At 56.3% G+C, this 113,221-nt stretch carries 108 protein-coding genes and 1 other annotated feature (2 of these 109 running past the window's edge); of the genes, 47 read left to right on the top strand and 61 right to left on the bottom strand.

The window, feature by feature from the left end; translation table 11 throughout:
* Nucleotides 1-820: the 3' portion of an NAD(P)-dependent alcohol dehydrogenase gene (locus ACSIPU_RS15050; RefSeq protein WP_004107002.1), read on the top strand. It extends 230 nt beyond the left edge of the window; 820 of the gene's 1,050 nt are visible here — the last part of the coding sequence; the start codon falls outside the window, past its left edge; it ends in the stop codon at nt 818-820.
* Here ACSIPU_RS15050 and ACSIPU_RS15055 read toward each other — a convergent pair.
* A complete protein-coding gene (locus ACSIPU_RS15055; RefSeq protein WP_032729147.1) occupies nt 817-1,770 on the bottom strand; it encodes a GlxA family transcriptional regulator in 954 nt (317 codons plus the stop codon). The genes ACSIPU_RS15050 and ACSIPU_RS15055 overlap by 4 nt on opposite strands.
* 14 nt (nt 1,771-1,784) lie before the next feature.
* Nucleotides 1,785-2,564: an MBL fold metallo-hydrolase gene (locus tag ACSIPU_RS15060; protein WP_032729148.1), complete on the bottom strand. Its 780-nt coding sequence runs from the start codon at nt 2,562-2,564 to the stop codon at nt 1,785-1,787.
* Between the two features lie 169 nt (nt 2,565-2,733).
* Between ACSIPU_RS15060 and ACSIPU_RS15065 the strand changes: the two genes are divergently transcribed.
* Nucleotides 2,734-3,288 (top strand): NUDIX hydrolase, encoded by a 555-nt coding sequence (locus tag ACSIPU_RS15065; protein ID WP_004116525.1) that lies wholly within the window; start codon nt 2,734-2,736, stop codon nt 3,286-3,288.
* On the opposite strand, the gene ACSIPU_RS15070 is transcribed toward ACSIPU_RS15065, so the two are convergent.
* From ACSIPU_RS15070 to ACSIPU_RS15085, 4 genes are all read right to left on the bottom strand, one after another.
* The gene (locus tag ACSIPU_RS15070) at nt 3,280-4,140 is read right to left on the bottom strand and encodes a DMT family transporter (protein WP_032729149.1); all 861 of its coding nucleotides are present in this window, start codon (nt 4,138-4,140) and stop codon (nt 3,280-3,282) included. The two genes, ACSIPU_RS15065 and ACSIPU_RS15070, sit on opposite strands and share 9 nt — an antisense overlap.
* A 24-nt stretch (nt 4,141-4,164) precedes the next feature.
* The gene (nlpA, locus tag ACSIPU_RS15075; protein WP_017145214.1) at nt 4,165-4,974 is read right to left on the bottom strand and encodes a lipoprotein NlpA; all 810 of its coding nucleotides are present in this window, start codon (nt 4,972-4,974) and stop codon (nt 4,165-4,167) included.
* Nucleotides 4,975-5,230: 256 nt separating this feature from the next.
* Nucleotides 5,231-5,701, bottom strand: coding sequence for a nuclear transport factor 2 family protein (locus ACSIPU_RS15080; RefSeq protein WP_004116531.1), 471 nt, complete (start codon nt 5,699-5,701; stop codon nt 5,231-5,233).
* Nucleotides 5,701-6,327 carry a pyridoxamine 5'-phosphate oxidase family protein gene (locus tag ACSIPU_RS15085; RefSeq protein ID WP_004107016.1) on the bottom strand — a complete coding sequence of 209 codons (627 nt, stop codon included), beginning with the start codon at nt 6,325-6,327 and terminating at the stop codon, nt 5,701-5,703. Before ACSIPU_RS15085 ends, ACSIPU_RS15080 begins: the two co-directional genes overlap by 1 nt.
* Before the next feature lie 102 nt (nt 6,328-6,429).
* Here ACSIPU_RS15085 and ACSIPU_RS15090 point away from each other — a divergent pair, with 102 nt between their 5' ends.
* Nucleotides 6,430-7,344, top strand: coding sequence for a LysR family transcriptional regulator (locus ACSIPU_RS15090; RefSeq protein ID WP_016809974.1), 915 nt, complete (start codon nt 6,430-6,432; stop codon nt 7,342-7,344).
* On the opposite strand, the gene ACSIPU_RS15095 is transcribed toward ACSIPU_RS15090, so the two are convergent.
* Entirely contained in the window at nt 7,341-8,837 is a 1,497-nt protein-coding gene (locus tag ACSIPU_RS15095; protein WP_032729150.1) for an MDR family MFS transporter, read from the bottom strand. The genes ACSIPU_RS15090 and ACSIPU_RS15095 overlap by 4 nt on opposite strands.
* Nucleotides 8,838-8,917: 80 nt before the next feature.
* Between ACSIPU_RS15095 and ACSIPU_RS15100 the strand changes: the two genes are divergently transcribed.
* Nucleotides 8,918-9,565 carry a TetR/AcrR family transcriptional regulator gene (locus tag ACSIPU_RS15100; protein WP_004107023.1) on the top strand — a complete coding sequence of 216 codons (648 nt, stop codon included), beginning with the start codon at nt 8,918-8,920 and terminating at the stop codon, nt 9,563-9,565.
* A gap of 178 nt (nt 9,566-9,743) precedes the next feature.
* Here ACSIPU_RS15100 and ACSIPU_RS15105 read toward each other — a convergent pair whose 3' ends face one another.
* On the bottom strand, nt 9,744-10,160 hold the full coding sequence (locus ACSIPU_RS15105) for a GNAT family N-acetyltransferase (RefSeq protein ID WP_032729153.1): 417 nt from the start codon (nt 10,158-10,160) through the stop codon (nt 9,744-9,746).
* A gap of 452 nt (nt 10,161-10,612) precedes the next feature.
* On the opposite strand from ACSIPU_RS15105, the gene ACSIPU_RS15110 reads away from it, so the two are divergent.
* The 7 genes from ACSIPU_RS15110 to ACSIPU_RS15140 all read left to right on the top strand — a co-directional run bounded on the left by ACSIPU_RS15110 (nt 10,613) and on the right by ACSIPU_RS15140 (nt 21,112).
* Nucleotides 10,613-11,737, top strand: a complete 1,125-nt coding sequence (locus ACSIPU_RS15110; RefSeq protein ID WP_004107028.1) for an efflux RND transporter periplasmic adaptor subunit — start codon at nt 10,613-10,615, stop codon at nt 11,735-11,737.
* Nucleotides 11,737-14,844: a multidrug efflux RND transporter permease subunit EefB gene (gene eefB / locus ACSIPU_RS15115; RefSeq protein WP_004107030.1), complete on the top strand. Its 3,108-nt coding sequence runs from the start codon at nt 11,737-11,739 to the stop codon at nt 14,842-14,844. Before ACSIPU_RS15110 ends, eefB begins: the two co-directional genes overlap by 1 nt.
* A 3-nt stretch (nt 14,845-14,847) precedes the next feature.
* Nucleotides 14,848-16,212, top strand: coding sequence for an efflux transporter outer membrane subunit (locus ACSIPU_RS15120; RefSeq protein WP_004107033.1), 1,365 nt, complete (start codon nt 14,848-14,850; stop codon nt 16,210-16,212).
* 50 nt (nt 16,213-16,262) lie between these two features.
* Nucleotides 16,263-17,429, top strand: a complete 1,167-nt coding sequence (locus tag ACSIPU_RS15125; RefSeq protein ID WP_032729154.1) for a multidrug effflux MFS transporter — start codon at nt 16,263-16,265, stop codon at nt 17,427-17,429.
* 161 nt (nt 17,430-17,590) lie between these two features.
* A complete protein-coding gene (gene murQ, locus ACSIPU_RS15130; RefSeq protein ID WP_004107035.1) occupies nt 17,591-18,493 on the top strand; it encodes an N-acetylmuramic acid 6-phosphate etherase in 903 nt (300 codons plus the stop codon).
* Between the two features lie 24 nt (nt 18,494-18,517).
* Complete coding sequence (murP, locus tag ACSIPU_RS15135) at nt 18,518-19,951, top strand: PTS N-acetylmuramic acid transporter subunit IIBC (RefSeq protein ID WP_004107037.1); 1,434 nt, start codon at nt 18,518-18,520, stop codon at nt 19,949-19,951.
* Nucleotides 19,952-20,209: 258 nt separating this feature from the next.
* Nucleotides 20,210-21,112, top strand: coding sequence for a DMT family transporter (locus ACSIPU_RS15140; RefSeq protein WP_004107039.1), 903 nt, complete (start codon nt 20,210-20,212; stop codon nt 21,110-21,112).
* Nucleotides 21,113-21,115: 3 nt separating this feature from the next.
* Here the strand turns inward: ACSIPU_RS15140 and ACSIPU_RS15145 are convergent, their stop codons facing one another.
* Complete coding sequence (locus ACSIPU_RS15145) at nt 21,116-22,078, bottom strand: Rpn family recombination-promoting nuclease/putative transposase (RefSeq protein ID WP_196557656.1); 963 nt, start codon at nt 22,076-22,078, stop codon at nt 21,116-21,118.
* A 210-nt stretch (nt 22,079-22,288) separates the two neighbouring features.
* On the opposite strand from ACSIPU_RS15145, the gene ACSIPU_RS15150 reads away from it, so the two are divergent.
* Nucleotides 22,289-22,585 carry a YicS family protein gene (locus ACSIPU_RS15150; protein WP_004116571.1) on the top strand — a complete coding sequence of 99 codons (297 nt, stop codon included), beginning with the start codon at nt 22,289-22,291 and terminating at the stop codon, nt 22,583-22,585.
* A gap of 23 nt (nt 22,586-22,608) precedes the next feature.
* Here ACSIPU_RS15150 and ACSIPU_RS15155 read toward each other — a convergent pair whose 3' ends face one another.
* Nucleotides 22,609-23,550, bottom strand: coding sequence for a LacI family DNA-binding transcriptional regulator (locus tag ACSIPU_RS15155; RefSeq protein ID WP_004107045.1), 942 nt, complete (start codon nt 23,548-23,550; stop codon nt 22,609-22,611).
* A gap of 294 nt (nt 23,551-23,844) precedes the next feature.
* Between ACSIPU_RS15155 and ACSIPU_RS15160 the strand changes: the two genes are divergently transcribed.
* The 4 genes from ACSIPU_RS15160 (at nt 23,845) to ACSIPU_RS15175 (ending at nt 27,386) form a co-directional block, all read left to right on the top strand.
* A complete protein-coding gene (locus ACSIPU_RS15160; protein WP_004107048.1) occupies nt 23,845-24,156 on the top strand; it encodes a PTS sugar transporter subunit IIB in 312 nt (103 codons plus the stop codon).
* A gap of 11 nt (nt 24,157-24,167) precedes the next feature.
* Nucleotides 24,168-25,493: a PTS cellobiose transporter subunit IIC gene (locus ACSIPU_RS15165; protein ID WP_004107062.1), complete on the top strand. Its 1,326-nt coding sequence runs from the start codon at nt 24,168-24,170 to the stop codon at nt 25,491-25,493.
* A gap of 108 nt (nt 25,494-25,601) precedes the next feature.
* On the top strand, nt 25,602-25,904 hold the full coding sequence (locus ACSIPU_RS15170) for a PTS lactose/cellobiose transporter subunit IIA (RefSeq protein ID WP_004107064.1): 303 nt from the start codon (nt 25,602-25,604) through the stop codon (nt 25,902-25,904).
* Nucleotides 25,905-26,006: 102 nt separating this feature from the next.
* Nucleotides 26,007-27,386, top strand: coding sequence for a carbohydrate porin (locus ACSIPU_RS15175; RefSeq protein ID WP_004107068.1), 1,380 nt, complete (start codon nt 26,007-26,009; stop codon nt 27,384-27,386).
* Between the two features lie 209 nt (nt 27,387-27,595).
* Here ACSIPU_RS15175 and phnV read toward each other — a convergent pair whose 3' ends face one another.
* From phnV to phnR, 5 genes are all read right to left on the bottom strand, one after another.
* Entirely contained in the window at nt 27,596-28,393 is a 798-nt protein-coding gene (phnV, locus tag ACSIPU_RS15180) for a 2-aminoethylphosphonate ABC transport system, membrane component PhnV (RefSeq protein ID WP_004107071.1), read from the bottom strand.
* Nucleotides 28,394-28,395: 2 nt separating this feature from the next.
* Entirely contained in the window at nt 28,396-29,256 is an 861-nt protein-coding gene (gene phnU, locus ACSIPU_RS15185) for a 2-aminoethylphosphonate ABC transporter permease subunit (RefSeq protein ID WP_004107074.1), read from the bottom strand.
* On the bottom strand, nt 29,256-30,368 hold the full coding sequence (gene phnT, locus ACSIPU_RS15190; protein ID WP_004107077.1) for a 2-aminoethylphosphonate ABC transport system ATP-binding subunit PhnT: 1,113 nt from the start codon (nt 30,366-30,368) through the stop codon (nt 29,256-29,258). Before phnT ends, phnU begins: the two co-directional genes overlap by 1 nt.
* A gap of 5 nt (nt 30,369-30,373) precedes the next feature.
* The gene (gene phnS / locus ACSIPU_RS15195; protein ID WP_004107080.1) at nt 30,374-31,387 is read right to left on the bottom strand and encodes a 2-aminoethylphosphonate ABC transporter substrate-binding protein; all 1,014 of its coding nucleotides are present in this window, start codon (nt 31,385-31,387) and stop codon (nt 30,374-30,376) included.
* Between the two features lie 247 nt (nt 31,388-31,634).
* On the bottom strand, nt 31,635-32,354 hold the full coding sequence (gene phnR, locus ACSIPU_RS15200; protein ID WP_070556485.1) for a phosphonate utilization transcriptional regulator PhnR: 720 nt from the start codon (nt 32,352-32,354) through the stop codon (nt 31,635-31,637).
* Between the two features lie 140 nt (nt 32,355-32,494).
* Between phnR and phnW the strand changes: the two genes are divergently transcribed.
* Together phnW and phnX are read left to right on the top strand one after the other, a co-directional pair.
* Entirely contained in the window at nt 32,495-33,598 is a 1,104-nt protein-coding gene (phnW, locus tag ACSIPU_RS15205) for a 2-aminoethylphosphonate--pyruvate transaminase (RefSeq protein ID WP_142472405.1), read from the top strand.
* Between the two features lie 9 nt (nt 33,599-33,607).
* Nucleotides 33,608-34,417: a phosphonoacetaldehyde hydrolase gene (gene phnX, locus ACSIPU_RS15210; protein WP_070556489.1), complete on the top strand. Its 810-nt coding sequence runs from the start codon at nt 33,608-33,610 to the stop codon at nt 34,415-34,417.
* A 31-nt stretch (nt 34,418-34,448) separates the two neighbouring features.
* On the opposite strand, the gene nepI is transcribed toward phnX, so the two are convergent.
* Complete coding sequence (nepI, locus tag ACSIPU_RS15215; RefSeq protein WP_004107090.1) at nt 34,449-35,630, bottom strand: purine ribonucleoside efflux pump NepI; 1,182 nt, start codon at nt 35,628-35,630, stop codon at nt 34,449-34,451.
* A 212-nt stretch (nt 35,631-35,842) separates the two neighbouring features.
* Between nepI and ACSIPU_RS15220 the strand changes: the two genes are divergently transcribed.
* On the top strand, nt 35,843-36,202 hold the full coding sequence (locus tag ACSIPU_RS15220; protein WP_004107091.1) for a type II toxin-antitoxin system RelE/ParE family toxin: 360 nt from the start codon (nt 35,843-35,845) through the stop codon (nt 36,200-36,202).
* Nucleotides 36,186-36,509, top strand: coding sequence for a helix-turn-helix domain-containing protein (locus ACSIPU_RS15225; RefSeq protein WP_004107092.1), 324 nt, complete (start codon nt 36,186-36,188; stop codon nt 36,507-36,509). The genes ACSIPU_RS15220 and ACSIPU_RS15225 overlap by 17 nt, the downstream gene beginning before the upstream one ends.
* A gap of 84 nt (nt 36,510-36,593) precedes the next feature.
* On the opposite strand, the gene ACSIPU_RS15230 is transcribed toward ACSIPU_RS15225, so the two are convergent.
* The 8 genes from ACSIPU_RS15230 to ivbL form a co-directional block, all read right to left on the bottom strand.
* A complete protein-coding gene (locus tag ACSIPU_RS15230) occupies nt 36,594-37,046 on the bottom strand; it encodes a DUF1198 domain-containing protein (protein ID WP_004116616.1) in 453 nt (150 codons plus the stop codon).
* Nucleotides 37,047-37,223: 177 nt separating this feature from the next.
* Complete coding sequence (uhpT, locus tag ACSIPU_RS15235; protein ID WP_004107098.1) at nt 37,224-38,615, bottom strand: hexose-6-phosphate:phosphate antiporter; 1,392 nt, start codon at nt 38,613-38,615, stop codon at nt 37,224-37,226.
* 145 nt (nt 38,616-38,760) lie between these two features.
* Nucleotides 38,761-40,080 carry an MFS transporter gene (locus tag ACSIPU_RS15240; RefSeq protein WP_004107101.1) on the bottom strand — a complete coding sequence of 440 codons (1,320 nt, stop codon included), beginning with the start codon at nt 40,078-40,080 and terminating at the stop codon, nt 38,761-38,763.
* Between the two features lie 9 nt (nt 40,081-40,089).
* On the bottom strand, nt 40,090-41,571 hold the full coding sequence (uhpB, locus tag ACSIPU_RS15245; protein WP_160887321.1) for a signal transduction histidine-protein kinase/phosphatase UhpB: 1,482 nt from the start codon (nt 41,569-41,571) through the stop codon (nt 40,090-40,092).
* Between the two features lie 17 nt (nt 41,572-41,588).
* Entirely contained in the window at nt 41,589-42,182 is a 594-nt protein-coding gene (gene uhpA, locus ACSIPU_RS15250) for a transcriptional regulator UhpA (protein WP_004107112.1), read from the bottom strand.
* A gap of 178 nt (nt 42,183-42,360) precedes the next feature.
* A complete protein-coding gene (gene ilvN / locus ACSIPU_RS15255; protein ID WP_196557632.1) occupies nt 42,361-42,651 on the bottom strand; it encodes an acetolactate synthase small subunit in 291 nt (96 codons plus the stop codon).
* A gap of 3 nt (nt 42,652-42,654) precedes the next feature.
* A complete protein-coding gene (ilvB, locus tag ACSIPU_RS15260; protein WP_142472402.1) occupies nt 42,655-44,343 on the bottom strand; it encodes an acetolactate synthase large subunit in 1,689 nt (562 codons plus the stop codon).
* A gap of 102 nt (nt 44,344-44,445) precedes the next feature.
* The gene (gene ivbL / locus ACSIPU_RS15265) at nt 44,446-44,541 is read right to left on the bottom strand and encodes an ilvB operon leader peptide IvbL (RefSeq protein WP_004107123.1); all 96 of its coding nucleotides are present in this window, start codon (nt 44,539-44,541) and stop codon (nt 44,446-44,448) included.
* Nucleotides 44,542-45,124: 583 nt separating this feature from the next.
* Between ivbL and tisB the strand changes: the two genes are divergently transcribed.
* From tisB to emrD, 4 genes are all read left to right on the top strand, one after another.
* Complete coding sequence (gene tisB / locus ACSIPU_RS15270) at nt 45,125-45,214, top strand: type I toxin-antitoxin system toxin TisB (RefSeq protein WP_004107126.1); 90 nt, start codon at nt 45,125-45,127, stop codon at nt 45,212-45,214.
* A 70-nt stretch (nt 45,215-45,284) separates the two neighbouring features.
* Nucleotides 45,285-45,731 carry a GNAT family N-acetyltransferase gene (locus ACSIPU_RS15275; protein ID WP_142472401.1) on the top strand — a complete coding sequence of 149 codons (447 nt, stop codon included), beginning with the start codon at nt 45,285-45,287 and terminating at the stop codon, nt 45,729-45,731.
* A 70-nt stretch (nt 45,732-45,801) separates the two neighbouring features.
* Complete coding sequence (locus tag ACSIPU_RS15280; protein WP_004107130.1) at nt 45,802-46,635, top strand: DMT family transporter; 834 nt, start codon at nt 45,802-45,804, stop codon at nt 46,633-46,635.
* A 177-nt stretch (nt 46,636-46,812) separates the two neighbouring features.
* Nucleotides 46,813-47,997 carry a multidrug efflux MFS transporter EmrD gene (gene emrD, locus ACSIPU_RS15285; RefSeq protein WP_004107131.1) on the top strand — a complete coding sequence of 395 codons (1,185 nt, stop codon included), beginning with the start codon at nt 46,813-46,815 and terminating at the stop codon, nt 47,995-47,997.
* A gap of 124 nt (nt 47,998-48,121) precedes the next feature.
* On the opposite strand, the gene dsdC is transcribed toward emrD, so the two are convergent.
* Entirely contained in the window at nt 48,122-49,051 is a 930-nt protein-coding gene (gene dsdC, locus ACSIPU_RS15290; protein ID WP_004107132.1) for a DNA-binding transcriptional regulator DsdC, read from the bottom strand.
* Between the two features lie 223 nt (nt 49,052-49,274).
* On the opposite strand from dsdC, the gene dsdX reads away from it, so the two are divergent.
* Nucleotides 49,275-50,612, top strand: coding sequence for a D-serine transporter DsdX (dsdX, locus tag ACSIPU_RS15295; RefSeq protein WP_004116631.1), 1,338 nt, complete (start codon nt 49,275-49,277; stop codon nt 50,610-50,612).
* 17 nt (nt 50,613-50,629) lie between these two features.
* Nucleotides 50,630-51,958 (top strand): D-serine ammonia-lyase, encoded by a 1,329-nt coding sequence (dsdA, locus tag ACSIPU_RS15300; RefSeq protein WP_004107134.1) that lies wholly within the window; start codon nt 50,630-50,632, stop codon nt 51,956-51,958.
* A gap of 53 nt (nt 51,959-52,011) precedes the next feature.
* Here dsdA and ACSIPU_RS15305 read toward each other — a convergent pair whose 3' ends face one another.
* From ACSIPU_RS15305 to ACSIPU_RS15325, 5 genes are all read right to left on the bottom strand, one after another.
* Nucleotides 52,012-52,542 (bottom strand): hypothetical protein, encoded by a 531-nt coding sequence (locus tag ACSIPU_RS15305; RefSeq protein ID WP_023321807.1) that lies wholly within the window; start codon nt 52,540-52,542, stop codon nt 52,012-52,014.
* A complete protein-coding gene (locus ACSIPU_RS15310) occupies nt 52,539-52,901 on the bottom strand; it encodes a DUF202 domain-containing protein (RefSeq protein ID WP_004107142.1) in 363 nt (120 codons plus the stop codon). Before ACSIPU_RS15310 ends, ACSIPU_RS15305 begins: the two co-directional genes overlap by 4 nt.
* Nucleotides 52,891-53,238 (bottom strand): YidH family protein, encoded by a 348-nt coding sequence (locus tag ACSIPU_RS15315; RefSeq protein ID WP_004107145.1) that lies wholly within the window; start codon nt 53,236-53,238, stop codon nt 52,891-52,893. Before ACSIPU_RS15315 ends, ACSIPU_RS15310 begins: the two co-directional genes overlap by 11 nt.
* Nucleotides 53,239-53,473: 235 nt before the next feature.
* Nucleotides 53,474-54,967 carry a sulfatase-like hydrolase/transferase gene (locus ACSIPU_RS15320; RefSeq protein WP_004107147.1) on the bottom strand — a complete coding sequence of 498 codons (1,494 nt, stop codon included), beginning with the start codon at nt 54,965-54,967 and terminating at the stop codon, nt 53,474-53,476.
* Nucleotides 54,964-56,679, bottom strand: coding sequence for a solute:sodium symporter family transporter (locus ACSIPU_RS15325; protein WP_004107149.1), 1,716 nt, complete (start codon nt 56,677-56,679; stop codon nt 54,964-54,966). The genes ACSIPU_RS15320 and ACSIPU_RS15325 overlap by 4 nt, the downstream gene beginning before the upstream one ends.
* Before the next feature lie 175 nt (nt 56,680-56,854).
* On the opposite strand from ACSIPU_RS15325, the gene ACSIPU_RS15330 reads away from it, so the two are divergent.
* Nucleotides 56,855-57,748 (top strand): helix-turn-helix transcriptional regulator, encoded by an 894-nt coding sequence (locus ACSIPU_RS15330; protein ID WP_016807678.1) that lies wholly within the window; start codon nt 56,855-56,857, stop codon nt 57,746-57,748.
* Here ACSIPU_RS15330 and ACSIPU_RS15335 read toward each other — a convergent pair.
* Together ACSIPU_RS15335 and ACSIPU_RS15340 are read right to left on the bottom strand one after the other, a co-directional pair.
* Entirely contained in the window at nt 57,745-59,067 is a 1,323-nt protein-coding gene (locus ACSIPU_RS15335) for a 6-phospho-alpha-glucosidase (protein WP_004107159.1), read from the bottom strand. The genes ACSIPU_RS15330 and ACSIPU_RS15335 overlap by 4 nt on opposite strands.
* Entirely contained in the window at nt 59,064-60,686 is a 1,623-nt protein-coding gene (locus tag ACSIPU_RS15340; protein WP_004107161.1) for an alpha-glucoside-specific PTS transporter subunit IIBC, read from the bottom strand. Before ACSIPU_RS15340 ends, ACSIPU_RS15335 begins: the two co-directional genes overlap by 4 nt.
* Nucleotides 60,687-61,027: 341 nt before the next feature.
* Between ACSIPU_RS15340 and ACSIPU_RS15345 the strand changes: the two genes are divergently transcribed.
* Nucleotides 61,028-61,774, top strand: coding sequence for a GntR family transcriptional regulator (locus tag ACSIPU_RS15345; RefSeq protein ID WP_196557628.1), 747 nt, complete (start codon nt 61,028-61,030; stop codon nt 61,772-61,774).
* Here the strand turns inward: ACSIPU_RS15345 and ACSIPU_RS15350 are convergent.
* The 3 genes from ACSIPU_RS15350 to ibpA all read right to left on the bottom strand — a co-directional run bounded on the left by ACSIPU_RS15350 (nt 61,742) and on the right by ibpA (nt 64,558).
* Nucleotides 61,742-63,403 carry a putative transporter gene (locus ACSIPU_RS15350; RefSeq protein WP_004107165.1) on the bottom strand — a complete coding sequence of 554 codons (1,662 nt, stop codon included), beginning with the start codon at nt 63,401-63,403 and terminating at the stop codon, nt 61,742-61,744. The genes ACSIPU_RS15345 and ACSIPU_RS15350 overlap by 33 nt on opposite strands.
* 196 nt (nt 63,404-63,599) lie before the next feature.
* On the bottom strand, nt 63,600-64,028 hold the full coding sequence (gene ibpB / locus ACSIPU_RS15355) for a small heat shock chaperone IbpB (protein ID WP_004107167.1): 429 nt from the start codon (nt 64,026-64,028) through the stop codon (nt 63,600-63,602).
* 116 nt (nt 64,029-64,144) lie between these two features.
* Nucleotides 64,145-64,558 (bottom strand): small heat shock chaperone IbpA, encoded by a 414-nt coding sequence (gene ibpA / locus ACSIPU_RS15360; RefSeq protein ID WP_004107169.1) that lies wholly within the window; start codon nt 64,556-64,558, stop codon nt 64,145-64,147.
* Nucleotides 64,552-64,626, bottom strand: a sequence feature (ROSE (Repression Of Heat Shock gene Expression) occurs in the 5'-region of heat shock genes and acts as an RNA thermometer to modulate expression.). Its footprint overlaps the gene before it by 7 nt.
* Nucleotides 64,627-64,929: 303 nt before the next feature.
* Between ibpA and ACSIPU_RS15365 the strand changes: the two genes are divergently transcribed.
* Nucleotides 64,930-65,259, top strand: coding sequence for a YceK/YidQ family lipoprotein (locus ACSIPU_RS15365; protein WP_004116656.1), 330 nt, complete (start codon nt 64,930-64,932; stop codon nt 65,257-65,259).
* 1 nt (nt 65,260) lies between these two features.
* On the opposite strand, the gene ACSIPU_RS15370 is transcribed toward ACSIPU_RS15365, so the two are convergent.
* The 8 genes from ACSIPU_RS15370 to ACSIPU_RS15405 all read right to left on the bottom strand — a co-directional run bounded on the left by ACSIPU_RS15370 (nt 65,261) and on the right by ACSIPU_RS15405 (nt 73,560).
* A complete protein-coding gene (locus ACSIPU_RS15370) occupies nt 65,261-66,487 on the bottom strand; it encodes a DUF3748 domain-containing protein (protein ID WP_049593724.1) in 1,227 nt (408 codons plus the stop codon).
* Between the two features lie 51 nt (nt 66,488-66,538).
* The gene (locus ACSIPU_RS15375; RefSeq protein ID WP_071845034.1) at nt 66,539-67,876 is read right to left on the bottom strand and encodes an MFS transporter; all 1,338 of its coding nucleotides are present in this window, start codon (nt 67,874-67,876) and stop codon (nt 66,539-66,541) included.
* Nucleotides 67,877-68,055: 179 nt separating this feature from the next.
* Nucleotides 68,056-69,204 (bottom strand): galactonate dehydratase, encoded by a 1,149-nt coding sequence (gene dgoD / locus ACSIPU_RS15380; RefSeq protein ID WP_004107175.1) that lies wholly within the window; start codon nt 69,202-69,204, stop codon nt 68,056-68,058.
* Nucleotides 69,201-69,818 carry a 2-dehydro-3-deoxy-6-phosphogalactonate aldolase gene (locus tag ACSIPU_RS15385; RefSeq protein WP_004107180.1) on the bottom strand — a complete coding sequence of 206 codons (618 nt, stop codon included), beginning with the start codon at nt 69,816-69,818 and terminating at the stop codon, nt 69,201-69,203. The genes dgoD and ACSIPU_RS15385 overlap by 4 nt, the downstream gene beginning before the upstream one ends.
* A complete protein-coding gene (locus ACSIPU_RS15390) occupies nt 69,802-70,677 on the bottom strand; it encodes a 2-dehydro-3-deoxygalactonokinase (RefSeq protein WP_004107182.1) in 876 nt (291 codons plus the stop codon). The genes ACSIPU_RS15385 and ACSIPU_RS15390 overlap by 17 nt, the downstream gene beginning before the upstream one ends.
* The gene (gene dgoR, locus ACSIPU_RS15395) at nt 70,674-71,363 is read right to left on the bottom strand and encodes a D-galactonate utilization transcriptional regulator DgoR (RefSeq protein ID WP_004107184.1); all 690 of its coding nucleotides are present in this window, start codon (nt 71,361-71,363) and stop codon (nt 70,674-70,676) included. The genes ACSIPU_RS15390 and dgoR overlap by 4 nt, the downstream gene beginning before the upstream one ends.
* A 243-nt stretch (nt 71,364-71,606) precedes the next feature.
* Entirely contained in the window at nt 71,607-72,419 is an 813-nt protein-coding gene (yidA, locus tag ACSIPU_RS15400) for a sugar-phosphatase (protein ID WP_004107186.1), read from the bottom strand.
* Between the two features lie 115 nt (nt 72,420-72,534).
* Nucleotides 72,535-73,560 (bottom strand): zinc-dependent alcohol dehydrogenase family protein, encoded by a 1,026-nt coding sequence (locus ACSIPU_RS15405; protein ID WP_004107189.1) that lies wholly within the window; start codon nt 73,558-73,560, stop codon nt 72,535-72,537.
* A gap of 107 nt (nt 73,561-73,667) precedes the next feature.
* Here ACSIPU_RS15405 and ACSIPU_RS15410 point away from each other — a divergent pair, with 107 nt between their 5' ends.
* Complete coding sequence (locus tag ACSIPU_RS15410) at nt 73,668-74,603, top strand: LysR family transcriptional regulator (protein WP_017145196.1); 936 nt, start codon at nt 73,668-73,670, stop codon at nt 74,601-74,603.
* A 32-nt stretch (nt 74,604-74,635) separates the two neighbouring features.
* Here the strand turns inward: ACSIPU_RS15410 and gyrB are convergent, their stop codons facing one another.
* From gyrB to dnaA, 4 genes are all read right to left on the bottom strand, one after another.
* A complete protein-coding gene (gyrB, locus tag ACSIPU_RS15415) occupies nt 74,636-77,050 on the bottom strand; it encodes a DNA topoisomerase (ATP-hydrolyzing) subunit B (RefSeq protein ID WP_004107195.1) in 2,415 nt (804 codons plus the stop codon).
* A gap of 28 nt (nt 77,051-77,078) precedes the next feature.
* On the bottom strand, nt 77,079-78,152 hold the full coding sequence (gene recF, locus ACSIPU_RS15420; RefSeq protein ID WP_004107198.1) for a DNA replication/repair protein RecF: 1,074 nt from the start codon (nt 78,150-78,152) through the stop codon (nt 77,079-77,081).
* A 148-nt stretch (nt 78,153-78,300) separates the two neighbouring features.
* Complete coding sequence (gene dnaN / locus ACSIPU_RS15425) at nt 78,301-79,401, bottom strand: DNA polymerase III subunit beta (protein ID WP_004107206.1); 1,101 nt, start codon at nt 79,399-79,401, stop codon at nt 78,301-78,303.
* Nucleotides 79,402-79,405: 4 nt separating this feature from the next.
* On the bottom strand, nt 79,406-80,806 hold the full coding sequence (gene dnaA, locus ACSIPU_RS15430) for a chromosomal replication initiator protein DnaA (protein WP_004107208.1): 1,401 nt from the start codon (nt 80,804-80,806) through the stop codon (nt 79,406-79,408).
* A 322-nt stretch (nt 80,807-81,128) separates the two neighbouring features.
* Here dnaA and ACSIPU_RS15435 point away from each other — a divergent pair, with 322 nt between their 5' ends.
* The 7 genes from ACSIPU_RS15435 to ACSIPU_RS15465 all read left to right on the top strand — a co-directional run bounded on the left by ACSIPU_RS15435 (nt 81,129) and on the right by ACSIPU_RS15465 (nt 85,819).
* Nucleotides 81,129-81,209: a hypothetical protein gene (locus tag ACSIPU_RS15435; RefSeq protein ID WP_418268749.1), complete on the top strand. Its 81-nt coding sequence runs from the start codon at nt 81,129-81,131 to the stop codon at nt 81,207-81,209.
* 218 nt (nt 81,210-81,427) lie between these two features.
* On the top strand, nt 81,428-81,568 hold the full coding sequence (rpmH, locus tag ACSIPU_RS15440; protein WP_004871828.1) for a 50S ribosomal protein L34: 141 nt from the start codon (nt 81,428-81,430) through the stop codon (nt 81,566-81,568).
* 15 nt (nt 81,569-81,583) lie between these two features.
* Nucleotides 81,584-81,943, top strand: coding sequence for a ribonuclease P protein component (gene rnpA, locus ACSIPU_RS15445; RefSeq protein ID WP_004871829.1), 360 nt, complete (start codon nt 81,584-81,586; stop codon nt 81,941-81,943).
* Nucleotides 81,907-82,164 carry a membrane protein insertion efficiency factor YidD gene (yidD, locus tag ACSIPU_RS15450; RefSeq protein ID WP_004871831.1) on the top strand — a complete coding sequence of 86 codons (258 nt, stop codon included), beginning with the start codon at nt 81,907-81,909 and terminating at the stop codon, nt 82,162-82,164. Before rnpA ends, yidD begins: the two co-directional genes overlap by 37 nt.
* Nucleotides 82,165-82,166: 2 nt before the next feature.
* Complete coding sequence (gene yidC, locus ACSIPU_RS15455) at nt 82,167-83,813, top strand: membrane protein insertase YidC (RefSeq protein WP_196557626.1); 1,647 nt, start codon at nt 82,167-82,169, stop codon at nt 83,811-83,813.
* 93 nt (nt 83,814-83,906) lie between these two features.
* Nucleotides 83,907-85,271: a tRNA uridine-5-carboxymethylaminomethyl(34) synthesis GTPase MnmE gene (gene mnmE / locus ACSIPU_RS15460; protein ID WP_004107214.1), complete on the top strand. Its 1,365-nt coding sequence runs from the start codon at nt 83,907-83,909 to the stop codon at nt 85,269-85,271.
* Nucleotides 85,272-85,411: 140 nt separating this feature from the next.
* Nucleotides 85,412-85,819, top strand: coding sequence for a GNAT family N-acetyltransferase (locus ACSIPU_RS15465; RefSeq protein ID WP_004107215.1), 408 nt, complete (start codon nt 85,412-85,414; stop codon nt 85,817-85,819).
* Nucleotides 85,820-85,884: 65 nt separating this feature from the next.
* Here the strand turns inward: ACSIPU_RS15465 and ACSIPU_RS15470 are convergent, their stop codons facing one another.
* Nucleotides 85,885-86,775 (bottom strand): dihydrodipicolinate synthase family protein, encoded by an 891-nt coding sequence (locus ACSIPU_RS15470; RefSeq protein ID WP_134883403.1) that lies wholly within the window; start codon nt 86,773-86,775, stop codon nt 85,885-85,887.
* A 148-nt stretch (nt 86,776-86,923) separates the two neighbouring features.
* The gene (locus tag ACSIPU_RS15475; protein ID WP_004107217.1) at nt 86,924-87,805 is read right to left on the bottom strand and encodes a MurR/RpiR family transcriptional regulator; all 882 of its coding nucleotides are present in this window, start codon (nt 87,803-87,805) and stop codon (nt 86,924-86,926) included.
* A gap of 328 nt (nt 87,806-88,133) precedes the next feature.
* On the opposite strand from ACSIPU_RS15475, the gene ACSIPU_RS15480 reads away from it, so the two are divergent.
* The 8 genes from ACSIPU_RS15480 to ACSIPU_RS15515 all read left to right on the top strand — a co-directional run bounded on the left by ACSIPU_RS15480 (nt 88,134) and on the right by ACSIPU_RS15515 (nt 95,497).
* Complete coding sequence (locus tag ACSIPU_RS15480) at nt 88,134-89,624, top strand: MFS transporter (protein ID WP_004107218.1); 1,491 nt, start codon at nt 88,134-88,136, stop codon at nt 89,622-89,624.
* 50 nt (nt 89,625-89,674) lie between these two features.
* Complete coding sequence (locus tag ACSIPU_RS15485) at nt 89,675-90,364, top strand: N-acetylmannosamine-6-phosphate 2-epimerase (protein ID WP_004107219.1); 690 nt, start codon at nt 89,675-89,677, stop codon at nt 90,362-90,364.
* On the top strand, nt 90,361-91,236 hold the full coding sequence (gene nanK / locus ACSIPU_RS15490) for an N-acetylmannosamine kinase (protein WP_024274849.1): 876 nt from the start codon (nt 90,361-90,363) through the stop codon (nt 91,234-91,236). The genes ACSIPU_RS15485 and nanK overlap by 4 nt, the downstream gene beginning before the upstream one ends.
* Nucleotides 91,233-91,697 (top strand): N-acetylneuraminate anomerase, encoded by a 465-nt coding sequence (gene nanQ / locus ACSIPU_RS15495; protein ID WP_024274850.1) that lies wholly within the window; start codon nt 91,233-91,235, stop codon nt 91,695-91,697. The genes nanK and nanQ overlap by 4 nt, the downstream gene beginning before the upstream one ends.
* A gap of 197 nt (nt 91,698-91,894) precedes the next feature.
* Complete coding sequence (locus ACSIPU_RS15500) at nt 91,895-93,079, top strand: MFS transporter (protein WP_004107222.1); 1,185 nt, start codon at nt 91,895-91,897, stop codon at nt 93,077-93,079.
* A complete protein-coding gene (gene yidZ, locus ACSIPU_RS15505; RefSeq protein ID WP_004107223.1) occupies nt 93,048-94,007 on the top strand; it encodes an HTH-type transcriptional regulator YidZ in 960 nt (319 codons plus the stop codon). Before ACSIPU_RS15500 ends, yidZ begins: the two co-directional genes overlap by 32 nt.
* 301 nt (nt 94,008-94,308) lie before the next feature.
* Nucleotides 94,309-94,893, top strand: coding sequence for a 4'-phosphopantetheinyl transferase family protein (locus ACSIPU_RS15510; RefSeq protein WP_371297970.1), 585 nt, complete (start codon nt 94,309-94,311; stop codon nt 94,891-94,893).
* A gap of 37 nt (nt 94,894-94,930) precedes the next feature.
* Nucleotides 94,931-95,497, top strand: coding sequence for an NADPH-dependent FMN reductase (locus ACSIPU_RS15515; RefSeq protein WP_004116720.1), 567 nt, complete (start codon nt 94,931-94,933; stop codon nt 95,495-95,497).
* A gap of 84 nt (nt 95,498-95,581) precedes the next feature.
* On the opposite strand, the gene adeP is transcribed toward ACSIPU_RS15515, so the two are convergent.
* Complete coding sequence (gene adeP / locus ACSIPU_RS15520) at nt 95,582-96,919, bottom strand: adenine permease AdeP (RefSeq protein WP_004116723.1); 1,338 nt, start codon at nt 96,917-96,919, stop codon at nt 95,582-95,584.
* A gap of 167 nt (nt 96,920-97,086) precedes the next feature.
* Between adeP and yieH the strand changes: the two genes are divergently transcribed.
* Nucleotides 97,087-97,752: a 6-phosphogluconate phosphatase gene (gene yieH, locus ACSIPU_RS15525; RefSeq protein ID WP_004107237.1), complete on the top strand. Its 666-nt coding sequence runs from the start codon at nt 97,087-97,089 to the stop codon at nt 97,750-97,752.
* Nucleotides 97,753-97,807: 55 nt separating this feature from the next.
* Here the strand turns inward: yieH and ACSIPU_RS15530 are convergent, their stop codons facing one another.
* From ACSIPU_RS15530 to glmU, 10 genes are all read right to left on the bottom strand, one after another.
* On the bottom strand, nt 97,808-98,530 hold the full coding sequence (locus ACSIPU_RS15530; protein WP_004107241.1) for a glucosamine-6-phosphate deaminase: 723 nt from the start codon (nt 98,528-98,530) through the stop codon (nt 97,808-97,810).
* Nucleotides 98,531-98,584: 54 nt separating this feature from the next.
* Complete coding sequence (locus ACSIPU_RS15535; protein ID WP_004107245.1) at nt 98,585-99,751, bottom strand: esterase; 1,167 nt, start codon at nt 99,749-99,751, stop codon at nt 98,585-98,587.
* 40 nt (nt 99,752-99,791) lie between these two features.
* Nucleotides 99,792-101,438 carry a carbohydrate porin gene (locus ACSIPU_RS15540; RefSeq protein WP_196557624.1) on the bottom strand — a complete coding sequence of 549 codons (1,647 nt, stop codon included), beginning with the start codon at nt 101,436-101,438 and terminating at the stop codon, nt 99,792-99,794.
* Between the two features lie 475 nt (nt 101,439-101,913).
* A complete protein-coding gene (gene phoU / locus ACSIPU_RS15545) occupies nt 101,914-102,639 on the bottom strand; it encodes a phosphate signaling complex protein PhoU (RefSeq protein ID WP_004107251.1) in 726 nt (241 codons plus the stop codon).
* A 49-nt stretch (nt 102,640-102,688) separates the two neighbouring features.
* A complete protein-coding gene (gene pstB / locus ACSIPU_RS15550) occupies nt 102,689-103,462 on the bottom strand; it encodes a phosphate ABC transporter ATP-binding protein PstB (protein WP_004107254.1) in 774 nt (257 codons plus the stop codon).
* A gap of 47 nt (nt 103,463-103,509) precedes the next feature.
* Nucleotides 103,510-104,400 (bottom strand): phosphate ABC transporter permease PstA, encoded by an 891-nt coding sequence (pstA, locus tag ACSIPU_RS15555; protein WP_004107257.1) that lies wholly within the window; start codon nt 104,398-104,400, stop codon nt 103,510-103,512.
* Complete coding sequence (pstC, locus tag ACSIPU_RS15560; protein WP_004107261.1) at nt 104,400-105,359, bottom strand: phosphate ABC transporter permease PstC; 960 nt, start codon at nt 105,357-105,359, stop codon at nt 104,400-104,402. Before pstC ends, pstA begins: the two co-directional genes overlap by 1 nt.
* Nucleotides 105,360-105,550: 191 nt before the next feature.
* Entirely contained in the window at nt 105,551-106,591 is a 1,041-nt protein-coding gene (gene pstS, locus ACSIPU_RS15565) for a phosphate ABC transporter substrate-binding protein PstS (protein ID WP_004107263.1), read from the bottom strand.
* A 316-nt stretch (nt 106,592-106,907) separates the two neighbouring features.
* Nucleotides 106,908-108,737: a glutamine--fructose-6-phosphate transaminase (isomerizing) gene (gene glmS, locus ACSIPU_RS15570; RefSeq protein WP_004107265.1), complete on the bottom strand. Its 1,830-nt coding sequence runs from the start codon at nt 108,735-108,737 to the stop codon at nt 106,908-106,910.
* 180 nt (nt 108,738-108,917) lie between these two features.
* Complete coding sequence (glmU, locus tag ACSIPU_RS15575) at nt 108,918-110,288, bottom strand: bifunctional UDP-N-acetylglucosamine diphosphorylase/glucosamine-1-phosphate N-acetyltransferase GlmU (RefSeq protein ID WP_032729177.1); 1,371 nt, start codon at nt 110,286-110,288, stop codon at nt 108,918-108,920.
* A 345-nt stretch (nt 110,289-110,633) separates the two neighbouring features.
* Between glmU and ACSIPU_RS15580 the strand changes: the two genes are divergently transcribed.
* Nucleotides 110,634-112,805, top strand: a complete 2,172-nt coding sequence (locus tag ACSIPU_RS15580; protein ID WP_196557622.1) for a right-handed parallel beta-helix repeat-containing protein — start codon at nt 110,634-110,636, stop codon at nt 112,803-112,805.
* Nucleotides 112,806-113,220: 415 nt separating this feature from the next.
* Here the strand turns inward: ACSIPU_RS15580 and ACSIPU_RS15585 are convergent, their stop codons facing one another.
* A protein-coding gene (locus tag ACSIPU_RS15585) for a F0F1 ATP synthase subunit epsilon (protein ID WP_004107274.1) crosses the window boundary here: on the bottom strand, nt 113,221 shows a 1-nt sliver of it. Its footprint extends 419 nt past the window's final position; a 1-nt sliver of its 420-nt coding sequence is all that appears in the window; its start codon lies beyond the right edge, outside the window — the gene reads right to left on this strand; the stop codon is cut by the window's right edge — 1 of its three bases falls inside, at nt 113,221.

Below are 113,221 nucleotides of genomic sequence, written 5' to 3' on the forward strand. Positions count from 1 at the left end.
TCACGCCGTTGGCGATCTGGTGGGCGTCGGCTGTATGGTCGATAGCTGTAAAGAGTGCGAGGAGTGCCGGGACGGGCTGGAAAACTACTGTGATCATATGGTGCTCACCTATAACGGCCCGACGCAGGATGCGCCCGGCCACACGCTCGGCGGTTACTCCCAGCAGATCGTTGTTCATCAGCGCTACGTGCTGCGCATATCCCATCCCAAAGAGCAGCTGGCCGCCGTCGCGCCGCTGCTGTGCGCGGGTATCACGACCTACTCGCCGCTTCGCCACTGGAACGTTGGGCCGGGCAAAAAAGTCGGCATCGTGGGCATCGGCGGGCTGGGGCATATGGGCATCAAGCTGGCCCACGCCATGGGGGCCCACGTGGTGGCCTTTACTACCTCGGAATCCAAGCGTGACGCGGCGCGAGAGCTGGGCGCGGACGAAGTGGTGGTCTCGCGCAACGAAAACGAAATGGCCGCCCATCTGAAAAGCTTCGACTTTATACTTAACACCGTGGCGGCGCCGCATAACCTCGATGCCTTCACCACGCTGCTCAAACGCGACGGCACCATGACGCTGGTGGGCGCGCCCGCCACGCCGCATCCCTCGCCGGAAGTGTTTAATCTGATCTTCCGCCGCCGGTCAATTGCCGGATCGATGATCGGCGGCATCCCGGAAACTCAGGAGATGCTCGATTTCTGCGCCGAGCACGGCATCGTCGCCGATATTGAGCTGATTCGCGGCGACCAGATTAACGAGGCCTGGGAGCGGATGATTAAAGGCGACGTGAAATACCGTTTCGTCATCGACAGCGCCACGCTCGGCGGCTAAGCCCGGCGACGAAAGGTGCGCCGCCACTCCACCGGGCTGACGCCAAAGCGCGCTTTAAACTGCTGACGCCAGGTTACGGCGGAGCGATAGCCCACTTCCTCCGCCACCTGCCCGACGGGTAAATCCCCGGCCTCCAGCAGGATCTGGCTGCGCCGCAGGCGCTCGGCGGCCAGCCAGTCGGCAATGCCCATACCGGTCGCTTTGGCGAAATGGCGGGTCAGGGTACGGCGGCTCATCGCCGCCACCTGCGCCAGCGAATCGAGATTATGCGATTCGCGGATATGCTGCTGAAGATACTCAAGCAGGCCGTTTATCCGCGCGTCGCGGGTGTTTTTCGGTACCGGCTGAGCGATAAACTGCGCCTGTCCTCCCTCCCGGTGCGGCGGGACGATCATCCGCCGGGCGATCTGATTGGCGGCAAGGCTGCCGAAGCGCTGGCGAATAAGATACAGGCAGCAGTCGAGCGCCGCCGCGGTGCCCGCCGAGGTGATGATCCCCTCATCGTCAACGTACAGCGCGTTGATATCCAGCCGCACCTGCGGAAACAGGTGCTGAAAATCCTGCTCGAACTCCCAGTGGGTCGCCGCACGCCTGCCATCCAGCAGCCCGGCGTAGCCGAGCACAAACGCCCCGAGACACAGGCCGACGATCTGCGCACCGTTGTTACGCGCGCGAACCAGGCCGTCAAGCAGCGGCTGCGGTGGACGCTGATTCACCGCCCCCCAGTAAGGCACCACCACAATATCCGCCTGCTCCAGAGTGGAAAAATCGCCGCTGGCGTTCAGCGCAAAGCCGTCGCGAGCGTTCAGCAGCCCGGGGTGTTCGGCGCAAATATGCAGGTTAAAGCGTTTGGTTTCCGAGACCGTATCGCCAAACAGCATACAGGGCACCGAGTAGTGAAACGGACTAAACCCGTCCACCGCCACAATCGCCACTTCCGTCAGTTTCATCGCCCGCTCCGCTTCTAAAAGACCATACTTTCCCCATCCTGCGGGATGCTGACCGCCCCGGCAATCTGATTGTCAGCCACGTACTGGCGCAGCTCATCGCGGCTCAGCAGACAGTGGTTCACCGCATCCATATGGCTGGCGACGATTTTGGCATCCGGTAGGGTGAAGTGCGCCTTCAGCACATCCTCTTTGCCCATGATGATCGGCCCAAAACCGATGACGTGCGCATACCCGGCATTCAGCACCACCACCTCAGGGCGCAGCCTGAGCATGTCGGCTTCCACTGCATCGCGCCAGATAGAGTCCCCCACCAGCCACAGGGTTTTCTCCTGCGGATGGCGCAGCACCACGCCGCAGGCCTCGCCCAGGCGCTCGGCCATTGCCGGCACCGCATAAGTGCGGTCGCTGCCGTGTTGGCCCGAGTTGGTTTTTACCAGCGCAACGTCAGCAAACGCGCTGTCCTCAGAGAGCAGACGAATATCGCGAAAGCCCTGCCCGCGCAGTAGCTGTCCGTCGGCCTCATGCTGGACGTAAACCGGCAGGGTTTTGGGGATCGCGGCGATCGCCGCTTCGTCCCAGTGATCCTGATGGGTGTGGGTAACAATCACGGCATCCACGTCAACGATCGCTTCGATGGAAAAAGGCAGATCCACCAGCGGGTTACGCAATTCGCTGCGCGCGGTACCGGCAAAGCCCGCCCAGGCGCCTTTGGCAGAAAGCATCGGGTCAATGAGAAACTTTTTACCCGCATAATCAATAAGCTGGGTGGCATTACGCACATGGGTGATTTTCATGATGTTCATTCCTCTTCGCGGTCATCTGCTGAACATCGTACGTCCCACAAGCCTGGCGCAATATGGGCGTTTGGGCAATGAACGATGAAATCGGGCCAATCTGCGACGGTTGCCATCGCCGCCCGGCTATGGTGTGCTGAAGGCTTATTTTTCAGAAACAGTGGCGACGATGAAGAAGAAACTCACCTCAGACGACCTGCATGATGCCGAAGTTCTGGCGCATTGTCCGTGGTTCAGTATGCGCAAGGTTGGGATTGATATGGCGCCCGGCGATCGGCGGGATTTTTACTCTATTCACTACCCGCACCCGGCGGTAGGGATTGTGGCGATGCAGGATGACAAAGTGCTGCTGATTCGCCACTACCGTTACCTGATCGATCGGGTGGTATGGGCAATTCCTTCCGGCGGCGTCGATGAAGGCGAAGACCCGCGCGAGGCGGCCCTGCGGGAGCTGCGAGAAGAGACCGGCTGGCAGGCGCAGCACGCTGAAGAAATTATCCGCTATAACCCCTCCTACGGCAGCAGCGATCAGCTGTTTATTACCTGGCTGGCCCGCGATTTGGCCTGGGTGGGAATGGATGAAGATCAGGACGAAGTGATGGAAACGGGCTGGTTTACCCTCGAAGAGATAGGCCAGATGATCGCCCGCGGCGATATGCCGGACGGGCTATCGCTGGTGCCGCTGCTGCATCTGATGGCGCAGCGGCGTACCGGTTTAGCGTAGCGGCTTCAGCATTCGCCAGCGGAACCATAGCTGAGCGACGAGGATCAGCAGGCCGCCGATAATTTTCTGCAGCGGTAGCTGTTCGCCGTACCACAGCGCCGCGGCAATCACCGTCAGCAGCGGCTCCAGCACCATAATAATCGCCGCGCTGGCGACCGCCGCGTACTTCTGCCCCTTCATTTGCAGGCCGAAGCGCAGGCTGGTGGCGATAACGATACTGGCGAGCAGCCAGCCGAAGGTCGGCAGCGTAAACGGCTGATCCCAGCTTTCGACGGCGGCGGAGACCCCCAGTCCAACAATCCCGGTAATGCCGAGCTGCACGGTGGTCAGCGGGATTAGCGGCACCTCGCGGGCGCTTTTGCTGGTGTAGCAAAACCAGATCGACTGCACCAGCGCGGTCAGCAGAAACCAACCCTGGCTGGGGTGAAACGCAATCGGCATATGCAGGCTGAGCAAGCCGAGACCGACAACCGCTATCGGCAGGCACTCCCAGTAGGCCCGCGCCGGCCTCGCCTTCATCATCACCCAGGCGATAAGCGGCACGAACAGCATCGACAGGCTCATGATAAACGCCCCTTCGCCCAGCGACGGGGTCGTCGATACCGAGTAGATCCACAGGCACAGGTTTAAGGCAAACCACAGACCGCTGATTATGATGCGCGGCCAGTGCTCCCTGCCGACGCGAAAGCCGCGGCAGAAAGGCAGCAGCAGCAGCGCGGCGAAGAAAAAGCGCAGACCGAGGAAAGCGAAAACCGGCATACCGGCAATCGCTTCCCGGGAAAAAATCCATCCGCAGGCGGCGATAACCGTCGCGGCTATGAGCAGCAAATCAGCCTGGCGTTGCCGGGTCATCGCCACGTCTCCTTGTGTGAGTGATTACCAGCCGGGCACCGCGCCGCCGTTAAAGATTGTCTCTGCCGCTTTCGCCACTTCCGGCGACTGGTAGGAGTGGATAAACGCTTTGACGTTTTCCGCGTCTTTGTTGTCTTCGCGGGTCACGATGATGTTCACATAGGGCGAGTTTTTATCTTCAATAAAGATACCGTCGCGCACCGGGGAAAGGCCCGTTTGCTGCAGGTAGGTGGTGCTGATGATCGCTACGTCGACCTTCGGGTCGTCGATAACGCGCGGCAGTTGCGCCCCTTCCAGCTCCATTATTTTCAGGTTATGCGGGTTGTCGGTGATATCGACCGCCGTCGGCAGCAGGCCGGTGCCCGCTTTGAGGGTAATCAGCTTTTCCTGCTGGAGCAGAAGCAGCGCGCGCCCCAGGTTGGTCGGGTCGTTCGGTATGGCAATCGTCGCGCCGTCTTTCAACTCGGTGACGGATTTAATTTTGCGCGAGTAGCCCGCCATCGGGAAGACGAAGGTGTTGCCTACCGCTACCAGGTGATAGTTGTGGGCTTTATTATCCTGTTCGAGGAACGGGCGATGCTGGAAGACGTTGGCGTCCAGATCGCCGGCGTTGGTGGACTCATTGGGCAGCAGCGAGCCGCTAAAACCCACCAGCTCAACGTCGAGGCCATATTTCTCTTTGGCCACTTTCTTCGCCACTTCCGCCACATCCTGTTCCGCGCCGTTAATCACGCCGACTTTAATGTGTTTCGCATCGCTGCCCTTCTGGTCGCAGCCCGCCAGCAGCAGGCCCGCCAGCACCACGGCGGCGGCTGTCCGTAAACGCAATTTCATTGTTATCACCCCATCAGTCCATAGAAGATCGTTATTATTTTTTCGTCTGAAACTATAACGACTTTGTGGGGAGGTTTTAAACGCAAAAACCGCAACCGGAAATAAAATCATCTTCCCCCTTTCTCCCGGGGGCGGCGCGATGCGCCTGCCCGGGCTACGGATTCACCGCCGGCTGCGATCGAGTAGCCCGGACAGGTGCGCAGCGCCGCCTCCGGGGATCTCTTCAACGGTGAGGCTCGTTCCGCAGAACAGCGCCTTACAGCCCCAGCTCACTCAGCCCCGGGTGATCGTCCGGACGACGGCCCTGGGGCCAGTGAAACAGACGCTCGCTTTCGGTTATCGGCAGATCGTTGATGCAGGCGTAGCGCGTCTGCATCAGGCCGTGCCGATCAAACTCCCAGTTTTCGTTGCCGTATGAACGAAACCAGTTGCCGCTGTCGTCGTGCCACTCATAGGCAAAGCGTACCGCAATACGATTATCGCTCCACGCCCACAACTCCTTAATCAGCCGGTACTCCTGCTCTTTACGCCATTTGCGCTGCAGGAAGTCGATAATCTGCGTTCTGCCGTGAACAAATTCGCTGCGATTACGCCATTCGCTATCGACGGTATAGGCCAGCGCGACCTTAGCGGCATCGCGGCTGTTCCAGCCATCTTCAGCGGCACGGACTTTTTGTGCGGCGCTCTCGCGGGTGAACGGCGGCAGAGGCGGACGTTGTTCGGTCATCATGAATCTCCTGTATGAATACGCTGCTGCAGGCGCTGATTTTCCCGCTCCAGCTCGTCAATACGCTGTTGCAGCGTCTGGCTATACTCCGCCACCTGTCGGGCGGTGTAGCGCGGGGTAATATGCTGCGGGCAGTTCCAGTCAAAAGCCTGTAAGCGGAAACGATAAATGCGCTCAATCCGGGCCCGATAGTTCTCCGGGGCCACCCGCGCCAGCAGCTGCGGGTCGGCATCCACCGCCACAACCTCTACGGTGGCGTAGATTTTCAGCCTGGCACGCCGCGGGTAATCCATCAAAAACAGACAGGCTCGATCGCTGCCGCGCAGGTTGCCGGTGGTGATGTACTGGCGATTACCGGAAAAATCCGCCATCGCCAGGGTGGTTTCATCCAGCAGATGCACAAAGCCCACCGGACCGCCGCGATGTTGAACATAGGGCCAGCCGGTTTGCGAAAGGGTGGCCAGATAGAAGCTGTCGCGGGTGACAATCATCGCCTCCTCGCTGGCGCCGAAGCGCTCACCCCGGCGCTGGCGATGCGGCGCCTGCCACAGCTCATCGCTGCCCATTTCATGCTGGACATCCATCACGTCCGGCGTCATGGCGATATCAAGAAATTCTGCTGGCATAGATCCTCCCGATGCGTTGCGGCGTAACTCATCATGGACTGTGCTGGCAGAAAAGATAATAGTGGGAATATGACAATCATCTTTCCGTAAAACGGGATAATTATGGACCGACTTAGCGCGATGGCGCTGCTGGTAAAAGTGACCGAACTCGGCAGTATGTCGGCGGCTGCGCGGGCGCTGAATATGCCCCTGACTACCGTCAGTCGCCAGATTGGCGAACTGGAAAATACCCTCGGCGTACGCCTGATGATCCGCACTACGCGCAAGCAGACGCTGACCGATGCCGGCGTCGATTATGTCGCCGCCGCGCGGCGCATTCTGGAAGAGGTAGAGCGCGCCGAGCGCCAGGCGGCGGGTGAATATCAGGAGCCAAAAGGCGAACTGGTTCTCTCAGCCCCAACCATGTTTGGGCGCCTGCATGTTTTACCGATAGTCGCCCGTTTTCTCGCTCGTTACCCGCAGATTCGCGTCCGTTTGCTGCTCAGCGACCGCAATGCCGACCTGGTGGGCGACCATATTGACTTAGCGGTACGTATCGGCCCGCTACCGGACAGCGGGATGGTGGCCACCCGGCTGGGCGAGATGCGCATCGTGACCTGCGCCCACCCGGCTTTGTTGGAAAAACACGGCATACCACAACGCCCGCGCGAGCTGGCCGCGCTACCGATCATTGGTATTGAATCACCGATGCCTTACCGCGGCTGGCGCTTTCACGCCGAAGAGGCGGAGGACCGGCTGGTGCTGGTGCAGCCGGTGCTGTCACTGACCACGCCGGAGAGCGCCGCCGAGGCTGCCCGCCAGGGAGTCGGCGTGGCCCGACTGCTGCATTACCAGGCGATCGATGGCCTGGCCCGCGGCGAATTACGGATGATCCTGCAAGCGACGGAGCCGGAACCTGTGCCGGTGCACCTGCTGTACACCTCCCGGGATCTGGCTCCGCTCAAGCTGCGTAAATTTATCGATTTTGCCACACCGGCACTGCGCCAGGCGCTGTTACGTATTGCCGCCGCCGTCTAGCCTGCGGTGGTTTTTAACGGCGCTTCTTTCAGGAACCAGGAGAGCGCGAACGCTACCGCTATAATGCAGGCGGCCATCAGAAACGCCGCATGAATAGCGGACCCAAAGGCATCCAGGTAATCGAGGCGAATCTCCGCCGGAAGATTCTGCACCGCCGCCGGGTTCAGCGCCCTCGGCAGCTGCGCGCCTTCCGGCAGCAGGCGCTGGAGATTGCTTTGCAGCACATGCGTAAACACCGCTCCAAATAGCGCCACGCCGATGGAACCGCCAATCGATCGAAACAGCGTGACCCCGGAGGTCGCCACGCCGTACATCTGCGCGGGCATCGCGTTCTGCACCGCCAGCACCAGCACCTGCATCACCAGCCCCAGGCCCGCCCCCAGCACCCCGGTAAACAGGTACAACTGCCACATCGCGGAGTGAATAGTGATGCGCGTCAGCAGCACCATGCCGATGACCCCCAGCAGAGTGCCGATAATCGGAAAAAGGCGATACTTGCCGGTGCGGCTGATAATGCGCCCGCTGATGATTGACGTCAGCAGCAGGCCACCCATCAGCGGAATTAACTGCAGGCCCGCCTCGGTCGGCGTCGCCTCTTTGACCACCTGTAAATAGAGCGGCAGAAAGGTCACCGAGCCAAACAGCGCCATGCCGATAACAAAGCCAATCAGGCTGCACAGCAAAAAGCTGCGGTTGCGGAACAAGGAGAGCGGAATAATCGGCTCGCTGGCCAGCCGCTCTTCATGAATAAAGCCAACGATCCCGACCAGACCAAACGCCAGGATGCACCACAGCTGCGGGTCGCTCCACGCGCGGACGCTGCCGCCCTCGGAGGTAAACAGGATGATGCACAGCAGCGCCATGCTGAGATAGATCGCTCCCAGCCAGTCGATCTGATGCTGGCTGCGTTTGTTGCTGCTGTGAAAAACCGCACCGATCACCAGCAGCGCAAACAGCCCCAGCGGCAGGTTGATATAAAAAATCCACCGCCAGGAGGCGTGCTGCACCAGGAAGCCGCCAATTAACGGCCCGATGACCGTCGCCAGGCCAAAGACGCCGCCAAACAGTCCCTGATAGCGGCCGCGTCTGGCGGGAGGGATAACGTCAGCCACCGCCGCCATACTGATCACCATCAGGCCGCCGCCGCCCAGCCCCTGCAGGCCGCGCATCAGCACCAGTTGGGTCATATTTTGCGCCAGCCCGCAAAGAACGGAACCGGCAAGAAACAGTACAATCGCCACCTGCAGGACAATTTTGCGCCCGAACAGATCGCCAAATTTGCCATACAGCGGCACCGCGATGGTCGAACTCAGGATATAGGCGGTGACCACCCAGGAAAGCTTATCCAGCCCGCCAAGTTCACCGACGATGGTCGGCAGCGCGGTGGAGACGATGGTCTGATCCAGCGCCGAGAGCAGCATCACCAGCAGCAGGGCGCTGAAGAGCAGGCGGATCGAGGGTACCGCCGGTTGGGTGGCGACTTCAGATGTCATAGCATCACTCGCTTGAAATTAATTAAATGCATAATTAATATTTAGGGAAATGATGAATCTGGTCAAGGGATCGCCACAAGATGTCAGCACAAAAAGACAACGAAGCGCCGCGTCGTCCCGGTCGTCCGCGCGGGCAAAAATCCGGCTCCGCCAACCGCGAACAGCTGATGGATATTGCCCTGGCGCTGTTTGCGCGCCACGGGATCGCCCGCATTTCGCTGAACGCCATTGCTAAAGAGGCGGGGGTGACGCCCGCGATGCTGCACTACTACTTCAGCTCGCGTGAAGCGCTGGTGGAAAAGCTGGTTGAAGAGCGCTTTATGCCGCTACGCAGCGAGATCGGACAGATTTTTGTCGCGCACGGCGACGATCCGGTCACCGCCTTTACGTTGCTCATTAAAACCCTGGCGACCATGGCGGAGAAAAACGCGTGGTTCGCGCCGCTGTGGATGCAGGAGATCATCGGCGAGATGCCGGTGCTGCGCCAGCATATGCACGCGCGTTTTGGCGATGAGAAGTATCATAAGATGCTGGAGACGGTGCGCCGCTGGCAGCGGGAGGGCAAGCTTAATCCGGCGCTCTCCCCGGAGCTGCTGTTTACCACTCTGATAAGCCTGGTGCTGGTGCCGTTCTCCCGCACCCACACCGATCCGCGGTTAAAATCGGTAGACCGGGAGATGATTGTCAGCCATGCCCTGGCGTTGACAGACAATGGCATCGGCGGCTAATTCCCCCCGGCTCGCGCTGCGCTTAGCCGGGCTACAGGTTTATAACCGTCTGCGGTTGAGTAGCGCGGATAAGCGCAGCCGCCATCCGGGGGATTTAACCCGGTTCACAGCCGCCTGCAATTGGGTAGCCCGGACAGGCGCACAGCGCCGCCTCCGGGATGGTCTCCTGAAGCCAGATTTACAAGACTTTCGATAAATAATGGCGTTGCATACCCGCGTGCGGAAAATCCGGCAGCGACATCTGCAGCTGATAGCCCAGCTTCTGATAAAACGGCAGCGCCTGAAAGCTGAACGTATCCACCAGCATATGGCTACAGCCGCGCGCCCGCGCCTGGGATTCCGCTTCATACATCAGCTTGCTGCCCAGGCCGCTGCCGCGCGAAGCTTCGCTGACCCACAAATACTCAATGCACAGCCAGCTGCCTTTGCGTTTGGCAATCAACCCGCCGCGCATCGCGCCAGCTTCATCGCGTGAATAAATGCCCAGCTCGCCGAACTGAGCCGGGTCGAGAAAGCGCAAATTGTATTCCCGCAGGCCCGCCAGCAGCTCTTCTTGATCGGTAGGATTAATGTTCTCTGTTATTATTAATGCCATTGATTATCTCCATTTTTTATTTTTCACAGACCATTCACCACCCTACTTTCACAAAATATCCTTTTTTTCTCCATTATTTCCTGACTAAATTCCCTGCACTAAATTTTGTGTAAAAAATCTTCCCATCATTCGGTTCAGACGTATAATGGAAAAAATGAGAACGATCATTCTCATCATCTTAAACCATGGAGAAACCCGTGATAAATAGCCTGTAGCAGGCATGACTACTCGGTTCAGAGCCTGTAACCGCCGTCTGATGCCGTATTCGCCGCACAGGAAAATCTCGGAAAAACCGCGCAATCAATAGCGGTATTCACCGAGTTATTTACTGCAAACAGGAATATTTATTTCCCACTTTGTTATTTGTGCTTGCCCGGAGATGCATCATCGCCCGGCCCATCACCCCGCCAGTGAATTTGCGGGGCGGACGTCGTTCATCCTGAGAAAATATAATGAAATACACTATAGCCCCCATCGCAGCAGCATTATTTCTCCTTAGCGGGTGCGATAATGCGCAAACCTCCTCCCCGCAGCAGATGACGCCGGAAGTCGGCGTCGTCACTCTGCAGGGGCAACCTGTCCCGGTGGTAAGCAGCCTGACCGGACGCACCACCGCCTCGCTTAGCGCTGAAGTTCGCCCGCAGGTGGGCGGGATCGTGCAAAAACGCCTGTTTACCGAAGGCGATATGGTCAAAGCCGGACAGGCGCTGTACCAAATCGACCCGTCAAGCTATCGAGCGACGTTTAACGAAGCCGCCGCATCGCTGAAACAGGCCCAGGCGCTGGTGACCGCCGACTGTCAAAAAGCCCAGCGCTACGCGGTGCTGGTCAAAGATAACGGCGTCTCCCGTCAGGACGCCGATGACGCAATAGCGACCTGTAATCAGGATAAAGCCAGCGTCGAGTCGAAAAAAGCGGCGCTGGAAAGCGCGCGTATCAACCTGAACTGGACCACCGTGACCGCGCCGATTGCCGGGCGCATCGGGATCTCATCCGTCACGCCGGGGGCGCTGGTATCCGCCGATCAGGACACCGCGCTGGCGACGATCCGCGGCCTGGATACGATGTACGTCGATCTCACCCGATCCAGCGTCGATCTGCTGCGCCTGCGTAAGCAAAGCCTGGCGAGCAACAGCGATACGCTCAACGTGACCCTGACCCTTGAAGATGGCAGCACCTACAGCGAAAAAGGTCGCCTGGCGCTGACCGAAGTGGCGGTAGATGAATCGACCGGTTCGGTCACGCTGCGCGCGGTCTTCCCCAATCCGCAGCATGTGCTACTGCCCGGTATGTTCGTTCGCGCCCGCATAGACGAAGGTATTATGAACGATGCGATCCTCGCCCCGCAGCAGGGCATTACCCGCGATGCCAAAGGCGATGCCACCGCGCTGGTGGTTGATGCTAATAACAAGGTTGAACAGCGCAGCGTGGAAACCGGCGAAACCTACGGCGACAAATGGCTGATCGTCAACGGCCTGAAAAGCGGCGACCGGCTGATTGTCGAAGGGACCGGCAAAGTGGCGCCGGGCCAGCAGGTCAAAGCCGCCGAAGTCAAAAATGACGGAGGCAACGCCTGATGTTCTCCCGTTTCTTCGTGCGACGCCCGGTCTTCGCCTGGGTTATCGCCATTCTGATTATGCTCGCCGGGATTCTGGCTATCCGCACCCTGCCGGTCGCCCAGTATCCTGACGTCGCCCCGCCGGCGATAAAAATCTCCGCCACCTACACCGGCGCCTCTGCGGAAACCCTGGAAAACAGCGTCACCCAGGTTATTGAGCAGCAGCTCACCGGACTGGACAACCTGCTCTACTTTACATCCACCAGCAGCTCCGACGGCTCGGTCAGCATTACCGTCACCTTTGAGCAGGGTACCGATCCGGATACCGCCCAGGTTCAGGTGCAGAACAAAGTGCAGCAGGCGGAATCCCGTCTGCCGAGCGAAGTTCAGCAGTCTGGCGTAACGGTGGAGAAATCGCAGAGCAGCTTCCTGCTGATCCTCGCGGTGTATGACAAAAACAATAAAGCCACCAGCTCCGATATCTCCGACTGGCTGGTCAGCAACATGCAGGATCCGATGGCGCGTATAGAAGGCGTCGGCAGTCTGCAGGTGTTCGGCGCCGAATACGCCATGCGCATCTGGATGGACCCGACCAAACTGGCCTCCTATTCGCTGATGCCATCCGATGTGCAATCGGCTATAGAGGCGCAGAACGTACAGGTGTCCGCCGGTAAAATCGGCGCGCTACCCGCCTCCAACGCGCAGCAGCTGACCGCCACGGTACGCGCTCAGTCGCGGCTGCAAACCGTCGCCCAGTTCAAAGAGATTATCGTCAAGAGCAAGAGCGACGGTTCGGTGGTGCGCCTGAGCGACGTCGCCCGCGTTGAAATGGGCAGCGAAGATTACACCGCTTCCGCCAATCTTAACGGCCATCCGGCTGCGGGGATCGCGGTAATGATGGCGCCGGGCGCTAACGCCCTGAATACCGCGACGCTGGTAAAAAACAAGATTGCCGAGTTCCAGCGCCAGATGCCGCAGGGCTACGATATCGCTTACCCGAAAGACAGCACCGAGTTCATCAAAATCTCGGTGGAGGATGTGATTCAGACGCTATTCGAGGCGATAATCCTCGTGGTCTGCGTGATGTATCTGTTCCTGCAAAACTTCCGCGCCACGCTGATCCCAGCGGTGGCGGTCCCGGTCGTACTGCTGGGCACCTTTGGCGTGCTGGCGCTGTTCGGCTACTCGATCAACACCCTGACGCTATTTGCGATGGTACTGGCGATAGGCCTGCTGGTGGATGACGCCATCGTGGTGGTGGAAAACGTCGAGCGTATCATGCGCGACGAGGGGCTGCCCGCCCGCGAAGCCACCGAAAAATCGATGGGTGAAATCTCCGGCGCGCTGATCGCCATTGCCCTGGTGCTCTCGGCGGTATTTCTGCCGATGGCCTTCTTCGGCGGCTCAACCGGGGTGATTTATCGCCAGTTTTCAGTGACCATTATCTCGGCGATGATGCTCTCGGTAGTGGTCGCCTTAACCTTAACCCCGGCGCTGTGCGGCGCGCTGCTGAGCCATTCGAAACCGCATACCAAAGGCTTCTTCGGCGCCTTTAACCGCCTGTGGGGACGCACCGAGCAGGGCTATCAGCATCGTGTTGTCGGCGGCCTGCGTCGCTCGGCGATGATGATGGGCGCTTTTGTCCTGATTTGCGGCGGCATGGCGCTGGCGATGTGGAAATTGCCGGGCAGCTTCCTGCCGACGGAGGATCAGGGCGAAATCATGGTCCAGTACACGCTGCCTGCCGGAGCAACGGCGGTACGCACCGCCGAGGTTCGCCGCCAGGTCACCGACTGGTTCCTGACGAAAGAGAAAGCCAATACCGACGTGATCTTTACCGTTGACGGTTTTAGCTTTAGCGGCAGCGGACAAAACGCCGGGATGGCCTTCGTGTCGCTGAAAAACTGGTCCGAACGTAAAGGCGAAGAAAATACCGCTCAGGCCATCGCCCTGCGCGCCACCAAAGAGCTCGGCAGCATTCGCGACGCCACCCTGTTCGCCATGACCCCGCCGTCGGTAGATGGCCTGGGGCAGAGTAACGGTTTCACCTTCGAACTGATGGCCAGCGGCGGCACCGATCGCGACAGTCTGATGAAAATGCGCAGCCAGCTGCTGGCCGCGGCGAATCAAAGTTCCGAGCTGCAGTCGGTACGCGCCAACGATTTGCCGCAAATGCCGCAGCTGCAGGTCGATATCGATAACAATAAAGCCGTCTCGCTCGGGCTGTCATTAAGCGATGTTACCGATACCCTCTCCAGCGCCTGGGGGGGAACCTACGTTAACGACTTTATCGATCGCGGTCGCGTGAAGAAGGTCTATATCCAGGGCGAAAGCGACGCCCGCGCCGTGCCGTCCGACCTCGGTAAATGGTTCGTACGCGGCAGCGATGACAGCATGACGCCGTTCTCCGCCTTCGCCACCACCCGCTGGCAATACGGCCCGGAGAGCCTGGTGCGCTACAACGGCTCCGCCGCCTTTGAAATCCAGGGCGAAAACGCCAGCGGCTTCAGCTCCGGCGCGGCAATGGACAAGATGGAAGCCCTGGCCAATGACCTGCCGGCCGGTACCACCTGGGCATGGAGCGGCATGTCGCTGCAGGAAAAACTCGCCAGCGGCCAGGCGATGAGCCTCTACGCCATCTCGATTCTGGTGGTCTTCCTGTGCCTCGCGGCGCTGTATGAGAGCTGGTCGGTACCGTTCTCGGTGATCATGGTGATCCCGCTTGGGCTGCTCGGCGCGGCGCTGGCGGCATGGATGCGCGGTCTGAACAATGACGTTTACTTCCAGGTGGCGCTGTTAACCACTATCGGCCTGTCGTCGAAGAACGCCATCCTGATCGTCGAATTCGCCGAATCGGCGGTGGAAGAGGGCTATTCCCTGTCGCGTGCCGCCATGCGCGCCGCGCAGACCCGCCTACGACCTATTGTGATGACCTCGCTGGCGTTTATTGCCGGGGTGCTGCCGCTGGCGATCGCCACCGGAGCCGGGGCCAACAGCCGCGTGGCGATCGGTACCGGGATTATCGGCGGAACCCTGACCGCGACGCTGCTGGCGGTGTTCTTCGTGCCGCTGTTCTTTGTGCTGGTGAAACGCTTCTTCACCCGCCATCGTTCTTCTCAGGAGTAAGTTATGTTTCGTTTTACCTTAGTCTTTGTTGCGCTCCTGACGGCGGGCTGCGTCTCTCTCGATCCGAACTATGAGCGCCCGGCCGCGCCTGTGCCAGCGACCCTGCCGGGCAGCCACGGCGAGGCAACCGCGGTGGTCAGCGACTGGCAGCAGGTAGTGAATGACGCCCGCCTCAAAAAAGTGGTGAACATCGCGTTAACCAGCAACCGCGACGTGCAGAAAGCGCTGGCCGACATCGAAGCCGCGCGCGCCCAGTTTGGTGAAACCCGCGCCTCGCTGTTTCCGACCCTCGACGCCGAGCTGAGCCATACCCGCAGTAAAACGGTGGCCAGCGGTCTCACCTCGTCAGCGGAAGCCGACGGCGCGGTTTCCAGCTTCGAGCTGGATCTGTTTGGTAAGAACCAAAGCCTGACGCGCGCGGCGCGGGAAACCTGGCTTGCCAGCGAATTCACCGCTCAGAATACGCGTCTGACGATGATTGCCGATCTGACCACCGCGTGGATAACCCTCGCCGCGGACAACAGCAATCTGGCGCTGGCGCAGGAAACCATGGCCAGCGCGGAGAACTCGCGCAACATCGTCACCCGCCAGATGGAAGTCGGCACCGCCTCAGCTGGCGACCTGAGCGATGCGGAAAGCGTTTATCAGCAGGCGCGCGCCAGCGTCGCCAGCTACCGCACGCTGGTGGCGCAGGATAAAAACGCGCTCAACCTGCTGGCCGGAGAAACCGTGCCGGATAGCCTGCTGCCCGGCACCCTTGAAAGCCTTGGCGATCGTAGTATCACCCTGGTGCCGGCGGGCGTCTCTTCATCGGTACTGCTGCGCCGCCCGGATATCCAGGAAGCGGAGCATAATCTGAAGAGCGCTAACGCCGATATCGGCGCGGCGCGGGCCAACTTCTTCCCGTCCATCTCGTTGACCGCCAGCGCCGGGGTCGGCAGCGACTCGCTCTCGTCGCTGTTCAGCCACGGCATGCAGGTGTGGTCATTCGCGCCGTCCATCAGCCTGCCGCTGTTTACCGGCGGCAGCAACCTGGCGCAGCTGCGCTACGCTGAAGCGGAGAAAAAGGGTCTGATCGCCACCTATGAGAAGACCATTCAGAGCGCCTTTAAGGATGTCGCCGACGCGCTGGCGCGCCGGGAAACGCTCAGCGAACAGCTGGACGCGCAGAATAAATACGTCGCGGCGGAGCAGAAATCGCTGAATATTGCGATGAAGAGCTATCAGGCCGGGGTCGGAGATTATCTGTCGGTGCTGACCGCCCAGCGAACGCTGTGGTCGGCGCAGGCCACGCTGATCTCCCTCCAGCAGACCGACCTGGAAAACCGCATCACCCTCTGGCAGTCGCTGGGAGGCGGCGCCAGCTAACACTTTTGCCGGGCGGCAACGCCCGGTTTGATGACAAGGAGCCCGTTGATATGTCCCGAATTTCTCTCTCCTGGGTCGTGGTTCTCGGTTTGCTTAGCGCCATTGGGCCGCTGTGTACCGACTTCTATCTGCCCGCGCTGCCGGAAATCACCCAGCAGCTCAGCGCCACCGGCACGCAGACCCAGCTGTCGCTCACAGCGGCGCTGATTGGTCTCGGCCTTGGGCAGCTGTTTTTCGGCCCGCTGAGCGATCGCATTGGCCGTAAAAAGCCGCTGGCGCTCTCCCTGCTGCTGTTTATCTTCTCCTCAGCGATGTGCGCGATAACCTACGATATCCATATGCTGATCGCCTGGCGCTTTCTGCAGGGCTTCGCCGGCGCGGGCGGCTCGGTGCTGTCGCGCTCCATCGCCCGCGACAAGTATCAGGGCACTCTGCTGACCCAGTTTTTCGCCCTGCTGATGTCCGTTAACGGCATTGCGCCGGTGCTTTCACCGGTACTCGGCGGCTGGATCATCACCGCCTTCGACTGGCGTATTCTGTTCTGGGCGATGGCGGCGATCGGCATTATTTTGCTGCTGCTCAGCCTGACGGTGCTGCACGAAACGCTGCCGGTTAAAAGCGCCGCCTCGGTTACGCAGCAGCAGGATGAGGCGCCGGTACTGAAAAACCGCCGCTTTATGCGCTACTGCCTGATTCAGGCCTTTATGATGGCCGGGCTATTTTCGTATATCGGCTCATCTTCGTTCGTTATCCAGAGCGAATATGCCATGAGCGCGATGCAGTTCAGCCTGCTGTTCGGCCTAAACGGCATCGGGCTGATTATCGCGGCGCTGATCTTTTCCCGCCTGGCACGCCGCTTCAGCGCCGAAGCCCTGCTGCGCGGCGGCCAGCTGCTGGCAGTAACGTTTGCCGCCATCACCCTGCTCTTCGCCTGGCTACCGCTGCCGACGCTGGCGCTGGTCGGCCTGTTTTTTACCGTTTCTATGATGAGCGGTATCAGCACCGTCGCCGGTGCGGAAGCGATGAATGCCATTAATGCCCGTCAATCCGGCACCGCGTCAGCCCTGATGGGCACGCTGATGTTTGTGTTCGGCGGTATTGCCGCGCCGCTGGCCGGGCTCGGCGGCGAAACGATGCTCAAAATGAGTTTCGCGATGAGCCTTTGCTATCTGGCCGCGCTGCTGATTGGCCTGAAAAAGCCGCGGCCCACGGTATAATCTTCTCCGGCGGTAATAAAAAATTCCAGTTTTATTACCGCCATCTTTCCCGCCAGTGCTGAAATCACCTATTATTCCTTCAACACCAATCGTGATAACCTTCACAGGAAAGGAATAATTAATTCCTTATACTGCCCGCCACTGTGAATAAAGAGGTTCCTATGAGTATCGACCTGAGCAAACTGCTGACCGAGCGCCGCAACGCCAATAGCGTCAACATTGATACCCTTTCCACTGAAGAGATGCTGACGGTGATTAACCAGGAAGATCGGAAGGTGGCCCACGCCATTACCCCCTATCTGCCGCAAATTGCCCAGGTCGTGGATAACGTCGCGGCGGCGCTGCAGGCGGGAGGGCGCCTGATTTACATTGGCGCGGGTACTTCCGGTCGCCTGGGGATCCTTGATGCCAGCGAGTGCCCGCCGACCTTCGGTACCCGCCCGGAGCAGGTGGTGGGCATTATCGCGGGGGGTCATAAAGCGATCCTGAGCGCCGTGGAAAACGTCGAAGACAACAAAGCCCAAGGGGCGATGGATTTGCAGAACCTGAACTTTAGCAGCCGCGATGTACTGGTCGGCCTGGCCGCCAGCGGACGCACGCCGTACGTCATCGGCGCGATGGAGTATGCCCATAGCCAGAGCGCTTTTGTCGCCATCGTCAGCTGTAACCCGCACGGCGAAATGGCCCGGCTGGCGGACGTCGCCATTACGCCGGTCGTGGGTCCGGAAGTGGTGACCGGCTCAACGCGCCTGAAGGCGGGTACCGCGCAGAAGCTGGTGCTGAATATGATTTCAACCGGGGCGATGATTCGCATCGGCAAGGTTTACAGCAATCTGATGGTGGACGTTGAAGCGACCAACGCCAAGCTTATCGAGCGCCAGGTGTCCATCGTCATGGAAGCGACCGAATGCGATCGCGCAACCGCCCAGAGCGCGCTGGAAGCCTGCGATCGCCACTGCAAAACGGCGATTGTGATGGTGCTGGCTGATTTAAGCGCCGCGGAGGCTCAGGCGCTGCTGGCAAAAAATAACGGCTATATCCGCAAGGCGCTGAGCCACTCCTGACCGCTGACTCACGGGGAATCTGCAATGGCGAAAATAAATAAAGAGATGATAGCGCGGATCCTGCAGCACGTGGGCGGAGCCGGGAACGTCGCGCAGGCGGGCAACTGTATGACCCGGCTGCGCCTGACCCTACGCGATGAATCACGGGCCGACAGCGCCGCCATCCGTCAGATTGACGGCGTGATGGGAGTGATCGTTAGCGATGAACAGTTCCAGGTTGTCCTTGGGCCCGGCAAGGCGCAAAGCGCGGCGGAAATGATGAACGCGTTACTGGAAGACGCGCCGGCGGAGGCGCCATCGCTGGCCGATGTCGCCGCCGAAAAGAAACAGGCGCTGAAGAGCAAGCAAACCAGCGGCATTCAAAAATTCCTCGCGAAATTCGCTACTATTTTCACCCCGCTCATTCCCGGTTTTATCGCCGTCGGCCTGCTGCTGGGGTTCGCCACTTTGGCGGAGCAGATATTCGTCCTTGAAAACGCGCATCCGAATGCGACGCTGCTGGCGCTGATCGGCTACATGAAGGTATTCAGCAAGGGGATGTTTACCTTCCTGAGCATCCTGATCGGCTATAACGCCCAGAAAGCTTTCGGCGGCTCCGGAGTCAACGGAGCGATCATCGCTGCGCTGTTTGTCCTCGGCTATAACCCGGAAGCCACCAGCGGCTTCTATTCCGGAATTTCGACCTTCTTCGGCCACGGTATTGACCCGCGCGGCAATATTATCGGCGTACTGATCGCCTCGATTATCGGCGCGTGGGTGGAGAAGCAGGTGCGACGCATCATGCCTGCCAACCTCGATATGATCCTCACCTCGGCGGTGACGCTGCTGATCATGGGCGCGATAACGTTTACCGTTATTATGCCGATCGGCGGCTGGCTGTTTACCGGGATGTCATGGCTGTTTTTGCACCTTAACGGTAACCCGTTCGGCTCTGCGGTGTTGGCCGGCCTGTTCCTGCTGGCGGTGATGTTCGGCGTCCATCAGGGCTTCGTGCCGGTCTATTTCGCGCTGGTGGATGCGCAGGGGTTTAACTCGCTGTTTCCGATACTGGCCATGGCCGGAGCCGGACAAGTTGGCGCGGCGCTGGCGCTTTTCTGGCGGGCGAAGCACGGTTCTCTGCTGCGCACGCAGATTAAAGGGGCAATTATCCCCGGCTTCCTGGGCATCGGTGAACCGCTGATTTACGGCGTCACGCTGCCGCGTATGAAGCCGTTTATCACCGCCTGTCTCGGCGGCGCCTGCGGCGGTTTCTTTCTCGGGCTCATCGCCTGGATGGGGCTGCCGGTTGGCCTGAATACGGTGTTTGGCCCGTCGGGGCTGGTGGCGCTGCCGCTGATGACCTCCGGCAGCGGGATCTACGCCGGAATGGCGGTGTATGCCGCCGGGCTGGCGGTCTCTTACCTATGCGGATTTGCCCTCACCTGGCTGTTCGGCAGTAAAAACGTCGATTTAAGCTAAGAGGCGCGTCTGGCGCACGGCGGTGAACGTGAGTTTATCCGCCGCGTGGCGGGAGGCACTGACGCCCCATGTTGAATATTTTTTGCACGTGGCGTCGCGTTTCTGTCGGCCCGGTCAGGCGCCAGCCGCCGGGCGACGTCGGCCGGGGTACGCTTTGCTGGCCATCTGATAAAGGATCCGGCTACCATTTCCTGCCCCGCTTCCCGCGCGTGCTCATGCTATGATACTGCTTTCGCACTATTTTCACCTGAGGGAAAGATGGGCTCCAGCAAAAAAGGGATGCTGAACGTACTGATCGCCGCCGTGCTGTGGGGCAGTTCCGGCGTCTGCGCGCAATATATTATGCAGCAAAGTCAGATGTCATCGCCGTTTCTGACCATGACGCGCCTGCTGTTCGCCGGTCTGATTCTTCTGATGCTCTCGTTCGTTCACGGCGATAAAATTTTCCGCGTCCTGCAAAATCGCCAGGACGCTATCAGTTTGCTGATTTTTTCGCTGTTCGGGGCGCTCACCGTGCAGTACACCTTTCTGATGACCATCGAGAAATCAAACGCCGCCACCGCGACGGTGCTGCAGTTCCTGTCACCGACGATTATCGTTGCGTGGTTTGCCATCGCCCGCAAAACGCGCCCCAGTCCGCTGGTGCTGGCGGCCATCGGTACCTCGCTGGCGGGCACATTTCTGCTGGTGACCCACGGCAATCCGACAACGCTGTCGATTTCTCCCGCAGCGCTGTTCTGGGGGATTGCCTCGGCGTTTGCCGCCGCTTTCTATACTACTTATCCATCGACGCTGATTGCCCGCTACGGCACCCTGCCGATCGTCGGCTGGAGCATGCTGCTCGGCGGCGCGATGCTGCTGCCGTTCTACGCCGGACAGGGCAACCATTTTGTGGTGACCGGCGGCCTGCTGCTGGCCTTTTTCTACCTGGTGGTTATCGGCACCTCGCTGACGTTCAGCCTCTACCTGAACGGCGCGCAGAAGATTGGCGGCGCGAAGGCGGGGATCCTCAGCTGCGCGGAGCCGCTGAGTAGCGCCCTGCTCTCGCTGCTGCTGCTCGGCATTACCTTTAGCCTGCCGGACTGGCTGGGCACGCTGCTGATTCTCTCGTCGGTGGTGCTGATCGCCATGGATTCGCGGCGGCGGGTGAAAACAGGCTGACAATTATCTGGCCGGAGATGCTGCGACCTGAGTTTGCAGCATCTTCAGATCGTCATCCGACAGCTCACAAACCACCTGCACCAGCTCGCGCTCAAACCCCTGTTCCAGACATGAACGAGCAATACGCAACGCTTCTTCTTGTCTACCCTCTTGTTTACCTTCTAACTTGCCCTCCAACTTGCCCTCCAACTTGCCTTCTTGTCTCCCTTCCTGCCGTAGCCTTTCCGCAATCGTCATGAGTACCTCCTTATGTTGAGGAACGCGCCGCTCGACCTCGTGAAGAAATTCACCAAAATGAGGCGCATCACCATACTGCAGCATGTAATTAAACAGCGCTTTCAACTGGCTGTCATTAGCGCAACCTTTAACCAACAGCTCTGCTAATCGCTCCACCAGGCCAAGTAAATCGCGCTGGCGAATATGCTTTTGAATCAGCTCCAGCAGCGCCACACGCCGGTGCTGCATAATGTCGTCATCCGGCACCACCGTAATATCCACCAGTGGGAAAGCGGCGGCATAAAGTCGTCGCGCTGTCTGCGTATCGGTAAACTCATCCAGCCAGCAAAGCGAGAAGGGATAAGGGCTTTTCGCGCCGTGATAAAACAGCATCGGCACCACCAGCGGCAGCGTTTTATGCCCGGCATCCAGATGACGCTGCATCGCCGCCAGCGCGTAGCGCATCAGCCTGAATGCCATATGCGCATCCGGCGTGCTCTGGTGTTCAATCACCACGTAGATATAGCCATCACCGTCGCTGGTTTTTAGCGACCACAGCACGTCGGAGTAGCTGGCGCGTAAATTCGCTTCAATAAAGCTGCCTGACTCCAGCCTGAGCGTTTGCAGATCGCATAGCTGGCGCAGCGACGCGGGAAGATGAATGTCGATAAAATCCCTGGCGCACTCGGGATGCGATAAAAACTGCTTAAAAACCGCGTCGTGCGGCGTCGAGGAGGTTCCTTTTTTCATCATGCTCCGCCATCCCTGAAACGCAATGGCAGAAATATATCCATCAAAAGAAAGGGGGGCATCTGCGCATCAACGGCTTTGCTTGCCGGTACGGAAGATAAATTTCAGCGGCTGAAACGGATGCATTTTTGCGGAAACCGGCACGCAAAATGGTTATTTCGGGAATATGTCTATAGTTAGAAAAACCCTTTAATAAAAATAAGGATATCCATGATGAAGAGAATGAGTATTGCGCTTTCGCTGGCAGCCAGCCTGATGCTACCCCATCTGGCCGCAGCCGCGCCGCTCTCCGGCCTGAAGTTTGAACAGCAGAAGCAGCAGATCGTGAAGGATGTGAGGAAAAACTGCCCTGCCAGCAGCGCGCTGGATGATACGCAGTTTGCTAACCGCGTGCTGGAATCAGCGGAAAATAAGACCGCCGTACAAAGCGCGACGCGGGCGCTGGATAAAAACAACAGCGCCGCTTATCAGAAGGCCATTAGCGGCATTCAGTGCCCAACGCCCTGATTCCGGCGGCGGGTTGGACGCCATCAGCGGTTCGGGATGATCAAATCCCCGCGCAGCGGGCTACTGCCGAGCATTTGCGTCTTCTCGGTCAGCCAGTTGACTATCCGGCTGGCCATCGCGTCCATGGAATATTCAATCGCCGGGATGGTCGGAATACCGGGCAGTTGTAACGAGCCCGCCAGGCTGAATACCATGACTTTTTCCGGCACCGCGCGGTTAAATGCCTGGAGCTGCGGCACCACCAGCTGCGCCTGCTGCTCGTTGGCAACCAATAACGCATTGAAGTTCAAGGTTGTTGCGTTATTCACCAGCTCCTGCACCGCTACGGATGGCGAAGGACTGTCGAGAAAAACCAGGTTGCGATTAAACGGCAGAAAATTCTTTTCCAGCGCGTGCTTATAGCCCAGCAGGACCTGGTCTGCAAAGCCGCTGCCCTGCGGGTGGATAAGCGCAATCTGCCTGCGCCCCTGGCTTATCAGATAGTTACAGGCCGTTTCCGCCGCGAATGCGTGGTCAAAATGAATACTGTTCGCCCCTTCGCTTTCCAGACAGTCGATCAGCACCACGTCAGGACGGTCGATATTGAGCGGAAACCGGGCGCCGATAATCAGCACGTTGTCGCATAAACCGCAGGTTAACTCTTCCAGAGAGTGCAGCACCCTACCGCGGCTGTTGGCAAAACGCAGCAGCAGATGCTTCTGGTGCTGGCTGAGCTGCTTTTCCAGCGCATAGAGATAGCTGGTGGTTTGATTGATGTTGTCCTGGGCGCAGATCACGCCGATGCAGCCGGTGGTCTGACTCAGCAAAGATTGCGCTATCATGTTCGGCCGGTAGTTGAGTTCTTCCGCCGCCTGTAATACCGCCTGCCGGCTGGCTTCCTTTACGCCGCGCGAACCGCTCAACACCCGAGAGACTGTGGCTTTAGATACCCCAGCTAATCGTGATACATCGTTGATAGTAGACATTATTTTCCCCTGACAGGGCTAATCCGATCCCTGTAAATCCATAAACCTGAATCGCTTCAATAATAACCAGCGGCAGTATATCCGTTTCCTTTTTTATTTGGAAACCGATTTTCCGTTTCGCGGAAAAACGTAGCAAAAATCACGAAAATCTGTGAACCAAATCTAATTAACACACCCTTTGACTGATGGATCTTGACGGTTATCACAGTTCTGTTTTTTATAAATGGAAACCGGTTTCCGTCTGATATCAAATCATCCACGCAATAACTTTTTACATTTTGAGGATGATCGTCGATGTACAAGATTATGCTGTGCTGCTCTGCCGGGATGTCCACCAGTCTGTTGGTCAGAAAGATGGTCGATGCCGCGAAGGAACGCGCCCTGCCGGTGCAGATTGATGCCTATGGAGTTTCCGAATTTGATATGCAGTTTCCGCAGTACCAGGTGGTGCTTCTTGGGCCCCAGGTGAAGTACATGCTGAAAACCTTATCTGAGAAAGCCGCGCCCCTGAATATTCCGGTCCAGCCAATTAACACCATGGATTACGGGATGCAGCGGGGAGACAACGTTCTGGATTATGCCCTGTCGCTGATCGAAGCGCATTAAGAGGTGTACAAATGAGTTCTCTGTATCAGTCCATGATTGCCGTGATCGAGCAATCAATTACCCCGCTGGCAGGACGCCTTGGGCAGCAGAAATACGTTATCGCGATTCGCGATGGTTTCACTGCCGCATTGCCGTTTATGATCATCGGCTCATTCATGCTGGTATTTATCTTTCCGCCTTTTTCGCCGGATACCACTAACGGTTTCGCCCGCGGCTGGCTGGACTTCTCCCAGCAGTATCGCGAACAGCTGATGCTGCCGTTTAACCTCAGCATGGGCGTGATGACGTTCTTTATTTCGGTGGGAATCGGCGCCAGCCTGGGACGCCAGTTCCAGCTCGATCCGGTGATGTCCGGTCTGCTGGCGTTTATGGCTTTCTTACTGGTTGCCGCGCCGTATGCCGACGGCAAAATCTCCACCCAGTATCTCTCTGGTCAGGGTATTTTCACCGCTTTGATCACCGCTATCTACTCTACCCGCGTTTACGCCTGGCTGAAGCAGAACAACATTACGATTCGTCTGCCGAAAGAGGTGCCGACCGGCGTCGCGCGCTCGTTCGAAATCCTTATCCCGGTGCTGGTGGTGATCGCGACACTACATCCGCTGAATCTGTTTATCGAAGCGCAGACCGGTATGATTCTGCCGCAGGCGATTATGCACCTGCTGGAGCCGCTGGTTTCCGCCTCTGACTCTCTGCCGGCGATACTGCTGTCGGTGCTGATGTGTCAGATTTTCTGGTTCGCCGGGATCCACGGCTCGCTGATCGTGACCGGCATTATGAACCCCTTCTGGATGGCCAACCTGTCGGCAAATCAGGCTGCGCTGGCGGCCGGCGCGGCTCTGCCCCATGTCTATCTGCAGGGTTTCTGGGACCACTATCTGCTGATTGGCGGCGTCGGCTCCACGCTTCCGCTGGCCTTCCTGCTGCTGCGTAGCCGCGTAGCTCACCTGCGCACCATTGGCAAAATGGGTATCGTTCCGAGCTTCTTTAATATCAATGAACCTATTCTGTTCGGCGCGCCGATTATCATGAACCCGATGATGTTTATCCCGTTCGTCTTTGTCCCGATGATTAACGCCGTTCTGGCTTACGGTGCGACGCGCCTCGGCTGGCTCAGCCAGGTCGTTTCGCTGACGCCGTGGACGACCCCGGCCCCTATCGGTGCATCCTGGGCTGCAAACTGGACGCTAAGCCCGGTGGTGATGTGCTTAATTTGCATGGTGATGTCAGCGGTAATTTATCTGCCATTCCTCCGCGCCTATGAACGCTCATTAATGAAAACTGAAGTCGAAAAAGCCAAAGCTGCGGTGCCGGTTGCCGAAACGGTCAGCCAATAATTAACTCATATATTTAATAGCATATTTATCATGACGGCATAAATAATGCGGAAAAGGGACTTTCACTGCATTATTTAAATAATAAGGTTAATGACCTCAGGAACTATTATGATTGAACTAGAAGATGCGGTAATGGAAATTATCGTTAATGCGGGACAGTCACGCTCATTATGTTTTGAAGCGCTGCATTGTGCCCGTAGCGGTAATATAGATGAAGCGCGCTTGCTGCTGAATGAAGCCGATGGCTACGCCCGCCGGGCGCACCAGATGCAAACCCAGCTTATCGCGCAGGATGCGGGCCAAGCGCGCCAGCCGATGACCCTCATTATGGTGCATGCTCAGGACCATCTGATGAATTCGCTGCTCGCGCGTGAATTTTCAGAAGAGCTTATTCATTTATACCAGCGTTAATTTATATCAATATTTAGCAACTGTACCCGGAATAAATAAACCAGCTTATCCTGGCGGGATAGCTATTATCTAAATATATAAATTACTAAAAGCGAGATAATGATGAAAACTGTAAAAATACTGCCATTAACCATGGCGGTCGTCGCCGCGTTGTGCCCAGTTTCCGTATTTGCACAAGAGTTTACTCAGGAACAGATCGACGCCATTGTCGCCAAAGCCGTCGATAAAGCCCTGGCCGAACGCCAGGCGAAAATCGATGCCGCCGCCGATAAAAAAGTGGATGTCATTACCAACCCGCAGACCACCGCAGCCACGCCGGATATGGCGATCCCCTTCGGCCTGAAGTTCAGCGGCTACGCACGCTACGGCGCGCAGTTCCAGACCGGCGATCAGAAGTTTGTCGGCGTGGATGGTTCCTATAACGGCGCCTCCGCGATCGGTCGTTTAGGCAACGAAGGCAACGGCGGCGAATTTCAGATAACCAAAGCCTTTAAGAGCAGTAAAGGCGCGATCTGGGATATCAACGTCATGTTTGACCACTGGAGCGACGAAGTTAACCTGAAAAAAGCCTACGTCGGCGTTACCAACGTGCTGGAGTCTAACCCCAACGCCTATATCTGGGCCGGCCGCGACTTCCATCAGCGCCCGCAACAGGGGATTAACGACTACTTCTGGATGAACCACGACGGCCAGGGCGCCGGGGTGAAAAACTTTGACATCGGCGGCGTACAGTTTGACGTGGCGGCGGTGTCGCAGGTGGAATCCTGTAGCCCGGAAGTGATGGCCGACGAAGCGAACCCGTCGCGCATCACCTGTACCGGCGGCTCCGGAACCGGCGATGATGGCCACTATGCGCTGACCACTAAAACCCATAATCTTAAAGCCGGACCGATCGACGTTGAGGTTTACGCCAACTACGGTTTCGATTCGAAAGCGGTAGACAGCGACGAGCGTCTCGAAGCCTGGCAGGGCGGGCTGGTGCTGAGCCACACCAACGACAGCGGCGTCAATAAAGTGATTCTGCGCTACTCCGACAACTCGGATAACAGCGTCTATAACAAGACCGACGATCTCACCGCTATCTATGCCAGCTTTGAAGGGCTGCATAAATTCACCCAGCAGGCGCAGATCGAATATCTGCTGGCCTTCCACGACTATGACAACGGTACAGACAATACCGACAATCGTAAAAACTACGGCGCCATTGTCCGTCCGATGTACTTCTGGAACGATGTCCACTCCACCTGGCTGGAAGCGGGCTATCAGCGCGTCGATTACGACCAGGGCGGCGATAACCACGGCTGGAAGCTGACGCTGTCGCAGAATATCGCCATCGGTATGGGGCCGGAGTTCCGCCCGATGCTGCGCTTCTACGTGACCGGCGGTCAGGTAGATAACAAGCGCACCGCAAAGGTCAACGGCACCAAAGACGAACAGCTGGATTCGCTGAACGTTGGCGGCATGTTTGAAGCGTGGTTCTAAGCTTGTGAAGCCGTCCGGATGGCGGCTGTCGCCTTAGCCGGGCTACCGTACCGCAGACAACGGTGAACCTGTAGCCCGGCTAAGCGCAGCGCGAGCCGGGAAGAAGCCGCATCGATATATTTATCCCGGCGTATTCCCCGGGTGGCGGCGTAACGCCTTACCCGGGCTTCCCTACCGAGCAACGGTGAATCCGTCGCCCGATGTGATGATTACCTCTGGCTCATCCGGCGGGCAATGCGCTCAAGCTTAATCATCAGCAGCAGCGTGATGCCCACCAGCACGATGGTCAGCGCCGAACCATCGGCAATATTGCCGCGATCGGTGAGGCTGAAAATCGTCACCGGCAGCGTCGTCCAGCCCGGCGGATAGATCATTACCGTCGCGCCCAGCTCCCCCATCGACAGCGACAGGCTCAGCGCCAGCGCGGAGATCATCCACGGAGCCATGAGCGGCAGCGTGACATGGCGCAGGCGATACCACGGCGATGCCCCGAGGCTGGAGGCGACGCTTTCAATATCGGCGGAAATCCGCGTCAGACCGGTGGAGACGTTGCTGAAGGTAAACGCAGAAATCAGCACGAAGTGCGCCGCCAGCACGATCCAGAAAGTACCGTTCATTTGTAGCGGCCCCTGGCTGAAAGCCACCAGAATGCCTAAACCCACCGATACCGAAGGAATGGCGCTCGGTAAATAGAACGCCAGCCCAAGATATTTTTGCAGCTTCGCGCCGTACTGGCGCAGAGCCAGCGCAGCCCACGTGCCGCACAGCAGAGCGAACAGGCTGGCGCAAAATCCAACCATCAGGCTGGAAAAGAGCGCATCCCACGCAGCCCCGCGAAAGGCGTTCACAAAGTGCCCAAGGGTAAAACCGGACGGCAGCAGGCCGTTCCACTGCTGGCTCAGGCTGGACATCAAAATCACCGCCAGCGGCAGGAAGAAGAATCCGGCAAACAGCGTTGCCGCCAGCGCGCCCGCCGCCGCGCGGCCTTTACGCGACCAAATCAACATCGTTAGCTCCTCACGCCGGTACGCGCGGCGGCCAGGCGATAGATTATAAACAGTCCCAGCGACAGCAGAATATTTATCAGGGCAATCATGCAGGCCTGGCTGTAATCCGATTCGAGAATAGCCTTGCTGTACACCATCATCGGCAGCGTATTCACGCCTTTGGCGCCGATAAACAGTACGATGCCGAACTCGTTAGTCGTCAGCAGCAGGCACAGGCTACCGCCCGCCATCAGCGCCGGCAGCGCCGCCGGGAAAATCACCTGGCCGATAACCCGCAGCGGATGCGCGCCGAGAATACTCGCCGCCTCTAGCTGGCTTTTATCAATCTGCCGCAACCCGGCCATCAGCGGACGCATCACCAGAGGCGTGAAAACGGTGATTTCCGCCAGAATCACGCCCTGAATGGAATAAAGAAAATCGATCGGCGGCAGTTCGAAAGACAATAGCGACATTAGCGCGCCGTTCAGCAAACCCGCGGAGCCGTAGATAAAAGTAAACGCCAGGGTAATGAGAAAGGTCGGCAGGGCAATAAAGGTATCAATCACCCGGCTGATCAACTGGCTGCCGGGAAAGGGAATAAACACCAGAATCAGCGCCAGGACGCTGCCGAGCAGCAGGCAGCCCAGGGTGGCGAAGATCGCGATTTGCATCGTATTGAGCAACGCGTTGATAAAGCGCCGGGATCCCACGACCTGCCAGAAGGTTTCAAGGCTCAGGTGACCGCTGGCATCACGTAGCGCCTGTTCGCCGATCAGCAGCAGCGGATAGAAAAACAGGGTCGCCAGCACCAGCAGCGGCGGCAGAAGCCACAGTAAGGGCCGCAGCTGAACAGAGCGACGCGGGAGCGTTAGGATCTGCGACATTATGACACCTCAATCAGGACCGCATCGTTGGGTTCAAAATAGAGCGCCAGCCTGTCGCCGGCCCGCGGCAGCGGATCCACGTGGGTCATCACAATGCGCACCGCCTCCCCGGCCACGTCGCATAGCAGGTGGGTCAAATCGCCCTGCCAGTGCACCGACTGCAGGGTAGCGTTAAGCCGGTTGCTGGTGGCCGTTCGCGGCGCGAGGCTCATATGCTGCGGACGAATACACAGCAGCTTATTATTGCCGTGCTGACCGCCGCGGCTGAAAGCGGTAATCAATCCACCGCCGCAGCTGACGCTGACCAGGCCAGGCCCTGCGGTATCTTTCAGCGCCGTCGCCTGCAGGATATTGGCGCGTCCGAGAAACTCGGCGGTGAAACGATTAGGCGGATAGTGGTAAAGCTGATGGGTTTCGCCATGGGCAATGAGCGAGCCGTCTTTCATGATGCCAATCTTGTCCGCCAGGGTCAGGGCTTCGGTCTGATCGTGGGTAACGTAGAGAATTGTGAGTTCCGGCAGTTCGCGGTGCAGGCGGGCAATTTCCTCTACCATGTTGTGACGGATTTGCGCATCCAGCGCCGAGAGCGGCTCATCAAGCAGCAAGACCCGCGGACGTACGGCGATGGCGCGGGCAATCGCGACGCGCTGCTGCTGGCCGCCGGATAGCTGGTGCGGATAGCGGCTGGCGTAATCCGCCATGCCGACGATTTTCAGGGCGTCTTTGACGCGTGCAGCTATCTCCGTTTTCGGCTGCTTCTGCGCCCGCAGGCCGAAGGCGACGTTATCTTCTACCTTCATATGCGGAAACAGGGCGTAGTTTTGCACCACCATGCCAAGGCCGCGTTGATACGGCGGCAGGTGGGTGACATCCGTATCGCCCAGCAAAATCCGCCCGCCCGCCGGCTGTACAAATCCGGCTATCGCCCGCAGCACCGTGGTTTTTCCGGATCCGGATGGACCGATCAGCGCCAGCACTTCACCCGGTTCAATAGTTAAGGTCAGCGGCTTCAGCACCACGTTGCCGTGATAAGAAACGCGCAGCGAGTCGAGAGTGATCCCGGACGTTCCCGTCGACGACGGGGGATGAGCGACGGTTGTTTTCATTAACATCACGCTTACTCGCTGTCGGTGACTTGATGCCAGCGGGCAATATCCGCCGACAGTGAAGCCGCAACCTCGTCCCAGTTGGGTTCCCAGCTTTTCACGCCGTTAAGCGCCGCTTTCGCCGCTTTAAAGTTAGCGTCTTCCGGCGTCACGTCGCTGCGCGCCGGCAGCCCCCAGGAGAGCGCGCTAACGCTGGCCTGAGCGGGCTTATCGAGCAGGAAGTTAATCAGCTTTTTACCGTTTTCACCGTTCGGGCCGTTTTGCACCAGACCAATGGTATAGGGCAGCGCCAGCGCGCTGCGTTCGCCTTTAGCGTCTGCGGGCCAGAAGATTTGCACATGCGGATTACGCGCCATCTGCGACAGGTTCATTTGCAGATCGCCGTTAGCGACGTACAGCTCACCTTTATTGACCAGCGCGGTCAGCTTACCGGTAGAAGCCGATGGTCCGACGTTGTTGGTCTGGAGTTTACCCAGATAATCGAACCCCGCATCTTTGCTGCCCAGGCTGTGGAACGCCTGCAGCATGACCGCCGTACCGTCGCCCGCCTGTCCCGGCGTCGAGTACTGCAGCTTGTTCCTGAAGCGGCTATCGAGCAAATCCTGCCAGCTGGCCGGCGCGGTTTTCAGCAGCCTGCTGTTATAGATAAAGGTCAGATAGTTGTTCACCAGCGGCGAGTAGCGGTCGTGGACGCCCGGGATCTGGTCGCTGCCCTGCGGCTTAAATTCGGCCAGTAATTGTTCTTTGGCGGCACGCTGGATAAACGGCGGCACCGTCACCAGCACGTCCGCCTGCGGATTGGTGCGCTCTTTTGCCAGCCGTTCGACAATCGCTCCGGAGCCGCCTTCAACGTACTGCACTTTGATGCCCGTTGCCTTCGTAAAAGCGGCAAACTGGTTCTGATACCAGCTGTTGTCGCCGTCGTGCAGGCCGTCGGCGGAATAAACGGTGACAACGTCAGCGGACCACACCGGGGCGCTGGCGAGTACGGTAACGGTTAACAGAGCAAGTCGGGAGAGTTTCATCGTATCAGCCTCTTCGGATGGTGATCTTTATGGTCTATACCAGATTGACGTTCACGCTACCGGGGCTTTATGACAAAACGATGAATGAAGTGTGGCGAAAGGATTAAACGGAGGGAGATATACCGCTCCCGGAGGCGGCGCTTGACGCGCCTGTCCGGGCCACCCGTCCGCAGACGGCGGTGAACCCGTAGCCCGGGTAAGGCGCCAGCCGCAACCCGGGGAAAATGCTCGGACAGGACTCATAAAATCAATGGGTATCGACTTCGATGCGCAGGCTGTCGTGACGCCAGTACTCGATATCGTAATCGAGAATTCGCCCATGTTGATCGTAGTTGAGCCGGCGCAGCAGCAGCGCCGGACGCCCTTCCATCACCCCCAGGGCGTCGGCGGCCTGGGGCGGCATCGAGGTGGGCCAGAACGACAGATGCATACTGGTATATATCAGGTCATAGCGGGTCTGATAAATCTCGGTCAGGCTGCCGTTTAAATCATGGCGCAGCAGCTCGGGAACCCTGGCGGGCAGACAGTGGTTTTCACAGTAGCAAATCGCCCGCCCGTCGGCATAACGCAGACGGGTGAGCAGGTAAACCTGATCGAATGGCTGCAGCGCCAGTGGCGCCATAACGTCCAGCGGAACGGCGGTTAAACGCCCGTCCAGCAGCACCGTTTTCGGCTCCCGCCCCTGCTCCAGGCACAGCTTATGGAAGTTGGTATTTTGCGTCGGATCCAGCCAAAGCCGCTCCGGCGTGACAAACCAGCCGCGGCGGTCGGCGCGATAAATCACGCCGCTGGCCTCAAGCTGCGCCAGGCTCTCGCGCACCGTAATACGCGTGGTATTGAACAGCGCGCACAGCTCGCGCTCGGAAGGCAGTTTATCGCCGCTCTTCAACGCGCCGTTTTGAATACGCGCCTGTAGCTGCGCCTTGATCAGCAGATACTGTGGCGTCTCGCCAGAGGGTGATTTCATGTTCGCTCGCTGCCAAATTTGATGCGCTCATTATACATAACCAGATGAATTTTTTGTTGCAACGCCACTTTCCCTTTGACCTTTTCCGCAGACGATCGCCATTATAAAAAGCATCTGGTATAGACCAAATGGTGAAATAGATGACTCCACGCAATTATCTGCTGCTGACCCCCGGCCCGCTGACCACTTCCCGTACGGTAAAAGAGGCGATGCTGTTCGACAGCTGTACCTGGGACGATGACTACAATCTCGGCGTGGTTCAGGCCATCCGCCAACGGCTGGTGGAACTGGCGACGCCCGCCGACGGCTACACTTCAGTACTGCTGCAAGGCAGCGGTAGCTACGCGGTTGAGGCAGTGCTCGGCAGCGCGATCGGCGTGCAGGACAAGATTTTGATTATCAGCAATGGCGCCTACGGCGCGCGCATGATCGAGATGGCGAAACTGTTGAACATTGCGCACCACCCTTACGACTGCGGTGAAGTCGCGCGACCGGACGATGCAGCGATCGAACGGATCCTGCAAACCGACCCGGCGATCACCCATATCGCTATGGTCCATTGCGAAACGACAACCGGTATGCTCAACCCGATCGAAGCGGTGGCGGCGCTGGCAAAACGGTACGACAAACGCTACATCGTCGATGCCATGAGCAGCTTCGGCGGCAATCCCATGGACGTCGCCGCGCTGAACATTGACTATCTGATCAGCTCCGCCAACAAATGCATACAGGGGGTGCCGGGCTTCGCCTTCGTCATTGCCCGGGAAGCGGAACTGGCAAACTGTCAGGGCCGCTCGCGCTCGCTGTCGCTGGATCTCTACGCCCAGTGGCGCTGCATGGAGGATAACCACGGCAAGTGGCGCTTTACTTCACCAACTCATACCGTGCTGGCCTTTGCCCAGGCGTTAAAAGAACTGGCGGAAGAAGGCGGCGTGAGCGCACGTCACCAGCGATACTGCGCTAACCAGCAGCGTCTGGTGGCCGGAATGCGCGCATTAGGCTTTCAGCCGCTGCTCGACGATAGCCTGCACTCGCCGATCATCACCGCATTTTACTCCCCGGATGCGCCGCAGTATCGCTTTAAGGATTTCTATCAGCGGCTTAAAGAGCAGGGTTTCGTGATCTACCCGGGCAAGGTGTCGCAAAGCGACTGCTTCCGTATCGGCAACATTGGCGAAGTGTACGACGCCGACATCACCGCCCTGCTGGCGGCCATTAAAAACGCCATGTACTGGCAACGCTAAGGAACCATCATGAACCGTATTAACGCCGTTATTCTTGATTGGGCAGGCACCACCGTCGACTTTGGCTCCTTCGCGCCGACGCAGATTTTCGTTGAGGCCTTCCGTCAGGCTTTTGCCGTGGAGATTACACTCGAAGAAGCCAGGGTGCCGATGGGTCTCGGCAAATGGCAGCATATTGCAGCGCTGGGGAAACTCCCCTCCGTGGACGCCCGCTGGCAGGCGAAGTTTGGCCGCGCGATGAACGCTGCCGATATCGATGCGATCTATGCCGCGTTTATGCCGCTGCAGATTGCCAAAGTCGTCGATTTTGCTGCGCCAATCGCCGGGGTTGTCGACACCATTGCCGCGCTGCGCGCCGAAGGTATAAAAATTGGCTCCTGTTCCGGCTATCCGCGTCCGGTGATGGAAAAGCTGGCGCCGGCCGCCGCCGCGCAGGGCTATGCGCCTGACCACTGGGTAGCGACGGACGACCTCGCCGTCGGGGGACGGCCAGGCCCGTGGATGGCGTTACAGAACGTCATTGTCCTCGGCATCGACTCGGTAGCCCACTGCGTCAAGGTTGATGATTCCGCTCCCGGCATTACCGAAGGATTAAACGCCGGGATGTGGAGCGTGGGTCTGGCGGTTTCCGGTAACGAATTCGGCGCCAGCTGGGAGGAATATCAGCAGATGAGCGCCGAAGAGATCGCCGCCCGCCGCGAGCACGCCGCCGGGAAGCTGTCCGCCGCCGGGGCGCATTACGTCGTGGATACGCTGGCGGATTTACCGGGCGTCATTGCCGACATCAACCGTCGCCTGGCGCAGGGCGAACGCCCGTAGATTTATTGACGGTTCGCCTGACTGCGGCCGATTACACCCGTACTTTCGTCGCCACCAGTACACCGGTGAGCAGCATTAATGTACCGGAGAGGACCAGCGGCGAGAGCAGACCAAGGTGGTCCAGCGCCACGCCGCCCACCGCTGCGCCGCAGGTATTGGCCAGTTGGATCACCGCCACCTGAATCGACCCGGCTTTCTCCGCCTGATCGGACAGGGAGCGGGTGATCCACGTTGACCAGCCAACCGGCACCAGCGCGAAGGCAAAACCCCAGATAACGGCCACCGCCGACGCCACGATTTTACTCTCCCCCCACAGCACCAGCACCGCCGCGCTGATGGCCAGCACCACCGGGGCAACCGCCAGCGCCGCTTTCACCGATCGTTTGAGCAGCATCGAAGAGAGCGAGGTGCCGACGAAGCTGGCGATGCCGAAGCTCAACAGCACCAGCGTCAGGCCGTCAACGTCAAAACCCGCCAGCGTCATATACACCGGGCGAATATAGGTAAAGAAGGCGAACTGGCCGGCGAAGGCCATAAAGATGGCGCACATCCCGGCCATTACGCCGGGGCGCTTTAACAGGCCAAACATATTTTGCTGCGCCGAGGTCGACTCGCCAGGCAAAGAAGGCAGCGCCTTCAACACCCAAATCGTACAGACCACGCCCATCACCGCGGCGGCGTTAAAGACGTTACGCCAGCCGATAATCCCGCCGAGGAAGCTGCCGAGCGGCGCGGCGATCACCAGCGCTATCGATACCGCGCCGAAAATGACCGACAGCGCTTTGGGCACCACGCGCATCGGCACCAGTCGCATGGTGAGCGACGCCGACATCGCCCAAAAACCGCCCAGCGCCAGCCCAAGGCAGGCGCGCCCCACCAGAAGCAAGGAGAAACTGTTGGCAAAGGAGACCAGCAGACAAGAGACGGTCAGCAGGACGGAAAACAGAATCACCACGTAGCGACGATCGGTACTGCGGATGATCGAGGTGATAAACAGGCTGGCAAACATCGCCACAAACGCGGTGGTGGTGACCGACTGCCCGGCAACGCCTTCTGAGATGCCCAAATCCTGCGCCATCGGCGTAAGCAGGCTCACCGGCAGGAACTCAACGGTAATCAGGCAGGCAACGCAGAAGGCCACCGCAAAAACCGCCGACCAGTTGGGTCGCGCCGCCTGATTAGCCTGCGGCGCAGAGGCATTCGAAGGAGTCATAAGTTACCTGCATGGTTGAATACGGAGGAGCCGCGCAGTGTAACATTTAAAATGTGACGAATTTAACGTTTTGACAACTTTTCAGGCTTTGCAAAGTACCTGCGTAGCTGCTCGCATAACCGGAAAATCACGTTTTTAGGTATTCCGTAACAGTAAGAGGAAGAAATAACATAGCACTTGGTGCTATATTTATGGTTACAGGATGTCAGCCAATGCGTATTTTTAAAACAAAATGGTTTACCAGGGAAGCCCGGGCTCATGCGATTGATGACGACGAACTTTGCAAAGCGATTGAAGCCACTCTCCAGGGAAAAGTAGATAACCTTGGTGGCGGCGTTTACAAAAAACGCCTTAATAAAAATCGCGATCGCGCAATCATCCTGGCAAAGGGTGCTGAGCATTGGTTTTACACATTTTTATACGCCAAACAGGATATCGCCAATATCGATAACCGAGAACTCGCGGCGTTCCGTGAGTTAGCCAGGCATTATTCCCTTCTCAGCGAGGAGAAAATGGCGGCATTGGTTAAGAGAAAAGAATTGGTGGAGATTTGTCATGACTGCAAAAACTAAATTCAAAAGCCCCGCCTTTGAAGCTATCCATAGCGCTGCCGCAGGTTTATACAGTGTTGATGCGATCGCGCAGGAGACGATGCGCAGCTTTGATGAAACATGCATCAGCCGCGTAAGCGATTTCCAACCTGGTGAAATTAAGGCTCTACGTGACCAACTCAACGTCAGTCAGCCGGTTTTTGCCCGCTATCTGAACACCAGCGTGTCCACGGTCCAAAAATGGGAAAGTGGGGCAAAACGCCCCGGTAGGCTGGCATTGAAATTACTCAATATCGTGCAAAAACATGGGTTAGAAGTGCTGGCATGATGCCACTTTGAGGTGATGACTTTTGCATAGTTGGTCTCGTCAGGAAGAGTTTTAACGAAGCCAACAGTGCACAGGGAAGCGCTATCAGTGTAGCCAGTGGACCCCATCTTCGGGTAAAAACAGCGTGTTATAGCGCTCCTGTAAAGCGTGCAGCTCGCTCACTTCCGGCTCCAGCTCGCGAAGGAAACCTTGCGCGAGGCGAATTTGCGCTTCGGTAATTGGCGCCGCGAGGCGGGCCTTTTTCATCAACCGATACCAGTAATGCAGGTTCTGCTCGCTGCCGTCGACGATAGCAGTCTGCCAAATCAGCAGCACCTGAGCGGCATTTTGCAAATGCGCTTCATTCGGCCGTTCCAGGTAGCGCAGATACTCGTTACCGGCCGTTTTTCCCAGCTGATCGATCATCGATTCCAGCGGTACCGGCGTAATGCCTAACCGTTCGCTCAGACGGCGAATCGCACGGCGTGAATCAGAGGTAAGCACCCGAAATCCCACAACAAATACCACTATCAGCGTGGCCAGTCCTAACCAGATCATGCATCCTCTCATTCAATCGCAGCCCCACTATCATAATGGGAAATTGCCCGCTGTCGACTGTCGGTGGTACCAGAATGTGACTTATCGTGACCTCGTCTCGCTATCATCAAACCGCCCGGCAAGAGGTATAAAAAAGCCCGGCGCAAAGGCCGGGCAAAGTGACTCACACCCAATGACTCAGGCAGTCTGCAAAGTTTGTGTCTTTTTCTGACGGCGGATTTTACGTTCTTCAAACACCGCAACGATGGCCATCAGGCAGATGCAGCCAATTGCCGCCGCATCCAGCGCCGCAAAGGTCCCCGCCCAGCCGGTGAGGCCAAAAATCGGCGTTCCGTCGGCGATCATCCCGAGGCCGAGCTTGGCGAAGCTATCGCCGATCAGATAGGCAAAGGTGCCCTTGATCCCGTCGGCTGCGCCAATCGCTTTTTTCGGCACAAAGCCTACTGCGGCAACGCCGATCAGCAGCTGCGGGCCAAAAACCAGGAAACCCAGCGCAAACAGCGATGCGAGATAAACGTACTGGTTACTGGCGTGCTGATAAACCCCAAGGGTGGCGATAATCAGCGCCAGCGCAATGCAGGCTACCAGCGCCCGACGACCGTTTGCCAGATCCGACAGCCAGCCCCATAGCAGCGTGCCGACCAGCGCGCCTACTTCAAAAAGGGTAAAGCCCTGAATCGCCACTTCTTTGGAGAGCTTCAGCTCCTGGAAAGCGTAAACAGTGGACCACTGGTCAATGCCGATGCGCACCACGTACAGAAAGATGTTGGAGAAACACAGCAGCCAGATGACTTTATTCTTCAGCACGTACTCGACAAAGATCTGCCATTTGGTCATGGCGTTCTCTTCCGTCTCTTTATCCTCTTCGCTAATCTCTTCGCCAAACAGCTCTTCGGCGTTACCGAGACCGTAAGATTCCGGGGAGTCGCTGCCGAAGCGCAGGCCGATAAAACCGACGATTAGCGCAATAATCGACGGGAAGATAAACATCCCGATCACGTGGCCGTCGAACAGGTAGTTCGCGCCAAACAGCGCCACGCCCGCGGCGCCGGCGCCGCCGAGGTTGTGAGAGATATTCCAGAAGCCGAGGAAGGTGCCGCGTTTACGGCGGGGCGTCCACTTGGTAATGGTCGAATAGCTGCACGACCCACCGGTGCTCTGGAAAAAGCCGCTCAGGGCGTAGAAGGCGATCATCAGGAACAGGCTGGTCGACCCCGCACCCATGCTGGCGCTGAAGCCGAGCATACAAATGGCCGAGAGGATCAGCATAAACGGCAGGAACTGCTTGGTGTTCTTACCGTCTGCGTAGTAAGAAACCAGCGTTTTACCCACGCCGTAGGTGATAGAGAACCCGAGGCCGATCATCCCCAGCTGCGTCATGCTCAACCCGTAGGTGGAGATCATGTCGTTCTGCGCGATATTAAAGTTTTTGCGGATCAGGTACATGGTCAGATAGCCGATGAAAACCACCAGATACGACTGCATGAACGGTTTGAACCACATTTTGCGCCGCGCTTCGAGCGGCAGGTCCAGGGTAGGCTTGCGCACCTGGTTTAAGAAGGCCAGCATGATTGAGTGACTCCTGAGCTGATTTACTACCTGCGAATAGCAGGCATTGTAAAAATCAGCCGGAAGACCCGCCTGAGACAGCGTCCAGGCGAAACCGGGAAAATTTCTTAGTTTTACGCCATTCGGCGGAGAAAGGTGAGGCAGATCACGCTTCTCGCGGCGCCTGGGCATTTAGAAACGGCAGCAGCAGCAGAGCGGAGATGCCGGCAGCAATGGCGATGACCACGAAAAAACCGCTCCAGTGCCAGATCTCCATGACCTGCGCCAGCGGCCAGCCGGAGAGCGACGCGCCAAGATAGGCAAACAGCCCGACAAAGCCGGTTGCCGCCCCCGCCGCCTCTTTGTGCGAGCACTCCGCCGCCGCCATGCCAATCAGCATCTGCGGGCCAAAAACGAAAAAGCCGGCGGTAAAGAAACAGGCCGCCTGCATCACGTAGCTGGCGAATGGCATCAGCCACAGGCCGCCGACCGACAGCAAAATCCCGGCGGCGAAAATCAGGTTCATCGGCCCGCGATTGCCGTTAAACAGCTTATCAGAGCCCCAGCCCGCCACCAGCGCGCCGATAAAACCGCCTACCTCGAACATGGTGACCGCAGAATTCGCCGTGACCAGATCGACGCCGAGCGTTTCCGACATATAGAGATTGCCCCAGTCGTTAATCGCTGCGCGCACTACATATACCAGCACGTAGCACAGCGAGAGCAGCCAGATATAGGGATTCAACAGCACGTATTTGGTGAGGATCTCTTTGCGAGTCAGCCCTACCCCTTCCTGCTGCTGGGCAATCTCCAGTTCATCGTGACGCCAGTCGCCTACTGCGGGCAGCCCTACCGCCTGCGGCCGGTCGCGCAGTCGCCAGCAGAGAAACAGCCCGGCGAGGATCGCCAGCATGCCGGCAATCATCATTCCCGTTCGCCAGCCGTAGTGCAGCGCCGCCGCGCCAACCACCATCGGGATCAGCGCCCCGCCGACGTTATGCGCCGTGTTCCACAACGCCCACCAGCCGCCGCGTTCGGTACGCGAATACCAGGCCGTCAGCAGACGCGCGCACACCGGCGACCCCCAGCCCTGGAAGAAGGCGTTCAGGGCCCACAGCAGCGCGAAGGCCCACAGCGAAGTGGAAAAGCCAAACAGGATATTCACTACGCCGGTGGCGACCAGACCAATCCCCATAAAATAGCGAGCATCAGAGCGGTCGCTGACGATACCGGAGAAAAACTTCGATAGCCCGTAGGTGATGTAGAACAGCGTTGCCAGCAGGCCGATATCGCTACGCGTCAGTACGTTGCTGGCGAGGATTTCCGGCACGGCGGCATTAAAGCTTTTACGCGTAAAATAAAACAGCGCATAGCCCAGCCAGATGGTCAGCAGAATATGTCGACGCCAGTAGCGGTAGCGCTCGTCCAGCGCCTGTTTATCGGTAATCGGCGGAGCATCGGGCGGAGATTTCAAAAAGGCAAACATCGTCGTTCCTCAGGCGTAGCGCAGCGGCAGGCTGACGCAAACGCGGGTGCCGTGGGTGCAGGAGATGGTTAAGGTGCCGCCCAGCGCGCTGACGCGTTCGCGCATGCCGGTGAGGCCAAAGCCCTGCTGACCGGAGCCCGGCGGCAGGCCGCAGCCGTCGTCCTCCAGCACCAGCATCAGCCGCTGCTCCTGCTGCCAGCCCTGCAGCGTGACGGCGCTGGCGCTGGCGTGTTTGACAATATTATTCAGCCCCTCCTGACAAACGCGGAACAGGGTGACTCGCTGGTTTTCACTCAGCAGCGACTCATCAATACGCCACTCCAGATGGCTGACCATACCGCGATCCTCCAGCTCCATTTCGCGCATCAGCGAGCGAACCGCCTGCTCAAGCGTCAGATCGTCCAGCTGGCGCGGGCGCAGGCGGCCCAGCAGGCGGCGCACCGAATCATAGACGCCGAGCGAAAGCTGTTCAATCAGCTGCCCGCTCTGCCTGACGCTGGCGCTGTTCGGCGCCAGACGCTGGACGATCCCCGCCTGGGTGCGGATGGCGGTAATGGTCTGGCCGATATCATCGTGCAGCTCGCGGGCGACCTCGCGACGTACGCTCTCTTCGGTTTCCAGCAGACGTTCCGCCAGCCGCTGGTTACGCACCAGCTCGTTTTGCAGCGACTGGTTCAGCTCGCGCAGCCGCTGAATGCCGGCGCCCAGCAACAGGCCCGTCAGGCTTTGCGCCAGCAGCGAAAGCAATAAATCCACCGGGTGTTCGTGCCAGGTCTGGCTGGCGATCAGCGCGATAGCGTTCATCAGGGTCGCGATCAGCGCGCCCTGCCAGCCGTAATGCCAGGCCAGAGCGATAATCGGCAGCGCCAGGCAGAAGGGCGTAAATCGTGAGAGCTCGGCGGGTAGCCCCAGCTGAAGCCAGAGGCTGACGCTGAACAGCAGCAGGTACCAGACAAGATGCCGCCCGCGCCAGTTCACCGGCTGCGAGACCAGCGATGGCCCCAGCGGCCGCCAGACGGTGCTGGTGAGATAGTGCCAAATCACCAGGCAAGTGGGAGCCAGCGTCAGGCCGCCGGTCAGGGTCAGCAGCAGCGCGTTCAGCCCCTCTTTACCCTCCAGCAGCCACGGCAGCGACTGAAGCAGCGCAGCGGCGATCAACGCGCCCCCCTGGCGCAGCAGGGTGAGCCAGTCGCGCTGCTGACGATAGCGCGAGATCAGCGCCACCGGCAGCAGGGTCAACAGACTTCCGGTCATCAATATTATCGGGTGCGCCAGCGCAACTTCCTGCGCCAGCCAGAGGATCAGCAGCCACTCCGCGCCCAGCAGAACCGGCCAGTAGCCGCGCGGGCACTGCAGCATCAGGCCAAGACGCAGCCCGAAGGGAAACAGCAGTACCGCAAGATCGGCACGCTCTACCAGGTGCAGGCTGATGCTCCACAGGCAAAACCACGCGGCGGAAAAGATAAAGCAACAGCCGATAACCGAGAGCAGCCGGGAGAGAAAGGCGTTCATTGCCAGCTATCGAACATGCGGCGCGCCAGCTCAACGTCGTTGCTGACGCCCAGCTTTTCCAGCAGATTGGCACGATGAACGTGCACGGTTTTTGGCGACAGGCCCAGCTCGGCGGCAATCTCCTTTACCGCCATCCCCTGCGCCAGCTTTTCCGCCACTTCGCGTTCGCGTTTGGTCAGCGGGTCCCGTCGTCCGGCCGCCAGCTTCATGGCGATATCCGGCGTCAGATAGCAGCCGCCGGCCGCCACGGTGCGGACGGCAGCGATCAGCTCATCCGGGCTGCAGCGCTTGGAGAGAAAACCGCGCGCGCCGGCGTTCAGCGCCTGCTCCACCAGCGCCGGACTGTCGTGCACCGACAGCATTACGATCGCCATTCCTTTCGGTAGCTGGCTTAACAGCTCAAGCCCGGAGATATCCGGCATCGAGATATCGCAGATGCAGACCTGCACGCCGCGGCCGGGCAGCCCCGCCAGCGCTTCGCGCCCGGAACCGAATTCTGCGACGACCTGAAAATCGGCTTCCAGCCCCAGCAGTTGGGCAAAGCCGGAGCGGACGATAAGATGATCGTCAATAAGGGCGATTGTGGTCATGGCGATTCCTGGGAGGATAAAAAACGCGCTTACCTTAACGGTATAAACGTCATCCTTCAAGCTGCCTCTGTCCCCCAGTCGCTTACCTGAGTAAGCGCCCGGGGATGCTCATACTTGCTGCCCTGATGCGGCTTGAGTGATTTTGTCTATCGCGCGCCGCGGTTCAAGCCGCGAGCGATTATTCGAAGAACACCGCAATTTTGCTGAACATGGAGGGATCGGACTGATTGCGTACCACTTTCTCAACGTCTTCCAGCTTTTCAATCTGACTAATCATCTGCCCGAGGCGCTGATCGTCGTTGACCAGTAGCCAGATGCAGCTCTGGTTGCTGTCCTGAATTGGCAGACAAAGAATGCCTTCCACGTTAAATGCGCGGCGGGCAAACAGGCCGCAAACGTGGGTCATCACGCCGGGATGGTTGCGCACGGTGAGCTGTAGAATAACGTTTTCATGAGTCGCTTGTTGCATGGCTTATTCCCCCACCATTTCAGTATTGGCCGCACCCGGCGGTACCATCGGATACACTTTTTCTTCAGCATCGATACGCACGTGGATCAGCGCCGGACCCGGGCGATCGATAATCGCCTGCAGCGCCGCCTGCGGGTCGGCTTCGTTATTTAAATCACAGGTTTGCAGACCAAAACCGGCGGCAATCTGCATAAAGTTGACCATGCCAGGATAGGTTGCGGCGAATACGCCCTGCTTATAGAACAGGCTCTGCTGCTGATAAACCAGCCCCAGCGCTTCGTTATTCATGAGGATAATTTTCACGTCCAGCTGATTTTCCGCCGCGGTAGCCATTTCCTGAATGTTCATCATCAGGCTGCCGTCTCCGGAGAAGCAGATGACCTTGCGCTGCGGGTTAGCCAGCGCCGCGCCTACCGCGGCAGGCAGACCAAAGCCCATGGTGCCGAGGCCGCCGGAGGTCAGCCACTGGCGCGGACGGTTCAGCGGATACGCCTGCGCGACCCACATCTGGTGCTGGCCGACGTCGGTGGTCACGATTGCCTCATCGTCAACGCAGGCGGCAACGGCGTTAATCAGGCCATAGTGGGTAAGCGGGTCTTGCTCCTGCGGAATGGTGCAGGGGAACTCCCGCTGCAGATCGGCCACCAGCTGCAGCCATTCGCTGCGCGGCTGCGCCTCGACCTGCGGGAGCAGCTGCGCCAGCACTTCGCCAACATCGCCCTGAATCGCCACGTGCGGCTGTTTGATTTTACCCAGCTCAGAGCGGTCGATATCAACGTGGATAATTTTCGCATTCGGGCAGAACTGCTCGGTTTTACCAATCGCCCGGTCATCAAAACGCGCCCCTAAAACAACCAATAAATCAGCCTCTTGCAAAATAAAATTGGTGCTGCGCGCGCCGTGCATCCCCAGCATGCCCAGCGACAGCGGATGCGCTTTCGGCAGCATCCCCAGCGCCATCAGGGTCTGGGTGGTCGGCAGGTTGGCTTTTTCCGCCAGTTGGCGAATGTGCTCAGGCGCGTTGATCACCCCACCGCCCAGATAGAGCACCGGACGCTGCGCGGCGTTAATCATCGCCGCCGCTTCACGCACGCTGGCGCTATCGAACATCGGAGCCGCCGTACGGGCGCCGGGTTCCGGCAGGGCATCGAGCTCAATGGTCGCGGCCTGAACATCCTTAGGAATATCTATCCACACCGGCCCTGGTCGCCCGGACTGCGCGATGCGAAACGCGTCGCTCATCACCTGCGGCAGTTCAGCGATGTTGCGTACCAGATAGTTATGTTTCGTGATGGGGATAGAGATACCGTAGGTGTCAACTTCCTGGAAGGCATCGGTGCCGATCATTGAAGCCGGAACCTGGCCGGTAATGCACACCAGCGGAATCGAATCCAGACGGGCATCGGCGATAGCGGTGATCAGGTTAGTGGCTCCCGGGCCGCTACAGGCCATACACACCGCCGGTTTGCCCTCGGTGCGCGCCATGCCCTGGGCGATAAATCCCGCGCCCTGCTCGTGACGCGCCAGAATATGGCGGATCTGAGTGCTTTGACTTAACGCATCGTAAATCGGAAGGATGGAGCCGCCCGGAATGCCGCTGACCGTAGTGATCCCCTGACGCTCCAGTAAATGAACGACTAACTGTGCGCCAGTGAAGCGCATTTTTTGTGATGTTGTGCCCGAACTTGCCATGCTCCAGTCCTTTTATTCTGGGCCGACTTACCGGGGGGCATGAAACGAAAAACCCCGCTCGGTTTGCGCCGGCGGGGTTTGGAATTCGTGTTGTTCCGGACCCTACGGCGCGTTGCCGACGACGACCACCACAGACACGACGACCACCGCGGCAGGCGCGGTTAGTAGTAGGGTCGAAGTCAGCGTGGTAGCGTTCATTAGGGACCTGTTGTCTCAAAAAAGGGAATGAATTTATACAAACACAGCTTTTGTCATTTCACAATGGATTTATTTTCAACCAGGAAAAACTGCGCGGAAGATCACATTAATTTGCGGCGGGATAAAAACAAAAAACCCCGCCGCGGCGAGGTTTTCTGCTCGGTGTTTTTACGGTTGGTGGCCGCAAGCACACTGTATTACGTCAACGAAAAAAGTATACGCGATCGGGGAAGAAGGCGCAATTTTCACGACGGTTTTTGCTGATTTAGAGTATGGATCGCGTATGCAAATTTGTCCAAAAAATACTGTTCATACATACAGTATTCATTCTATACTGAGGGGGTACGCAGGGTGAATCTGGGGCCGCACTTTTACCGGCGCAAAAAAAGTCCTGGCTGAAACGGGTGGTGCCGTCAGCGCCTTAACCCCAGAAGAGCACACTGTGTTACGTCAACAAATACCCCGAATCATTTAGCCCGCAACCCACTGGTCGCGCCTGAATGATGACGGGTATACCCTGGCTGGCAACAGGCGGCGGAAAGGTACGCCAGCCGGTTGTGCTCCTGAACCAGAGGAGACGCGTATGGGCGGAGTGGATATCGTTGTTCTGATCCTGAAACTCATGGTTGCCGTGTTGCAACTACTTGATGCAGTCCTGAAACAGTTCCGCTGATTCAGGTTCAAGTCGCACCTGAGAGGGGCGGGAAACCGCCCCTCTACAGGCTAACCTGACGGAGAAAATTATGGCCCCCTTGTTGATTGCCGCCATCACCCCGGACGAACCCGGTTTTTCGGCACTACGCGCCGAAAGCCTGACGCAAAACCTGACTATGCTGGGCCGCCTGGCGGAGAACTGGCAGAGCGAGATAAACCGCTTTAACGCGCCGGGAGAAAAGCTGCTGGGCGCTTTTGCATTTGGGCAGCTGGTCGGGGTTTGCGGGCTCAATGTCGACCCTTTTAGCCAGCAGCCGCGAGCCGGCCGCATCCGCCATTTATATATCGGCGAGCGCCACCGTCGGCAGGGGATCGGGCATCAGCTGCTGGTCTCGGTTATTGCCCACTCCGGCGCCAGCTTTGATTTTCTCAACACCCATGCGCCGTCAACGGCCTGGTCGTTTTATGAAAATCTGGGATTTCGCCCGGTCTATGATGAACCGCGGGTCACCCATCGCCTGTTTTGTTCGCTCTAGCTGTCTCTGGTTGCCAAAGCGCGCCCATGTTACAGTCCAGTGACGATTTATCCCCCAGCGCCAGGCTGCAATGACCATTACCGTATTCTGTATATTGCTGTTCGCCGCCCTGCTTCACGCAAGCTGGAACGCTATCGTTAAAGCCAGCGGCGATAAAATGTACGCGGCGATTGGCGTTAGCGGCTCTGCCTCGCTCATCGCCCTGGTTTTGCTCCCTTTTGCCCCCCAGCCGACGCTGGCCAGCGTGCCGTTTCTTGCTGTCTCCTGCGCGCTACAGGTGGTGTATACGGTGCTGGTGGCGAAAACCTATCAGGTCTCGGATATGAGCCAGACCTATCCGCTGATGCGCGGAACCGCGCCGCTGCTGGTGGCGATAATCAGCGTTATCTTCCTTGGCGACCACCTCTCTCCGCTGGCGTGGCTGGGCATCGGCGTCATCTGCCTGGCGATACTGGCGATGGCGTTTAACGGTCGATCCCGTTCAAGCACCGGTATCCTATTAGCGCTGATCAACGCCTGCTTTATTGCCGGTTATACGCTGGTAGACGGAACCGGGGTGCGGCTTTCAGAAACCGCACTGGGCTATACGCTATGGACCTTTTTTATGAATGGCTTCTGTCTGCTGGGCTGGGCGATGATTGCCCGACGCCCGCAGGCCAGCCGCTATCTGCGCCAGCACTGGAAGAAAGGCCTGGTCGGCGGCGTTGGCACTATGGGTTCTTATGGCCTGGCGCTGTGGGCAATGACCCAGGCGCCGCTGGCGGTGGTTGCCGCCCTGCGCGAAACCTCAATTCTTTTTGGCGCGGTTATCGCGTTTATCCTGTTGAAAGAAAAGATGGTTCCATTACGCATCGTGGCTGCCTGCGGCATTGCCGCCGGGGCGATTCTGCTGCGGCTGTCGTAAACCACACATGGCAACATTAGTTGCCGATTGTTGTTTACAAAACCTGCCTGAACATCCCCGATAATCCCCCCTTACAGGGTTGTTCTGTCATTTTAATATGGTAGATTCCTCCATCGTTTTGCGGATGTGCCAGTCACATATTCTTTACCTTCAACTTTCTACAAAGTATTCATCGACATGAAACGGCATAAGAACTTCAATTTGTTGTTGATGCTGGTACTGCTGGTGGCCGTCGGCCAGATGGCGCAGACCATTTATATCCCGGCGATTGCCGATATGGCGGTATCGCTAAACGTGCGTGAAGGCGCGGTACAGAGCGTGATGGCCGCTTATCTGCTGACCTACGGCGTCTCGCAGCTTTTCTACGGCCCGCTCTCCGATCGCGTTGGCCGGCGTCCGGTGATCCTCGTTGGGATGTCTATTTTTATGCTGGCGACGCTGATTGCCATTACCACCCATAGTCTGCCAGTGTTGATCGCCGCCAGCGCACTGCAGGGAATGGGTACCGGCGTCGGCGGCGTGATGGCGCGTACCCTGCCGCGTGACCTGTATGAAGGCGCGCAGCTCAGGCACGCCAATAGCCTGCTGAATATGGGAATTCTGGTAAGCCCACTGCTGGCCCCGTTGATTGGCGGTATTCTTGATACCTTGTGGAACTGGCGGGCCTGCTTCGTATTCTTGCTGATTCTTTGCGCTGGCGTCACCTTCAGCATGGCGCGCTGGATGCCGGAAACCCGGCCCACCGGCGCACCGCGCACCCGTCTCATCACCAACTATAAAACGCTGTTCGGTACCGGCGCGTTCAACTGCTATCTGCTGATGCTGATCGGCGGCCTCGCGGGCATTGCCGTATTCGAAGCCTGTTCCGGGGTGCTGATGGGGGCGGTGCTGGGACTGAGCAGTATGTCGGTCAGCATTCTGTTTATTCTGCCGATTCCGGCGGCGTTCTTTGGCGCCTGGTTTGCCGGGCGGCCAAACAAACGCTTCCCGACGCTGATGTGGCAGTCGGTGATTTGCTGCCTGCTGGCGGGCGTGCTGATGTGGATACCGGGCCTGCTGGGCGTGATGACCGTCTGGACCCTGCTGGTTCCTGCTGCGCTGTTCTTCTTTGGCGCAGGAATGCTGTTTCCGCTGGCGACCAGCGGCGCGATGGAACCTTTCCCGTTCCTTGCCGGCACCGCCGGGGCGTTAGTGGGCGGATTACAAAACATCGGTTCCGGCGTGCTGGCGTGGCTGTCGGCGATGATGCCGCAAACCGGCCAGGGCAGCCTCGGCCTGCTGATGATGCTGATGGGATTGCTGATTCTGCTGTGCTGGCTGCCGCTGGCATCGCGGTTTCATCAACATCAGCAGCCGGTTTAAGGCTTCTTTGCGGGTTCCCCGGGTCGCGGCGCGGCGCGTCTTACCCGGGCGACAAAATGACGGACGGCGGTAAACCCGTAGCCCGGTCATACACAGCGCCACCGGGATGAAACTAAGCCGGTCATCATAATTGTGCCTGGCTCTGCAGCCAGTGGATAAAAGCATCGATTTTCGGCCACTGACGGCCCGGCAGGGTCGTCACGTAGTAGTGCTGATGGCATTTCAGGGTCATCTCGCCGAACGGCGCGATCAGTTCTCCGCTCTCCAGGCGCTTTTGCACCAGCCGCTTACGCCCCATCGCCACGCCGACGTGATTCATCGCGGCAATCACCGCTAAATCCGAACGATCGAAGCCAATACCCGACGATTGCGGCAACTCGATGCCGAATGTCTGCGCCCAGCTGAACCACTCATCGGTGCCGGAATCGTTACTCCAGGCCTGACGATCGTGCAACAGCGTACAGTGGCGAAGATTGCCGGGATTCTGCGGTAGCTGATGCTGGCGCGCGTAGTTCGCCGTGCAGACCGGCACGATGGCCTCATCCATCAGAAAATGGTGGCTCAACTGCGATGAAGGCGCATCATCGAAGTAGATCGCCAGATCGATGCCCGCACGCTGCATATTAACGTTATCGTTGCCGGTCAGCACGGTGAGCGATATCGACGGATAGCGGCGGGTAAAATCGCCGAGCGCAGGCACCAGCCAGCACTGGGCGATGGACGGGCGCGAATAAACCGTTAAGGTTCCCGACAGCTCCTGGTTTTTAATATCCAGAATCTCCTGGTTTAAGCTATCCAGCGAGGACTTCAGCGCCCAGTACACCCGCTTACCTTCATGCGTCAGCTCTACCTTGCGATGCGAGCGCACAAACAGCTGGATCCCCAGCTCTTCTTCCAGTTGGTTGATACGGTGGCTCACCGCGCTCGGCGTCAGCGACAGCTCCTCCGCCGCCAGCGCAAACGACTCATGCCGGGCGGCGACTTCAAAGGTATACAGCTTCGATAGCTGCCAGCCGTTAAGCAGGCGAGTGCCTAACTCTTTTAGCGTCTCCATCTCTTACTCCTTCACTATTCCCCGCCGAGTGTAAGAAATTTTTCGCGCCAGCTGCGCGTTAAAGATGAATAAAAGTGATTCATAGCACACATAACAGACAATTTTAGAGCAAAATCACCTTTTTGATTCAATCTGGTTCATCTGAAGGGCCGTTTATATCGTTTGTCAGCAGGCGCCGTTTTTCTGTTCAATAGCGATAGATTATTCACAGGCGAGGTGGGGTATGGAATCTCAGATCTGGGTTGTGAGCACGCTGCTGATCAGCATCGTGTTGATTGTGTTAACTATCGTCAAACTGAAGTTTCACCCGTTTCTGGCGCTGCTGCTGGCCAGCTTTTTCGTCGGCGCCATGATGGGCATGAGCCCGCTGGATATGGTTAACGCCATCGAGAGCGGGATTGGCGGCACGCTGGGCTTCCTGGCGGCGGTAATTGGGCTGGGGACGATTCTCGGCAAAATGATGGAGGTCTCCGGCGCGGCTGAGCGTATCGGCCTGACGCTTCAGCGCTGCCGCTGGCTGTCCGCTGACGTCATTATGGTGCTGGTGGGCCTGATTTGCGGGATCACGCTGTTCGTTGAAGTAGGCGTGGTGCTGCTGATCCCGCTGGCGTTTTCCATTGCCAAAAAGACCAACACGTCGCTGCTCAAGCTGGCCATCCCGCTGTGTACGGCGCTGATGGCGGTACACTGCGTGGTGCCGCCGCATCCGGCGGCGCTGTTTGTCGCGAATAAGCTGGGCGCGGATATCGGGACGGTGATCGTATACGGTCTGCTGGTGGGCCTGCTGGCTTCGCTGGTCGGTGGCCCGCTGTTCCTGCGGCTGCTCGGCAACCGCCTGCCGTTTAAAGCGGTTCCGGCTGAATTTGCCAATCTCGAAGTGCGCAAAGAAGAGACCCTGCCTTCGCTTGGCGCCACCCTGTTTACCGTCCTGCTGCCGATCGGCCTGATGCTGGTAAAAACCATCGCCGAACTGAATATGACCAAAGGCGGCACGCTATATATGCTGCTGGAGTTTATCGGTAACCCCATCACCGCCATGTTTATCGCGGTCTTTGTGGCCTATTACGTGCTGGGCATCCGTCAGAATATGGGCATGAGCACCCTGCTGACGCATACGGAAAACTGCTTCGGCTCTATCGCCAATATCCTGCTGATTATCGGCGCAGGCGGGGCCTTCAACGCCATCCTGAAGACCAGCGGTCTGGCCGATACGCTGGCGGTAATTCTGTCGAACCTCGATATGCACCCGATTCTGCTGGCCTGGCTGGTGGCGCTGATTCTGCATGCCGCAGTCGGTTCCGCCACCGTGGCAATGATGGGCGCAACCGCCATCGTCGCACCGATGCTGCCGCTCTATCCCGGCGTGAGCCCGGAAATCATCGCTATCGCCATCGGCTCCGGCGCGATTGGCTGCACTATCGTGACGGACTCCCTGTTCTGGCTGGTTAAGCAGTACTGCGGGGCAAGCCTTAACGAAACGTTCAAATACTATACCACAGCGACCTTTATCGCTTCGCTGCTTGCACTGGCCGGTACATTCCTGCTTTCTTTCATCATCTGAGCGCAAAGAGACGTAATATGAAAAACGCTGACATGACCAATTTACTCGCGCAGTTTCCTCTGCTGGAGGAACTGATAGCCCTGAAAGAAACCACCTGGTTTAACCCGTCAACGACGTCGCTGGCGGAAGGGTTACCCTACGTTGGCCTGACGACAGAAGACGTTCAGGACGCCCACGCCCGGCTCGATCGTTTTGCGCCATACCTGGCGGAAGCCTTTCCGGAAACCGCAGCCACTGGCGGTATTATCGAATCAGAACTGGTAGCCATCCCGGCAATGAAGGCCCGGCTGGAAAAAACCTTTCATCAACCGATTGGCGGCGATCTGCTGCTGAAAAAAGACAGTCACCTGCCGATTTCCGGCTCGATTAAGGCCCGCGGCGGCATTTATGAAGTGCTGACGCATGCGGAAAAACTGGCGATCGACGCGGGATTATTAAACACAACCGATGATTATCGTAAGCTGCTAACCCCCGAGTTCAGGGCCTTCTTCAGCCAGTACAGCATCGCCGTTGGCTCCACCGGCAACCTGGGAATGTCGATTGGCATTATGAGCGCACGCATCGGCTTCAAGGTGACGGTACATATGTCCGCCGACGCCAGAGCGTGGAAAAAGGCCAAACTGCGCAGCCACGGCGTAACGGTGGTGGAGTACGAAGAGGATTACGGCGTGGCGGTTGAGCAGGGACGGCAAGCCGCCGAGTCCGACCCGAACTGCTTCTTTATCGATGACGAGAACTCGCGCACCCTGTTCCTCGGCTACTCCGTGGCCGGCGAGCGGCTAAAAGCGCAGTTTGCCCGCGAAGGGCGCGTAGTGGACGCCAGTCATCCTCTGTTTGTTTACCTGCCGTGCGGCGTTGGCGGCGGCCCCGGCGGCGTGGCGTTTGGCCTGAAGCTGGCGTTTGGCGATAGCGTACACTGCTTCTTCGCCGAACCGACCCACTCCCCGTGCATGTTGCTGGGTGTCTATACCGGTCTGCATGACCAGATTTCGGTTCAGGATCTGGGGATTGATAATCTGACCGCCGCAGACGGCCTGGCGGTAGGCCGCGCCTCCGGTTTCGTGGGTCGGGCAATGGAGCGCCTGCTGGATGGGTTCTACTCTCTCGATGACCAGACCATGTACGATATGCTGGGTTGGTTAGCCGAAGAAGAAGGTATTCGCCTGGAGCCATCCGCTCTGGCCGGCATGGCCGGGCCGCAGCGGGTCTGCGCCAGCCAGGCGTATCAGCAGATGCACGGTTTCACCGCTGAGCAGATGCGCAATGCGACCCATCTGGTGTGGGCAACCGGCGGCGGCATGGTGCCGGAAGAGGAGATGGCGCAGTATCTGGCAAAAGGACGGTAAACCTGCAGCAAGGGGAATACGATGGCGACGAAGCCTCTTTCGTCGCCATTTTTTTAGCGCAGCAGATGCATAAGCTCAACCGGCGAACGGTGCTGATTGAGTAGATCGCGCAGAACGCGCATATAGGGAGCGCTCCAGCTATAAAACTGCCGGTATCCCTCACAAAGGGCATTGGAGCCATCCTCCAGACGCAGCTGCGGGCAGCCCCCACCGCATAATCTTAGCCAGGCGCAGCCAGCGCAGGCCGGCCCCGGCGGATTATTAGCATACTGCACTGACTCGCCGCGCCATGCGCGCAGCGTGGCCTCAAAAAGCGGCACGACGATACGATTAGCATCTTCTTTGACCCAAATCGCGAAAACCGCGCAAAGAAAATCCCCCCACAGACGGGCGTCGGCGGGCTGCAGATGGGGAATAAACTTGATAGCCACTGCCCCCTGGGCGCTCAACTGATGGTAGACGAGCTCGGGGCGTTCACACTCCTGACGATGAATGATCACTTCCTGCACGGGAATATCGCTCGCCAGAGACTGGCAGTTGCCGCAGTGCCGATCGTCACCGTAGTCAGCCTGACATCCTGTCATGTCACATCCTTAATAAACAAAATCACCTGTCGTATATGGGTTACAGCAAACAACAATGACAGGGAAAGTACTGCGAATGCGATCAAAAATTTGTCACGAACCGCCTGCGGCTGAGCAAAATCGCTTTGCTCGACGTTCATCAGATTACGGCTGCGGGTATAGCGCCAGAGGATAATGGCAACGAACGGCAATATGCCCAGCGAGATCCAGAATGGAAGCCCCGCCTGATGCCAGTGGTGCTTAATCGCCAGCGCCAGCAGCGCGCCATAGCCCAGCAGGGTTCGAAACCAGGCCAGCGACGTGCGCTCCGGCTGCAGCCCCGGATCGCTCTCACGACGCGCCCGACGATTATCCGGCATAGAGCACCAGCGCCATCACCACCACGATAACGATGGTCAACAGAATGCTGATCAGCAGCAACGTGCGGGTATAGGGCAAATCCTGCTTAAGGCGCATCGCTTTTTCGTTGCTCAGCCAGCGTAAATAGCCGTATATCGCCAGACCGCCGGCAAACAGGCACAGCAGCAGAGCGAGGATTTCGCGAATCAGCGGCGTGGCGAAATCCGGCGCCAGCTGGTCGAGGCCAACGCCACCGGCCAGAAAGCCGAGAGAAGTGCGGATCCACGCCAGAAAGGTACGTTCATTGGCCAGCGAGAAGCGGTAATCCGGTGCTTCGCCAAGGCGGGATATTTTCATCATAACTCCTTGATGGGTTCCCGATTGCGTAAAATACCGGCGATTCTACCTGAGAGCCAAAGCCGAAGGCATTAATAATCGCCCCATTTCAGAGAAAGTTCAGGCCTGACAGCCGCTTAAAGTCGGGCTATCAGGCCGATGATGGACGGCCATATCGTGCAAGTTATGGCCCAGCGGGTCCGCGTTTCTACCGGGCAATACCTGACGAGCGCTCTTTTCCCGCGCGTTGAACTCGTCAAAACTTCTGTTTTTTCTCCTCCACCTTCACGCCCCGCGTCGGCAGTCCAGTGTCATAGTCGCGCACGACCGGCGAGTAGCCGTCCTGCGGGCGCGGGCGGAAAGCGCCCATCCAGCGCGGCAGGGCATCCGGCCGCCACGGACGCAAGCTCCATTGATAAGTACGGAACGGGTCGCGGATTTTATCCATATAGTTAAGCAGCGCATCGTGCATTTGACAGCGAACGTCGGCGAAATCGGGGCGATTAATAAGATTATACAGCTCATCCGGGTCGTTTTTCCTGTCGTACAGTTCATCGCTGGTAAACAGGTTAAGCACCAGTTTGTACTCATCCGTCACCCAGCAGCGCACCGGGATAAACCCGCCAAAGCTGTCATGTTCAATCTCATAGCGATTGAATTCCACCATCACCCCGCGCGACGTATCGGCGTTAAGAATATTATCCCCCGGCAGAATATCGGGCTTAGGGATACCCGCCAGCGCCATCATCGTCGGTAGCAGGTCGATATGGCTGACCGGCGCGTCGATCTGCATGGGTACGCCCTGCGGCGGGCGCATGATCAGCGGAATACGAGTGATATCGTCATACATCGCCGCGCCTTTGCTAATGAGCCTATGGGCGCCCATCATCTCGCCGTGATCGGAAGTATAAATAACCCAGGTATTGTCCCGCTGCTGTGGCGTTAAGGCGTTAATCACCCGACCAATCTGATCGTCGACAAAGTCGTTGCAGGCAAAGTAGAGCGGATGATGATAGCGCCCATCTTCACCTACCGGGGAGGGCATCGCCTGCGACCACAGGCGATGGTGTTCCGGTTTATCGGCGAGCGAGTCATGAGCCTTTGGCCCAAGATCATAATAAAAGTCCTGGTACTTGCGCAGATACTCTACCGGGCAGGTAAACGGATGGTGCGGCTCATCGTAGGAAACCACCATCAGGAACGGCTCGTCAGCGCGGGCGGGCTGGCGCAGGAAGTCGACCGCCCGGTTGCTGATGCGGTGCGCCCAGGTGAAGGTTTCATCTATCCCATGCTGCAGTAAATCTTCTACGCTGTTCAGGCCGTTACGCCACAGGCCGATCTCTTCCTCGGTCAGCTCTGCGAGGTAATTCGCGCCGTCAAACCAGTAGTCAGCGTCCCACTCGGGCGGGCACTCGCCGGTACCAAAGTAGTCGTGACCATCCAGATGCCACTTGCCGATATAGCAGGTGCGGTAACCCGCATCCTTAAAGTAGCGCCCCATGGTGGAGATGTTTTTCCCCGGCGCGACGTTATTGGTCCACGGGCCGGACTGGTTGGCATAAATTCCGGTAAACAGTCCGGCACGTGCCGGGGTGCATACCGGCGAGCAGGTATAGGCGGAATTGAAGCGGATACCTTCGGCGGCCAGACAATCAATATTTTGGGTATTCAGCGGCTTACCGCTGTAACAACCCACCATATTGGTAGCCTGGGTATCGGTCATAATAAACAGGAAATTGGGGCGACTCATGATTTTTCCTTCACATCGATAGCATAGGAAGCTGGAGCGGAGCGGCGTTCCCGCCAGCTGCTGTAAATCAGATAGATAATGACCGCTGCGGTAATGGCGTAGCTCACCGCCGCCAGCCAGCGAGTGCCGTAGCCGCCAAACTCGGCGAGGCCCGCGTAAACGCCGATCATCGCGAACAGAATGCCCACCGAGGCAATTTTCACGTGCCGGTACGGCTGCATATCAACGGCAAACGCATCATGGAATGTAAACGGCGTCGCCCGCGGCTTAATGAAGCCGATAACCAGCATCACCACCACGTTGATGCAGAACGTGCAGGCGAGCACGTAGAGGAAATGGAAATCAAATTTCACCAGGTAATTAATCGTGATGTAGCTAACAATCCCCAGCCCCATCGCTACTTTGGCGGCGATCGCCGGGATACGCGGAAAGAAGAAGCCCATAATGATGATGGTTACCAGCGGCACGTTATAAATACCGTTGAGCTGCTTCATCCAGCTATACAGCCCCTGCGGCGCATTAGCGATCCACGGCGCGACAATCACCGAGATCACCGCAATAAAAAGGCCAAATTTCCGCCCAATGCGCACCAGCTGCTCCGGCTGGGCGTTTTCATTGATGATGCGCCGGTAAATTCCCATGCTGAACAGGGTACTGGCGCTGTTTAAAAAGCCGTTAAAGGTACTGATAACGGCGCCAAACAGAACGGCGCCAAAAAAACCGACCAGCGGAAGCGGCATGACCTTGTTGACCAACGTCGGATAGGCCATATCCGCGCTCGGCAGATCCTGGTAGAGATGAAAGGCAATTAAACCGGGAAGCACCAGAATCAACGGATCGAGCATCTTGAGAACCGCCGTCAGCAGCGCCCCTTTCTGCCCCTCCGCCAGGCTTTTTGACGCCAGGGTACGCTGCACTATCCCCTGATTAGTACACCAGTAGAAGGTGTTCACCAGAATCAGGCCGGTAAACGCCGCGCCAATCGGTAGGGGGTCGCTGCTGCCGCCAATAGAGTTCAGCTTCTCCGCGTGTACCGTCGTCAGCTGCTCGATACCCTGTAAAAAACTCCCCTTCCCCATCGCCATCAGGCCAAAAATCGGTACCATCAGGCCGCCAATCACCAGGCCGATTCCGTTAATGGAATCAGCGATTGCCATCGCGCGCATGCCGCCGATTACCGCGTATAAAATCCCGGCCAGACCGAGCAAAATCACCAGTAACCAGATGGCGGCGCCCTGGGTCAGGCCCAGCGATTCACCAATATGAAAAAGGCTATTCAATGCCAGCGCGCCGGAGTAAAGCACGATGGGTAAAAAGCAGATACCGGTGGCGATAAGAAAGCAGAAGTCGATAATAATGCGGGTCGTTTTATCGTACCGCTCTTCCAGAAAGTCCGGGATGGTGGCGATACCGCGCTGCAGATAGCGGGGAAGAAAGATCAGCGCCAGGAAAATCAGCGTCACCGCCGATGTCACCTCCCAGCCCATAACCGACATGCCGCTTTTGTAAGCCTGGCCCGATAATCCCACCAGCTGTTCGGTCGATAAGTTGGTTAACATCAGCGAGGCGGCGATGACCGGCGCTTTCAGCGAACGGCCGGCAAGGAAATAGCCCTGCTGCGAGCCGGTATCCGCTTTTCTTACCTTAAACCAGGTAATGATAGCCACCAGCAATGTAAACCCGACAAAGCTCAAAATTTGTATGGCATTCATCTTAAAGCCCTTATTTGTCATTATATCCCGGCGCTATCCGGTACAGAGGAATAGCGTTTTATCCAGGTAAGGCGATGATTTATATAAAACGAGATGCAATGTATCCCTGCAAGGCTATTTCTTGCTAAATTCACCTCATCAGGTTGCAGGCATCATTGGCCGATGGGAAATTAAAATGAATGGAAAAATACAGATTTCGCATGTAAAAAACGAAACTACGTATAACATTCCGTTAGTTCTGGAAGAAAATGTGATCTCAAGCGGGATTTCACTGCTCTCGCTATGGCATACCCTGGCCGATGAAAGCTACCGGGTCAGCTGGCCGCGCGATAAAAAGAAACCGCTTATCGCCAACTCGTGGGTGGCGATATATACGCTCCAGGGATGTGGTAAAATATATCTCAGAGACCACACTGAAATAACCTTAAACGGTAACTGCGTCATATTCTTAAAACCCATCGAGATCAAATCCTATCACTGCGCCGGATTGGTCTGGGAACAATACTGGATGGAATTTATTCCTACTACGCTGATGCCTATTCCGGTATTACAAATCGGCACTATTTATCACGCCGATATTTTTAATAAGGAACTCAATGAAGTGGCCTTATTGATTGCTGACCGCGATCCGCTAAAGAATAATCTGGCCGTCGCCTACCTCACGAAAATCATTTATCAATGGATTTGCCTGATCGCCGAAAATGGCAAAAAAGATCGTCAACTGCAAAAGCTGGAAAAACTGATTGCCGCTCTACACGCTAATCCGCAAAAGCGCTGGAGCGTAGCCGATATGGCTGATGCTATGCAGTGCAGTGAACCCTGGCTGCGGCGCCTCTTTTTGCGTTATACCGGCAAAACGCCAAAGGAGTATTACCTTAACGCCCAGCTTGAGCTGGCGCAGTCGCTATTAAAGCAGGAGGGGAATACGGTGGGTAAGGTGGCGGAGATGCTGAACTTCTTCGACTCCTTTCATTTTAGCAAGGCCTTTAAACGCCGCTTCGGCTATGCGCCCTCAGCGGTGCTAAAAATGAATGACCGGCACCCTATGGATGCCGGTCAGCAGGATTAATGCAGTTCCGGCCAGTACTCTTTATTGGCCGCGATCAGGTCATCAAGAATCGCTTTGGCGACCGATGCGCTCGGCACGGTTTTCGACAGCGCAATCGCCTGCCATAGCTTATGGTAAGAGCGCTGTTCCCAGGCATCCACCACCAGTTTTTCCACCGCGACCTGCTGGCTCATCATCCCTTTCTGGAAGTGCGGAATATCGCCAACCGTCAGCGGTTCCGGTCCGTTGTGGCCAACCAGGCACGGAATTTCTACCATCGCATCGGCATCGAAGTTATGAATCGCGCCGTTGTTCGGCACAATCAGCAGCATGCGTTCCTGGGTATTAAAAGCAATTGCCGCCGCCAGATCGACGATATAGGAAGCATGTTCGTCAATTTCCAGATCCCCCGCGGATGAGTTACCGGCCTCAATAATGGCCCGGCAGGCGCTAAAGACGTTTTTCTCGCGATGATCCATCACCTCGTTGGCGCGGGTACGTTCCGGGTTAGAGTGCGCCACGACGTAGTCCGGGAACAAATAATACTTGAGGTAAGTATTGGGCATCGTATCCGGATCCAGCGCCTGCACGTCCTTCGCCTTGGCGAAGGTATCGTTCCAGCTGGCCTCGGTATGCGGGTCGTTTGACGGCGGCACATAGCCGAATTTCGCCACATGTTCGCGCAGTTTCGGCATCAGATCGTTGCCCTGTAAATCTTCAATCGAGGTCCACCAGCCGAAGTGATTCAGACCGTAGTAGCGCACGCGCATCTGTTTGCGGTCCTTAAGACCCACGATTTGCGCCATGCGCCCTTCGATACCGATCGGCATATCGCAGATGTTGAGAATTTTAGCGTTCGGACGCAGGCGACGGGTCGCTTCCGCCACAATTGCCGCCGGGTTGGAGTAGTTCAGCATCCAGGCGTTTGGCGAATATTTTTCCATATAGTCCACCAGTTCCAGAACGCCGCCGATGGAGCGCATACCGTAGGCGATACCGCCAGGACCGCAGGTTTCCTGCCCCAGCACACCGTGACGCAGCGGAATTTTTTCATCTTTTTCACGCATCGGATATTTGCCCACGCGGATATGCGCCATCACGAAATCAACGTCGGTAAAGGCCGCCTGCGGGTCAGTGGTGTAGCTGAACGCGATATCCGGCGCCTGCTCTTTGAGAATGACTTTGCACGCCTCGGCAATGGTCTCCTGACGCGCGCCGTCGTTGTCGTAAAATTTCAGCGACCGCAGCGGGAAGCGATCCTGGTTCGCTAACAGCATCAGCACGATGCCCGGGGTGAAGGTACTGCCGCCGCCTGCGATAACAACTGAGAATTTTTTCATGATACTGCCTCCGTCATGGTGGTTTGTTCGGTCTGTAGAGAATCTTTTATCAGGGTTTCCAGCTGGTCGCGGACCTGAGGAACGTGCAGGCCGACGATGACCTGAATTGCGTTGCCGCGGCGGACTACGCCATGGGCGCCCAGCGCTTTAAAGACGTCGTCGCTTTGGGTCTTCGCCATATCGACCAGCGCAATGCGCAGCCGGGTGGCGCAGTTATTGATGCTCTCGATGTTGCCCGCTCCGCCCAGCGCCTGCAGGAAGCCGGCGGCCTGGCCCAGTTTGGTATCTGTAGCCCCCGCAACGCTGGTTTTGCCGCGCGCGGCCTGGTAATCCGCTTTGCTGTAGAGCTTAATTTCACTCTCTTCACGGCCCGGCGTTTTCAGGTTCAGGCGCAGAATCAGAGTGCGGAAGATAACGAAGTAGATCGCGGTGAAGCATGCGCCAACGCCTATCTGGATAAACATCATCGACGCGTGGTTGTGGAACATCGGGATCCAGTTTTGCGGCAGGAACTGGTCGAGCAGGCCGCCACCAAAGTTGCCGACCACGCCGCAGATATACATCACCGTCGCCATAGTGGCCGCGAGCACCGCATGGACGGCAAACAGCAGCGGCGAGATAAACAGGAAGGTGAACTCTAACGGCTCGGTTATTCCCACCAGTACGGCGGTCAAGGTGGCAGGAATCAGCAGACCGGCGACTTTCACGCGGTTTTCCGGTGCTGCGGTGTAGTAGAGCGCCAGCGCGATCCCCACGGAACCAAAGACCTTCGAGTTACCGTGCAGCGCGAATCCGCCTTCCGGGAACAGGGTTTTCAGCGCCTCGGTACTCTGGCTGAATTCATGTAAATGCTGCGCCCAGTAAACCTGAATACCGCTTTCCACTACCGCCGGGCCGAAAATAAACGGTCCGTAGACGAAGTGGTGTAAACCGGTCGGGATCAGGATACGTTCAAGGAAGATATAGACCCAGACGCCCAGCGCCCCGGCCGAGCGTAAAAAGGCCTGCAGGGATTCGATACCCATCTGCACTTTTGGCCATCCCAACAGCGTCAGCCAGGCGCAGGGAATCATCGCCAGGAAGGCGACAATCACCACAAACGAGGAGCCCTGGAAAATCCCCAGAAACACCGGCAGCGGTTTATCGAAGTAGCGGTTATGCAGGGCGGTCACCAGCCCGGAGATAACGATCGCGCCAATAATGCTGGTATCGAGCGTTTTTATCCCGGCCATCATCGTCAGGCCGCTGCCTGCCGTTGGTTCAACGGAGAAGTCGACGCCGAAGAAGTGGCCCCAGGTCATCCCCATGGCGTTGATGAAATAGTTCCAGGTCATGAAGCTGACCAGTACCGCCAGACAAGCCCGGCCCTGAGCTTGTTTCGCCAGGCCGATCGGCAAACCGACGGCAAAAATCAGCGGCATATTACGAAAGACGGTCCAGCCGCCCTCTTCAATGATGTAAACGATCTGAGCAAATAAACTATCGGGTGCTGTGAGCGCTTCGCCGACGAACATCGGGTTACGCAACATAATGGCGATACCCACCACGATCCCGGCGAAAGGAAAGAGTAAAACCGGGGTAAACATGGCGCCGCCAAAGCGTTGTATTTGACTGAGCATTTGAAAATCCTCATGTAACAACTTATAGGGTGAGTGGCCTTATTGATACCCGGCATGCTCCACGAACAATGGTGAATAATTCAGGGTAACTATTGGTACTGGCCTGGGACGAGAATAGAAATTTGCCCGAGCGGCAACATGCGGCGCCGTTGCGATTCGTGATCGCTTTCATGGTTTTAATTACATCAATGTTGTCTACTTTCTTGTAAAAAATTAGACATGATGAATTATGGCATTTACATCAGCCTGATTAATATTTTCTTTTGCTAAGTATTAATTTGTTTTTTATAGATAATTTTTTATCTGACATGAATGGTGACAACGTTAATAGAGGTCTACTGGTGATCTACAAATCTATCGCCGACAGATTACGTTTACGGCTTAATTCTTCCGATTTCGATATTGGCAGCCCGCTACCGAGCGAAAAAAAGCTGACGGAAGAGTTCGGCGTTGCGCGCATGACCATCCGCAAAGCCATCGATCTGCTGGTCAGCTGGGGACTGGTGGTGCGTCGGCACGGCTCCGGTACCTATGTCGCCCGCAAAGACCTGCATCATGAAACCAGCAATCTAACCGGACTGGCCGAAGTGCTGCGCAAGCACGGCAAAGAGGTGGTCAGCCGGGTATTGGTTTTTGAGGTGATGCCCGCGCCCCCGGCTATCGCCAGCCTGCTGCGGATACAAATTGATGAACGGATCTACTTCTCGCGCCGGGTACGCTATGTCGATGGCAAGCCGCTAATGCTGGAGGACAGCTATATGCCGGTAAAGTTGTTTCGCAATCTGTCGCTGGTGCACCTGGAGGGATCGAAGTTCGATTACATTGAGAAGGAGTGCGGAATAACCATTAGCGGTAACTATGAAACGCTGTCGCCAGTGCTGGCGGACAGGCAGCTGGCGCAGTCGATGAACGTGCCGGAACAGACGCCGCTGCTGCGTATAACCTCCCTTTCCTACAGCGACAGCGGCGAATTTCTTAACTACTCGGTGATGTTCCGTAACGCCAGCGAATATCAGGTGGACTACCATCTGCGGCGCGTCCGGACGGAGCACCCGTTACCCTATCCCCCAGAACAGCACCGCCAGTAGCTGCGGGGTAATAATACGTAAGAACATAACCAGCGGATAAACGGTCGCGTAGGAGAGCGCCGCCGCGCCGCTGGTGGCATGCAGGTTATTGGCAAACGCCAGCGCCGGAGGGTCGGTCATTGAGCCGGCCAGCATCCCGCACAGGGTCAGGTAGTTCATCTTCGCCAGGATGCGCGCCAGAATACCCACCGTCAGCAGCGGTATCGCGGTGATAAAGATGCCGTAGACAATCCAGCTCATCCCGTCGCCTTCAATCAGCGTCGCGACAAAATCGCCGCCGGATTTCAGGCCAACCACCGCGAGGAACAGCACGATGCCCAGTTCGCGCAGCGCAAGGTTGGCGCTGGGCGGCATAAACCAGTACAGCTTACCGATGCTGCCGATACGTCCGAGGATCAGGGCCATAATCAGCGGCCCGCCTGCCAGACCCAGCTTCAGCGCCGCCGGGAATCCCGGAATAAACAGCGGAATGGAGCCCAGCAGCACGCCCAGGCCGATGCCGATAAATACCGGCAGCATCTGCACCTGCTGCAGTTTTTGCTGGGCGTTGCCCAGCTCGGCGGCTACCGCATCAATCGCCTCCGGGCGGCCGACGAGGTTAAGAATATCGCCGAACTGCAGGCTGGCATGGCTGCTGGCGACCAGTTCAACCCCGGCGCGATTGAGCCGCGAGATCACCACATCATAGCGCTGCTTAAAGTGCAGATCGCGAATGCGTTTACCCAATACTTTTTCGTTGGTCACCACCACGCGCTCGACTTTCAGATCGGTACCGCGAGTGGAGAGCGAAGTGGAAACTTCCTTGCCAATCACCAGCTGAGCGTTGTGCAAATCCTCCGGTCGCCCGACCAGGTGCAGCAGGTCCCCAAGCTGAATCAGGGTATTCGGCGCGGGCACCATCAGCATCTCCTCGCGCTTGAGACGCGAGCAGATCAGCTTGTCGCTGTTAAGCATCGGCACATCCTGAATCGCCATATTGTTCAGGTTGGGGTTTTCAACCCGCACGTTGATGGTCTGGAGATGCGCATGGCCATTGCCGCTGTTTTCATCAAATTGCTGAGCCTCTTTCTCAACGTTGATGCGGAAGAACAGCCGGACCAGCCACATGGTCAGCAAAATGCCGCAAATACCGAATGGATAGGCCATGGCGTAGCTCATACCCATCTGATCGACGGTATCAAGCGGCACGCCAAGGTCGCGCAGGATCTGCTGCCCGGCCCCCAGCGCAGGCGTGTTGGTTACCGCACCGGAAAAGATCCCGAGCACCACGGGGAGAGGGATATCAAACAGTTTATGCAGGACCGCGGTAACCAGACCGCCGAGAATCACAATCAGAATGGCGAACAGGTTAAGCCGCAGGCCAGAGACGCGCAGCGAAGCGAAGAAGCCCGGCCCCACCTGGATCCCGATGGTGTACACGAAGAGGATCAGGCCGAATTCCTGAATAAAGTGCAGCATGGGGCTACTGAGCGTAATGCCCGCCTGGTCTACAAAGTGGCCGACGATAATACCGCCAAACAGCACGCCTCCGATACCGAAGCCGACACCGCGCACTTTTACATTGCCGATCCACAATCCGACTACCGCCACCAGCGCCAATACGCTAACGGTCAATGCTATATCACTCATCGTCTCTTCCCTGTGTATAACATTACGCACAATGAGGATTATGACCGGTAGTCACCAGGCTGTATGCCGCCTGGCGCACAATAATCACGGGATCAGCCAACGACCACTTTGTTGAACGCAACAAGAAAGGACAAAGTAATGTGTATCACGCACAAAAAAGCCCCGAAAATCGGGGCCTGATAAGTGATTCGCTTAATTAGCTCTGTAACGCAGGGCGCTCGCTGATGGCGATGCGCTGCGGGGCGATCTGTTCCGGCTCGTTGCGGGTCAAATCGATATGCAGCAGGCCGTTGGTAAAGGTTGCCCCGGAGACTTCCATATTTTCGGCGAGCGTGAAGCTCAGGCTAAATGCCTGGTTAACCAGCCCCTGGTGCAGCCATTTGGTCTCTTTTTCCGGCTGCTGCGGCGCGCCTTTTACCGTCAGGCGCGTGCCTTCAAGCTGGATATCCAAATCTTCCTGACGGAAACCGGCCAGCGCAAGGGTAATGCGATAGTGGTTATCGTCACTTTTTTCAATGTTATAAGGCGGGAAGCTCTGGCTTTCACCGGCGGTTTGCAGCGCGTTGGCCAGTTTGTCAAAACCGATCCATTGACGCAGAAGCGGGGATAAATCGTAGTTACGCATAGTCTTTCTCCTTCTAAGAAGCGAGTGGATGTTTGCAAATCCTGCGGATTCGCCTTTGCCCCCTGACGGCGGGCACTGTTTTCAGCAATACCGGGCCGCCTTCGCGGCCCATCAAATTAGTTGATTTCGATACGGCGCGGTTTATTCGCTTCAGGAATAACGCGCTCAAGGTCGATATACAGCAGACCGTTTACCAGGTTAGCGCCGCGAATATGAATATTTTCTGCGAGCTGGAATTTACGCTCAAAGTTGCGCTCAGCGATGCCCTGATACAGGTAGGTACGCTCTTTCTGCTCGCCGGCGTGGGCGCCTTTTACAATAAGCAGATTATCCTGGGCGGTAATTTCCAGTTCGCTCTCGGCAAAACCGGCAACGGCAATCGCGATGCGGTAGTTGTTCTCGTCTACTAACTCAACGTTGTACGGAGGGTAGCCGCCATTGCTCTGGCTTTGATTATTTTCTAACAGATTGAAAAGGCGGTCGAAACCAATAGCAGAACGATACAGCGGGGAGAGATCGAAATTACGCATAATACATAGCTCCTGAAATCAGCGAGAATTATCTGACCTTCCATCATGGACAGGCCGTTATTACCCGGAATACCCATTCGGCGTATTCTCAGGGAGACACATTCCTAAAATGGGTATATCCATGGTCTTTTCAAGGGGAAAAAGGCAAAATTTTTTGCAGTTTGCAGTCTATTGCTTAGACTGGAGTGACAGCACAAAAGGCAAAGTGCGACGCCTGCCACAGTGCGGCGCAATGGCACTATGCATCCATGGAATGGCCCGATATAACCGATAGGTACGCCGTTCTTCAGACTGCTTCCCTGCTGGCCGCATTCTGAATGAGGTTGTATTTCGAAGGTTCTATCAACGCCCGTAACGATGACGGAAGAATAATGAAAAACGGTCTTTTAAAGCTGGTCCTGTTCGGCGGGATAATAAGTTTGGGCGGTTGCTCCAGCGTGATGTCACATACTGGCGGCAAGGAAGGAACCTATCCTGGAACGCGCGCCAGCGCGCAGATGCTCGGGGATAGCGACGCAAACTGGGGCACGAAATCGCTGGTGGCGTTGGATATGCCGCTCACGGCGGTCATGGACACGCTGCTGCTGCCGTGGGATATGTTCCGTACCGACAGTTCGGTGAAATCGCGCGTGGAAAAGAGCGAGGAAGAGACGCTGGCGACCAATTCCGTGATCCCGCCAGCGCGGATGCCAACCCCCTGATTTAGCGCGCCGTTTCGGTTACCCAGAGCTGGCGGTAACCGTCCACCTCCTCCATCCAGGCAAGCTGTTTGCCGTCTGGCGAAAAGACGATCGCATCGGCCGATGGCGGATGGGCATGCTCATCGGTCAAAAAGTCGATTTCCCCGTTATGCGCGTCACAGATCGCGATGCGGTTTTCCAGCACAAAGCCCAGCCATTTTCCTGAGGGATGCCAGTTAAACGCCGACTGGATATCGGAGCGGTTGTGGGTCAACTGCCGCAGCCCGTCCCCCCGCGTCGAAATGAGCCACATTTGCACCACGCCAGCCTCATCGCGCATCAGAAAAGCGATATCCGTTGCCGACGGATTGGCGCGTACCCAATGGCGGGGCGTAGCCACCAGCCCTGGATAACGGCGTTGGTGGGTAAACGTTAAGCGACGCTGAACAACGCCGGCAGGAGGCGCCGGCATCGTGGTTTGCGTTCCTGCCAGCGGCGCATCGCCCGCTTGCTTCCAGCCCCGTTCGCTCTCCGGCAGTTCGACAATAAACAGCTCCGGCACTTTGTCGCCATTTATCGCCAGCGTATCGCCAATAAACGCCAGCGCCCCGTTGCCTACCCATCCCTCTTCATAGGCGCGATTAATCTCGTCGCTGCCCGGCGCCGGGGTTGGCGTTGTACGGCTGACCAGCACGCTCCAGTGGCTGCCGCCGTATTCACGTGGATGATCGCCACGCGGTACTACCGGGCCATAGGGAACCGCCACGCCAACGTTGCGCAAATCCAGCGCCGGATCGCGTTCATGCAGCACGTGATCGTTATAGGTAAAGCTGACAAATTCACCGTTCGGACTGAAAACATGCACATGACTGCCGCCGCGCAGCGCGCCGGGAGTATAGGGAGCGGTAATATCCATCGCATCCAGGTTGTGGGTTTCTCCCTGGTACGTCACCACGCCGCGACGATGGTGGAAATCGTAATGCCAGCCCTCGTCAGGGTTTTCCGGGCCGTGGATGAAGACATATTTATCTACCGATGGATGAACGGTCACCACGCCAACGTATGCGCCTTGCCCGGCACGGTAGAGGATCTCAACGTCTCCCGTATCGACATTCACCCGCTCGATGGTTTCGCCGGTAAAGGAAGCGCCAGAAGGGCGAACGTCAAAGACCAGCCAGCGGCTGTCTGCCGTCCAGGTGCGAGTGTTGGTCAGCTGATGATGACGGGGAGCAAAGGTGACTTGTTTCATAAACATACCCTGATGCAAGACTTTCGCATCAGGGTATCGTATCGGAAAGAATTAGCCTACGCGTTTGACATCCCCCACCAGCAGGATGTAAGAAAGCGCGCCAATCAGCGCAATAACGGAAATATAAACCAGCGCAGGCGCAAAACCATAGTCCTGGGCCAGATAACCCACCACCAGCGGAACGGTGATACCGCCCAGCCCGCCGACGAAATTAAACATACCGCCGGTCAGCCCGATAAGCCGCATCGGCGCAAGCGACGATACCAGCGACCAGGTAATGGAAGCGAAGCCGTTGCCGAAGAAGGCCAGCGCCATCAGGATCATAATCCACACCGGATCGTTGGTGTAGTTCGCCCCCATAATGCAGGTCGAGATCAGCAGCCCGCAGATAATTGGCGTTTTACGCGCGGCGCCTAACGAGAAGCCTTTTCGGACCAGCCTGTCCGCCAGCCAGCCGGAGAGCAGCACGCCAACAAAGGCGGCAAGGAACGGCACCGTTGTCATAAAGCCCGCTTTCAGCGCCGTAATCCCCTTTTCCTGGGTCAGATAGTTAGGGAACCAGGTCAGGAAGAACCACAGCGTGGAGGTTACGGCAAACTGCCCGAGGTAAACGCCGATTAGTTTGCGATGGAATACCAGCTTCCAGTCGGCTTTGGTCAGCGGCTGCCGCGCCTCTTTTTTAACGGGCGCATCGCCGTCCACCAGGCCACCGCCGTCGCGAATATAATCCAGTTCGGCTTTGCTGATACTTTTTGTCAGACGCGGCGGCTGATAAACCTTAAACCAAATTAAAGACCATATTATCCCGATAGCGCCGGTAACGATAAATACCCAGTGCCAGCTCAGCATTTCCTGGATCCAGATTAATAGCGGGGTCAGGAATGCCAGCCCGACAAACTGTCCTGAAGTGTAAAAACCGACGGCTGATGCGCGCTCGTGCTCCGGAAACCAGCTGGTCACCATGCGATTATTAGTGGGAAAAGCCGGGGCTTCAAAGATCCCGGTAATCGCGCGCAGACCAATCAACGACATCAGTCCCGTGGCAAATCCCTGCAGTAGCGTCGCCACTGACCAGCCAAAAATAGCGATAAAGTAGGTTAGTCGCGATCCCACGCGGTCAAGGAACCAACCGCCGGGGATCTGGCAAAGCGTATACAGCCACGCGAAGGCGGAAAATACATATCCCATTTCCGCTTTGGTAATACCAAACTCTTCCTGAATATGCGCCGATGCCACGGCAAGGTTGGCGCGATCAACATAACAAATCACCACGGTAATAAAGATCATAATCAGCGTCAAATAACGACGACGCCCGGGTTTTGCAGCTGTAACTGAAATATCCATCGCAATCTGTCTCCAGATTTTGGGCATAGCGAAGCCGCTCACCATGCCCGGTAATTTACAGAGGGTTTATTTAAATTTTTTATGAATAACTTAACCGTAATGCGCTAAATAATTTGTGCTGGGGAAAGGCGGCAAATTTTCGCATTCCCAGGAGCATACATTAGTATGTGACTGGGATAAGAAAATGCAGCCAACGCATCAGCAGCGCAAAGTATGACGCGCATTTACCATTCCGCGACGCTACCATCCTCATGCCGCCACAACGGATTACGCCAGTCCGGCGCATTTTGACTTAATTCAATTACCCGCGCTTCATCGATCTCTACGCCAAGCCCTGGCTTCATTAATGGTTTAAAGAAGCCGCCTTCCATATTGAAGTCTTCTTTATTTTTTACAAAGTCGAGTAATTCCGCGCCCTTGTTATAGTGAATACCCATACTTTGTTCCTGGAAGACGGCGTTATAGGAGACAAAATCGACGTGCAGACAGGCGGCAAGCGCAATGGGTCCCAGCGGGCAGTGCGGCGCCAACGCCACGTCATAGGCCTCAGCCATTCCAGCGATTTTATAGCACTCGGTAATACCGCCGGCGTGCGACAGGTCGGGTTGCAGAATAGCCAGCCCACCGGCTTCCAGCACGCGTTTAAACTCGAAGCGCGAGAACATGCGTTCGCCCGCCGCAATAGGAATCGAGGTTTGCGCCGCCAGCCGCGGATAGTATTCTGCCTGCTCGGCAAGAACCGGCTCTTCAATAAATAGCGGGCGATATTGCTCCAGCTCTTTGATAAGTACCTTCGCCATCGGCGCGCTCACGCGACCGTGGAAATCGAGACCAAATTCAATTTCATTGCCGAACGCTTCGCGAATTTGCGCCACGGTATTCACCGCAGCGTCCACCGCACGAGAATTATCGATCAGCCCCAGCTCCTCGCAGCCATTTAATTTAAAGGTATCAAAACCAATTCCGCGCAACTTTTTGATACCGTCAATCACTTCTGCCGGCCGATCGCCGCCAACCCAGCTGTAGGCTTTGATTTTGTCACGTACCAGGCCCCCCATCAGCTGCCAGACCGGGGCATTCAGCACTTTGCCTTTAATATCCCACAGGGCCTGGTCGATACCGGCGATGGCGCTCATTAAAATCGGGCCGCCGCGATAAAAGCCCGCGCGGTACATCACCTGCCACAGGTCGTTAATCTGCGCCGGATCCTGGCCTATCAGATAATCGCCGAGCTCATGCACCGCAGCCTCCACGGTGCGCGCGCGCCCTTCAATCACGGGCTCGCCCCAGCCAATCACGCCTTCGTCGGTTTCAATTTTTAAAAACATCCAGCGCGGGGGTAAACGATACGTGGTGAGTTTGGTTATTTTCATTGCACTGCCTCTCGATACGCTTTAACAAATGCTGCCGCCTGCCGTGCGGTACGCTCTACGGATTGCCCGGCGCGATAGAGATCGCTGCCCAGCCCGGCACCGGTACAACCGGCTTTTAGCCACTGCGCCAGGTTCTCCGGCGTCACGCCGCCCACGGCGAAAACGGGCACCTCCGGCGGCAAAACGGCTTTTAGCGCTTTGATGTAGTCAGGGCCAAAAGCCGAGGAAGGGAATACTTTTAAAGCCTGTGCGCCAGCATCCAGCGCGGTAAAAGCTTCCGTCGCCGTCGCGCATCCGGGACAAACGGTCATGCCGAAGCTCACCGCGCGGCGAATCACCTCTGGCTGAATATTGGGCGTAACGATAAGCCTGCAGCCCATTTCGGCAAGCCTGTCCACACGTTCAGGCTTAAGTACGGTGCCCGCGCCTATCAGCGCTCTGTCGCCATAAGCCTCAACAACGGCGGAAATGCTTTTTTCCCACTGCGGAGAATTGAGCGGGATTTCAACGGCGTCGAAGCCAGCATCAATGACGGCGCCGACATGTTCCAGCGCCTCTTCCGGCGTAATGCCGCGCAGAATAGCGATAAGCGGTAGTTTAGTTTGCCACTGCATGGGCGATGCTCCTTATTCCGGTCTGAAATGCGGTGTCGCCTGACACCACGGTCGTCTGACGGCCAATAGCGCCAAGCGCCTGCTGATAGCGGTCTGCCAGCGCCTCTCCGGCAACGAGGGTGACCTGGCGATCGTGGAAATGGGCGCTCATGGTGGCGACTTCCGCGCCAATCAGCAGGCCGGAGAGAAATTCGCTCACCTGTTCGCGCGGCAGTGAGCCCAGCACGTGCGCAGCGCGTACCTCAAAAAGCTGCGGCAGGATGTCTGGCGAATGCAGGCCGCGCTCAAGCCCGGCGTTAAACGCGTCAGGAGCTGAGACCTGCTCCGGTAACCCGGCGCCGACCAGCGAGTGGCGCAGCAGCAGGTGGTGGAGTTCGCCGGTCATCACCGTGCGAAAGTCGCTAATTTGTTGGCGGTCAGCCTGCACCCATTTGCAGTGGGTGCCGGGCATAACGTAGACGGAGGAAGGAGCTATTGCCCGCGCGCCGAGGAGCTGAGTCTCTTCGCCGCGCATCACATTATGGTTATCGTCGCGAGAGACGCTGAGTCCGGGAATAATCCAGACCTGGTCGCTAACAGCGGTTAATTGTTCGCCAATGGCGGAAAAATGGACGGGAACTGGCAGGTAGGGCGCCGCCTTCCAGCCGACATTACTGCCGACCATTCCCGCCATCACTACCGGGGTAGCGCTGTCGCGCCAGCCCGCGGTTATTTCGCTAAACACCGCTGCGGGGGAGTGTCCGTTCAGGCGCGTGACGCCTGCTTCCGATTGCCTGCTCTCCAGACACTGCTCGCCCTGATAAAGCCAGGCGCGCAGGTTTGTCGATCCCCAGTCAATTGCGATGTAGCGAGATGTCATGTGATTTCCTTTAACCTTCGTGTCGAGCTGGCGATCATGGTGAGCGCCGCCTGCTCCGCCGCTTCGCTGTCCTGATGCCGGATGGCGTCAAACAGCGCCTTATGTTCCTGGAGCGTTTTCGGCATGTTGGCCTCATCGCCCATCCAGGTCCTTTCAAATACCGCCCGCTGTAGCGAGCTGATCGCCACGTTGAGCTGTTGCAGTACCGGGTTATGTACCGACTGCAGCACCGCCTCGTGGTAGCGAATATCCGCTTCGTTAAACGCTTCCCTGTCCTGGTTGTTGGCGATCATGTCGTTGAGCGCTTCTTCTATTTGCGCCAGGTCGCTCGATGTTGCGCGCTCTGCCGCCCAGCGGGCTATCGCCGGTTCAACCAGATTACGTACCTCGCTCATCGCGCTAATCAGCCGCGGGTCGTAATCGCTCTCCAGCACCCACTGTAAAACGTCGGTGTCGAGATAATTCCACTGGTTGCGCGAGGCAACGAATGCGCCGCGATAGCGCTTCATTTCAATCAGTCGCCTGGCCATCAATGACCGGAACACTTCGCGAATGATATTGCGCGAGGTAGCAAACTCCTCACACAGCTCGGCTTCCGCGGGCAGCGCAGAGCCGGGAACGTATTTACCGCTGACAATCTGCTTGCCCAGCGTGATGACGATGCGATCGGTTTTATTGAGAGTCATGGAGAGTCCTTGTGCTCTGGATGTACCTCTCTACTTTACCGCGACAGGCGGATTTGACCGCAACTTTGTAGTACTAACGTGATACCACTCGTCATCGCCATGGGCACAATGTAGTACAATACAAACATGTTGTACTACAATTTAGATCACAAAAACGACAATCAGGCATGAAGATTTTCTGGCGGGGTAAACTCAGGGTATAAAAAAACCCGCGATAAACGCGGGTTTTTCAGAAAACGATTTTTAGTTTAAGACATATTTTTCAATAGCATATGCCACACCGTCTTCCAGATTGGATTTGGTGATAAAGTTTGCCGCTTCTTTGACGGCAGGGATCGCGTTGTCCATCGCCACGCCGACGCCTGCATATTCGATCATTGCAATGTCATTTTCCTGATCGCCAATCGCCATCACCTCTTCCGGCTTGATACCCAGCGTATCGGCCAGCGATTTCACGCCGGTGCCTTTAGTGACGCGTTTATCAAGGATTTCCAGGAAGTAGGGCGCGCTTTTCAGCACGGTGTATTTCTCTTTCACTTCAGCCGGGATGCGGGCGATAGCCTGGTCCAGAATGGCCGGTTCATCGATCATCATCACTTTCAACAGCTGGATGTTGGGATCCATATTTTCGGCTTCGCAGAAGACCAGCGGGATTGTCGCCACGTAGGATTCATGCACCGTGTAATAGCTTACATCGCGGTTAGCGGTATACAGGGTATTACGATCCAGCGCGTGGAAGTGGGAGCCGACATCACGGGCCAGCTGTTCCAGATAGCGATAGTCGTCGTAGCCCAGCGCGGTTTGCGCAACGGTACTGCCGTCGCTTGCCTTCTGTACTAAAGCGCCGTTGTAGGTGATGCAGTAATCTCCCGGCTGCTCCATATGCAGTTCTTTCAGGTAGCTGTGCACGCCTGCGTAAGGTCGTCCGGTGGTTAACACCACGTTGACGCCGCGTTCGCGGGCTGCGGCAATCGCGGTTTTCACCGCAGGAGAGATGGTATGGTCAGGCAGCAGCAGCGTGCCGTCCATATCAATTGCGATTAGTTTAATAGCCATGAAATCCCCGGGTAAGATGAGTCCTTACTCATGCTAACGCGATTAAGCCTACAAAAACAGAGCTACATTACGCAGCGGAACACCCTCTTTTAGGCAGAACCCGGGGACCGGGATCTTACTCGCGGGTCAGAACGATTTTACCAAACGCCCCGCGATCGAGATGTTCAAGCGCCTGTTCAAGCTGGTTAAAACGGTAACGGTGTTCAATCACCGGTTTTAACCCGGTCACGTCAACGGCGCGGACGAAATCTTCCAGCGCACGACGGTGCCCGACACCAATACCCTGAATCACCGGGGATTTCAGCAACAGTTCGCCAGCCGGTAGCGAGATTTCACTCCCGGCCAGCACGCCAATGACCGATATGCGACCATGAACCGCAACGGCGCGCAGGGAATGTCGCAGATTCTCCCCGCCAACGGTTTCAATAATATGATCGATGCCGCGATCGGCGGTCAGTTCGTAAATTCCTTCCGTCCAATCACTTTTGAGCCGGTTTATCCCATGATCGGCGCCAAGTTGTTTAGCCCGCGCCAGTTTTTCATCACTTCCTGATGTGACAAAAACCTTTGCCCCCTGTGCTTTTGCAATTTGCAAAGCGAATATCGCCACACCGCCCGTCCCCTGTACCAGCACCGATTGCCCGGCGTGTAAATGACCGCGTTCCACCAGCGCGAACCATGCGGTAAGCCCTGCACAAGGGAGCGTGCTGGCTTCTGCATCATCAAGGGTTTCCGGTGCAGCCACCAGCCAGTTTTCATTCACAACCACGTACTCAGCCAGCATGCCCTGGAAGTACCCGCCGGTGGTTTTATAAGGCAAAGTGCGGGCATCTGACGCTGGTCTACCGTCGATCCACTCCGGGAAAAAGGTGGAGATCACCCGAGCGCCGGGTTTGAAACGCGTGACGCCCTCGCCCGTGCTCTCCACCACGCCCGCCATATCAGACGCCGGCGTAAACGGGAAGGAAAGCGCAATAGGCATGGTGCCTTCAATGACCATCTTATCGCGATAGTTGAGCGCAACGGCATTCACCCGCACGCGGACTTCACCCGGGCCCGGCTGCGGAACAGGCGCCTGAATAAGATTGAGGTTCTCACGCCCGAGGGCGTCCATAGACCAGCGTTGCATTGTCTGCGTCATTTTTCACTCCTGCCATCAAATAAGCTTGAAGTGACAGTTTACCGTTGACCATGGGTAACCAGTGGCGATAAGTTTTCCCTCTATTGGTGACTTAAAAGATACAATCCATGACCGATACGCTGAAGGATATTCCGGTTTTTGTGGCCGCCGTTGAGGCGGGAAGTTTTTCTCAGGCCGCAATTCGTTTGCATTTGTCGCGCTCGGCGGTAGGAAAGAGTATCGCTCGGCTTGAAGAGCGGTTGGGGGTACGTCTGTTTCAACGTACGACCCGCAGCCAAAGCCTGACCGACAACGGCGCCCTTTTTTATGAACGTTGTCAGCGCGCGCTGGAGGAAATTCGTGGAGCAGAGTCGCTGCTGGAAACAGGGAAACAGCAGGTTAGTGGCCGCCTGCGCGTGGCCATGCCGGTGCTGTTTGGTCGCCAGTGCGTGGCCCCACTGCTGATCGAGCTTGCGCAGGAACACCCAGGTCTCGAGCTGGAGATGTCATTCAGCGATCGCGTGGTGGATCTCGTCGAGGAAGGGTTTGATATGGCGGTGCGTAACGGCCCCCTTCAGGACAGCAGCGTTCTGGTCGCCAGAAAGCTGGGAGAACACCGCATGGTGCTGTGCGCCGCGCCGGATTACCTGCTGAAGAAGGGTCTGCCACAAAGCGTTGATGATTTACCCCACCATGCGGCCATTAACTATCTGCAAGCAGGCAGAGTGCTATCCTGGCAGCTGATGGATAAAGAAGGAGTCTCGCACACCTTTACTCCCCGTTCATCGCTCAATATGGATGATTTGCAGGCAATCTGCGACGCTGCGCTGGCCGGCCACGGCATTGCATGGCTGCCCTGCTGGATGGCCAGCAAAGAAATTCATCAGGGAAAACTCGTCCCGCTTTTAAAGCAGGCGCCGGATGTGCGCTTCGACGTTCATGCGGTCTGGCAACAGACGCCGCATCTACCGCTGAGGGTGAGAATTGCCGTCGATATGCTCGCCAGCCGTTTACCGTCCGTGATGTCGCTGGATATGCCTGCGCCCACAAAAAAGCCGCGCTAAATGCGCGGCCTGAGTAGGGCTGTAGACGACGATTAAATATCGATGTTCGCCGCTTTGAGGGCGTTCTCTTCGATAAAGGCGCGACGCGGTTCAACGGCGTCACCCATCAGGGTGGTGAACAGCTGGTCAGCGGCAATCGCATCCTTCACGGTCACGCGCAGCATGCGGCGGCTATCCGGGTCCATAGTGGTTTCCCACAGCTGGTCCGGGTTCATCTCGCCAAGACCTTTATAGCGCTGGATAGAGAGGCCGCGGCGCGACTCTTTCACCAGCCAGTCCAGCGCCTGTTCAAAGCTGGCAACCGGCTGACGGCGCTCGCCGCGCTCAATAAAGGCATCCTCTTCAATCAGACCGCGCAGCGTTTCGCCCAGCGCGCAGATACGGTGGTATTCCGGCCCGGTGACAAACTCATGATCCAGCGGATAATCGGTATCCACGCCGTGGGTACGCACGCGAACGATCGGCTCAAACTGCTGCAGCTCGGCGTTCTCGCGGACATCAAATTTCCACTGGCTGCCGTGCTGCTCTTTCTCATTCAGCTCGCTCACCAGGGCGTTGATCCAGCGCGTCACGGTCTGCTCATTCGCCAGGTCGGCCTCTGCGAGCGTCGGCTGATAGATAAGCTCTTTGAGCAGCGCTTTAGGATAACGACGTTCCATACGCGTAATCATTTTCTGCGTGGCGTTATACTCGGCAACCAGTCTCTCCAGCGGCTCTCCGGCCAGGGCCGGCGCGTTGGCGTTGGTGTGCAGCGTTGCGCCATCCAGCGCGATGGAGATTTGGTACTGATCCATCGCCTCATCGTCTTTAATATACTGTTCTTGCTTGCCTTTCTTCACTTTGTACAGCGGCGGCTGGGCAATATAGACGTGGCCGCGCTCAACGATTTCCGGCATCTGACGGTAGAAGAAGGTCAACAGCAGCGTACGAATGTGCGAGCCGTCGACGTCCGCATCGGTCATGATGATGATGCTGTGGTAGCGCAGTTTGTCCGGGTTGTACTCGTCGCGACCAATGCCGCAGCCCAGCGCGGTAATCAGCGTCGCCACTTCCTGCGAAGCGAGCATTTTGTCAAAGCGCGCTTTCTCAACGTTGAGGATTTTCCCCTTCAGCGGCAGAATCGCCTGGTTCTTACGGTTACGCCCCTGCTTAGCAGAGCCGCCCGCAGAGTCCCCTTCCACTAAGTACAGTTCAGAGTGTGCCGGGTCGCGTTCCTGGCAATCCGCCAGTTTGCCCGGCAGGCCAGCCAGGTCCAGCGCGCCTTTACGGCGGGTCATTTCACGCGCGCGGCGCGCGGCTTCACGCGCACGGGCGGCATCGATGATTTTGCCCACTACGATTTTGGCGTCAGACGGGTTTTCCAGCAGGTACTCGTTCAGCAGTTCGTTCATCTGCTGTTCGACCGCCGATTTCACCTCAGAGGAGACCAGCTTGTCTTTGGTCTGCGAGGAGAATTTCGGATCCGGCACCTTCACGGAAACCACGGCAATCAGGCCTTCACGGGCGTCGTCGCCGGTAGCGCTGACTTTCGCTTTTTTGCTGTAGCCTTCTTTATCCATATAGGCGTTCAGGGTACGCGTCATCGCCGCACGGAAGCCCGCCAGGTGAGTACCGCCGTCGCGCTGCGGGATATTGTTGGTAAAGCAGTAGATATTTTCCTGGAACCCGTCGTTCCACTGCAGCGCAACTTCAACGCCGATACCGTCTTTTTCAGTGGAGAAATAGAAAATATTCGGGTGGATCGGCGTTTTGTTTTTGTTCAGATATTCCACAAAGGCTTTGATACCGCCTTCGTAGTGGAAATGATCTTCTTTGCCGTCGCGCTTGTCGCGCAGGCGAATCGACACCCCGGAGTTCAGGAACGACAGCTCGCGCAGGCGTTTTGCCAGAATCTCGTATTCGAATTCGACAACGTTGGTAAAGGTTTCGTAGCTCGGCCAGAAGCGCACCATGGTACCGGTTTTTTCGGTTTCGCCGGTAACCGCCAGCGGAGCCTGCGGCACGCCGTGGGCATAAACCTGACGGTGAATTTTGTTATCGCGCTGAATAACCAGCTCCAGCTTCTGCGACAGGGCGTTAACAACGGAAACGCCTACGCCGTGCAGACCGCCGGAAACTTTATAGGAGTTATCATCGAATTTACCGCCTGCGTGCAGAACGGTCATGATCACTTCCGCCGCCGACACGCCCTCTTCCGGGTGAATACCGGTTGGAATACCGCGGCCGTCATCCTGTACGGAGACGGAGTTATCGCTGTGGATCGTAACAACGATGTCTTTACAGTAACCTGCGAGCGCTTCGTCGATAGCGTTATCCACAACCTCGAATACCATGTGGTGCAGACCGGTGCCGTCATCCGTGTCGCCGATATACATACCCGGGCGCTTACGCACCGCATCCAGCCCTTTCAGGACTTTGATACTGGAGGAGTCATAAGAATTCGACATCAACGTTTCTCGCTCATTTAATCTTAGGTTAATCCGCTATTTTACCCTTTTCCACGGTAAACATCTTCGAATTTTCGTCCGACATGTCTATAACGTGTTCAGCGCTAATGGCGCTGACGAAAACCTGCGACTGCGTGGCTTTTAAACGGCTGGCCAGCAGCCCGCGCCGCGCGTCGTCGAGTTCCGAGGCAAAATCATCTATCAAGTACAGGCAGCGTCGCCCGCTCTCGCGGGTCAAAAACTCACCTTGCGCCAGCCGCAGGGCGCACATCAGCAGCTTAAGCTGCCCGCGCGACAATGTATCCTCTACCGGCGCGCCGTCGGCACGAATGCGGAAATCCGCTTTGTGCGGACCGTGCGCGGTATAGGTTAACATGCGATCGCGTTCGAAATTTCGTTCCAGCACCTCGGCATAATCCGTTTCTTTCTCCCAGCCGCGCTGGAAAGAAAAGGTGAGGGCGAACTCAGGTAAAAACTGCCGACAGGTATCCGCCATATCTTCGACAATAGCGGCGCTATATTCGGCGCGCCAGCGGCTGATTTGCTCCGCCAGCGGGATCAGCTCCAGATCCCATGGCCGCAGCTGGGCATAGCGACTCACCTGACGCAGCGCGGCGTTGCGCTGCTTCACCAGGCGCTTCAGGTTGCTCCAGGCGGTAAAGAATCCGGCTTCGTTGTGGAAGCATCCCCAATCAAGGAACGCTCTTCTGTATTTGGGGCCGCCGTTGAGTAAAGTAAACCCCTCTGGCGTAATCAGCTGCATCGGCATCAGAAGCGCCAGCTCCGCCACTTTATGGCCGTCAGTGCCGTCGATACGAACCTTGCTGTCGCCCTGCTTATCTTTCGTCAGGCCGATGGCGACTTCTCGCTCTTCGCCCTGCAGGCGACCGTGCAGAACAAATGACTCCTGCTCGTGACGAATCACGCGGCCAATCTGCAAGCTACGAAACGCCCGACCGTGGCCGAGCGTATAGATAGCTTCAAGCACGCTGGTTTTGCCGCTGCCGTTGGCGCCAACCAGGAAGTTAAAGCCGGGGGATAAGGCGAGATCCGCATTTTCAATATTGCGGAAGTCTTTGATTAGAAGTCGGGATAGCGACATATCAGCTCGTCATCATTCAAGGGGCGTAGGTGTCGCAGCCAGTTCGTCTACCGCCAGCGCGCAGAAAGCGGAGCGTACACGAAGTACGTGAGCATTTCGAGCACTGCCGGAAGGCGAAATGGCAAGTAAACCAGCCCCTTTGCAGATTCTACAATCGCATGGGCATGACGACGTAGGCTGCGGATTGCGAAGCCGCATCCTCAATCTGCACGCTCGAAACGGAATCCGTCAGGAGAATACGTACGTTCTCACACTTCAGTGCGTTCAGCACATCCAGTACATAGCTGACGTTAAAACCGATTTCCATTTCCGTACCGGCATAGGTAACGTCCAGAATTTCTTCCGCTTCTTCCTGCTCCGGGTTATTGGCGGTGATTTTCAGCTGATTTTCACTGACATACAGGCGCACGCCGCGGAATTTTTCGTTAGAAAGAATCGCCGCCCGGGCAAAGGCCTGCTTGAGAATATCGCAACCGGCGTCCAGATGCTTGTCCGGGTTCTTCGGCAGTACGCGGCGATAGTCAGGGAAGCGACCATCGACCAGCTTCGAAGTAAAGATAAAGTCGCCAACGTGAGCCCGGATGTTGTTGCTGCCGATCTGTACGCGCAGCGGCGTATCGCCGCCATCAAGCATACGCATCAGCTCAATCACGCCTTTACGCGGCACGATCACCGAATGATTGGGCAGGGACTCTTCCAGCGGCATAGAGCAGACCGCCAGGCGGTGGCCATCGGTCGCTACGGTGCGCAGTTCGCTGCCTTCGGTTTCAAACAGCATACCGTTTAAGTAATAGCGAACGTCCTGGTGAGCCATCGAAAACTGCGTCGCCTCAATCAGGCGCTTCATGGTCGCCTGCGGCAGGGTAAACTCAACTTCGCTCTGCCAGTCGTCAAGGTTAGGGAAATCCGCCGCCGGTAGCGTCGAGAGCGAGAAACGGCTACGCCCGGAACGCACCAGCATACGCTCGCCTTCCAGCTGTACCGCGATCTCCGCGCCTTCAGGCAGGCCGCGGCAGATATCAAAAAATTTACGCGCCGGAACGGTTGTTGCTCCCGCTTCGTGCGGCTGAATCAGCGCAACGCGCGCGACCATTTCCATTTCCAGATCGGTACCGGTCAGCGACAGCGCGCCATCGGTAACCTGAAGGAGCAGGTTGCCAAGAATCGGTAGCGTCGGACGACCACCTAAAGGACCACTCACCTGTTGCAGCGGTTTTAATAAATGTTCACGTTCTACGGTAAATTTCATAGCGTCACGAGGATAATGTTCTGATTAAATTGGAAAAATCTTCTTTGATATCGTGGCTTTCTTCACGCAACTGCTCAATCTTGCGGCAAGCGTGCAGGACGGTGGTATGGTCGCGACCGCCAAACGCATCGCCGATTTCCGGCAGACTATGGTTGGTCAGCTCTTTTGCCAGCGCCATCGCCATCTGGCGTGGGCGCGCCACCGAACGGGAGCGGCGTTTAGACAGCAGGTCCGCTACCTTAATTTTGTAATACTCCGCCACCGTCTTTTGAATATTGTCGATGGTGACCAGTTTTTCCTGTAAAGCCAACAGATCGCGCAGCGCTTCGCGGACGAAGTCGATAGTGATGGCCCGGCCGGTAAAGTTGGCATTGGCGATAACGCGGTTCAGCGCCCCTTCGAGCTCACGTACGTTAGAGCGCAGACGCTTGGCGATAAAGAACGCCACTTCGCCCGGCAGGCGGATGTCGTTTTCATCCGCTTTTTTCATCAGGATCGCCACGCGAGTTTCCAGCTCTGGCGGTTCGATCGCAACCGTCAGACCCCAGCCGAAGCGTGATTTCAGACGATCTTCAACCCCGTTGATCTCCTTCGGATAGCGATCCGAGGTCAGGATGATCTGCTGATTGCCTTCCAGCAGGGCGTTAAAGGTATGGAAAAACTCTTCCTGCGAGCGCTCTTTATTAGCAAAAAACTGGATATCATCGATCAGCAGGGCGTCAACGGAGCGGTAGTAGCGCTTAAATTCTTCAATGGCGTTGTTTTGCAGAGCTTTTACCATGTCCTGCACAAAGCGCTCGGAGTGCATGTAAACCACTTTTGCGTTGGGTTTACGCGCCACAATCCCGTTACCAACCGCGTGTAAAAGGTGAGTTTTACCCAGGCCGGTGCCGCCATAAAGAAACAGCGGGTTATACGCGCCGCCGGGGTTATCCGCTACCTGACGCGCCGCCGCGCGAGCCAGCTGGTTAGATTTACCCTCGACGAAGTTATCAAACGTATGTTTCACATTGACGTTGGAGCGATAGGTCGGTTCTGCCGGCGCCGGCACGTTATCCCAGCCTGGACGCACGATAGTCGGGGCAACGCGCGCCGTCTGAACCTGCTGCGCAGGGGCGACCGCGGCAACGCTTACCGCGCCTCTCTGCATCTGAACGGCAGGCTTCGCGCCGACTTCAAAGCGCAGCTGTGGGGCATCCGCACCGCAAAAATCATTGAGGAGTCCATTGATATTATTGAGGTATTTATCCCTTACCCAATCGAGCACAAAACGGTTTGGCGCATACAGTGCCAGCGTGTTATCGCTCAACTCCGCCTGCAAAGGGCGTATCCACATGCTGAATTCTGTGGCTGGTAACTCATCCTGCAATCGGGCAAGACACTGCTGCCAAAGCGAAAGTGACACGGCGGACTCCACTCGAACAAAAATCGATATATAAAGAGAAACTGAAACAATCGTGATTGTTGGCACACGTCGACAAGACCCTGCATAGCCGAAAAGCCCCTGCACAAAAGGGGTGACGTGCGAACCGCTATCTGCGGTTATTACCCGATGCGGATCTCTGGATCCCGATCGGGACCGGGGATCATAGCCTAAACTGAGAAAGAGATCTTGTATTTCTCAACAGATTCTTCCCGATTTATCCACAGGAAGGATCGAAGCTGGATAAGTGTAATCGATCCTGGCTGGAGTGAAGCACGATTTCAGCCGCATATTGGAAAAATTAATGAGCTACGCGGGTTTTGAGCCTAATCGATCTAACAAAGATCCTTTACGATCCTTGCGCTTTATCCACCAGGTCGTATAATCCCCCACCCGGCGCGTAATGCCCGTTTTCCGCAGCGCGCCATCGCCTGTTTTTTGTGCGGCAAGGTGCGAGAAATAAGGAAAGAGAATTGACTCCGGAGTGTACAATTATTACAATCCGGCCTCTTTAATCACCCACGCTGAGGCGTAGGCCGTTCGAAATTCGTTCGGATTTACGCGAAAGTCAGTGAAATTATTCAAGTTTAGGTAGAAATCGCCATGAAACGCACTTTTCAACCGTCTGTACTGAAGCGCAACCGTTCTCACGGCTTCCGTGCTCGTATGGCTACTAAAAATGGTCGTCAGGTTCTGGCACGTCGTCGTGCTAAAAGCCGCGCTCGTCTGACCGTTTCCAAGTAATAAAGCTAACCCTGAGTGGTTAAGCTCGCATTTCCCAGGGAGTTACGTTTGTTAACTCCCAGTCATTTCACTTTCGTCTTCCAGCAGCCATTACGGGCTGGCACGCCGCAAATCACCATCCTCGGCCGCCAAAATTCGCTGGGGCATCCCCGCATCGGTCTTACCGTCGCCAAAAAAAACGTTAAGCGTGCGCATGAACGCAATCGGATCAAACGTCTGACGCGTGAAAGCTTCCGTTTACGTCAACATGAACTCCCGCCAATGGATTTCGTGGTGGTGGCGAAGAAAGGGGTTGCCGACCTCGATAACCGTGCTCTCTCGGAAGCGTTGGAAAAATTATGGCGCCGCCACTGTCGCCTGGCTCGCGGGTCCTGATAGGCCTGATTCGGGTCTATCAGCGCCTGATTAGTCCGCTACTCGGGCCGCACTGCCGTTTCACGCCAACCTGTTCTCAATACGGAATTGAGGCATTGCGCAGGTTTGGATTGATAAAAGGCAGTTGGTTGACGGTGAAACGCGTATTAAAATGCCACCCTTTACACCCTGGTGGTGACGATCCCGTCCCGCCTGGACCATTTGATACCAGAGAACACTAACGATGGATTCGCAACGCAATCTTCTTATCATCGCTTTGTTGTTCGTGTCTTTCATGATCTGGCAAGCCTGGGAGCAGGATAACAATCCTCAGCCTCAGCAGCAGACCACGCAGACAACGACCACAGCAACGGGTAGCGCCGCCGACCAGGGCGTACCGGCCAGTGGCCAGGGGAAACTGATTACGGTAAAAACCGATGTGCTTGACCTGACCATCAACACCCGCGGTGGTGATGTTGAGCAGGCGCTGCTTCTGGATTATCCGAAAGAGCTGAAGTCAACTGAGCCATTCCAGCTTCTGGAAACTTCGCCGCAGTTTACCTATCAGGCGCAGAGCGGTTTAACCGGTCGTGATGGCCCGGACAATCCGGCAAACGGACCGCGTCCGTTGTATAACGTCGATAAAGATGCGTTTGTGCTGGCTGATGGCCAGAACGAAATCGTCATTCCGCTCACGTACACCGATAAAGCAGGCAACGTATTCACCAAAACCTTCACCCTGAAGCGCGGTGAATATGCGGTGAACGTCGGCTATAGCGTAGAGAACGCCAGCGAAAAACCGCTGGAAATCTCAACCTTTGGCCAGCTGAAGCAAACCGCCAACCTGCCGACGCATCGCGACACCCAGACCGGTGGCCTGACTACCATGCACACCTTCCGTGGCGCGGCGTACTCAACGTCTGAAACGAAGTACGAAAAATATAAATTCGATACTATCGTTGATAACGAAAACCTGAACGTCAGCACCAAAAACGGTTGGATTGCCATGCTGCAGCAGTACTTTACTACCGCATGGGTTCCGCAGAACAACGGCACTAACAACTTCTATACCGCGAACCTTGGCAACGGTCTTGTGGCTATCGGCTACAAATCTCAGCCGGTTCTGGTCCAGCCGGGTCAAACCGACAAGCTGGAAAGCACCCTGTGGGTCGGCCCGGCCATTCAGGACAAAATGGCCGCCGTTGCGCCGCATCTTGACCTGACCGTCGACTATGGCTGGCTGTGGTTTATCTCTCAGCCGCTGTTCAAGCTGCTGAAATGGATCCACAGCTATCTGGGCAACTGGGGCTTCTCCATCATCGTCATTACCTTTATCGTTCGTGGCATCATGTACCCGCTGACCAAAGCGCAGTACACCTCCATGGCGAAGATGCGTATGCTGCAGCCGAAGATTCAGGCAATGCGCGAGCGTCTGGGCGACGACAAGCAGCGTCAGAGCCAGGAGATGATGGCCCTGTATAAAGCGGAGAAGGTTAACCCACTGGGTGGCTGCTTCCCGCTGATTATCCAGATGCCAATCTTCCTTGCGCTGTACTACATGCTGAGCGCTTCGGTTGAACTGCGTCATGCGCCGTTTATCCTGTGGATCCACGACCTGTCTGCGCAAGACCCGTACTACATCCTGCCGATCATCATGGGCGCGACGATGTTCTTCATTCAGAAGATGTCTCCGACTACCGTGACCGACCCGATGCAGCAGAAGATCATGACCTTTATGCCGGTCATCTTTACGGTGTTCTTCCTGTGGTTCCCGTCTGGTCTGGTGGTTTACTATATCGTCAGCAACCTGGTCACCATTATTCAGCAGCAGCTGATTTACCGTGGTCTGGAGAAGCGTGGTCTGCATAGCCGCGAGAAGAAAAAATCCTGATACTCTTGAATTATTTTGAGTATTTACGGTAACGTTAATGCCAGAGAAGGCGGTCAATAGACCGCCTTTTTTACATCTACATAGAGAGTCACCATGAGCCATAACGACACTATCGTCGCCCAGGCAACCCCACCGGGACGCGGTGGTGTGGGCATCCTGCGCATCTCTGGCCTGAAGGCGCGCGACGTTGCGCAGGCGGTGCTGGGCAAGCTGCCGAAACCGCGCTATGCCGACTACCTGCCGTTTAAAGACAGCGACGGCAGCGCGCTGGATCAGGGTATTGCCCTGTGGTTCCCCGGCCCGAACTCCTTTACTGGTGAAGACGTGCTGGAGCTTCAGGGCCATGGCGGCCCTGTTATTCTCGACCTGCTTCTGAAACGTATTCTGACGCTTCCGGGTGTGCGCATCGCCAGGCCCGGCGAGTTCTCCGAGCGCGCGTTTTTGAACGATAAGCTCGATTTAGCCCAGGCCGAAGCGATTGCTGACCTGATCGACGCCAGCTCCGAGCAGGCGGCTCGTTCAGCGCTGAATTCGCTGCAGGGCGCATTCTCTACTCGCGTCAACCATCTGGTGGAAGCGCTGACTCACCTGCGCATCTACGTCGAAGCAGCCATTGATTTTCCGGACGAAGAGATCGACTTCCTCTCCGATGGTAAAATTGAAGCCCAGCTTAACGCGGTTATCGCCGATCTCGACGCCGTGCGCGCCGAGGCGCGCCAGGGCAGCCTGCTGCGCGAAGGGATGAAAGTGGTCATTGCCGGGCGGCCGAACGCCGGGAAATCAAGCCTGCTGAACGCGCTGGCGGGCCGGGAAGCGGCTATCGTCACCGATATTGCCGGAACCACCCGCGACGTTCTGCGCGAGCATATCCACATTGACGGTATGCCGCTGCACATCATTGATACCGCCGGCCTGCGCGATGCGAACGACGAGGTCGAGCGCATCGGCATCGAGCGTGCCTGGCAGGAGATTGAACAAGCCGACCGCGTACTGTTCATGGTCGACGGCACCACCACCGGTGCGACCGATCCGGCGGATATCTGGCCAGATTTTATCGCCCGTCTGCCGAAAAATTTGCCGATTACCGTGGTGCGCAACAAAGCGGATATTACCGGCGAAACGCTGGGGTTGAGCGAAGTAAATGACCACTCACTTGTCCGCCTTTCGGCGCGTACCGGCGAGGGCGTAGACGTGCTGCGCAATCATCTCAAGCAGAGCATGGGTTTTGAGACCAATATGGAAGGCGGCTTTCTGGCGCGCCGTCGCCACCTGCAGGCGCTGTCCGATGCCGCAGAGCATCTGCAGCAGGGTAAAGCGCAGCTGCTGGGCGCCTGGGCTGGCGAGCTGCTGGCGGAAGAGCTGCGCCTGGCCCAGCAGAACCTGAGCGAAATCACCGGTGAGTTTACCTCCGACGACCTGCTGGGGCGCATTTTCTCCAGTTTCTGTATTGGTAAGTAATCTCAGTTTGTGAGCATTGACTAACCCGCCTTAACGTCCTGTTAAAGCGGGTTTATTATTTTCCCTTTACGTCTTCACGGCATAGCGCTTTCTCTATTACCCTGATCGATACCCTCGCTTTACTCGTACCGGATACCACCATGTTGAGTGATTACACCCTGATTGATACCGTACCTTCTGCGGAAGACTTTTGCCGCCTGCGCATCATTTCTGGTATGTCCCCGCGCCCGCTGGAAGGCGCCCGCGCGGGTCTGCCGCATAGCTGCTACGGGGTGCATATCCTCTATGAGGGCGTGCCCGTTGGGATGGGGCGCATCGTCGGCGACGGCGCGCTGAACTTTGAAATCGTCGACGTCGCCGTTGATCCCGCTCATCAGGGAAAAGGGCTTGGTCGCCAGATCATGCAAAAAATTGTCGCCTGGCTGGATGAAAACGCGTTTAAAGGGGCATACGTCTCGCTGGTGGCGGATGTTCCCGAGCTGTACGCAAAATTTGGGTTTTCCAGCGTCAGGCCAGAAAGTGAAGGTATGGCAAAGATCTGGAAATAACGTCGCTGATAAAGAAGCATCCGGGGATGCGGTATCCCGCGGATGCCAGTCGATGCGCTTAACGATTAAATAAAATCGGCAGCGCGAAAAGCGTCCAGCGCGACGCGCTTTTGCTCGCTGGTCATCGGGCGCAGCGGGCGGCGCGGATCGCCGACGTCAATACCGTGCAGCTGCATCGCCAGCTTCCCGGCCGCAACGCCGCCGTACTGAACCAGGACGCGAATAATTGCGATAACCTTATCCATACAGGCAGCAACATCCTGATGGTCTCCCCGGTTAAAGCTGTCGATCAGACGATGATAGAGCGGCGCCGCATAGTTATAAGTACTGCCAACCGCGCCGACGGCGCCGCAGGCCAGGCCTGCCGGTAAAAACTCATCCACGCCGAACGGAATATCGAACTGGCGATTGTTGACGCGCAGGCAGCGCTGGAACTCATACATATCCGCGGAGTTAAACTTCATACCGGACAGGTTCGGGATTTTATCCGCTGCCGCGATCAGGAACTGCTCCATATCCAGGCTCAGACCCGACATGCCGGAGTGGTAGTAATAGAAGCCTTTTGACGGCGCGGCGGCGGCGATAATACGGCAATATTCCACCAGATCGTCGACGGTTGACGGTTTGAAGAAGCACGGTCCGATGACCGAGGTGGCAAAAATATCCAGGGTTTCAGCATGGCGGCTGAGCTCCAGCGCATCGGCGATGCTGAGAGCCCCGGTGTGTAGCGTAATGCTTAATTGTCCCCGGCTTGCCGCGACCCAGCGCTCGGCAATTTTTTTACGCTCTTCTACGGAACAGTGGATGCCTTCTCCGGTCGTCCCACAGACGTAAGCACCTTTAACGCCCTGCGCAATCAGATGCTCGGCAATCCGATCGATAACGGGGTAGTTGACTTCGCCGTTGGCATCAAAAGGCGTATGGGGGGCGGCAATAAGACCTGTTAACTTTGTCATGTAATCCTCGAATGGTGTTTTTCTTCTTAAATTAATTAATTTTGAAGTATTACTCCATCCTAGGGGCTAACGATGCCGGTTGCAACAGGTTACCGGCAGGGGGAAAAAACGGGAGTATCAGATTGTGACGAATCGCACTAAATTCGCTCTACTTGAGCATGGACAGAGCATCCATCGTTCGCAGTTTATTCGCGCGGGCGGCTTCCGGATCTCTCTGCACCAGCAGCGTATAAATGAGATCCAGAACGAAGAGCTGCGCCGTTTTAGTGCCGATAGAGTCACCCTGCAGGCGCCCCTGTCGGTTGCCGTTAATGAGCGTAATATCAGCGACTTTACTCAATGGCGATCCAAGGTTATGCGTTAAGGCGACGGTGGTGGCTCCAGCCTGCCTTGCCAGATCGAGGGCGTGCGCGGTTTCCGGCGAATGTCCGGAGTGGCTGATGCCGATGGCGACATCGCCAACCTTGAGCAGCGCGGCCTGCATATACATAAAGTGATTATTTGTTAAGGCATCGACGCGCAGCCCGATTCGCATCAGCTTATGCTTCATCTCCTCGGCGGTCAGTCCGGAAGCGCCAACGCCAAAGATATAGGCGCAATTACAAGTATGCAGCGCCTCCACGACCCGTTCCACCTGCTCCATATCCAGCAGATTTAGCGTTTCCGAAAGCACGGTCGAGATGGCGCCCTGGAGCTTCAGGCCGATGGTGTGCGCATCGTCGGTTTTCTGAATTTCAGCCTCCAGCAGCGTGCTGTTGTCATCGCTATCGTTCATGGCCAGCTCAATGGCCAGTTCCATTTTGAAGTTCTGAAAACCTTTATAGCCCAGCTGTCGACAGAAACGGATCACCGATGCTTCGCCCGCGTTCACTTCCTCTGAGAGATCGGCAATCGAAAGCTGAGTCACCTTATGCGGGGAAGCGATCACATACTGCGCGATGCTTTTCCCGACGCGGGTCATACTGCTTTGCATCGCCCCCAGGGTATCAAGTATTTTCCCGGCTTTGACCGGCGAAGTCGGAGTCGTCATCTCTTCCCTACTGTTTACGCGATTATCAGGCGCTCATGATGGAGGACAGTTCAGCGCCAGGCAATATGGTTTTTTAAAAAACGCCGTGGTGATGCGGCTATCCCCGGCGCGGCAAAAACATATTACGTCTCATCGCGTGAGTCAGATCGCCTTTTTTCATTCCCCCTCGCCTGTGACCATGATCTTGTTCACATATCTCATGCAAAGCCCTTGTGGTGTTTAACTTCTAAAAAATACATTAATTGGAGTTTAACTTCATTCGGGTGCGCGGCACCCTGCTTTTTTTTGGCCCTACAGCATAAAAACGTTGCTCATCACAGGAGAGCATATGAGTGAAATAATAAGTACCAAACCATGGTATAAGCACCTCAATAAGTCGCAGTGGCGGGCGTTTTCCGCAGCCTGGCTGGGCTATTTACTGGATGGTTTTGATTTCGTTTTAATTGCTCTGGTGCTCACCGAAGTACAAAGCGAATTCCAGCTCACCACGGTACAGGCGGCGAGTATTATCTCGGCGGCGTTTATCTCCCGCTGGTTCGGCGGTTTGCTGCTGGGGGCGATGGGTGACCGCTATGGCCGCCGCCTCGCGATGGTCAGCAGTATTATTCTTTTCTCCGTCGGTACGCTGGCCTGCGGCTTTGCGCCCGGATACACCTCCATGTTTATCGCCCGTATGGTGATTGGAATGGGAATGGCCGGAGAGTACGGCTCCAGCGCCACCTATGTGATTGAAAGCTGGCCAAAACACTTGCGAAATAAAGCCAGCGGCTTCCTGATTTCCGGCTTTTCCGTCGGCGCTGTCGTAGCGGCGCAGGTTTACAGTCTGGTGGTCCCCTTGTGGGGCTGGCGCGCGTTGTTCTTCCTCGGCATTCTGCCGATTATTTTCGCGCTGTGGCTGCGTAAAAATATTCCGGAAACGGAAGACTGGACAGAGCGCCAGACGAAAAAAACGCCGGTGCGGACGATGGTGGATATTCTCTATCGCGGTAAATATCGCGCCATGAATATGCTGATGACGCTGGCCGCAACGGCCGCGCTCTGGTTCTGCTTCGCCGGAAACCTGCACAATCCGCTCGTGGTGATTGCGCTGGCGCTCGTCTGCACCATCATTTTCATCAGCTTTATGGTACAGAGCAGCGGAAAACGTTGGCCGACCGGCGTGATGCTGATGGTTGTCGTTCTGTTCGCCTTTCTCTACTCCTGGCCTATCCAGGCGCTGTTGCCGACCTATCTGAAAACCGAGCTGGCATACGATCCGTCGACGGTCGCGAAGGTGCTCTTCTTTAGCGGATTCGGCGCAGCCGTCGGCTGCATCGTCGGCGGTTTCCTCGGCGACTGGCTGGGCACGCGAAAAGCCTACGTTTACAGCCTGCTGGCATCGCAGGTTCTGATTATTCCGGTCTTCGCCATCGGCGGCTCCAGCCTCTGGGGTCTGGGCATCCTTCTCTTCTTCCAGCAGATGCTGGGTCAGGGGATTGCCGGGATCTTACCGAAATTGATCGGCGGCTACTTCGACACCGACCAGCGCGCTGCCGGTCTGGGTTTCACCTATAACGTAGGCGCCCTGGGCGGGGCGGCTGCGCCGGTCCTCGGCGCGCTGGTCGCACAGCACATGCATCTGGGTACGGCGCTGGGGTCGCTCTCCTTCGGACTGACGTTTGTGGTGATCCTGCTGATTGGTCTGGATATGCCGTCCCGAGTACAGCGCTGGATTCGCCCGGAAGCACTACGTACCCATGACGCTATTGATGGTAAACCGTTCAGCGGCGCACTGGTTGGTCACGACAAAGCGAACGCTCCGCTTTGCGATAAACACTAAATTCATGCGCCCGGCTCTGTCGGGCGCAAACGGAAGTAAGGGATAGTGCTATGTCTTTATTTGATGATTTGGATAGTAACGTTAAGCAATTGGGTGGCCTCATTGTCTCCTGCCAGCCGGTACCGGGTAGCCCGTTAGATAAACCTGAAATCGTCGCGGCTATGGCGCTGGCGGCGGTCAATACGGGGGCGGTCGCAGTACGAATTGAAGGCCTTAACAACCTGAAGGCGACCCGCGAGCTGATTTCAGTACCGATTATTGGCATCATCAAGCGCGATCTGCCGGACTCGCCGGTGCGCATTACGCCATTTCTGGAAGATGTAGACGCGCTGGCGCAGGCGGGGGCGGATATTATCGCCTTCGACGGTACGGATCGCCCGCGTCCGGTTGGCGTTAAAGCAATGATTGACCGAATTCATCAGCGTGGCTGCGCGGCGATGGCAGACTGCTCCAGCCTGGAGGACGGGACTGAGTGCCACAATCTTGGCGCAGACATTATCGGGACAACGATGTCCGGGTATACCACGGATGCGGTACCTACCGAACCGGATTTCCCGCTAGTGCAGGCGCTGAGCGCCAAAGGATACCGGGTCATTGCCGAAGGCCGATTTAACTCCCCGGCGCTGGCGGCGCAGGCGATAAAGCACGGCGCATGGGCGGTGACCGTCGGCTCAGCGATTACGCGTCTGGAACACATCTGCCAGTGGTACCGCGATGCGCTGACTGAGGCTGCGCTATGACCACGCTGGCAATTGATATCGGCGGCACCAAGCTGGCCGCCGCACTGGTCGATACTCAGCATCGCGTGCTGGAAAAACAGACGCTGTCAACGCCAGCCAGCAAAACGCCGGCGGCGCTAACGGAAGCGTTACGCGAGCTGGTTGCGCCTTTCGCAGGCCGGCCCCGGCAGGTAGCGGTCGCCTCCACGGGCATTATTGGTCACGGCGTTCTGACGGCGTTAAACCCGGATAACCTGGGCGGGCTGGCGCAGTTTCCTCTTAGGGACACGCTGGCGCAGCTAACGGGGCTGCCGTGCCTGGCGGTGAACGATGCGCAGGCGGCAGCCTGGGCCGAATATCACGCTCTGGCTGTCGATGCGAGCGAGATGGTCTTCATCACCATCTCTACCGGCGTGGGCGGCGGTATCGTCTGCCACGGTAAGCTCTTGTCCGGCAAGGAGGGGCTGGCCGGACATATCGGCCATACGCTGGCTGACCCGCACGGCCCGCGCTGCGGCTGCGGGCGTATTGGCTGCGTGGAGGCTATTGCATCCGGAAGGGGGATCGCCGCGCTGGCAACTGACGATCTGCAGGGAATGACGGCCAAAACCATTTTTGCTCTTTCGCAGAGCGGCCATTCCCAGGCGACATCCTTAGTTCACCGTTCGGCGCAAACCATCGCCCGGCTGATTGCCGACATGAAGGCCAGCTATAACTGCCAGTATGCCGTCCTGGGCGGCAGTATCGGGCTGGCGCCCGGCTATATTCCTCTGGTTGAAAGATATCTGGCGCAGGAGCCTGCGGTATATCACACCCCTATTGTAGCCGCACACTATCAGCATGATGCCGGGCTGATTGGCGCGGCGTTGTTAGCAGAGGACAAAGCATTATGATTATCGGCGATATCCATCACCCGGAATGCGCAGGACTATCACCCGTTCTGCTTGAGGCTGTGAGGCTGGCCGTTAAGGCCCAGCCGCAGCAGTGTGAACCCGGGCGTTATGATTTACAGGGCGATGATATTTATATGAACGTCATGCGCTTCGCTACGCAGCCGGCGGAAAGTAAAAAAGCGGAGCTGCACGAAAAATTTATTGATATTCAGATCCTGCTGGAAGGCGAAGAAACAATCCATTATGGCGTGGTCGATAGCGCCCGGGAGTGCGAAACATGGCACCACGAGGAGGACTACCGGCTATGTTCAACCATTGCCGACCAGCAGCAGGTAGTGCTGAAGCCCGGTATGTTTGCCATTTTCTTGCCGGGCGAGCCGCATAAGCCAGGCGTGCAGGGCGCAGAGAGCGTTGAGATAAAAAAAACGGTGATTAAAGTTAATCACACGCTGCTGGCCTGACAAGCCTCCGCCGCCCGCCAGACCCGCTGGCGGGACGGTATCCCCTGAATCAAACCCACCATACCGATTTATACGGGCATGAAAAGTGTCTCTTGCGTCTCCCGTTTCCTCTCAGGAAAACATTGTTGTCCAAATGGCAACTCGTACTACCGCACGAACCCCACTATGCTTTACGGCAATCTTATGTGAGGGGTTCTATGGCACGCTTTCTTATCTGCAGTTTTGCGCTGGTTCTGCTTTATCCATCCGGCATCGATATGTATCTGGTCGGCCTGCCGCGCATTGCGCAGGATCTGGGGGCCAGTGAAGCGCAGCTGCACATCGCCTTTTCAGTTTACCTGGCAGGAATGGCCGCGGCGATGCTGTTTGCTGGCCGTATAGCCGACAAATCCGGCCGGAAGCCGGTGGCGATTTTCGGCGCCGTCGTTTTCCTGCTGGCCTCTCTTCTTTGCTCGCAGGCGCAGGGCAGCGCCCATTTCCTGGCCGGGCGTTTTATTCAGGGTATTGGCGCGGGCAGCTGCTACGTGGTCGCCTTTGCGGTATTGCGCGATACCCTGGACGATCGCCGCCGGGCAAAAGTGCTTTCTCTACTTAACGGTATTACCTGCATTATTCCGGTTCTGGCCCCGGTAATCGGTCATCTGATTATGCTGAAATTCCCCTGGCAGAGCCTGTTCTATACCATGAGCGGCATGGGGGCTCTGGTGGGATTGCTGTCGATATTTGTGTTGCGGGAAACGCGACCAACATCCGTTCCGCACGCGGCAAAGCAGCAAAATATCGTCCCGGAGTCGCTGCTCAATCGCTTTTTCCTCAGCCGAATCGTGATGACTACTCTGAGCGTGACGGCTATTCTGACCTACGTTAACGTCTCACCGGTGCTGATGATGGAGGTGATGGGCTTCGATCGCGGTACCTATTCCATGACCATGGCGCTTATGGCGCTCGTGAGCATGGTGGTTTCATTTTCGACGCCGTTTGCTCTGACGCTATTTAAACCCCGCACGCTCATGCTGACCTCACAGGCGCTGTTCTTTAGCGCGGGCGTGCTGCTGAGTCTGTCCACCAGCCAGACGGTGACGATGCTGGGGCTGGGACTGATTTGCGCAGGGTTCTCCGCAGGCTTTGGCGTGGCGATGAGTCAGGCCCTCGGGCCATTCACCCTGCGCGCTGGCGTAGCGAGTTCAGTTTTAGGGATAGCTCAGGTTTGCGGCTCTTCTCTGTGGATTTGGCTGGCGGCCATCATCGGACTCAGCGCGATGAATATGCTGATCGGGATACTTATTGCCTGTAGCATAGTGAGCATTGTTCTGATTATGGTCGCCTCTCCGGCGCGGGCCGCGCAACGCTATGAAGAAACCCCTGTCGAGTCTCGATCTTAATCTGCTGCTCTGCCTGCAGCTCTTAACTCAGGAGCTCAGCGTCACCCGCACGGCGAAACGGATGAACGTCTCGCCGTCAGCGGTAAGCAAATCGCTGGCCAAGCTGCGCGCCTGGTTTGACGATCCGCTGTTTGTCAAAACGCCTCTGGGGCTATCGCCCACGCCGCTGATGAGCAGTATGGAGCAGGATCTGGCGGACTGGATGCAGATGGGCAATCAGATCCTTGATAAGCCTCATCACACTATGCCCAGCGGGCTAAAGTTTGAGCTGGCGGCAGAGTCGCCGCTGCTGATGATCCTCCTCAATACGCTTTCGCAGCGGATTTACCAGCGCTATCCTCAGGCGCTGATCCGCCTGCGTAACTGGGATTACGATTCGCTGGATGCGATTATTCGCGGTGAAGTCGATATCGGATTTTGCGGCAGGGAAACACATCCTCGCTCCCGGGAGCAGCTTAGCCTGCTGCCCTGGTATATTGATTTTGAAATCCTGTTTACCGATCTCCCGCAGGTATGGCTGCGCGCCGATCATCCCGCGCTGAGCGAAGAGTGGAATCTGGACACGTTCTTGCGCTATCCGCACATTAATATTTGCTGGGAACAAAGCGACACCTGGGCGCTGGACGATGTCCTGCAGGATCTGGGACATAAACGCACCGTGGCGCTGACCGTTCCGGGTTTTGAGCAGTCGTTATTTATGGCCGCTCAGCCCAATCATACGATGCTGGCCACCGCTCCGCGTTACTGCCAGCGTTACAATCAGCAGCACCACCTGCCGCTGGTTTGCTTACCTCTGCCGCTGGAACCGTCGCAGCTGGAGAAAATACGCGTCCCCTTTACCCTTCTTTGGCATAAGCGCAACAGTTATAACCCGAAGATCGTCTGGCTACGGGAAACGCTCAGGCAGCTCTACGCCGAACCGCTATAGCTCCCGGTTTGCCCCCCTTTGCGCAATAAATTGTAAAATTCACGCAATTTCCCTTTTCAAGAGATGATTTCCACATTAAAACCTGGTAATTCTGAGCGATAATATCATTTGCAGTTTTTATCATTGACCATTAATCACGGAGCGAAGAATGGCAACGCATTTTGCAAGAGGGATACTCAACACCCGGGAGCCGCTATCCACACGCCTGTCAGCGGCCTGTCATCAATCCGCCAGACGCCTGCCTGAGTACCGACAAAGCCGATATCGCGCATCCCGGTCACTCCTCGCAGAACTCCTCTTTATGTTGTACGGCATCAGTGAACTCCCCGAAATTATTGACGAAGAGAATGGAAAACCGGCTTTTCGCGACGAACATCTCCCGCGTTTCTCCATCTCCTATGCCGGAAATATCGTCGGCGTTGCCTTAACCACCGAAGGCGATTGCGGCCTGGATATGGAATTGCCGCACGCTTCCCGCGCGTTACAGGCATCGCACGATACGGAACGTTACGTATTTAACAGTAATGAGCGAATATGGATTAGCAATCAGCACGATCCTGACGAAGCGCGCGCGCAGCTTGATGCGTTACGCAAAAGCGTGATGAAGCTGACCGGCGAAACCGCCTTGAACCTGCAGCTTCTCCCGGGCTCCGGACGGTTGCGGACAAGCGGGACGCAGTCAATCGAAGCCGTCTGCGACGCCGAAACGGTGCTAGTCTGGTCTATTGCCGCCAGCCCGGATATTGGCCAGCTAAAAGTCTGGGAATATAACGCGAAAGAGGGTTGGCGCAGCCTGCCTGACGCGCAGGCCCGTGCTAAAGAACCATCCGCCCGGCTGATGCGCTTCACCAGTTTACCGGTAGAAAAAGCCTTCTCCCTCAACTGACCGGTGTTCCCGGCCATCATGATGCAAAGGAGCAATCATGTCTGATACGTTGAAAGTTGTTACGTTACTCGGAAGTCTGCGCAAAGGCTCTTTTAATGCCATGGTCGCACGTACCCTGCCCGGCATCGCGCCCGCGGGTATGGAAGTTTCCGCGTTACCGTCCATTGGCGATATTCCTCTCTATGATGCCGACGTGCAGCAGGAAGAGGGTTTCCCACAAAGCGTTCAGGATATCGCGCAGCAAATTCGTGAGGCGGATGGCGTGGTTATCGTTACGCCGGAATATAACTACTCGGTGCCCGGCGGCCTGAAAAACGCCATCGACTGGCTGTCTCGTCTCCCGGAACAACCGCTATCCGGCAAGCCGGTTCTGATCCAGACCAGCTCTATGGGGGCCATTGGCGGCGCGCGCTGCCAGTATCATCTGCGTCAGATTCTGGTATTCCTCGACGCGATGGTGATGAATAAGCCCGAGTTTATGGGCGGCGTGATTCAGAATAAAGTGGATCCGCAGGAGGGGAAAGTTGTCGATCAGGGCACGCTCGATCATCTGACCGGGCAGCTTAGCGCTTTTGCCGAGTATATTCAGCGAGTTAAGGCCTGAATAAAAAGGGATGTCACCCCGCCCCTCTCCCTCGCGGAGAGGGTGTAAATGCTAAAGCCCTTTTCACAGAAAAGGGCTTACTGTTTATTTCGCGTCAATAAACACAATCTTCAGCACGAACAGCAGTGAAACTACAATAACGCACGGGCTGAGATCGCGCAGCCGGCCGGTGCCAATCTTCATCACGCAATAAGAGATAAAGCCTAAGGCAATACCTTCTGTAATGGAGAAGCTAAACGGCATCATCACGGCGGTAATAAACGCAGGAACGGATTCGGTTAAATCATCCCACTTCACGCGCGCCAGGCTGGACGTCATCAGGACGCCAACGTAAATCAGCGCGCCGGCTGCGGCATAAGGAGGGACCATGCCCGCCAGCGGCGACAGGAAGATCACCAGCAGGAACAAAATGCCCACCACCACGGCGGTTAAGCCGGTACGGCCGCCCACGGAAACCCCAGAGGAAGATTCAATATAGGCAGTGACGGAAGAGGTACCGATAAAAGACCCCGCAACGGAGGATACGCTATCGACAAACAGCGCCTGCTTCATACGCGGGAACTTGCCCTTAGCATCGGCCAGGCCGGCCTTGTCGGTTACGCCGATCAGGGTGCCGGAGGAGTCGAACAGGTTCACCAGCATAAACGAGAAGATAACTCCTGCCAGGCCAAGATTCAGCGAACCTGCCAGGTCAACATGGCCAATGACCGTCGTTACGCTCGGCGGCATGGAAACGATGCCGCTGTAGTGAACGTCACCCAGCATCCAGCCCAGCAAAGTGGTGACCACGATAGAAACCAGCACCGCCGCGTGGATGTTGCGGGAAGCCAGAATAGCAATAATAAAGAAGCCAAGAATACCCAACAGCACGCTATGAGACGTCAGGTTGCCAATACTCACCAGGGTTTCCGGGTTGGCGACGATAACGCCCGCGTTTTTCAGGCCCATCATACCGATAAACAGGCCGATACCGCTGGTGATACCAATGCGCAGGCTAACCGGAATATTCGCAATCATCCAGTAGCGCACGCGGAAAATCGTCAGCAGGAGCAGGCCAACGGCGCCCCAGAAAATCGCGCCCATCCCGACCTGCCAGGGCAAGCCCATCGCCTGTACCACGACAAAAGCAAAGAAGGCGTTTAGCCCCATCGCCGGCGCCAGGGCCACCGGAAGGTTAGCGAACAGCCCCATCATGATGCTACCGAATGCAGCAATCAGACAGGTTGTGACGAAAACGGCGCTGGTATCCATACCCGCCACGCCGAGGATCTGTGGGTTAACGAAAACGATGTACACCATCGTCAGAAAGGTGGTGAAACCTGCAATCGCTTCGGTGCGTGCCGTCGTGCCGTGTTCACGCAGTTTGAACACGCGCTCCAGCAGACCCTGGCCAGAAGACTGGCTGGTTTGTTGTTGACTCATTATCGGTTTCCGAACAAAGGAGGGAAAATTCGTCGCTATCCTATACCAAAATGCGACAATAAGGGCGGTTGTGAGATACTTTTTTTCATCGATTTTGCTTATACGGCAACGATTGCGTCTCACAAATCAGCAAGACGAAAACGTTAACTTATTAAAATGGAAACGACATGACCCAACCAGAAGCAGTATTTTTCGACTGTGACGGCACGCTGGTCGACAGCGAGGTGATCTGCTCCCGCGCCTACGTTCACATGTTCAGGGAATTCGGCATTACGCTGGATTTAGAGGAGATTTTTAAGCGCTTCAAGGGCGTAAAGCTGTACGAGATTATCGACACCATTAACGCGGAGTACGGCGTTAATCTGGATAAGGCGACCCTTGAGCCGGTGTACCGCGATGAAGTCGCCCGCCTGTTTGATAGCGAACTGGAAGTCATCTCTGGCGCCCAGGCGCTACTGGACGCGGTCAGCGTGCCGATGTGCGTGGTCTCCAACGGTCCGGTGAGCAAAATGCAGCACTCTCTGGGTAAAACCGGAATGCTGCACCATTTTCCCGAGCGTCTTTACAGCGGCTATGATATTCAGCGCTGGAAGCCCGATCCGGCCCTGATGCTGCATGCCGCAAAAGCGATGAACGTTAACGTCGAAAACTGCATTCTGGTTGATGATTCCAGCGCAGGCGCGCAGTCAGGGATTGCCGCCGGAATGGAGGTGTTCTACTTCTGCGCCGATCCGCATAATAAGCCGATCGACCATCCGAAGGTGACGACCTTTACCCGCCTGGAAGAGCTACCTGAACTATGGCAAGCGCGCGGCTGGAATATAACGCGATAAACCCGGAGCGTAGCGCTATCAGGACGCGTCCCGCCTGCGCTACGCTGAAAGTGGATTACGGTTGTCTCAATTCCGCAGCCGCCGCTTTATCAGCCACTATCACCAGGGATGGATGCAGTTTCAGCACTGATGCCGGAACCCGCTCGCTGACTTCGCCTTCAATCACCTCTTGTAGCGCCCGCGCCTTTGCGGCGCCGCTGACGATAAGCAGCAGGTTTTTCGCCGCCATAACGCTTTTCGGCCCCATCGTGACGTAGCTATCCGGCACCGCAGAGAAGTCGCCGCCCATTTCGCCGTGAGCGACAAGCCCCACCATATCTCCGACGATAGGGACTTCCACCGTCGCATCGTGGAAGCGCGTGGTATTCGGCAAGTTACCGCAAAAATGGCCGTCGGCGCCGAGGCCCATCACCATCAGATCGAGGCCCCCTTCTTCCTGTAATCGCTGGTCGTGATGCATAAAGTTTTCATGGCTGAGCTTGTGAATGTTCTCTTCCGGGATCTGAGCGGGAGTGAAAAACAGATTGCGCAAATTGGAAATGGTCACGCCTTCACGATCCTGTCCACGAAATGGGATCTCGTCAAAGTTGTAATAATGGACTTGAGAATAGAACGGTTTACCTTTAATCGCGGCCGTCAGATATTCATACATTTTTTTCGGCGTACTGCCTGCCGTCACCGCCAGATTCACCCTGCGCGGCGCGGTGATATAGCCCAGAACGTGATGGCTGGCGACCAGGCTCATCTCCGCATAATCTTCCGTCACGATTAATTTCATATTGTCTCCCTCAAGGTATTGAAGATAAGGAGCCAGCAAACTGGCCCCTTAATTTTATTTGAACAACTTCTGAACGAACTCGGCGTAGGCCGGGCGCCAGACGTCCATTTCATGGTTGAGGCCCGGATACTCATGGTAATCAAAGTTGATTTTCTGCTTCTCCAGCTCCGCTTTCAGGCCGGCGATATCTTTACCGGTGACCACGTCTTTCTCACCCACGACGACGGTAAAGTTACGCAGCTGCTTGTTGATCGCCTGCGGCTGGTTTAGCTGTGCTTCAACGCCGGCATCCGGTACCGTCGTTGTCGTTACGCCGCTGAAGGTTGCCAGCCAGCCGAAGCTCTCCAGATGGTTCATTCCGGAGACCAACGCCTGATAACCGCCCTGCGACAGCCCGGCAAGCGCCCGGCCATCCGCGTCTTTACGCACGTTAAAGCGCTCATCAATCAGCGGAATAATATCGTTCATCAGCTCTTTATCAGCCGCTTTCGCATTCAGCGGATAGAAGGTTTTACGCCGCTCCTGCGGCGGGAAGTTTTCCGCAACCGCTTCAGGAATATCGGTTTCGGTATCCGGCACCACTACCAGCATGGGCTTGATTTTGCCTTCCGCCAGCAGGTTATCCATGATTTGCGGGATACGTCCCTGATCGATAGCCGACAGGCCGCTGTCGCCAAAACCGTGATAGAAGTAGAGCACCGGCAGCGGCTCGCCGCTACCGGTATAGCCTGGCGGCGTCCACACGTAGGCGCGACGCTCAGAATTCAGGGCCTTTGAGTGATAGGTCAGGGTTCGTAGCTCGCCGTGAGCCACCGCGCGATCGTCAAGAATGCTGCCGGGAACCAGAATCAGGCTGGTATTCACCTGTCGCTGCGGTTTTTGATAGCGGCTACCGGTATCGACAGAACGGAATCCGTCGACATCGAAATAATATTCGTAAAGGTTCGGGGTCATCGTTTCGCTTTTCCATGTCCAGATCCCCTGCTCGTCTTTGGTCATATCATGGGAGACGAAGGTATCCGGCGTTGCCCCCGTTACCACGGATACCCGTTTTGCATCCGGGGCAAACAGGCGGAAGGTAATGCTCTTATCGCCGTTAACCTGGGTAATATACTGGCTGACCGGGATCGCCGCGCTCGGGGTGGCCGGGAATGGCGCGGCATGAGTGGTAAACGCAGCGCCTGCCAGCGCCAGAGCGAAGTAAATAGCATGTCGTTTCATCGATATTCCTCTTGAGAATTTGTCCTGACCGGAACCAGCCTTACCACCAGATTTCAGCCTGGGCGCCTACGGCAAACTGGTCGTTCTTACCGTCTTCAAAAATGCTGCGAGTATTGCTGTTGGCTGCCTTATCCAGGTCGATATCCTGCGCTTTAATATAAGTCGCATAGAAACGAATTTCCGGGCGGGAGGTCAGCATACTGGTATTCACTTTAAAGGTATGGAACAGGGTGGTTTTGTAGCCGGATTCGTTATATTTCTTGCCGGTGATATCTTTGTTCTGCTGCTTGAAATAGCCCAGCTCAACGCCGGTCTGGTTATATTTATCCCAAATCCAGGCCGGGCGCACGACGGCGCGAATAGACTCAAAATCAGAGTGCGCGCCGGTCTCGTAGCTGTAGACATCATTACCAAAAGAGTAAACGATGGCGTTCGCCAGAATGATGTCATCACTCAAATAGGTTTCTCCCTGAGAGGTCAAACGAACGGCGGTGCCGTTGGTGTGATCGCCATAGTATCTGCCGTTAAAGGTGGTATACGGGCTGGATCCCGCGTAGCGCGAGAAGCTGCTGGCGATGGAGTTATTTGCCAGCAGGAAGGAAAATTCGTTAAATCCGCCGTTATCAAACTTCTGCGTTAACGACGTTCCCGCCATCCAGGTATCTTTCCATTCATAATATCCATTATTACCTTCATTATATTTCTCAGATGAGCTCTGATTGGCCGCGACATAACGACCGCTGACCATCAGTGATGCTTTATCCCAAAGAGGGATCTCTTTATAACGAATATCAATAGTATTGGTGTTAATTTGCTGGCTTTTGGTCAACGTGCGGTTGTAGTCATCGACGTCCTCGCGCACCAGCGCGATATCAAATTTACCCGCGCCCACTTTCCAGTTTTCAAGACCAATGCCTGCTGCGGCATCGGTTCTCTGCGTTTTCCAGTCCAGCATCTGGATTTCAATTTTCGGCGCGCCGTGCTTACCCACCCAGAAATCCGCCTCCGGTGCGAATGGCAGGAAACCTTTGGTATTTACGTACATATCAGAGAACTGCATATAGTTCTCGCCGCCAGCGTTATCGCCAAACCAGCCGGAGGAATACTGCTGCCCGACGTTACCGTCAAGCATCACAATGACATCAACCCGCTTATTGTCTTCCTGATAGACCCGCTGCTTAAGCTGTAAATCAAACCAGCCAGAGTATTCATTACCGAAGCGACCGAGCGAGCCAATCGCCCAGGACTTTGGTGAACCATGAGATGCGGTCCCCCAGCCGGAACGGTAATAGCCGTTATAGCTGAAGCCAATTTCATCCTTCACAAACTTGCTGAAATCCTTCATTGTCATCGAGCTATAAATGGACTCGCCATTCGCCGCGGGCTGTTCGTTTTTCACCAGAACCGCGGCTGGTTTTTCTGCGCCGCCGGCCGGTGCGGGAGCGCTGGCAACCTGCGTAGAAGCACGTTGTGTGTTGGTGCCGGACTGCGTATTGGCGATCCAGATTTGATTTCTGGCTTTCTCTTCATCTTTATATTTTTTAAGTTCGGACTGCGTATCTTTAAGCGCCTTTTCCAGAAGCTCAAGGCGCTGTTCGACCGTTAGCGATTCCGCCAGAGCATGCGTCGAATAAGCGAGCGGCGCCATAATAAGTATGGCAGATGTAATCAGATTTTTTTTAAACATAAGTTCCCTTTATATAAACATGAGTGCAATTGAATATCGCGAAAAAATAACAACCTGCGTGAAGGCATGGTGTATTCTCAGACATCCTTGCATCGCATAAAAAAACCTGAAGAAAACTCCCTGTATAAAACAGAGGCGATTTTCTTCAGGTTTTGCCCGCACGGCGGTAACAATCCCATTCATTTACTGCGGGTGGATTATTTGGCAAAAAAAAACCTGACATCACCCGGTTAACGGTGATGTCAGGTTTTGCCTGCTTACGCAGTAACAATCCAGCGTATTTATTCGGGCCCTGTAACGACAAGTCACCCGATTAATGAACCACATTGTTACGCTATAAAAATCAAACCACAATTGGCGAAATTATTATTTGTGATGAAAATCGCATCAATTTTTGCGAATAAAAAAATAGCCACTGCATTAATCATAACTAATTCTGATATATCCTTATATCAGAATTAGTCTCTGTGATTCATTACTCTTTAGGATCTTTTCCCGCCAGCAGTTTATCCAGTTCGTCGCCGCCAACGTGACGGAAATCCTGACCTTTAACGAAGTAGAAAATATATTCGCAGATATTCTGGCAGCGGTCGCCAATACGCTCAATCGAGCGGGCGCAGAACAGCGCGGTCAGGACGCTGGGAATAGTGCGCGAATCTTCCATCATATAGGTCATCAGCTGGCGCACGATACCTTCATATTCCTGGTCGACTTTCTTATCTTCACGATAAATCCGCACCGCTTCATCAAGGTCCATACGGGCAAAAGCATCCAGCACATCGTGCAGCATCTGCACGGTATGGCGCCCCAGCGATTCCAGACTCACCAGCAGCGGCTGGTGCTGCTGGGAGAATTTTTCCAGCGCTGTGCGGCAGATTTTATCCGCAACGTCACCGATACGTTCCAGTTCGGCGATGGTTTTGATAATCGCCATCACCAGGCGCAGGTCGCTGGCGGTCGGCTGACGCTTGGCGATGATGCGCACGCAGGCTTCATCGATCGCCACTTCCATCATATTGACCTGCTTATCGCCGTCGATAACGCGCTTTGCCAGTTCGCTGTCCTGGTTATGCATCGCGGTGATAGCATCAGAAAGCTGCTGCTCCACCAGCCCACCCATGGTCATGACCTGGGTGCGGATGTACTCCAGTTCGGCATTGAACTGGCCGGAAATATGTTTATTAAGATTTAGGTTATCCATGGTATCTCCTGATTGCCCAATAGGTTAGAGCCTGAAAGCAGAAGGGCAATCAACCGTAGCGGCCAGTAATATAATCTTCAGTTTGCTTCTTAGCGGGTTTGGTAAACAGATCGTCCGTGTTGCTGAATTCAATCAGCTCGCCAAGATACATAAACGCCGTATGGTCGGAGCAACGCGCGGCCTGCTGCATGTTGTGGGTCACGATAACGACGGTGTAATCCTGTTTCAGTTCGGTGATCAGCTCTTCAATACGCCCGGTAGAGATCGGGTCCAGCGCCGAACAGGGCTCATCCAGCAGCAGCACTTCCGGACGAATAGCGATACCGCGCGCGATACACAGACGCTGCTGCTGACCGCCGGAGAGAGAATATCCGCTCTGATGCAGTTTATCTTTGGTTTCATTCCATAATGCGGCTTTGGTCAAAGCCCACTGCACTCGCTCGTCCATATCCGCGCGGGAGAGTTTCTCGAACAGACGCACGCCAAAGGCGATATTGTCATAGATAGACATCGGGAACGGCGTCGGCTTCTGGAATACCATGCCGACTTTGGCACGCAGCAGCGCGATATCCTGGGTATTGGTCAGAATATTATCGCCATCCAGCAGAATTTCACCTTCTGCACGCTGCTCCGGGTACAGCTCAAACATTTTGTTGAACGTACGCAGCAGCGTGGATTTACCGCAGCCTGACGGACCGATAAACGCCGTCACCTGGTTTTTTGTGATATCCAGGTTGATGTTTTTCAGGGCATGGAATTTTCCGTAGTAGAAGTTCAGGTTACGAACTGAAAGCTTACCCGGGGTCGTATTCACCATACTCATCTCGTTCTTTTCCTCGTTCGGCGCCGCGTTTCGCCGCGCCGCAAAAATTAACCGTGTTTATTCTTCGCGAAAATAACGCGCGCCAGAATGTTCAGCAGCAATACGCACAGGGTGATAATCAATACCCCGGCCCATGCCAGTTGCTGCCACTCCGCAAACGGACTCATGGCAAATTTGAAAATCGTTACCGGCAGGTTAGCGATCGGCTGCATCATGTCGGTGCTCCAGAACTGGTTGGAGAGCGCGGTGAACAGCAGCGGCGCCGTTTCCCCGGCGATACGGGCAATGGCCAGCAGGATACCGGTCATAATGCCGGAGACCGATGCTTTCAGGGTGATCGCAGAAATCATTCGCCACTTTGGCGTACCGAGCGCATAGGCCGCTTCGCGCAGGCTATCCGGCACCAGCTTCAGCATATTTTCAGTAGTACGAATCACGATAGGCACCTGCAGCAGCGCCAGCGCAATCACGCCCGCCCAGCCGGAAAAGTGCTGCATTTGCGCAACGACGATGGTGTATACAAACAGACCGACCACAATCGACGGCGCGGAAAGCAGGATGTCGTTAATAAAACGAATGACTTCAGCCAGCCAGGATTTACGGCCATATTCCGCCAGATAAATCCCCGCCAGAATGCCCAGAGGGGTACCGATAACCGTCGACCACAGGATCAACAATCCGCTACCTGCCAGGGCGTTCGCCAGACCGCCGCCCGCCGTATTAGGCGGCGGCGTCATTTCGGTAAACAGCGCCAGGCTCATGCCGTCGATGCCGCGAGTGACGGTGGACATCAGGATCCAGATAAGCCAGAACAGGCCAAACGCCATGGTCGCCATCGATAGCGTCAGGGCGAGGCGGTTTTTCATGCGGCGTTTCGCCTGCATTTTGCGACGGGATTCCGCCAGCTCTGCGGTGGTTTGTAATTCAATCGTCGCCATTAGCGTGCCCCCTCGTTCTTAGCCAGGCGCATGATCATAAACTTTGATGCGGCCAGAACAATAAAGGTGATAACGAACAGAATCAGACCCAGTTCCATCAAGGCTGCAACGTGCAGTCCGGTTTCCGCTTCGGCAAACTCATTCGCCAGCGCGGAGGTGATGCTGTTACCTGGCATATACAGCGAAGCGCTATCGAGCTGGTAGGTGTTGCCGATAATAAAGGTTACCGCCATGGTTTCCCCCAGCGCGCGCCCCAGTCCGAGCATCACCCCGCCAATCACGCCGTTTTTGGTAAAGGGCAGAACGATACGCCAGATAACTTCCCATGTTGTACAACCGATACCGTATGCGGACTCTTTCATCATTACCGGCGTCTGTTCAAAAACGTCACGCATAACGGCAGCGATGTAAGGAATGATCATGATGGCCAGAATGACGCCGGCCGCCAGAATGCCGATACCAAACGCCGGACCCGCAAAGAGCGCGCCAACGAACGGAATGGTCGACAAAACGTTGCCAACCGGCTCCTGAAAGTAAGTCGCAAACAGTGGAGCGAAAATAAACAGACCCCACATGCCGTAAACGATACTGGGGATGGCGGCCAGCAGTTCAATAGCGATACCCAGCGGGCGCTTCAGCCAGGCGGGTGAAAGTTCCGTCAGGAACAGCGCGATACCGAAGCTCACCGGTACGGCGATCAGCAGCGCGATAAATGAGGTGACCAGCGTCCCGTAAATGGGCACCAGGGCGCCGAAAATCTGGTTTGGCGCATCCCACTCTTTGGTCCACAGAAAGGCAAAGCCAAATTTCTCAATGCTTGGCCAGGACGAGATGATAAGGGAGACGATGATGCCGCCAAGCATCAATAGCACAATCAGCGCCGCCAGTTTTACCAGCACGCTGAAAATTATGTCACCCTTTTTCCCCGGAGGGTTAAATGCCGGCTTGGTTGCAGCCATACGTTACTCTTCAGTTTCGGGCCAGAAAAAATCGTAGTTTACTGATCTTTCTGGCAAAGGTAATGCCATACCCTAAATAATTCGAGCTGCAGGCAGGTAGCAAGCTTGTTCACCCTGGTCACATAGCGTATCTATGCTCCCGGGATGAACAAGCGCTGCCATCGTCCCTGTAACTCGACGTAAGACGGGTATTAGTACAGCGCTTTACCGCTGCTGTCCTTTACGTTGGTCTTCCATGCTGCGCGAACTTGCTCAACCACGCTATCCGGCAGGGTGGCATAATCCAGCGCATTAGCTTCTTTACCGCCGTTCTTATACGCCCAGTCGAAGAACTTCAGCACTTCAGCGGTTTGCTCTGGCTTGTTGGAAGCCTTGTGAACCAGGATGAAGGTGGTAGAAGTGATCGGCCAGGCATTGTCGCCTTTCTGGTTAGTCAGATCCTGTGCAAAGGATTTGCTCCAGTCGATTTCTTTCGCCGCGTTAGCGAAGTTGTCTTCCGTCGGGCTCACCGGCTTGCCATCGGCAGACAGCAGTTTGGTATAAGCAAGGTTGTTCTGTTTCGCGTAGGCATATTCTACGTAGCCGATTGAGCCCGGCAGACGCTGAACGAACGCGGCGATGCCGTCGTTGCCTTTACCGCCCAGCCCGGTCGGCCAGTTAACGGTTGAACCCGCGCCGACTTTAGATTTCCACTCTTCGTTCACCTTCGCCAGGTAGCTGGTGAAAACGAAGGAGGTGCCGGAGCCATCCGCACGGCGAACAACCGCGATGTTCTGAGAAGGCAGCTTCATACCTGGGTTGAGCTTAGCAATCGCTTCGTCATCCCATTTTTTGATTTTGCCCAGGTAGATATCACCCAGCGTTTTACCGTCAAGCACCAGCTCGCCTGATTTCACGCCAGGCAGGTTGATCGCCAGCACCACGCCGCCGATCACGGTCGGGAACTGGAACAGACCTTCCTGAGCCAGTTTGTCGTCAGCCAGAGGGGCATCAGAGGCACCGAAATCTACGGTGTTGGCCGTAATTTGTTTTACGCCGCCAGAGGAGCCGATACCCTGGTAATTGATTTTATTACCCGTTTCCTTGTTATAGGTATCTGCCCATTTGGCATACACCGGCGCGGGGAAAGTTGCGCCAGCGCCAGTCAGGCTTGCTGCTGCAAAAACAGAGAAAGCACTCATCGATAAGGTCGCGGCGACAACTGTTGCGACGGTGGTACGCATAACGTTCATAATGTCTCCTGCTGGATTCGTAAACCATTGTTTCGAAGCTATGGTGAGCAAAATAGGACAAACAGGTGACAGTAAAATGTACGAATTATTACAGTTTTATGACAAGCCAAAAGGCGGGATTTTACGATAAATAAAAACAATACAAATCATATTGTTAATAAAGATAATGAGGAAAATATTGCCGAAAAATTTTATTTTTATGACGGCAAAAAAGCGTCGCAAAAATGACAGACTGTCATAAAGCGGGTGGGATCTCGCCGTTCGCCGCAAATAAAAAGGGCTGCCGGATGGCAGCCCTGTCACGATGTAAAAACCGTTATTCCACGGTCACCGATTTCGCCAGGTTACGCGGCTGATCGACGTCAGTTCCTTTGATCAGCGCGACGTGATAAGCCAGCAGCTGCAGCGGTACAGTATAGAAGATTGGCGCGATCACCTCTTCAACGTGCGGCATCTCAATGATGTGCATATTATCGCTGCTGGTGAAACCCGCATCGCCGTCAGCAAAGACGTACAGCTGGCCGCCGCGGGCGCGAACCTCTTCAATGTTAGATTTCAGCTTTTCCAGCAGTTCGTTGTTCGGCGCGACCACAACCACCGGCATTTCTGCATCAATCAGCGCCAGCGGACCGTGCTTCAGCTCGCCAGCGGCATAGGCTTCCGCGTGAATATAGGAGATCTCTTTCAGCTTCAGCGCCCCTTCAAGGGCAATGGGGTACTGATCGCCACGTCCGAGGAACAGCGCGTGATGTTTATCAGAGAAATTCTCAGCCAGCGCCTCAATGCGCTTGTCCTGCGAGAGCACCTGCTCAATGCGGTTCGGCAGCGCCTGCAGGCCATGCACGATATCGTGTTCAATCGCGGCATCCTGGCCCTTAAGACGCGCCAGTTTCGCCACCAGCATCAGCAGAACGGTCAATTGCGTAGTGAAGGCTTTAGTCGAAGCGACGCCGATTTCCGTCCCGGCATTGGTCATCATCGCCAGATCGGACTCCCGCACCAGTGATGAACCCGGCACGTTACAAATCGCCAGCGAGCCCAGATAGCCCAGCTCTTTCGACAGGCGCAGACCTGCGAGGGTGTCCGCCGTTTCGCCGGACTGCGAGAGGGTGATCATCAGGCTGTTGCGACGCACGGCCGATTTACGATAGCGGAACTCAGAAGCGATTTCGACATCACACGGCACACCGGCCAGCGATTCAAACCAGTAACGGGAAACCATTCCTGAGTTGTAGGAGGTACCGCAGGCGATGATCTGAATATGCTCGACCTGAGACAGCAGCTCGTTAGCCTGCGGGCCCAGTTCGCTTAAATCAACTTCACCGTGGCTAATGCGCCCGGAGAGGGTATTTTTGATCGCGTTCGGCTGCTCGTAGATCTCTTTCTGCATATAGTGGCGATAGATACCTTTATCGCCTGCATCGTACTGCAGACTGGATTCAATATCCGGGCGCAGCACTTCGGCGCCGGATTTATCAAAGATAGTGACCGAACGACGGGTGACTTCCGCAATATCCCCCTCTTCGAGGAAGATAAAGCGGCGGGTAACCGGCAGGAGCGCCAGCTGATCGGAGGCAATGAAGTTTTCTCCCATCCCCAGGCCAATAACCAGCGGGCTGCCCGAACGAGCGGCCAGCAGCGTACCCGGATCGCGGGAATCCATAATCACGGTACCGTAAGCGCCGCGAAGCTGCGGGATAGTCCGCAGAACAGCATCACGCAGGGTGCCGCCTTGTTCCAGCTCCCAGTGAACCAGATGCGCAATAACTTCGGTGTCAGTCTCGGAGGCGAAAACGTAGCCCCGCGACTGCAACAGCTCGCGCAGCGGCTCATGGTTCTCGATAATTCCGTTATGCACGACCACAATATGGTCAGAAACATGCGGATGCGCGTTGCCTTCAGAGGGTTCGCCGTGCGTCGCCCAGCGGGTATGGGCAATTCCCGTCCCACCGTGCAACGGATGTTCCTCCAACGCCTGGGCCAGCATCTGGACTTTCCCAAGGCGACGAACGCGGTTCATATGACCTTCGTTATCGACGACTGCCAGACCGGCGGAGTCATAACCGCGGTATTCCAGACGACGTAAACCTTCGAGAAGGATTTCAGCAATATCACGCTGCGCGACTGCGCCAACAATTCCACACATAGTTTTTCATTCCGATTTTGGCTGTATGCCATACGTTGTCGGTCAACCTGTTTACCCGTTTTTCCGGGCGCCCCGAGCCTTGTAGAGAGTGGGGTTATTTTTATGGGCACTGCCGTGGGGGGAGGATTATTTTATCCCCTCACCCCGCTCTTTCCCCCAAAAGGGCGAAAGAGAAAAGCGTTACTTCTTCTTCACCGGGCGCTGCCAGCCCTGTTTATGAACCTGCGGCACGCGGCTTAAAACTAACTCATCGTCGGCAACGTTGCGCGTTACCGTCGTTCCTGCAGCAATGGTGACTCCCTTGCCGATGGTCACGGGAGCGACCAGCTGGCTGTCCGAACCAACAAACACGTCATCGCCGATCACCGTTTTATGTTTATTTGCGCCATCATAGTTACAGGTGATGGTGCCGGCGCCGATATTGACGTTATCGCCAATCTCAGCGTCTCCGAGGTAGGAAAGATGCCCGGCTTTCGTGCCTCTCCCCAGACGCGCCTTTTTAATTTCGACAAAGTTGCCGACGTGCGCGCCTTCCAGGAGCTCCGCGCCAGGGCGCAGCCGTGCGAATGGCCCGATAGTACAGGCGGCCTCAAGATGAGCATCTTCCACTACGGTATAAGGACTGATCTCGCAGTCATCGCCAATGGTACTATTCTTGATCACGCAGCCGGAGCCGATCTTCACCCGATTGCCCAGAACAACATGCCCCTCGAGAATAACGTTAGTATCTATTTCGACATCGCGCCCGTGTTTCAGCACGCCGCGCAGGTCAAAACGCGCCGGATCGCGAAGCATTACGCCTGCGAGCAGAAGTGCCTCCGCCTTTTCAGACTGCCAGACGCGTTCCAGGCGGGATAGCTGCAGCCGGTTATTCACGCCTTCCACTTCGCTTAGGCGCTGAGGATGGACTGCCGCGATTTCGCGACCTTCGGCATAGGCCATGGCGATAATATCGGTAATGTAATATTCGCCCTGCACGTTGTTATTGGTCAGCTTAGCCAGCCAGCGTTTGAGATCCGCCCCGTTGGCGACCAGAATTCCGGTATTAATTTCCTGAATCCGACGCTGCTCTTCGCTGGCGTCTTTATGCTCAACAATGCCGGTTACCGCACCGTTATGGCGCGTAATGCGGCCATAGCCGGTCGGATCGTCCAGCTTCACCGTCAGCAAACCGATGCCGCCCTGCGGTTTCGCTTCTCGCAGGCGCTTTAATGTTTCGACGGAAATCAACGGTACATCGCCGTACAGCATGAGGATATCTTCATCATCTTTGAAGAACGGCGCCGCCTGCTGCATGGCGTGGCCGGTACCCAGCTGTTCAGCCTGTAAGATCCAATTTAGCTTATCTTCGTGCAGCGTCTGGCGAAGGAGATCGCCGCCGTGCCCGTAGACCAAATGGACAGCGGAAGCACCTAATTCTTTAGCCGTATCAATGACATGCTGAACCATTGGCTTGCCGGCCAGCGAATGCAGCACCTTGGGAAGATCGGAATACATGCGGGTACCCTTGCCTGCGGCAAGAATCACCACGCTCATCGGACTGTTTGACATACGCATCCTGACTGCTGTTAGAACGAAAAGTAAAAGCCTTTCACGTTGAAATATCTACATATTTTTCATCATGAAACGAGACGGAGATAAAACGCGCAGGCTTCACGCAATACATCATTTTAGGGGGCTATTTTTAGTCAGCGCAAACCCGTTTCGCGCAAAAAAATCATTTTTATGAGGGGGTGGCCAGGCTATCCCTCTGCTTTTGCTGTTTTTTTGGCGGGTAAATAAAGAAAACCCATAAAATAAAACGCAGTTTTAATATTCATTAATTGTGACGTGATAAATAGAAACGCCATTTCATTTTCCTGATAATGCCGATTAATAATTACCCAGGAGAAAAGAATGAATAACAAAATACCTTTGGCATTAACCCTTTGCAGTACGATGATCGCGCTACCGCTGCAGGCCAACGAAGGCCCTCAGTGGCGCGCTATCGCCTTCGGGCAATCCACGGACAGCAATTTTTCCTCGAATGTTCTGCCTGAAAAGATTGGCGTCAATGATGTCACTATCGCCGGTAAAAAACTGACGCCGCAGGACGTCGCCGATCTCAGCCAACCCATTACTATTGAAAGCCGGGGAGGTAAAATTGCCAACTCCCACGACGGACTGACCTTCTTTTATACCCAACTTCCGACCAGCCAGAATTTTATCCTGCAGGCAACGGTGACCGTCAATCAGTTTGGCCCGGAAAATGGCGCTCGCCCGGCAGCACAGGAAGGGGCAGGACTGCTGGTGCGCGATGTAATAGGAGTTCCGCGTCAACAGCCGCTGAAGGTCGGTTATGAAGAGTTCCCGGCGGCGTCCAATATGGTGATGAACGCCATTATGACGCAGGATAAAAAAGATCACTCGCATATTAAGCTGCAGGCTATCAGCCGGGAAGGGATAACCCAACCGTGGGGCAATGCGGGGGCATCAATAAAGCGTCAGAGTTATAAAGAAAAAATCGATATACAGCAAACGCCGACGTTCCAGCTCAGGCTGGAACGCACCAACGACGGGTTTATTACTTCCTGGGCAGCGACGGGCAGTGAAAAATGGGTAAGCCAGCAGGTTCCTCACGCCGATCTGATTGCTCAACAGGATAAAGAACATTACTACGTCGGTTTTTTTGCTTCTCGTAACGCTAAAATCACCGTCAGCAACGCCTCGCTCACCACGTCAGCGGCAAATACTGTTCCCTCTGCGCCGTACATCGCTAAAAGCTGGCCGCCGGTCATGCAAATTGCCTCGGGAACAAAAAGCCAGGACAAAAAGTACATCCTACAGGCGCGTACCAATAGTGACGGGCGCATCACCGTTCGCCAGGATGAAGTGGTGATCGGGCAGGATAAAGCCGTGAAAGCCGGTGAGATGTTTACCCAGCCTGCCGTTCTGAAAGATAAAAGCACGTTCGAAGTTACCTTTACGCCGACCACCAGCGCAAAAACGCTGACCCAGACGCTGACGGTGGAACAGAGTGCCAATATCACAGGCAATACGCTCTATGCTGCACCTGAGGGGCAAGCGCAGGCCAAAGGCACGGCAGAGTCGCCGTTGGATTTAGCCTCCGCCGTCGAGCTCGTACCCGCTGGCGGGGAAATTATATTAGCCGCCGGAGACTACCCGCAAACCGTCATCCCTCTGAGCGCCAGCGGCCTGAAAGACAAAACCAAGACCCTGAAAGCCGCCGGTAAAGCGGTAATACACGGGCTACTGCTGGATGCCAGCTACTGGCATATCGTTGGAGTAGATATTACGGATAAGAGCCTGCGCATACAGGGTAGCCATAACCTGATTGAGAACGTCACCGCTTATCGTAACGATGATACCGGCATTCAAATTTCCTCACCGGCGGATGTAGGACGCCCGCTGTGGGCCAGCTATAACCGGGTGGTGAATTCAGAATCCTTTAGCAACGAAGATCCGGGAAAAATAAACGCCGATGGCTTCGCCGTAAAAATGCGCGTAGGAGAGGGGAACCGACTGGAAGGCTGTTACTCGCACGATAACATCGACGATGGTTTCGATCTGTTTAATAAGATTGAGGACGGTGCAAACGGCGTTGTGGTGATAGAGAACTCTATTGCCCGCAATAATACCAGCAACGGTTTTAAGCTCGGCGGGGAAGGGCAGCCGGTTGCTCATGAGGTACGTAACAGCATCGCCATCGGGAACCATCTCGACGGTTTCACCGACAACTTCAATCCCGGCAAGCTGGTAGTGGTCAACAACGTCGCGGTGGATAACCAGCGCTTTAACTACCTGTTCCGCCCAAGCCCATACGGCGCACCGGAAACCCAGGGCACGTTCAGCGAGAACCTTTCCTTACGTAGCCAGCCGGGGAAATATGACGATGCCGTTGTCGGGAATATCGACGATAGCAACTACTTTATCCACGGTGGTAAAAGCATCAACGCTAAAGGAAAAAGCATTAACAGCGCCGATTACCAGACTCTGGCGCTGCCTGACCCGCTAATACGTGAGGCTGACGGCAGCTTCAATACCGGTAATTTCCTCAGCCGTAATTAACCCCGCTATACGTGAAAAACATAAAGGTCGCCCTGGGGCGACCTTTTCACTTTCTGTCTGTTTCACACCGCATGTGTTGTCGTTTTAGTTAGCGGTACAGCGCAAAAACAGCCTGGAAAGTTGACTTCTTAGTGGTTGAACGTACCGAAGGTTACGTTCATAGCACTGAAGAAAGCGACGATTTTATTAAGCAGTTTCATGATCTCTTCCTGGATAGTGATTACATTTTATGATGCATTTTTTGTGACTCACATCACAAAACAAAGTCTACGCTGCATTCTCCAAACGATCAACAAAAACGAGACATTCATCACAAATTTTTTAAACCATCTTTTTAGTTTTGTTATTTCTGAAACGAAGCCATAAAAAAAGCCAGCCTGGAAACCAGACTGGCTTTTTAACTTTCAAGCCGGTGT

The organism is Klebsiella sp. HN106 (assembly GCF_051209435.1).
In the GTDB taxonomy this organism is placed as follows: Bacteria; Pseudomonadota; Gammaproteobacteria; order Enterobacterales; family Enterobacteriaceae; genus Klebsiella; species Klebsiella oxytoca.

Excerpts from the sequence above, each read along its gene's own strand:
- ACSIPU_RS15055 (WP_032729147.1), bottom strand. The coding sequence starts at position 1,770 with ATGAAACTGACGGAAGTGGCGATTGTGGCGGTGGACGGGTTTAGTCCG.
- ACSIPU_RS15060 (WP_032729148.1), bottom strand. The coding sequence starts at position 2,564 with ATGAAAATCACCCATGTGCGTAATGCCACCCAGCTTATTGATTATGCG.
- ACSIPU_RS15065 (WP_004116525.1), top strand. The coding sequence starts at position 2,734 with ATGAAGAAGAAACTCACCTCAGACGACCTGCATGATGCCGAAGTTCTG.
- ACSIPU_RS15070 (WP_032729149.1), bottom strand. The coding sequence starts at position 4,140 with ATGACCCGGCAACGCCAGGCTGATTTGCTGCTCATAGCCGCGACGGTT.
- nlpA (WP_017145214.1), bottom strand. The coding sequence starts at position 4,974 with ATGAAATTGCGTTTACGGACAGCCGCCGCCGTGGTGCTGGCGGGCCTG.
- ACSIPU_RS15080 (WP_004116531.1), bottom strand. The coding sequence starts at position 5,701 with ATGACCGAACAACGTCCGCCTCTGCCGCCGTTCACCCGCGAGAGCGCC.
- ACSIPU_RS15085 (WP_004107016.1), bottom strand. The coding sequence starts at position 6,327 with ATGCCAGCAGAATTTCTTGATATCGCCATGACGCCGGACGTGATGGAT.
- ACSIPU_RS15090 (WP_016809974.1), top strand. The coding sequence starts at position 6,430 with ATGGACCGACTTAGCGCGATGGCGCTGCTGGTAAAAGTGACCGAACTC.
- ACSIPU_RS15095 (WP_032729150.1), bottom strand. The coding sequence starts at position 8,837 with ATGACATCTGAAGTCGCCACCCAACCGGCGGTACCCTCGATCCGCCTG.
- ACSIPU_RS15100 (WP_004107023.1), top strand. The coding sequence starts at position 8,918 with ATGTCAGCACAAAAAGACAACGAAGCGCCGCGTCGTCCCGGTCGTCCG.
- ACSIPU_RS15105 (WP_032729153.1), bottom strand. The coding sequence starts at position 10,160 with ATGGCATTAATAATAACAGAGAACATTAATCCTACCGATCAAGAAGAG.
- ACSIPU_RS15110 (WP_004107028.1), top strand. The coding sequence starts at position 10,613 with ATGAAATACACTATAGCCCCCATCGCAGCAGCATTATTTCTCCTTAGC.
- eefB (WP_004107030.1), top strand. The coding sequence starts at position 11,737 with ATGTTCTCCCGTTTCTTCGTGCGACGCCCGGTCTTCGCCTGGGTTATC.
- ACSIPU_RS15120 (WP_004107033.1), top strand. The coding sequence starts at position 14,848 with ATGTTTCGTTTTACCTTAGTCTTTGTTGCGCTCCTGACGGCGGGCTGC.
- ACSIPU_RS15125 (WP_032729154.1), top strand. The coding sequence starts at position 16,263 with ATGTCCCGAATTTCTCTCTCCTGGGTCGTGGTTCTCGGTTTGCTTAGC.
- murQ (WP_004107035.1), top strand. The coding sequence starts at position 17,591 with ATGAGTATCGACCTGAGCAAACTGCTGACCGAGCGCCGCAACGCCAAT.
- murP (WP_004107037.1), top strand. The coding sequence starts at position 18,518 with ATGGCGAAAATAAATAAAGAGATGATAGCGCGGATCCTGCAGCACGTG.
- ACSIPU_RS15140 (WP_004107039.1), top strand. The coding sequence starts at position 20,210 with ATGGGCTCCAGCAAAAAAGGGATGCTGAACGTACTGATCGCCGCCGTG.
- ACSIPU_RS15145 (WP_196557656.1), bottom strand. The coding sequence starts at position 22,078 with ATGAAAAAAGGAACCTCCTCGACGCCGCACGACGCGGTTTTTAAGCAG.
- ACSIPU_RS15150 (WP_004116571.1), top strand. The coding sequence starts at position 22,289 with ATGATGAAGAGAATGAGTATTGCGCTTTCGCTGGCAGCCAGCCTGATG.
- ACSIPU_RS15155 (WP_004107045.1), bottom strand. The coding sequence starts at position 23,550 with ATGTCTACTATCAACGATGTATCACGATTAGCTGGGGTATCTAAAGCC.
- ACSIPU_RS15160 (WP_004107048.1), top strand. The coding sequence starts at position 23,845 with ATGTACAAGATTATGCTGTGCTGCTCTGCCGGGATGTCCACCAGTCTG.
- ACSIPU_RS15165 (WP_004107062.1), top strand. The coding sequence starts at position 24,168 with ATGAGTTCTCTGTATCAGTCCATGATTGCCGTGATCGAGCAATCAATT.
- ACSIPU_RS15170 (WP_004107064.1), top strand. The coding sequence starts at position 25,602 with ATGATTGAACTAGAAGATGCGGTAATGGAAATTATCGTTAATGCGGGA.
- ACSIPU_RS15175 (WP_004107068.1), top strand. The coding sequence starts at position 26,007 with ATGAAAACTGTAAAAATACTGCCATTAACCATGGCGGTCGTCGCCGCG.
- phnV (WP_004107071.1), bottom strand. The coding sequence starts at position 28,393 with ATGTTGATTTGGTCGCGTAAAGGCCGCGCGGCGGCGGGCGCGCTGGCG.
- phnU (WP_004107074.1), bottom strand. The coding sequence starts at position 29,256 with ATGTCGCAGATCCTAACGCTCCCGCGTCGCTCTGTTCAGCTGCGGCCC.
- phnT (WP_004107077.1), bottom strand. The coding sequence starts at position 30,368 with ATGTTAATGAAAACAACCGTCGCTCATCCCCCGTCGTCGACGGGAACG.
- phnS (WP_004107080.1), bottom strand. The coding sequence starts at position 31,387 with ATGAAACTCTCCCGACTTGCTCTGTTAACCGTTACCGTACTCGCCAGC.
- phnR (WP_070556485.1), bottom strand. The coding sequence starts at position 32,354 with ATGAAATCACCCTCTGGCGAGACGCCACAGTATCTGCTGATCAAGGCG.
- phnW (WP_142472405.1), top strand. The coding sequence starts at position 32,495 with ATGACTCCACGCAATTATCTGCTGCTGACCCCCGGCCCGCTGACCACT.
- phnX (WP_070556489.1), top strand. The coding sequence starts at position 33,608 with ATGAACCGTATTAACGCCGTTATTCTTGATTGGGCAGGCACCACCGTC.
- nepI (WP_004107090.1), bottom strand. The coding sequence starts at position 35,630 with ATGACTCCTTCGAATGCCTCTGCGCCGCAGGCTAATCAGGCGGCGCGA.
- ACSIPU_RS15220 (WP_004107091.1), top strand. The coding sequence starts at position 35,843 with ATGCGTATTTTTAAAACAAAATGGTTTACCAGGGAAGCCCGGGCTCAT.
- ACSIPU_RS15225 (WP_004107092.1), top strand. The coding sequence starts at position 36,186 with ATGACTGCAAAAACTAAATTCAAAAGCCCCGCCTTTGAAGCTATCCAT.
- ACSIPU_RS15230 (WP_004116616.1), bottom strand. The coding sequence starts at position 37,046 with ATGATCTGGTTAGGACTGGCCACGCTGATAGTGGTATTTGTTGTGGGA.
- uhpT (WP_004107098.1), bottom strand. The coding sequence starts at position 38,615 with ATGCTGGCCTTCTTAAACCAGGTGCGCAAGCCTACCCTGGACCTGCCG.
- ACSIPU_RS15240 (WP_004107101.1), bottom strand. The coding sequence starts at position 40,080 with ATGTTTGCCTTTTTGAAATCTCCGCCCGATGCTCCGCCGATTACCGAT.
- uhpA (WP_004107112.1), bottom strand. The coding sequence starts at position 42,182 with ATGACCACAATCGCCCTTATTGACGATCATCTTATCGTCCGCTCCGGC.
- ilvN (WP_196557632.1), bottom strand. The coding sequence starts at position 42,651 with ATGCAACAAGCGACTCATGAAAACGTTATTCTACAGCTCACCGTGCGC.
- ilvB (WP_142472402.1), bottom strand. The coding sequence starts at position 44,343 with ATGGCAAGTTCGGGCACAACATCACAAAAAATGCGCTTCACTGGCGCA.
- ivbL (WP_004107123.1), bottom strand. The coding sequence starts at position 44,541 with ATGAACGCTACCACGCTGACTTCGACCCTACTACTAACCGCGCCTGCC.
- tisB (WP_004107126.1), top strand. The coding sequence starts at position 45,125 with ATGGGCGGAGTGGATATCGTTGTTCTGATCCTGAAACTCATGGTTGCC.
- ACSIPU_RS15275 (WP_142472401.1), top strand. The coding sequence starts at position 45,285 with ATGGCCCCCTTGTTGATTGCCGCCATCACCCCGGACGAACCCGGTTTT.
- ACSIPU_RS15280 (WP_004107130.1), top strand. The coding sequence starts at position 45,802 with ATGACCATTACCGTATTCTGTATATTGCTGTTCGCCGCCCTGCTTCAC.
- emrD (WP_004107131.1), top strand. The coding sequence starts at position 46,813 with ATGAAACGGCATAAGAACTTCAATTTGTTGTTGATGCTGGTACTGCTG.
- dsdC (WP_004107132.1), bottom strand. The coding sequence starts at position 49,051 with ATGGAGACGCTAAAAGAGTTAGGCACTCGCCTGCTTAACGGCTGGCAG.
- dsdX (WP_004116631.1), top strand. The coding sequence starts at position 49,275 with ATGGAATCTCAGATCTGGGTTGTGAGCACGCTGCTGATCAGCATCGTG.
- dsdA (WP_004107134.1), top strand. The coding sequence starts at position 50,630 with ATGAAAAACGCTGACATGACCAATTTACTCGCGCAGTTTCCTCTGCTG.
- ACSIPU_RS15305 (WP_023321807.1), bottom strand. The coding sequence starts at position 52,542 with ATGACAGGATGTCAGGCTGACTACGGTGACGATCGGCACTGCGGCAAC.
- ACSIPU_RS15310 (WP_004107142.1), bottom strand. The coding sequence starts at position 52,901 with ATGCCGGATAATCGTCGGGCGCGTCGTGAGAGCGATCCGGGGCTGCAG.
- ACSIPU_RS15315 (WP_004107145.1), bottom strand. The coding sequence starts at position 53,238 with ATGAAAATATCCCGCCTTGGCGAAGCACCGGATTACCGCTTCTCGCTG.
- ACSIPU_RS15320 (WP_004107147.1), bottom strand. The coding sequence starts at position 54,967 with ATGAGTCGCCCCAATTTCCTGTTTATTATGACCGATACCCAGGCTACC.
- ACSIPU_RS15325 (WP_004107149.1), bottom strand. The coding sequence starts at position 56,679 with ATGAATGCCATACAAATTTTGAGCTTTGTCGGGTTTACATTGCTGGTG.
- ACSIPU_RS15330 (WP_016807678.1), top strand. The coding sequence starts at position 56,855 with ATGAATGGAAAAATACAGATTTCGCATGTAAAAAACGAAACTACGTAT.
- ACSIPU_RS15335 (WP_004107159.1), bottom strand. The coding sequence starts at position 59,067 with ATGAAAAAATTCTCAGTTGTTATCGCAGGCGGCGGCAGTACCTTCACC.
- ACSIPU_RS15340 (WP_004107161.1), bottom strand. The coding sequence starts at position 60,686 with ATGCTCAGTCAAATACAACGCTTTGGCGGCGCCATGTTTACCCCGGTT.
- ACSIPU_RS15350 (WP_004107165.1), bottom strand. The coding sequence starts at position 63,403 with ATGAGTGATATAGCATTGACCGTTAGCGTATTGGCGCTGGTGGCGGTA.
- ibpB (WP_004107167.1), bottom strand. The coding sequence starts at position 64,028 with ATGCGTAACTACGATTTATCCCCGCTTCTGCGTCAATGGATCGGTTTT.
- ibpA (WP_004107169.1), bottom strand. The coding sequence starts at position 64,558 with ATGCGTAATTTCGATCTCTCCCCGCTGTATCGTTCTGCTATTGGTTTC.
- ACSIPU_RS15365 (WP_004116656.1), top strand. The coding sequence starts at position 64,930 with ATGAAAAACGGTCTTTTAAAGCTGGTCCTGTTCGGCGGGATAATAAGT.
- ACSIPU_RS15370 (WP_049593724.1), bottom strand. The coding sequence starts at position 66,487 with ATGAAACAAGTCACCTTTGCTCCCCGTCATCATCAGCTGACCAACACT.
- ACSIPU_RS15375 (WP_071845034.1), bottom strand. The coding sequence starts at position 67,876 with ATGGTGAGCGGCTTCGCTATGCCCAAAATCTGGAGACAGATTGCGATG.
- dgoD (WP_004107175.1), bottom strand. The coding sequence starts at position 69,204 with ATGAAAATAACCAAACTCACCACGTATCGTTTACCCCCGCGCTGGATG.
- ACSIPU_RS15385 (WP_004107180.1), bottom strand. The coding sequence starts at position 69,818 with ATGCAGTGGCAAACTAAACTACCGCTTATCGCTATTCTGCGCGGCATT.
- ACSIPU_RS15390 (WP_004107182.1), bottom strand. The coding sequence starts at position 70,677 with ATGACATCTCGCTACATCGCAATTGACTGGGGATCGACAAACCTGCGC.
- dgoR (WP_004107184.1), bottom strand. The coding sequence starts at position 71,363 with ATGACTCTCAATAAAACCGATCGCATCGTCATCACGCTGGGCAAGCAG.
- yidA (WP_004107186.1), bottom strand. The coding sequence starts at position 72,419 with ATGGCTATTAAACTAATCGCAATTGATATGGACGGCACGCTGCTGCTG.
- ACSIPU_RS15405 (WP_004107189.1), bottom strand. The coding sequence starts at position 73,560 with ATGACGCAGACAATGCAACGCTGGTCTATGGACGCCCTCGGGCGTGAG.
- ACSIPU_RS15410 (WP_017145196.1), top strand. The coding sequence starts at position 73,668 with ATGACCGATACGCTGAAGGATATTCCGGTTTTTGTGGCCGCCGTTGAG.
- gyrB (WP_004107195.1), bottom strand. The coding sequence starts at position 77,050 with ATGTCGAATTCTTATGACTCCTCCAGTATCAAAGTCCTGAAAGGGCTG.
- recF (WP_004107198.1), bottom strand. The coding sequence starts at position 78,152 with ATGTCGCTATCCCGACTTCTAATCAAAGACTTCCGCAATATTGAAAAT.
- dnaN (WP_004107206.1), bottom strand. The coding sequence starts at position 79,401 with ATGAAATTTACCGTAGAACGTGAACATTTATTAAAACCGCTGCAACAG.
- ACSIPU_RS15435 (WP_418268749.1), top strand. The coding sequence starts at position 81,129 with ATGAGCTACGCGGGTTTTGAGCCTAATCGATCTAACAAAGATCCTTTA.
- rpmH (WP_004871828.1), top strand. The coding sequence starts at position 81,428 with ATGAAACGCACTTTTCAACCGTCTGTACTGAAGCGCAACCGTTCTCAC.
- yidD (WP_004871831.1), top strand. The coding sequence starts at position 81,907 with ATGGCGCCGCCACTGTCGCCTGGCTCGCGGGTCCTGATAGGCCTGATT.
- yidC (WP_196557626.1), top strand. The coding sequence starts at position 82,167 with ATGGATTCGCAACGCAATCTTCTTATCATCGCTTTGTTGTTCGTGTCT.
- mnmE (WP_004107214.1), top strand. The coding sequence starts at position 83,907 with ATGAGCCATAACGACACTATCGTCGCCCAGGCAACCCCACCGGGACGC.
- ACSIPU_RS15465 (WP_004107215.1), top strand. The coding sequence starts at position 85,412 with ATGTTGAGTGATTACACCCTGATTGATACCGTACCTTCTGCGGAAGAC.
- ACSIPU_RS15470 (WP_134883403.1), bottom strand. The coding sequence starts at position 86,775 with ATGACAAAGTTAACAGGTCTTATTGCCGCCCCCCATACGCCTTTTGAT.
- ACSIPU_RS15475 (WP_004107217.1), bottom strand. The coding sequence starts at position 87,805 with ATGACGACTCCGACTTCGCCGGTCAAAGCCGGGAAAATACTTGATACC.
- ACSIPU_RS15480 (WP_004107218.1), top strand. The coding sequence starts at position 88,134 with ATGAGTGAAATAATAAGTACCAAACCATGGTATAAGCACCTCAATAAG.
- ACSIPU_RS15485 (WP_004107219.1), top strand. The coding sequence starts at position 89,675 with ATGTCTTTATTTGATGATTTGGATAGTAACGTTAAGCAATTGGGTGGC.
- nanK (WP_024274849.1), top strand. The coding sequence starts at position 90,361 with ATGACCACGCTGGCAATTGATATCGGCGGCACCAAGCTGGCCGCCGCA.
- nanQ (WP_024274850.1), top strand. The coding sequence starts at position 91,233 with ATGATTATCGGCGATATCCATCACCCGGAATGCGCAGGACTATCACCC.
- ACSIPU_RS15500 (WP_004107222.1), top strand. The coding sequence starts at position 91,895 with ATGGCACGCTTTCTTATCTGCAGTTTTGCGCTGGTTCTGCTTTATCCA.
- yidZ (WP_004107223.1), top strand. The coding sequence starts at position 93,048 with ATGAAGAAACCCCTGTCGAGTCTCGATCTTAATCTGCTGCTCTGCCTG.
- ACSIPU_RS15510 (WP_371297970.1), top strand. The coding sequence starts at position 94,309 with ATGTTGTACGGCATCAGTGAACTCCCCGAAATTATTGACGAAGAGAAT.
- ACSIPU_RS15515 (WP_004116720.1), top strand. The coding sequence starts at position 94,931 with ATGTCTGATACGTTGAAAGTTGTTACGTTACTCGGAAGTCTGCGCAAA.
- adeP (WP_004116723.1), bottom strand. The coding sequence starts at position 96,919 with ATGAGTCAACAACAAACCAGCCAGTCTTCTGGCCAGGGTCTGCTGGAG.
- yieH (WP_004107237.1), top strand. The coding sequence starts at position 97,087 with ATGACCCAACCAGAAGCAGTATTTTTCGACTGTGACGGCACGCTGGTC.
- ACSIPU_RS15530 (WP_004107241.1), bottom strand. The coding sequence starts at position 98,530 with ATGAAATTAATCGTGACGGAAGATTATGCGGAGATGAGCCTGGTCGCC.
- ACSIPU_RS15535 (WP_004107245.1), bottom strand. The coding sequence starts at position 99,751 with ATGAAACGACATGCTATTTACTTCGCTCTGGCGCTGGCAGGCGCTGCG.
- ACSIPU_RS15540 (WP_196557624.1), bottom strand. The coding sequence starts at position 101,438 with ATGTTTAAAAAAAATCTGATTACATCTGCCATACTTATTATGGCGCCG.
- phoU (WP_004107251.1), bottom strand. The coding sequence starts at position 102,639 with ATGGATAACCTAAATCTTAATAAACATATTTCCGGCCAGTTCAATGCC.
- pstB (WP_004107254.1), bottom strand. The coding sequence starts at position 103,462 with ATGAGTATGGTGAATACGACCCCGGGTAAGCTTTCAGTTCGTAACCTG.
- pstA (WP_004107257.1), bottom strand. The coding sequence starts at position 104,400 with ATGGCGACGATTGAATTACAAACCACCGCAGAGCTGGCGGAATCCCGT.
- pstC (WP_004107261.1), bottom strand. The coding sequence starts at position 105,359 with ATGGCTGCAACCAAGCCGGCATTTAACCCTCCGGGGAAAAAGGGTGAC.
- pstS (WP_004107263.1), bottom strand. The coding sequence starts at position 106,591 with ATGAACGTTATGCGTACCACCGTCGCAACAGTTGTCGCCGCGACCTTA.
- glmS (WP_004107265.1), bottom strand. The coding sequence starts at position 108,737 with ATGTGTGGAATTGTTGGCGCAGTCGCGCAGCGTGATATTGCTGAAATC.
- glmU (WP_032729177.1), bottom strand. The coding sequence starts at position 110,288 with ATGTCAAACAGTCCGATGAGCGTGGTGATTCTTGCCGCAGGCAAGGGT.
- ACSIPU_RS15580 (WP_196557622.1), top strand. The coding sequence starts at position 110,634 with ATGAATAACAAAATACCTTTGGCATTAACCCTTTGCAGTACGATGATC.